Consider the following 115,343-nt stretch of genomic DNA (forward strand, 5'->3'; position numbering starts at 1 on the left):
GGCCAGGTCGGGCAGCACCACCACGAATTCGTCGCCGCCCTGGCGCGCCACGGTGTCGCTCTCGCGCAGGCTGCCGGACAGGCGGCGCGCGATCTCGACGATCAACGCGTCGCCGGCATCGTGGCCGAGGCTGTCGTTGACATGCTTGAAGCGGTCCAGGTCGATGAACATCACCGCCACCTGGCGGCCGCTGCGGTGGGCCTGCACGATGGCCTGGCCCAGGCGGTCCTGCATCAGCACCCGGTTGGGCAGGCCGGTCAGGGCGTCGTGGTTGGCCAGGCGCAGCAGCGCTTCCTCGGCCTGCTTCTGGCGCTGGATGTCCTTGATGACGCAGATGAAACGCTGGTTGCCGTTGGCGTCGCGCATGCTCGAGACGTTGACGCTGACCCAGACCCGGACGCCGTCGCGCCGGATCAGGCGCCTCTCGCGCTGGTAGTCGCTGATCTCGCCGGCTTTCAGGCGCGCGATCTGGGCCAGCTCGTCGGGCAGGTCGTCCTCGCAGGTGAGCTGCTGGAAGAAGCGCTGCAGCAGCTCGATCTCGGAATAACCGAGGATCTGCGACATCTTGCTGTTGGTGCGCAGCACCCGGCCGTCGCTGCCCAGCAGCGCGATGCCGACCGCGGCCTGGTTGAAGGTGAGGCGGAAGAATTCCTCGCTCTCCTGCAGGCGCAGCTTGGCCTTGCGGCGGAAGGTGATGTCCTGGCCGATCAGGAGCAGCATGTAGCTGCCGTCCTTGCGCGCGCGGCGGATGTTGAAGTCGACGTAGCGCACGCCGTCGGCGCGGTCGTCGAGCGTGACCAGCACGTTGTCGTGGCGCGCGCCCGAGGCCAGCGCCTCGGCGGCGCGGTTGCACAGCTCCGGGCAGGGAATCAGTTCTTCCAGCGCAGGTTTCTGCTCGAGCAGCAGGCTGTCGGGCGCGCCCAGCAGGTCCGACATCGTGCGGTTCATCGAGTGCACGCGCAGCTCGGCATCGATCACCAGCAGGCCGGCCGGCATGCCGTCGATGACCTGCTCCAGGTAGTTCTGGTTCTGCAGGCTGGCGCGCTGGCTGGCATGGGCATAGGTGTCGAGCGCCAGGCCCATGTCGAAGCAGACGATCTTGTGTACGGCATCCATGGCGGCGTGGAAGCGTTCCGGCTGCCCTTGCAGGCGCCGCCACAGCAGGCCGCTCAGTTCGGACAGGTACTTGCGGTAGGCCCCGATGTACCACTTCGGATCGAGCCCGATGCGCTGGTGGGTCGCGCCCACGCGCAGGCGCTCGCGGATGTAGTCTTCGCCATACTCGCCGGCCGTCAGGCTGCTGAAGTAGGCCGCCTGCACGTGGCGCAGGCGCGCCTCGGCGCCGTCGCCCAGCATGCCGCGCAGCTTCGGGAAGGACATCAGGTGCGCGTAGAAGCGTTCCGAGAAACCATCGCGGTGGCATTCGAGCAGCTCGTGCACGTCGCGCAGCGCCGCGACGTCGGCCTCGCCCAGCTCCAGGTAGGCCTTGCGCGCCTCGACTTCCTCGCGGTCGAGCCCGATCTCGCGGGCCAGCTCGTCGAACAGGTCGTGATGGCCGTTCATGGCCGGCCTCCCGCACATCCGGGGCGGCATCGATGCAGGGTCATCATGGGAGGCTCGAATAAGAATATTTACACTTGGATAGATTGGTTGCATGATAGCAATAGACCCGCCATGAATCGAGCAAATATTCACGGATAATCACGTCTGTTGTGAATTGACCATAGATCCAGTGTCGTTTTGTTACTCACAGTAAATAAACGCTTGGCATTGCTCAAGATGCGGCCCGATCGTCAGCGCACAGTAGGCTGGTCCACATCGCCGAAGGAGCCTGCCATGCGCCACCCTCCCTGCCGCCTCTGCTGACCTCGTTGTTGCCGCTGTTGCCTGCCCTGCTGCTGGCGCTGCCTGCCCTGCCCGTGCTGGCACAGGAGGTGAGCGTCACGGTCGCGCCGGTACGCGAGAAGTTCGCCCGCAGCGACGAGGTGCTGGTGCGCGTCACCCTGCACAACAACAGCGCCACGCCGCAGTTCCTGCTCAAGTGGCATACCCCGGTGGCGGGCGTGCAGGCGCCGCTGTTCGAGGTGCTGCGCGACGGACAAGCGGTGCGCTACCTCGGCATCAAGGTCAAGCGCCCTGCCCCCGGCCCGGACGACTACCTGCGGCTGGAACCGGGCGCCTCGCTGAGCAGCACGGTCGAGCTGTCGGCGCTGTACGAGATGAACGTGACCGGCCCCTACCAGCTGCGCTACCGCACCGCATCGAGCGGCCTGTTCGCCGCGTCCGGGATACGTCCGGTGCCCGGGGCGCTGGCGTCCAGCCAGGTCGGCATCTGGATCGACGGTCGCCTGCCGCGCGGGACCGGGACCCCGGCCAGGCAGCTTGCCAACGGCGGCGGACTGGAATTCAGCAAGTGCTCGAACGCGCAGCAGGAGCAGCTGGTGGCGGCCGTGGAAGCGGGCAAGGCGATGACGATCGACGCCCACAACTACCTGCTTGCCGGTACCGGAGGCGCGCAATACGGCGCGCGCTACGGCACCTGGTTCGGCGCCCCGGATGCCGGCCGCGCCGCCACCGTGAACACCAACTTCGCGGCGATCCGCGACGCCTTCGAGACCAAGCCCCTGAAGATCGACTGCGGCTGCAAGGAAAACTATTTTGCTTACGTCTACCCGGCCCAGCCCTACGCAATCTACGTCTGCAAGGCGTTCTGGACGGCTCCCTTGAGCGGCACCGATTCGCGCGGCGGCACCCTGCTGCATGAGCTGAGCCATTTCGACGCGGTCGCCGCCACCGACGACCACGTCTACGGCCAGCAGGGAGCGGCCGAGCTGGCAAAGAGCGCCCCGGCGCGCGCGGTCAGGAATGCCGACTCGCACGAGTATTTCGGCGAGAATAGCCCGGCGCTGAATTGAAGGCAGGGTGGGCGGGTCCCCCGCCCACGCGGTGATAGTTGGGATTTGAGGAGCCGCACGGGCAGCATTGCCGTGATTTGACCGCGTGGGCGGAAAATCCGCCCACCCTACAAAAGCGCACAGGGCCGGCATTGCCGGCCCTTGTCATGGGCTGAAGCTGAACTTCACCGGCGCCGCCGGGCTGTGCTGGACGGCGTCGAGCCGGGCCACGTCGGCCAGCCACGGACCGTCGTAGCGGATCTCGTAGCCCTGCCTGCCTTTCTTGAAGGCGTAGGACGGCGTGATGTCGATGGTGTTCATGTGCATGGTGTTCGACTCCACCGGCTGGTAATCGGCAGCGGTGAGCGCGCCGCGCTTGACCATCATGCCGGTGTAGCCGACCGGATCCCCCTTGGCATCGCGCAGGTCGAAGCGGCGGCCGGTGATCTCGTCGCCGGCAGCGACTTCGCGCGGAATATAGATGGTGGTGTCGCCGCGGTTCTCGACCAGCAGGCGCACCCTGACCTTGCCGCCACCGGTTTCGACTTCGAGCTGGTGGCGCACCCGGGCTTCCTTCTCCTGTGCGCCGACGACGCCGGCGGCGCTCACCATGGCCCCGAGGACCAGCAAGGCCGGCGGTAGACAAGGTCTTGCATGCATTCCCACTCCTTGAAATATTATTTCAAACGGACTGCAGAAACGAAATTTTATTTCACCCATTATTGTGCCCCGACGGGCAGCGGTTCCGGCGTCGCAGCCAGGATCATCACGGCCACGCGCCGGTTGCGCGCCTGGTTGGCGGGCGTGTCGTTGGGCGCCACCGGACGCGTGGCGCCATGGCCGATGGCCGACAGGCGCACGTCCTGCACCCCGTTCTCGATGAACAGGCGCACCACGCTGGCCGCGCGCACCGCCGACAGTTCCCAGTTCGAGGCGAAGCGCTCGTTGGTGATCGGCAGGTTGTCGGTATGGCCCTCGACCTCGATGCGCTGCGGCGCATGCTTCAGCAGCCCGGCCACCTGGCCCAGCACCTCGCGCGCATCCTGCTGCAGCACGGCCTCGCCCTGGGCGAACAGCACGCTGGCATTGAGTTCGATGCCGATCCCGCGCGCATTCTGCGTTACCCGCACCTGGCCCGATTTCACCAGCGGCATCAGGGTGGCCGTCAGATCGCGGGCCAGCACCTCCATGCGCTCGCGCTCGCGGCGCGCCGCCTCCTGGCGCTTGCGGTTGACGATGTGCGACAGCGGCAGTACCGGCTCGACGCTGGTATGTGCCTGGGGAGCGAGGCTGCGTCCGCCGAAGGCGTCGCCCAGGGCTTCGGACAGCACCGCATACTTGCCCTCGTTGACGATCGAGATCGCGTACATGACGACGAAAAAGGCGAACAGCAGCGTGATGAAGTCGGCGTAGGAGATCAGCCAGCGCTCGTGGTTTTCCTGGATGCCGTCGTCGTAGCGTTTGCGCGCCATGGGCCTGTGCCGATCAGTGGCGCGTGAGCAGGCTCGCCACCCGTTCGTCGACCACGCGGGTGTGGTCGCCGGTGGCGAGGTCGTGGAAGACCTCGGCGAGGATCTCGTACTGGGCCACCTTGTCGCTGACGATGGCCTTGAGCTTGTTCCCGACCGGGTAGAAGAACAGGTTGGCCAGCCCCACGCCATACACGGTGGAGACGAAGGCCACCGCGATGCCGGAACCCAGGCGCGAAGGGTCGGACAGGTTTTCCATCACGTGGATCAGGCCCAGCACCGCGCCCAGGATGCCGATGGTGGGCGCATAGCCGGCGGCCGATTCCCAGATGCGCGCCGCCTGGCGCTGCGAGAATTCGTAGGCGTTGATGTCGTTCTCGAGCAGGTTGCGGATCTTCTCGGGCTGGATGCCGTCGACCACCAGGCGCAGGCCCTTCTGGATGAATTTGTCCTTGGTGCCCATGTACTGCTCGAGCGAGAGCAGGCCGTCGCGCCGCGCGGACAGGCTCCACAGCGCGATCTCGCGCGAGAGCAGGTCGCGGCCCGACTTGGGCGGGAAGAACACCCAGCGCAGCATGCGCAGGCCCAGCATGAAGCTGCGCCGCTCGCTCTGCAGCAGCACGGCGCCGAAGGTGCCGATCACCACGATGGCGAAGGCGGACGGATGGACCAGCGAAGCGAACTTGCCGCCGTCCAGCGTATGGCCGATGAAGATGCCCGCGATCGCGAGCACCAGGCCGGCTACGCTGGCCCAGTCCACAATTGCTCCCGCAGCGCCGCGCGCAGGCGCGACACGGCCTGGGTGTGCAGCTGCGACACCCGCGACTCGCTCACGCCCATGACGGCGCCGATTTCCTTCAGGTTGAGTTCTTCCTCGTAGTAGAGGCCCATCAGCATCTTCTCGCGCGGCGGCAGGGCGTCGATGGCGTCGATCACGGCCTGGCGGAAGCCGGTATCGAGCAGGCTGCGCAGCGGGTCGGCGTCGTCCACCGCATGGCGGTCGAGGAAGCTGTCGCCGCCCTCTTCGCCGGCCTCGTGGAAGTCTTCGTAGTAGAGCAGCTGGTGGCCGCCGCCGTCGGACAGCATCTCCTGGTAGTCGGCCAGCGACATTTTCAGCGACTTGGCGATCTCGGATTCGCTGGCCGGACGGCCCAGGCGCTGCTGCAGCGCTTCCATCGCGGCTTCGACCTTGCGCATGTTCTGGCGCGTGCTGCGCGGCATCCAGTCGCTGTTGCGCAGCTCGTCGAGCATGGCGCCGCGGATGCGCAGCACCGCGTAGGTCTCGAACTGGGCGCCGTGGTTGTCTTCGTAGCGGTTGATCGCGTCCAGCAGGCCCATCATCCCGGCCTGGATCAGGTCATCGACTTCCACCGAAGGCGGCAGCTTGGCCTTCATGTGGTGGGCAAGACGCTTCACCAACGGCATGTGCTCCGTCAGCAAATGGTTCTTGTCCGCTTTCCCTTTGACCGTGTACATGCGTTTCGCTTATCTGTTTTTCTCTTGTAGGGTGGGCGGGTCTTCCCGCCCACGCCGTCAACCGGCCGTGCCGCTGCCTGTGCGGCTATTCCTATCTCACCTATCACCGCGTGGGCGGGACACCGTGATCTGGTCTACTGGAACAGATCACCCCTACGATTATCCCCGTCCCAGCCCAGGCACCGCGTGCAACGCGAACCTGCCCGCCAGGCGCCGGAACGCCACCGACGCCCCTGCCAGCGGGAAGGCATCGACCACCGCCCGGCCCAGGCGCGCGGCCCGGTGCAGGTACTCGTCGGCCGGCACCGAGCCCATCGAGCTCAGGCTGACCGCCAGGTAACGTGTTGCCGCAGTAGACATATTATCGTATACCACCTTGGCCTCGGCCTCTGTCGCCCCGGTCACGAGGATACCGAAGGGCCGGCGGCCCAGCTGCTGGGCCAGACGCTTGATCAGCGCATAGGCATTCGTGATCGAGGCGGCGGACGTGCCGACCTGCACCACGATCTCCGAGCTCGCCATCAGCGGCAGCGGGAATTCGCCGTCGGGGCCGAGTTCGCCGTCGACCATCACGATGCCGGCCTGCTTCACCAGCACGTCGAAAGTCTTGGCCAGGCGTCGCGCATCATTGCTACCCTGCGGGCTGCCGAGCGTAGCGACCGAGAAGCCCTGCGGCACCGCGTGCAGCACCTGGTTCAGGCCGCACTCCTGGCGCGCCACGTTCGCCAGCGTGGCGGCGCGGCTCAGGCCGAGGCGGCGCGCCACGCCGTAGTCGCGTTCGCAGGCATCGACAATCAGGACCTCGTTGCCCAGCTGGGCCAGCGAGGCGCCCAGGTTGACCAGCATGGCGCCCTTGTCGTCTTCAGGCGTGGCGGAGAGAAACGTGACGATGCGCGGGCGCGGGCCCTGCAGCATCCGGCGCAGGCCTTCGGCCTGGTCGAAATCGAAACTAGCCAAGGTGCACCTCGCGCAGGCTGCGGTCCGCATTTTGTCCGACCGCGGCGGCGGCCATCATCAGCGGCAGGTCGGCGTCGCCGAATTGGGCCGACGCGTTACGGTTGTTGCGGAAGGCGCGGTCGATCAGCATGGCGCGGTCGGCCAGGTGCAGGTCTTCCGGCACGCGCTGGCCGTTCGAGATGTAATGCAGGTTCAGCTTCTGGCGGATCACGACGTCGAGCACGTTGCCGATCGAAGCGGCTTCGTCCAGCTTGGTCATGATGCAGCCGGCCAGGCCCGAGCCCTGGTAGGCGCGCACCACTTCGTTCAGGGTCTCGTTGGTCGAGGTCGCGTTCAGGCACAGCAGGCGCTTCACGTCGGCGCCGGATTCGCTGAGCATGGCCACCTGTTCCGTCACCATCTGGTCGCGCTGCGACATGCCGATGGTATCGATCAGGACGGTGTGCTTGTTCTTGAGTTCCTTGAGGGCGATGCGCAGGTCGGCCTCGTCCTTCACCGAGTGCACCATCACGCCGAGGATCTTGCCGTAGATGCGCAGCTGCTCGTGGCCGCCGATACGATAGGCATCGGTGGTGATCAGGGCCAGCTTGTCCGGGCCGTGGCGCATCACGCAGCGCGCGGCCAGCTTGGCGGTGGTGGTGGTCTTGCCGACGCCGGTCGGGCCGACCAGGGCGAACACGCCGCCGCGGTTCAGGAGATCGTCCTCGTTGGCGATGGTGGTGAGGTTGCGGGCCAGGACGGTCTTGATCCAGCGGAGGGCTTCGGCCGCATCCTTCGTGGCCGGCATCTTGTCGATCAGGTAGCGCGCCAGGGTGGCCGAGAAACCGGCAGCCAGCATCTCGCGCAGCACGGCGGCCTTCTGCGGCTCGCGCTGCTGGGTCGCGTTCCAGGACAGCTCGGCCAGCTGGGTTTCCATCAGGCCGCGCATGGCGCGGATCTCGTTCATCATGCCGCTCATTTCAAGAGCGGCCGATTCCTTGGCCTGGGCGATGGCGGCGCTCATCATCTGGCTCATGGCGGCCATGTCGATCGTCGCTTCTTGCGCCGGGGCGCGGCGGTTGACGTAGGTCGGCGGGATTTCCGGTTCGATGGCGGGCGCTGCGCGGCGTTCCACATAAGGCTGGCCGGCGAAGGGATCGAGCCTGGGTGCTGCGGCGCGGGACGCGGCCTGGCGTGGTTCCGGTTCGCGTGCGGCGCCAGGTGCAAAGGCGGCTGGCGCGCGGGCGAAGACCGGCTCAGGATCAAAGTCGTTGTCGAAAGCCTGGAAGCTCGGCGCCTGCGGCTCTTCGATGGCCGGGGAAGCCAGCGCGGCGACGTCGTCGTTGTCCAGTGCCAGGATCTCGACCACGCCGTCGACCGGACGGTTGGAGAGGATGACCGCGTCAGGGCCGAGTGCCTCGCGCACCTTGCGCAAGGCGTCACGGGAAGTAGCCGCTGTAAATTTCTTCACGTTCATCGTTTCTCTCCGCACTTCGTTCAGCTGTACTGTTCTAGTCGTTGCGGGCGCAGTTGCCCGTCCATAGCCAGCATTATTGGCGATGCCGCAAGGAAACCATCGGAGGAATAGGAAGGGGAATCGGGCCTAATTCAAGACCGAGACAATGATGAAGATGTGACCCGTGCGACACAAAAAGTGCTATTTAGGTAACATCATGCGCGCCCTAGATAACTGTTATTCGTAGCGCGAATACAACGCCGGATCCGTCCTGACAATATGTTGTTAGAACTCAATTGTCTCAGATTGTAACTGTGACGAATTTGAGGCATACTCGATCAAGCCAGGTTTCCGGAACAACAATGAAAGGCCCTACAGATGAAATTCAGGATACCGAAGCGTCAGGCCGGCATGTCTGGAGAAGCCTTTTTGACCACCTGCTGCAAGACGCTCGACAGCAGCATCCCTGCCCTGAGAACGGCATGCCTGATCGCGGGCGTCATTGCCGCAGGCCTGCGTCTAGGTAGTGTGGGAGATTTCCTGTTCGTCACAGGATTGTTGTTACACTTCTCGATCTGGTTCGAGAACTGGTGGGTACAGCGGCGACACCGCTGATACCGGCCACCGCGGGCCGGTATCGCGGCGTGCAAATCAGGAAGACGAAGAAGCGTTGGCGCTGGCCGAAACGGCATCTGCGCCGGCACGACCGGCAACACCCCAACGGCCCCGCACAAGACGGCCATACACTGCAATGTAGAGCGCAAGCTGCGCCACCACGATCGCCAGGCTGACCGGCGCCGATGCGCCGGCAATCACACTCACCGCCACGCACATTGCCACTGCAGGGGCGATGAAGCACACTACACCCGCATTGCGGTTCCACGGACGGGACGCGTCACGGCGGACATGTTTATAGACGAGCCTGCGGAACACCAGCGTATGCAGGTGCAGCGCATCCGGTGCGCCTGGACTGACGTTCTGGATCACGCGACGGCGGTACATGCTGAACAGCACCTCGATGACCGGATAGCCGCAGATCGCCAGGACCTGCCATGCGTTCACCGACGGGTTGCGCACCAGAAGGAGCACCGCCATCTCCGACACCAGGAAACCCAGGAAATAAGCGCCGCCATCACCAAGGAACAGCTTACCGAACGGATAGTTCAAGGCCAGGAACCCGAGGGTCGCGCCGATGCACAGTGCGCCGACCGCCACCACCAGGTTGTCGCCATGCTGCAGGCCGACAGCAGCCAGGCCAGCCGACATGATGATGATCGTGCTTCCCGACAGGCCATTGAAGCCGTCGATGATATTGATGGCGTTCGAGCCGCCTGCGACGACCACGGCCGTCACGATGATGGCGAACGGGGCGAATACCAGCAGGGAATCTACGCCCCATATGTCAAGTTCGGTAAGGGTAGCACCCAGCGCGGCGCTGGCAATCAGCGCACTCATCGCGGTTGCCGCCAAACGCACCCGCACGGACACGCGTTTCGTGAAGTCTTCGATCAAACCTGCGAGGAAGGCCGGCAGGCTTGCGAGCAGCAGCAGGCGGATGTCGGCCGAATGCATGGGATCGATGCCGGCCGGGGCCAGCATCTGGAACAGCGCCAGTCCAAGCAGGACGCCTGCAATGACACCAATGCCGCCGATGCGTGGCACGGCGGTCGTATGCACCTTCTGCACACCATCCAGGTCATGATCGTGGGAGAGTTTGCCGTGCCACTTCTGCGACAGGACGATGAGCAGACAAACTGCAAAACTCACAGCCAACGCGGTCAAGCCAAGCCCAAATTGATGATATTCCAGCATTATTTATCGCAAAGACACCGAACGTGTTCAATCCAACTGAACAACGTTGGCTGATCGGGAGGTGGTTGTAGATGAGCCGCGATGACATCACGGCTTGGGAAACTTATTGTTTTGCTTGTAGAGCAACCAGAATGTTATCACAAATCAACGGGTTAAGTTGATTTTAGGAACCAACAACCGGCCCCATATGGGGGGGATGATTCCAAAAAGAGACAAACAGGTGAGGTTTGGAAAAAGCCGACGGCACGGCATTATCAGATTGGCACTCCGACTTGATTCCCGACAGTTAGGGGGCCTTACCGAAGAGCCGCCTCGCACGGCCCTCCCCTCTTACATCGGCACGCCCACCAAGCTAGTCACCCGAATCGTCTTCGTCTCCGGAATTTCGTTGTGCGACAGCACCTTCAACTGCGGCACTGCGCGACGCAGGAAGCGCGACAACAGCACCCGCAGCGGGGCCGGTACCAGCAGCACCGGGCTCAGGCCCATCTGCTCCTGCTGGGCAGCGGCATTGGCTGCCTGCTGGGCAATGGTATCGGCCAGGCCCGGCTCGATACCGGTACCGTCCCCACCCGCCCCCATCGCCTGCATCAAGAGGCGCTCGAGGCGGTTATCGAGGGTCATCACCGACAGCTCGTTGGTGCCCGGGAACAGCTGCTGCACGATCGCCCGGCCCAGCGCCACCCGCACCATGGCGGTCAGCTCGTTCGGATCCTGGGTCTGGCCCGCGTACTCCGACAGGCACTCGATGATGGTGCGCATGTCGCGGATGTGCACGCCTTCCAGCAGCAGGTTCTGCAGCACTTTCTGCAGGGTCGACAGCGACACGACCTTCGGCACCAGGTCTTCCACCAGCTTCGGCGCCGCCTTGGCCAGGTGGTCCAGCAGGTCCTGGACTTCCATGCGGCCCAGCAGTTCCGAAGCGTGGGTCGTGATCAGGTGGTTCAGGTGGGTGGCCACCACGGTGCCGGCGTCGACCACGGTGTAACCCAGGCTCTGCGCCTCGTCGCGCAGGCTGGCGTCGATCCAGGTAGCCGGCAGGCCGAAGGCCGGATCGGTGGTCACCAGGCCCGGTAGCGTGCCGCTGGCCATGCCCGGGTTGATCGCCAGGAACTGGCCGTTGATCGCTTCGCCGGTGCCCACTTCCACGCCCTTGAGCGTGATGCGGTAGGCCGAGGGCTTGAGTTCGAGGTTGTCGCGGATGTGCACCGGCGGCGCCAGGAAGCCGACTTCTTGTGCAAATTTTTTGCGGATGCCCTTGATGCGCTTGAGCAGTTCGCCGCCCTGGGTCTTGTCGACCAGCGGGATCAGGCGGTAGCCCACTTCCAGGCCGAGGGTGTCGACCGCCATGACGTCCTGCCAGGTCGCCTCTTCCGATTCCGGCGCGGCGGTGGCACCGCTCGCGGCAGTGGCAGCCGCCGCTTCGGCCGCGGCGGCCGCTTCCTTGGCCGGCGCCTCCTTCTTCCGCTTGGCGATCAGCCAGCCGCCGCCGCACAAGGCGCTGCCCAGCAGCAGGAACACCAGGTTCGGCATGCCCGGGATCAGGCCCAGGGCAAAAATGATGCCGCCGGTGATATACAGGGCTTCCGGACGCGCAAACAGCTGGTTGGTCACCTGGCTGCTGATGTCGTCCTCGTTGGCCACGCGCGACACCACCATACCGGCCGCGATCGAGATGATCAGCGAGGGGATCTGCGCCACCAGGCCGTCACCGATGGCCAGCAGCGTATAAGTTTCGGCGGACTGCCCCATCGACAGGTCGTGCTGCACCACGCCGACAATCAGGCCACCGATCACGTTGATGAGGGTGATCATGATGCCGGCGATGGCGTCGCCCTTCACGTACTTGGACGCACCGTCCATCGCGCCGTAGAACTCGGCTTCCTGTGCAACCTCGCTGCGACGCTTGCGGGCTTCGGCTTCGCCGATCAGGCCGGCGTTCAGGTCGGCGTCGATCGCCATCTGCTTGCCCGGCATCGCATCCAGGGCGAAACGCGCGCCCACTTCTGCGATACGGCCCGCGCCCTTGGTCACGACGGTGAAATTGATGATGGTGAGAATGACGAAGACGACGATACCGACCGTGAAGTTGCCGCCAATGAGGAAGTGGCCGAATGCTTCGACCACCTTGCCCGCGGCTGCGCCACCGGTATGGCCTTCGGTGAGCACGATACGGGTAGAAGCGACGTTGAGCCCCAGACGCAGCATCGTCGAGATGAGCAGGATGGCCGGGAAGGCCATGAAATCGAGCGGCTTGACCGTGTACAGGGCTGTCAAGAGGACGATAACGGACAGCGCGATATTAAAACTGAAGAGCACGTCCAGCACGAAGGCCGGCAGCGGCAGAATCATCATCGCCAGCAGGACGACGATGAAGATCGGGGCGGCGAGCGCGCTGGCGCCCCGTGCCGCGAGCCCGTTCGTCCATGCCGGCAGTTTGATGCTGTTCATTAGTGCAATGCTCCGCTATTCGTATTGGTGCTTTGGTGCCGATTACGGCTCGTCTTGTAGGGTGGGCGGATTCTCCGCCCACGCGGTGATAGTTGTAGCAAGATCATCCCCACGAAAGCAGCGCGACTACCACTCACCGCGTGGGCAAGAAACTTGCCCACCCTACAGTTTTATCATTACTGCAAGAGCCCATTGTTTGCCCCAGGTCCCTTGTAAGCCGGGTCGTTCGGGTCCATCTCAGCCGGCACCGGCAGTTTCGTCGGACGATCCGGGTAGTTGCCCTCTCCCTTCTTGTAGGCGCGCAGCTGGTAGACATAGGCCAGCACTTCGGCCACGGCTGAGAACAGCTTTTCCGGGATCTCTTCGTCGATGTCGGTATGCTTGTAGAGCGCACGGGCCAGGGCCGGCGCTTCCAGCATGGTCACCTTGTGTTCAAGGCCGAGCTCGCGGATCTTGGCCGCGACCTCGTCGACACCCTTGGCCACCACCCGCGGCGCGCCCTTCTGACCGTCGGCGTACTTGAGTGCCACGGCATAGTGGGTCGGGTTGGTGACGATCACATCCGCAGTAGGCACATTCTGCATCATACGGCCGCGCGCCATTTCGCGCTGCATCTGGCGAATCTTCCCCTTAATCTGCGGATTGCCGTCCGACTCCTTCGACTCCTGGATCACTTCCTGGCGCGTCATCTTCATCTTGTCGTGGTAGTGGTACAGCTGCCAGGGGCCATCGATGGCGGCAATCACGCCCAAGGCGCCGGTAATGAACAGGAAAGCCTTGGCCACCAGCTCGCCCACATGGGCGCTGCCGGCGTTCAGCGGTTCGACCGCCAGGCCGATCACCGCATCCTTCTGGCTCATGATGACCACCCAGGCCACGGCGCCGACCACCAGGGTCTTGGCGACGGCCTTCAACAGTTCGATCAGCGCATTAGTGGAGAACATGTTGCCGATGCCCTTGATCGGGTCCAGCTTCATGAAGTTGGGCATGAATGCCTTGGACGAGAAGTTCCAGCCGCCGATTAGCAGCGGCGACGCGAGCGCCACTAGCATGATCAGGCCGGCCAGCGGCAGGCAGGCAAGCAGGACCGCCACCAGGTCGGTGGTGATGCGTTCGATCAGGACGCTGGGGTTGTAGACCTGGTCGCGGCTGAGCGACAGGCCGGACTGCATGGCCTGCTCCAGCTTGCCGATCAGCGAGCCGCCGGTCATCCACAGGCCGGCGCCGGCAGTCATCAGGACGGTGAAGGTGGCAATTTCGCGCGAGCGGGGGACGTCGCCTTCTTCACGGGCTTTCTCTAGCCTTCTGGGTGACGCTGGTTCTGTTTTTTCTGCGTCGCTGTCGTCCGCCATCTTGCTTTCCTGCCTTGTCGTTCGTGACTAGTACAAGTCAGCATTGTCGCCGATATTGCCGTACACCCATACCTCAAATAGGGGACCAAAGTGCCCTGTATTCATCGGGCGCCGTCTGGACAAACCGGTTGCATGCTGACATCGGCGCCATATGCGTTCTGCATGAACTTACCTTTGGGATATGCCGTTGCAGCAAGGGTGTGTAAAAATGTAACGAGCAGTTCCTTTTTTTAATGCAAGGAAATGTTTTGGTAATATAATGTGCTTGCAAAAGTAGCACTCCGCACTTCTGTAATTTTGAACAAACAAGGACTCCACATGAAAAAGCTTCTCGTCGCTAGCGCGATCTTGAGCCTGCTGTCGACCCAAGTGCTGGCCCAGACCGCCGCACCTGCCGCAGCAACCAACACTGCCGCTACCAGCACCGCTGGTACCGCTGGTACTGCTGGCGCCACCGGCACTGCCGGTGCTGCTGGCACTGCAGGTGCCGCTGGCGCAGCAGCTGGCACCGCCAGCACCGCTGGCTTCCTGGGCGGCACCGCCCTGGCCGGCCTGTCGACCACCACCCTGGTCGCCATCGGCGCCGCTGTTGCCGCTGTCGGCGTTGCTGCTTCGGACAGCGACTCGAGCACCAGCCACGCAGCTACGACCCACCACTAATCGTTTTAGCAGAGTGCTTTCCAGCACTTTGTCGAGAATGATTGAAAACGGCCGCTTTGCGGCCGTTTTTATTCTGAAGTAATTACTTTGCCGTGTAAAAGGCCGCTGTTGGCGCTCTAATCGAACAAATCAGCCTGTTCCAAAGACCGGCCTGAAGCATCCTTTGCTGCCAGCTGGGGAGTAAAATCGATCGGCCATTCGACAGCCACAGTTGGATCGTTCCACATCAGGCTGCGCTCATGCTCCGGATACCAGTAATCCGTGGTCTTGTAGAGGAACTCGGCTGACTCGCTCAGCACGACAAAACCATGCGCGAATCCCGGCGGAACCCATAGCTGACGATGGTTGTCTGCGCTCAGGATTTCCCCCACCCATTGTCCAAAGGTTGGTGACGATTTCCGCAAATCGACCGCAACGTCAAAGACACTGCCTTGCACCACACGCACCAGTTTGCCTTGGGCATGCTGGATCTGGTAGTGCAAGCCGCGCAATACGCCTTTCGCCGACTTGCTGTGGTTGTCTTGTACAAAGTCAACCACCAAGCCCGTGACCTTCCTAAAGTCCTGCGCATTGAAGCTTTCAAAAAAGAAGCCTCGCGCGTCACCAAACACTTTCGGGGTTAACACCAGCACGTCGGGGATGTCGGTTGGGGTAACGGTATATGGCATATCGAATTACTTCAGGAGATTCAACAGATAACGGCCATAGCCGTTCTTGGACAGGGGCGATGCTAGCTTTTGCAGGTCCGCAGCATTGATCCAGCCTTGACGGTAGGAGATTTCTTCTGGACAAGCGACCTGTAGGCCCTGTCGCTTCTGTAATGTAGCAATGAAGCTTGCTGCTTCCAGCAGGCTGTCGTGGGTACCTGTATCCAGCCAGGCGAAGCCTCTGCCCATGATCTCGACGTCCAGCATCCCGCGAGAGAGGTAGCATTGGTTCACATCGGTGATCTCCAGCTCGCCACGTGCGGATGGCTTGATATCGGCGGCGATATTGCACACGTTGTTATCGTAGAAATACAGCCCAGTCACCGCATAATGCGACTTTGGCACCTTCGGTTTTTCCTCGATACTGATGGCGCGCTGCTTGGCATCGAATTCGACCACGCCATAGCGTTCCGGATCATGCACGTGATAGGCGAAGACCGTGGCCCCATCGATACGGTCGTTAGCGCTGTGCAGTTGCTTGACCAGGTCGTGTCCGTAAAAAATATTATCGCCCAACACCAAGGCACTTGGATCGTTGCCGATGAAGTCCCGCCCGATGATGAATGCCTGCGCCAGACCGTCAGGCGAAGGCTGCACCGCATACTGGATATTCATGCCCCACTGGCTGCCGTCACCGAGCAGTTCCGCAAAGCGCGGGGTGTCGTGCGGCGTGCTAATGACCAGCACGTCGCGAATACCACTCAGCATCAAGGTGCTGAGCGGGTAGTAGATCATCGGTTTGTCATACACCGGCATCAGTTGTTTACTGACGGCCTGGGTCACCGGATAAAGCCGTGTTCCGGAGCCGCCGGCGAGGATGATTCCCTTGCGTTTGGAATTGGACATTGTTGTCTTTTAAAAAATTTGCTGTAAGACGTGGCGGACGCTTTCCTGCCAGGGCGGGAGCCGCAAACCGAAGGTATTGCGGAAGCGGCTGGTGTCGAGCCTGGAATTGGCCGGCCGTTTGGCCGGAGTCGGGTACTGCGCGGTCGTGAGCGGCATGACTGTCTCTGGACTTGCCTTGAGCGCCTGGCCCGCAGTCAGCGCTTCACCAATGACGAAGCGCGCATAGTCGCACCAGCTGGTTTCGCCTGATGCGGCGACGTGGTAGGTTCCGTATGGGAACCCATCCGCGCCTTTGCGCTGGTACTGTCGGACCAGGTGTGCCGTCAGGTCAGCCAGCACGGCTGCCGAAGTTGGGGCGCCGAACTGGTCCGCTACGACGTTCAGCTGCTCGCGTTCGGCAGCGAGACGCAACATGGTTTTCGCAAAGTTGCCCCCATGTGCCCCCACCACCCAGCTGGTGCGCATGATCAGGTGGCGAGGATTGGCCCTGACCAGCGCCACCTCCCCCGCGTATTTGGTGCTGCCGTACACGCTTTGCGGGTCGGGCTGGTCATCCTCCGAATAATGACCATCCTTGCTGCCACTGAACACATAGTCCGTCGAAAAGTGCACGACCAGTGCGCCAAGGCGCGCGGCTTCTTCCCCGAGAACGCCGGGTGCCCTGGCGTTCACGGCAAATGCAGTGGCTTCGTCGGCCTCGGCCTTGTCCACGGCGGTGTAGGCGGCTGGATTGACGATGACGTCCGGTGCGACACGCCTTACCAGTTCACGGATTGCCTCGACGTCGGTCAAGTTGCAATTTCCATGACCGACGGCAATGACTTCGCCAAGCGGCGCCAGCGCACGCTGCAACTCGAAGCCAACCTGGCCATTCCTGCCTGTGACGAGGATTTTCAATTCATGCTCCGTACTGCTTGCCGACCCACTCGCGGTAGGCTCCGCTGGTCACATTCTGCGCCCACGCCTGGTTGTCGAGATACCAGCGCACGGTCTTGCGGATGCCCGTCTCGAAGGTTTCCGCGGGCTTCCATCCAAGTTCACGCTCGAGCTTGGTGGCATCGATCGCATAGCGACGGTCATGTCCGGGACGGTCCGTTACGAAGGTGACCTGGGTCTTGTACGACGCGCCGTCGGTGCGCGGGCTGAGTTCATCGAGGATATCGCACAAAGTGCCGACGACCTCGAGATTGGCTTTTTCATTCCATCCGCCCACATTGTAGACCTCGCCCAGCTTGCCCGCTTCGAGCACGCGGCGGATGGCAGAGCAATGGTCTTTTACGTACAGCCAGTCACGGATCTGCTGTCCGTCGCCATAGATCGGCAGTGGCTTGCCTCCCAGCGCATTCTGGATGCACAGAGGGATCAGCTTTTCCGGGAAATGGTATGGCCCGTAGTTATTCGAACAGTTCGTCGTCAGCACCGGCAAGCCATAGGTGTGGTGATAGGCGCGCACCAGATGGTCACTGGCAGCTTTGCTAGCCGAATACGGACTGTTGGGCTCGTAACGGTTGGTTTCGCGGAACGCTGGATCGTCCTTGCCAAGCGAGCCATAGACCTCGTCGGTCGACACATGCAGGAAGCGGAATGCCAACTTCTCCTGCGCCGGCAGGGCGCTCCAGTACTCGCGTACCGCTTCCAGCAGGTGGAAGGTACCGACGATATTCGTCTGGATGAAGTCTTCCGGCCCGTGGATGCTGCGGTCGACGTGGCTTTCGGCAGCGAAGTTCACGATCGCGCGCGGCCGGTGCTGCTTGAGCAGTTGCCGGAGCAGGCCGACGTCGCCGATATCACCATGGACGAAGATATGGTTCGGATTGTTGCGCAGGCTAGCCAGGTTCTCCAGGTTGCCTGCATAGGTCAACTTGTCGAGGTTGACGACTGCCTCATCGGACACCGTAAACCAGTCAAGCACGAAGTTACTGCCAATAAACCCAGCACCGCCGGTCGTTAAAATCATGTAGGGATACTCCAAATAGCTGCGATAGCGCGTTGGTAAGCTGCAGACCTTGTTTGTTCAATACCGAACACGCATGGTTCATGCAAAACACGACAATTTTAAATAAGAGTGGAACTTCCAGACAGCAAATCATTGTTACCGCGACGCGATTTCAGCGATAAAGTCGGGAATACGTGTCATACAGACAGTCAATAGCTGCCGCTCCATGCCACACTGAGCGACTTCGGCCCTGGACTGACAGCGAAGTGCGAGCGCGGATTGTCGCGCTGCGCCTGCCATAGCCAACTACCCACGGCATAGCCGAGCACGCCACCGGCGACCACATCCGATACCCAGTGCTGGCGTCCAGCGCTGCGGCCCAGCGAGCCCGCGGCGGCCAGGCCGTACAGCCATGGGACATCGTATTCCTGGGCGAAGGGCGTTACGGCGGCAAATGCCATGGCGCTGTGGTTTGACGGGAAGGACGCGTCCGAGCGCTTTAACGCCCGGCTCCACTGTCCCAGCTCTTCATGCGGACGCGCACGGCCGACCAAGCGCTTAGTCGCCATCGACAGTGCGGCGGCGCCAACGACGGACTCCAGCGAGATGATACCGATGTTCTGCATCCGCGCATCGCCGAACGCCACCGCACCGGCGGCCGCGCCAACCAATACTGCAGGCATTGCCTTGCCGGCCTTGTCCCACGCTTCCGTGACGCGCGACCCGGCATGCTTCTTCATGAAGCGGTCAACAGGCTTATCCAGCAAGGCGCCGCCTAGGATCGCTCCACCGGCAAGCATCGTTCCATTGGCCCATTGTGGCAGCGTCGGCGTCGTGGATACCGATTGCTCGAGGCGCCAGCGGAAGGCTGGCCACGGGCTTGCCATCGCACGCACCGGTGGGTTCACCGCAGCAAGGCCCTGCTCGTCGCGGCGCTCGGCAAAGTTACCCAGGCCGTCGTAGGTCGTCAGGTCCCTGCGCGGCTGCTCCATCAGGTCGTACAGGTCGCCAGGACTCGCCACCATCTGGCCGACGTCGCGCGTCCACGGTGCAAGAGCGAATCCGGCCACCACCTGGGAATCCGTTGGCAGCATGATGTTCAATGGTACCGATAGGAATATGCCCTTGTCATTGTAAGGATCGCTCGGCGAGCCTGGGCTGGTAATGTCCTTGCCATTGGTCTTCGTGAACCAAACCCCGATCTCGGTGCCGGACTGGAAGCGACGCTTAAACTCCATGCGCACCCCTTTGTCCTTAGCCAAGAAGCGCCCTGCTCGCGCCGTCGCAGTAATATCGTAAGGGAGCTTGTAATGCATTGCACCGAGTGCGGTAACGGTCTTGTAGTCGCGCTTGTCGAACCACCCCTTAAATCCACGTTGCTGAAGCGCATCAACCGTCAGGTCAGCAGCCCAGCGGCTGTCTTTAGGAAAGTACAGAACCTGGCCGCCCACGCCACGGTACATCTCTTCATAAAAACCGGCAGATGCACGCGCGTACATGCGCTCATCCAGCATTATGTATTTGTTGATGAGCAGACGATTCACTTTTAACCTGCTCGCGCGCTTATATTCGGCGATGTCCGTGCGTACGTGGGGCAGCAAACTGTTTGATGGCTGGGTTACACCAGAAATATTCTCGAGCAAGCTCAGCCTGAACGCAGTGTTTAGATAAGTACCTTCGGACAGACGCTTATCGTAATTGGCGGCTGCAGCGATCTCATAACGTAAAGCACCGCTCGGATCGTTGAAAAAGAAACCTATCTTCGGCACTATTTTGAATCGATTTGCTTCGCGGTCCTCTGAAACAACCTGAACCATATTTCCGTCTCGACCTACCTGCACCGCTAAGCCACTTCCCTCGTGAGCGATAGACGCAAGCAAGCCGTCCCGGTCACTATCCACCTTGTCTGCGGGGCTTGAGTATCGCACCAAAACGGTCTGCAGGAAGTATTCTCGGTCTACTAGGCCACTTAAATAGTCGGTCAAGCGACCAAGGTCGAAAAACTCGTAAGTGGCAACTGGCTGCTCTACTTTAGTATAGGTCACGTGAATCGCATGCGTGCCCTCCGGCGCGAACGCGAGCGCTGTACGCGCGGCACGTCCTACCGCACGTCCCATATTCGCGATGCGGTTGTTGGTCAAGGAAACTTTGAGTGACCTTCCGTCCAGCTCAACACGGACATTCCTGAAATCCTGCTGGACTAACGCCTCCACCAGTTCGTCCCCATAGCCAGCATCCCGCCATGCGGCGATCGGAACCTGTCCAGCTACCTTTTTCGCTTTGTACGGCACCGGTTCATACAATTTAGGTATGAATTCGCGTTCGGAGAACGGAATGCTGAGATAGGCGTTCGCACTAAAATGGTCGCGGTGGCGGGCTACCTGGGCGCCAAGCCATCCCCAGCGATATTCGAGTCCCACCGCCGGCCCCTTGCTCCTCTTTCCGGCAAACGTCCGGTCCGCGAGATAGTCCTTGGAATAATCGTTGGCATCATACTCGGCGACCACTGCCCACTGAGGCGCCGCGAGCGGAGCCCAGCGGAGGCCGGCAAAAAGGCCTTCCGGGCGCTTGAAACCATAGCCAACACTCGCTTCAAGATTCCGGGCGGAGCCAAAGGTCTTGGTGGCGACGATATATTTACCGGTGAAGAGCTCCGTGCCCAGCAGGTCAGTGCTTCCCACCGCCACGGAAGGTAGCCACGTGTTCTCCTGCAATAAGCGAACCTTGACGTCCGCCACCTTGTCCTTGTAGCGGCCGTACTCGCTGCCATACTGACCAGGCACATAGGTGAACCCTGGAATGCCCGTGATGGAAACATAACGCCCAGTCACCTGCAAAAAAGGCAGCAGAGTGCTGGTCACCCAGAAGTTACCGTACGGGCTGTCGTAACTGTAACCAGCGGAAAACATCCCGTCCGGCCCGACCTCGGCATTCGGCATGTTGATGTACCCATGCTGCCCTTGCACTGAGGGGGTATTCGCACGCGCTTCCACGACACCCAGCACGAGACAACTACAACATGCGTAGCTAACGCTTCTTTTAACGAATTTGTACACGACGATTATGGCAAGGAGGGACTATTCGTTTCTCAGGCTGAAGGACGCGCCGGAGAAACGAAGAATCCCTCAGGTCAAATAAAAAGGGCGAAATCTGCTTATCCGGTCTGGCCGGCACATTGCAACAAGTGGTCGACAAAAGCACCGAGACTGACGAAAACGCCGTCCGCCATGCCAACATCATCATCGAGAGCATGTCCGCTCTCTACCAGAAAGCATTCGCCGACGCCGGCGTTTCGGCCTGCGATCACATCGGAAACCTTGTCCCCAACCAGGACCGAGCCGGCCAAGTCCAGCCCCAGATCGGATGCTGCTTTCAAGACCATGCCGGGCATGGGTTTGCGGCACTCGCATCCGTGTGGCGCATTCCAGTCGGGAGCGTGTGGGCAATGGTAGAAGGCATCCACGGTCGCGCCGGCGTCTGCCAGCTTCGCCGAGATATAATCCGTCAAGATGGCGTAATCGCTCTCGGTGTAATAGCCTCGCCCGATGCCGCTCTGATTGGTCACCACGACGACCTGCCATCCTGCTTCGTTCAAACGTCGTATGGCGTCGGGAACGCCGTCGACGAACTCGAAGTCCGCTACGCGATAAAGGTAGTTCTTTTCGACATTGATGACACCGTCACGATCCAGGAATACGCAGCGCTTAGCCATCAACGCCCATCCGTTTGCAAAAGGCAAAGTAGTCCTGAGGGACGCCGATGTCGGTAAAGTAACCCGAGACCTGGCATACCGAAACGGTGTGCCGCCGCGCCGCCTCGGTCAGCACGTCGGTCTCGAAACTGAAAGCCTCGCCGTCGACCTTGTTGGCAAAAGCCTTACGCGCGATCCGGTAATACCCGGCGTTGATCCAGCCGGGCCCATGCTGGCCTTTCTCCGAAAAGCCGACCAGCCGCTCGCTTGCGATCTGCAATGCTCCAAAGCGGCCGACGTCCGGCACCACAACGCCGAGCATGCGCACGTGTTCTAGCTGCGGCACCGAAAGAGGCGCGATCATCGACGATGCATCCCCCTCGAACAGCGTGTCGCCGTTGACCACTACGACCTCGTCGACGCCCAGGCGGTCCATGGTAAACAGAATCGCCCCTCCGGTTCCCAGTGGGGTCGCCTCTCGTACCATGGCACTGATCGCCAGCTCGGGATGGGCTTCGACGTAGTCCTCGACCTGCGAGGCGCCGCTACCGAGCGACAGGACGATCCGCTCGAACCCCTGCTTGCGCAGGTTCTTGACCAGCAGCGCCAGGAATGCCTCCCCCCCCACAGGGGCCAGGCACTTGGGTACTTCTCCGAGCACGCTTTTGATACGGCTACCTAGGCCGCCAGCGAGGACTACACAGGGCGTGGATTCCATGAACGCTCAACCTTTGAAATACATGCGCTCGACGAAACCGCACCAGTAGTGGCCAATGACGATGTGCACTTCCTGGATTCTGGCCGTCTTTGTCGACGGGACCTTTACCTCGTAATCCACAGGAGCGCCTTCGATGCCGGCCGCGCCGCACAGGCCGACCGTCTTCACACCGAGGTCACCGGCGATCTTGAAGGCTTCGATGATGTTCTTCGAGCGGCCGGACGTGGTAATACCGACGAACACGTCGCCGGGCTGAGCCTGCGCCGCGAGCTGACGGGAAAACAGTTTTTCGTAGCCATAGTCGTTACCGATCGCCGTCAGCATTGAGGTGTCCGTCGACAGCGACAGGGATGGTAAGCCAGGACGGTCGAACTCGAAACGGCTGACGAATTCCGCTGCCAGGTGCTGGGCATCGGCCGCGCTGCCGCCATTACCGGCGAAAACGACTTTCTTCCCCGAGCGATACGCTTGCAGCATCAGTTCGCCGACTTGGCAAACCTGGGCTTGGATCGCAGCATCCTCAAGCACGGCCTGCTTTACCGAGATCGAATCACGTACCGATTCCGCAAAAAAATGATTTACATGTTCCATACTGATACTCCGTGTTTTTCAAATTCAAATTCGTAAAATTGGCCGCCGCAGTCGGCGAGCGCCCTGCGCACCGCCCAGCGCGACGTCGGAGGCACGGCGATCACCATGAAACCGCCGCCGCCAGCACCCGACACCTTCAGCCCGGTCGCGCCTGCGTCGTATGCCATTTCGGCAATGGCGTCGATGGCGGAGTTTGAAATACCTGGAGCCATCTTCTTCTTCTCAAGCCACGACGAGCCAAGGACCGAGATCACGCTGTCGAGGTTATTCTTCAGCAGCGCGTTCTTCATCTCGACCGCGGACTTCTTCACGTTGTGCATCGCGTTCAAGGCCGATTCCGCCTTGGACTCGGTAGCCTGGATCTGCGACTCGATGATGCGAGCCGACTCCCGCGAGCGGCCGGTATAGAACAGCAGGAGCTGCGATTCCAGGCGCCTGAGCGTCATGAGATCGATACGCAGCGGATTGACGATAACGTGGTCGTCGGCGCCGAATTCCATGTAGTTGACGCCGCCGAATGCGGCCGAATACTGATCCTGTTTGCCGCCGGCCATGCCGCAATCAATGCGCTCGATTTCATACGCGAGATGTGCGATATCGTATTCGCCGAGCGGAATATCGAAGGCGTGGGCATAGGCCGCGACCATGGCGACGACCAAGGTCGAGGAGGAGCCGACGCCGCTTCCTGGAGGCGCGTCGGAATAAGTGATGAGCTCCACTGCGGGCGCTTCACCATTCAAGTACTCGCGATTAATCCTGTCATACACTGCATGGTGCAAGACTAGGCGACGCTCGGCGCTCGCGGTGTCGCTATTTTCTTCGACATTAAAATCGGCCGCATAAAACCGACTCGGGCCCGAATGATCGAAGATCGCCAATTGGCAATGGGTGTAGAGGCTGATAGTAACGTTAAGGATCGCACCGCCGTGAATGTCGCAGTATGGCGAAACATCAGTACCGCCGCCAGCCAAGCCAAGCCGCAATGGGGCCCGTGCATGGACTTTTTTGATAATTTTCATCGATTTACTTTACAAAGAATCTCAATGCCATAAAACTTTCGGCCAGTCGTTCGGCCCGCATGCGGGAAGGCTGCTGACACAGGCGGTAAACGCCTTCCATTCCGATCTTCTGAATGAATTTCGGAGCGCGTTTGATGTTGCCTGACACGAAGTCAAAGCTGCCGCCCACCGCCATCACGAGTGAAACTCCACGCGATTCGAGCTCGACAAATATATCTTTTATCAAAAGCTCTTGCTTTGGAGCACCGAGACCAAAAAAGATTGCGGTCGGCTTCACCTCGTCGATTACCTCGAACAGGCGTGCAAGCCATTCACGCGACATCGGATAGCCAGAAAACTCCGGCGAGAATCCGAAAACTTCACCACCGTACAGCTCTTTCAAACGCAGCACGGAGCCGGTATTCGAATGCTCGCTGCCGCCGATCAGCAGCAGTCTGCCTTGGTTTCGGGCGACCTCGGAAGAAATACGGTAGACGAGGTCGGAACCGCTCAGTTTCTGGTAGCTCCTGGTGCCTTTGAAAAAGGCGCGAATATTGACCGCCCACTGGAGAATCTGCCCGTCGACGACGCAAGTGCCGACCTTGAGCGCGTGTCTAAAATCGTCGCGCTGGTTGGCCAAGCCCACCAACTGGGCATTGACCGGAAAGATGACCTGCAGCCGTCCGCCCTTGAAAATTTCCGGCAGCGCCGGACTAAGCTCAATTACCGAAAATTTCATTGTTCAACCTCAGTTCCTAGTTTTGCGTTCACCCGCGTGAAAAATTGCGACTGCCAGTCGGAAGCGCTCCTGCTAATTCCGTCCTTGATCCCGCTGAAGGTGGCGCAAATGCAGGCGCCATTCCGGGTTTTCAGATAGCACGCCAACAGCAGCCATGCCGCCGTGACGAGGGGCGAGCCCTTCCTGATTTTCTTCAGATAAAGTATCGCACTCCGCGAATACATGTAATAGAAAAATGGGCTTGCCGCGCCCACGGTCGCCGAGCCTTCGTGGTAAACCTTGCTGTCCGGTGCAACTGCCAATTTGTAGCCGGCGGCCAGCGCCCGCTCCTGCCATTCCGCTTCCTCGAAATAGAGGAAAAAACTCTCTTCCATCAGTCCAATGTCGTCGATGAGCCTCCTGGACACCAGCATGCTGGCCCCCGTCAGGTAAACCAGCTGCCGTCCGAACAGCCAGCCACTCAGACCGCCGCGGCCCGGCAGGAAATTCTTGAAAAGAGCCAGCTGCTTGATCCCGGAAACCCCGCCAGCGCATTGCAGATTGCTGTCCGAGGTATTGAGCAAATAAGATCCGACCAGGCCGACCTCGGGGCGGGCCTTCATCATCGCCACCAGAGGCTGAAGCGCATCGTCCTTCACGATGGTGTCGTTATTGACGATCCAGACCACGTCATAGCCGATGCCCATGCGTTCTGCCCAGCGCAGCGCCTGGTTATTGCCGAATGCATAACCACCATTGGCCGTCGAGTCAATCACGTGAATCCCACCCCGATCCCCAACCGGCGTATCGCGGCAAAGATGGGGATATCGGGCACCGACCTGCTCTTTCAGCTTCTCGAACGATCCATCACCGGAATTGTTGTCGACAATGATGAGGTTATGTCCGGCTGTCAAGACATTGCTGACTAGTGAGTCGACACATGCCAAGGTCCGCTCTGCAGCACGCCAGTTCAGTACAACAATAAGACACTTCAAGATTCAGACCTCGATGTTAACGCGAGCAAGCCGCATACAAAAAACAATGCTGAGCAAAGCATTGAACCCACCATGTTGTTAAACACGCCCATGACTGGCACGAAAAGAAGCAGCATCAAAGCGGTACCGCCCACGCCCCCCTGGATGTTCAAGGCCTTGTGCCGAATGCCCTTGAACAGCAACCCGTAGCAGATATACGCTACCAGCCCTGAATAGCAGAGCAACTCCAGGTAAAAATTATCTATCGCATAAACGTCGCTTTCTCCCGGGATCAACGCATTTTGGGTAAGCCCTAGGCCGACGAAGGTGGCCGATGGGGTTCCCGCGAACTGCTGGTAAATCGCCAGCCATGACGCCATGCGCGTCAGCATGCTCGAACTCTCGGCACTCACCTCCAATTGCCCCGCTGCGGTTTGCGCCAGCATGATCGCTACGACGGCAATGCTCAGGATCGGGCCGAGCAAATAAATCATCGATGACAGCTTAGCCACGCGCCTGGGTGCGGCTTTATGAAGAAACATCCAGACCACCAGGATGACGTAGGCATTCCTGGTGAAGGTCATGCACGCAAGTAAATACAACGTCAGGGACATCCAGCGACTCGGCGGCAGATTGCTGTAATGCCGCAGCGCCATTAGGACGATCACCGCCATGGCGAAATCGAGGCCCGAAAAATAGGCGCCGGATAGGCGCGGCAGCGTCCAGTCACCGAAAGTCGCCGGGGAAGTCGTGGCGAACTTTTCATAAACCGTCGGGTAGGAGTCCCCCAGAATCACGACATCGAGGCCGTTGATGAAAGCGCCCAGCAAGAGCGCCCATCCAGCGACATTCAGCCAATATTCGGTGCGTCGACGGATGACCGACAGATCTCGCTCGGCAATACCGTTCGAAAAAAGACCGCCCGCAAACACGAATAGCACCGGCGAGACAAAATAAATCCATGCGGTGGCAAGATCCGAACTCTCGAAACTGCCCTTGCGATAAACGACCGTGCCAGCGAACAAAAACATCTGGACAGTAAACATCAGAACGGCAAGCAGGACGCTATGTCCAATGCGCAGCGCTCTGGAATAGAAGAGCGATGAACATAGCAGGGCAAGCGCAAAGAAGCTGTTCAATGCGCTGATCGGCAACGCCATGCCGCTTAGCTTGAAAGAGACGAGCCGAACCAGCGGCAGTACATAAAAGCCGCAAGCCAGGAATCTCACTAGTACCAACATGATATCGGTACGCCGATCTGCTGCCATTTCAGTGTCTTGTAGTCCGCAGTCTTTCGCGGTGTTTTTGAATTCGTACCTGCCCGCAGTCGAATCAGGAAGCTCGGGAAACGTCTAAATCTGACCCGAAGTCGCTCGCAAACCGGCCAATGCGGTGTTGATTGCCTTGCCCGCACTCCAGACGCTCTTTATCAGCACGCGTGGAGTCAGGCACATCAGCTTCGCCCAGTGCGGACTGATGGGAGAGGCCAGTGCAAAATCGGCGCCAAGCTGCTTCAGTTCCGGCAGGCTGATGCCGCCAACCGCATGCAGGGCAATCAGTGATTTGAAACCGAACAGTCCCGTATTGAGCCCGTGTGACCGGATTACATGATTCTGTTCTGACTCGGTAAAAAGTCTGGGGAACGATCGCACCAGTGCAGCCCAATCCCTGACAAAAACACGCAATGCGGTCTTGAGCCAGTAACTCTTCTTTTTCCTGTTAAAACAGATCGACGGCTGGCCGAGCCAAGCGCACGACGTGGGGCGAAGCGATGCATATTCGAAAATCAGGCCCAGTTGGGGGAAATTGGTCCACTGGACCCTGCGCTCCTCGGCAACCAGAAGCGATCGCGGGCCGCGACCGTAGACCGTCGCGCCGGACAGCGTCAAATACCACCCGCGGTCGACCAGAAAATCCTTGACATCCTTTCCTTCGATGGCCCGGTCGACCGGATCGTTGGCGTAGGAGTTGATAAAGATGAAGTCATGTCCCTGGTTCGCCCGCGCCAGGACCTCGGTCAGCGCGCCCGGCCTGAGGTAGAGCGAATCGCCCAGATACCAGACATAATCACTGTCGGGCATCGCCAGTGTCGCGAAAAAGTTACGGTCATGCCCTAAGCTTGGGTCGTTACGCCGGTAAAAGATGAACTCATATTCATCTTTCAGTTTCGCAACCATTGACTCGGTTTCAGAGTCTTTGCTGTCATCCGAGATATAGATGGGGATGGAATGCTCGCGGATCTCCGGGAGCATTTCCTTCAAATTCTCGTAGAGAATGGCACTTCTGTTATATGTCGGTATCGCCAGTGCGAGCCGGGAATTAGGATTTCGTAGCATACACCGCTCTAAAATACTTCCTCAGCCCTTCTCCGAGATCAAGCGGCTGATAATTTATAAGGGACTGCAGCTTGGAGATGTCCAGAACGATCTTTGTCGCATCGACCTGTCGCGCCGACTTGTACTCCACATCGGCACGCACGCCTACCAGATCTTCAATCAGGTGGATAATCTGCTTGACCGAGGAGCCTACGCCTGAGCCGACGTTGTAAGTGGCATTCCACGAGTTACGATCCACCAGAGCCGTTACCGCTGCGGCAAGGTCACCGACCCAAACAAAATCGCGGATAACGGAGCCATCTCCCCAGATCTCGATCAACTGACGGTTGACGATCTTGTCAAAAGCGACAGCGATTAGTCCCTGCTTCCTGTTGGGATTCTGATGAGGTCCATAGGGATTGGACGGGCGGACGATTATATACTCTAAACCGGCGGTGCGGGAAACAAATTCAATATACTGCTCAAATAGCATTTTTGAATAACCATAATGACTAATTGGCAGCGGTTGAATCTTTTCCTGACAAGGTCCTTCGACGGCGTCGCCATAGATAGCGCCGCCGGACGAGAAGTATAGATATTTCATCTTTCTAGAAGCGAGGTGGCTCAACAGCTGAAAAGCCGGGAGCATCATGTTCCTGAGTTCCAGATCGAAAGCCGTGTAGTCGCTCGACGGCAACAAGCTCGATGCCAGGTTCGCAACACAATCGATTTCCAGCTCATCCACGAGACGGATGATTGCTGCAGTGTCGCCGATATCGACCTCGTACTTTCCGTTAACGGGAATCGAAAGACGCCGGCTTTCGAAATTGGCGAAAGACTTGTCGAGAAGGTATACGGAATGCCCGGCATTAATCATCGCCTCTGCGAGATTGATGCCCAGAAATCCTGCACCTCCGATCAATAATACTTTCATGGGAAATGGATCTGGTTAGCGGTGTGGAAGAAGACGCGTCAGCGAAAATACGAGACAACGCCAGACAAATACGGCAAGAGCGGACGATCGTTTGATTCGCTCGCCATCGGCTAGCCAATCGCGGTCGATCGCGAGCTTTTGGACCCGTGCCGAAGTCGAAAGCAGAAGAGAATAAAAGCCGGGAACGACGCCCTCCGATATCATCCGGGAGCGCAGTTCGCGCGATTTCGTCACGAACGCACTCCTGGTTTGGGGCACCATTGATTCATTTTGCCGCATCCGGTACAGTCCGACTTTCTCGGAAACGATCGGAATATCGCCTATTGCGGCGACCCAGCGGCACCAGAATTCATAGTCGGCGATAGGAAACCAGGAAGGATCGAAACTACCGACTGACAGCGCCAGGTCCCGCCTCATTACGACGCCAAGAGTACCGCAGAATGGGTTGCCAAAGAAAAATTCGCGGGTTCCCTTGATGCGGGTTTTGCCGGCTCCTTTCGACGGGGCTGCCGTCAGCGCGTGCGCGTCCACGACACGGTCTTTCGGAATCTCTTGAGGACGATTTTCGCGCTGGTCCAGGATAGCGACCTGGAAAGCGAGAATGGGAGCCGGCTCGGCCGCTGGCTGCAGCAGGCGCGAATTGAGCTCCGCCGCGAATGCAGGTAACAGCAGGTCATCATCGTGCAGAATCGTCACGTATTTGCCGCGAGCCAGATTGATTCCCTGGTTCCAGTTCCCGAACATGCCGACATTCTCGATATTCTTGTAATAGACGAACGAGTGGTCGCGGAACCGCGATATCTCCTGCAATGCGAGGGCGTCGTTCGATGGATCGTTATCGACCACCAGCACTTCTACCGAAAAATCGAAATGGAGCGCAAAAACAGACTCCAGCGTTTCTGCAAGCAGATCGAAACGCTTGTAAGTCGGGATGGCGATCGACAGCAGTGGCACCGTGTCGCGCACCGAAGTATCCATCAAGATCCGGCTACCGGCTCTTGCAGTTCCTCGTAAATCCATTTGATTCATGTGCATAATGATTTATCCGACCCGGAAACGCTGCGTTATTACACGTAACGCGAAACAATTCGCTTCGCTCCCAGAACCAATATATTCGAAAGGCTGACCTCAAGATGCTTCACTGCTTCCAACGGCCATTTCCAGTTGTTATAGGCCAGTTGCACCGCGCCTTGTGCGATTACGATTCCCGCGATGCCGAATGGCTTGATTAATAACAAGGTCAACAAGGTGACCCCAATGCCCGAAAAGATCGCCGCGCCGACGAACGGCACCTTGTTCAGCGTGGTCAAGTAGCTCGCTGCAATGCTGTGATTCATTTCGAGCAGCATGACGATTCCCAGCATCAAGCAAAGCGGCCAAGGCAGCAAATGGTTGCGGCTCCCGATTAAGGTGAGCAGGCCGTCACCTGCAACCACGACAAAGGTCAATCCGAGCAGGAAGAAAACCCAGCTCATCAGGAAGGTTTCGCCAAGTACCTCGGCAGCGGCTTTCCGGTTATAAGACGCCTGCAGGCTGGCTAAATGCGGAAGCTGCAGCTGGCATACCACGCTCGCCATTCCGGACAACGCCATCAGCACGGTAACGGTGATGCCGTAACTTCCGGAGGCCGCCAATCCGACGAAACTCGCGGCGATAAGTACGTTACCTCGCTGTATCAGGAAAGCACCGATCTGGACCACGCCCAGGCGACCGGCGTTGTGCCAGAGTGTACGCAGGATTTCGCGTTTGCCTTCCGCCGTGATTTCAGTATTCCGCATCCGTTCGATCAAGGCGTCCTTGGTGAAATAGTGGTGAGCGGTGGCTCTTCCGACCGCGGCCGACAACAATGACGCGATCCCAAGGCCGAACAAGCCATAGCCCATCAGAAGTGCACTCACGCTAAACAACACCAGCGAACCACGGGTGAATACAGTGACTTTGCTCCATTGCGTGACGTCGCCGCGCCCCTGCAAGAAGCCGTTGATATAGGCAAAATAAAAATTGATGATCGAGCCAAGGGAGAACATTCCCCAAGCCAGAAGGGAGTGGGCAGCATCCTGATTCGGCGTCAATAAGGTCTTGATATACAGGCTTCCCAGAAGCAGCATGAAGACGCCCGCGAGGCCGGCAACCGCGCGGTACACGGTGCGTGCAGCCTCCAGCAAGCTGGCAAGCAGGACGACGTTAGTTCCCGATTCTTGGTTGGCGCGCGCCGGCAGCCCTGTTTTCGCCAGTTGCTGCGCGCCCGAGTACACATAGGCAGCATTGCGCGCGAACGTTGGCTGGAAGCCAAGTTCCAGCAATTGCGCCAGGCCGGCAAGCGCCGTAAAGACGAACCAGAGACCGAGATCTTCAGGAGAAAGGTAGCGCGCGCTTATCGGCAGCAGCAGCAGACCGCCGCCGAGATTCAGAGCTTGAGCGACATACCCCCATATCATGTCGCCCTGTGTTATTTGCCTGCCCATGACTCAAGCGTTATCTGCCGTTACCGGGCGCGTTTGAAGAATGCCGGTTTCAAACGGGATCTGCGGCTTCCACCCGGGAACGGGAGAAAAACCGGTCCATGTCGTCATGACTTCACGCGGACGGTAAGGACGTCCTCCCCAGAGGATTGGCACCTGCGTGCCCGTCGCCTGCTCGAAGGCCGCGACCAAGTCGCGCAAGCGTTGGGGCTGGCCGGACGACACGCCATAGTGAACGTTCCCCCCATCGCGCCCGCGCAACTGCGCCGCAGCCAACATGAAGGCCTCGACGACGTCATCGATATGCACGAGGTCGATCAATTGCTCCCCCTGCGACATGGCCAGGGGTTCGCGCGCGGTCGAGGTTTTCCACAGCAGCGCGATCAGCTTCGAGCGCCAGTCGTAGGGGCCATACGTATCGAACAGCACCAGAGTCGTGGCAACCAGGCCGTGGGCCTCGACGTAGTAGGCCAGCAGGCATTCGAATGCCTGCTTGGTCGCCGCGTATAGGTTGACGGGGTTGTACTCGTGGTTTTCGTAGTGCTGCCATGAGGTGCCGGTATTCACCAGATGACGCACGCCATTGCGTGCCATGGCCTCCACGAGCTGAGTCGAGAACAGGACGTTGGAACGCACCAGGAGCTCGACATCCGCCACAGTGTGCTGCGCCAGGAAAAGCGATGCCAAGTGAAAAACGACTGTCGGCGCTGCCGCATTGACGATGGCCACCATGTCTTCGGTGCTGCCGTCGTGCTCGTGGCAGACGACTGTTTCCTGTGCCGGGCCAAGCACTTTAGTATCGCTGCCCGGCCGGATGATGAGGTGCACATTCCAGCCATCTGCAACCAGGCGGCGAACCAGCATGGCGCCGACATAGCCGGTGCCGCCCGTCACCAGTGCACGTTTCGCGTCGCGTTCATTCATAGGTAAAGGGGCTTTCAAACTCGGAAAACGGATTGAAACGCGCATCGCGTTCCGACAGGATTGGCGTGTCGGTCGGCCAGTCCACATTCACCGACGACCAGAGTATGCCGGAATCGTTTTCCGGCGAATACACTGTGCTCACTTTGTAGACGAGCGTCGCCGTCTCGCTGACGGCACAAAATCCGTGCGCAAGTCCCTTCGGGATATACAGATAATTGCCCGCCTCCGCGCTGAGAGTGAACGTCGCCGCTTGCCCGTAGGTTGGCGAACCGACCCGCAGGTCAAGGACGACGTCGAATACTTCGCCCTGCACGCAGTAGACCATCTTGACGTGGTCCGCAGGCGGCGTCTGGAAGTGCATCCCTCGGATAACGTCTTTGCGCGAGTGCGAATAGTACTCTTCGGTAAACTCGGTCGTCAGGCCCAGTTCGCGAAAGGCATCTGCGTGAAATACCTTCACAAAACTACCGCGCGCATCGTGCATGACGCGCGGCAGCACCTCATGGCATCCTGGGATGAATGAAGGTTTGAGCGTGAACATCAGAAATTCAGACCGAAGAACTCTTCGAGCTTGGCAACGATGTAATCCAGGTGCGCGGTGGTCAAGCCCGGGAACGTACCCAGCCAGAAGGTCTGGTTCATCACGACGTCGGTGTTCGTGAGCTCACCGCTGACGCGATAATTGCGTCCGATCATGTAAGGCTGGCGAATCAAGTTGCCGGCGAAGAGCAGACGCGTCGCGATCTTGTTTTGTTCCAGGTAATTCAGTAGGTCAACACGCTTGACGCCGGCGGTTTCCTTCAGGACGACCGGGAAACCGAACCAGGACGGATCGGAATTCGGCGTCGCTTCCGGCAGGTGTAGGAACTGTTCGCACGATTGCATGCGCTCCTTCAGGTAATTGAAGTTTGCCTTGCGCGTAGCGATGAACTCGTCGACGCGGTCGAGCTGGGCTAGCGCGCACGCCGCCTGCATATCGGTGATCTTCAGGTTGTAACCGAGGTGGCTGTAAGTGTACTTGTGGTCGTAGCCTTCCGGCAGGTCGCCCAGCTTCCAGCAGAATCGCTTGTCGCAGGTATTGTCCTTCCCCGGCGGGCAATAGCAGTCGCGGCCCCAATCGCGGAACGATTCGGCGATCAACTTTAGTTCCGAGTTGTTGGTGAATACGGCACCGCCCTCGCCCATGGTAATGTGGTGGGCGGGGTAGAAGCTTAGCGTAGCGATATCGCCAAAGGTGCCGACGAGTTGGCCGTTGTAGGTCGCGCCGAGCGCATCGCAGCAGTCCTCGATCAGCCAAAGATTGTATTTCTTGCAGATTGCCGTGACGACGTCGAGGTTGAACGGATTGCCCAGCGAGTGCGCCAGCATGATGGCCTTGGTCTTGGGCGAGATCGCCGCTTCGATTTTGCTTGCATCGATGTTATGGGTCGCGAGGTCCACGTCAACGAACACCGGCACCGCGCCGAACTGGAGGATCGGGTTAACCGTAGTCGGGAAGCCTGCTGCGACCCCGATCACTTCGTCGCCCGGCTTGATGGCGCGCTCGCCCAGCTTCGAGGAGGTGAGGGTCGAGAAGGCGACGAGGTTGGCCGACGATCCGGAATTGACAGTAATCAGGTGTTTGACGCCGAGGTATTTCGCGAGTCGCTCTTCAAACATGGCGTTGAAGCGACCGGTGGTGAGCCAGCCGTCCAGGCTGGCTTCGACCATGTTCTGGAGCTCAGCGGCGCCGATCACTTTGCCGGATACCGGCACTGGCGTTCGTCCGGGAACGAAAGCCTGTGGGGCATAGACGATGTCCGCATACTGCTGCACCAGATCGGCGATCTCCTTGCGAATCGCGTTCGGAGATTTCGGCATAAATTGAATGTTCGAGGTAGTCATATTTTTTAAGCAGGCAAACTAGCGTTTTGATATTGTGAAATTTGTTGAAGGCACTTAGCTCGGATGTCAGCCTTGTCGAGCCATGCATGGTGCCATTCGACGATGTGTCCAAGTGCGGTCGCGAGATGCCAGCGCGGCTGCCATCCCAGCTTCGCTCTTGCCTTGGAAATATCCAGCTTCAGGTAGTGGGCTTCGTGGGGATGCTGACCTTCGTCCAACTGCCATGCGGCCTCGCCGCCCCAGCTGCGGACCATATGCTCCACGATCCACTGGACGGGCCGCGCATCGTCGTCGTGCGGACCGAAATTCCAGCCGTCGGCGAAAGCCTGGCCTTCCTGATACAGGCGCTCGGCGAGCGCAAGATAGCCGGCCAAGGGTTCGAGAACGTGCTGCCATGGCCGCGTGGAATGCGGATTACGGATGATCACTGGCTCGCTCTTCTCGAACGCACGCAGGATATCCGGGACCAGACGGTTCGCGGCCCAATCGCCGCCACCGATGACATTGCCGGCGCGCGCGGAAGCCAGCGCGATATCGGATTGCTGGAAGAAGGAACGGCGATAAGCGCTGGTGACCAGTTCCGAGCACCCTTTGCTATTGCTGTAGGGGTCATAGCCACCCATGGGTTCATCCTCACGGTAGCCCCACAGCCATTCCTTGTTCTCGTAACACTTGTCCGTCGTGACATTGACAATCGCGCGTGCGCTGCCGACCTGACGAGCGGCCTCGAGCACGTGCACTGTCCCCATGACGTTGGTCGCATAGGTCTCGACAGGGTGCTGGTAGGAGTAACGCACCAAGGGCTGGGCGGCCATGTGGATAATGATCTCCGGCTTGCAGTCTTCCATCGCGGACAGCACCGTCGCGTAATCGCGGATGTCGCCGATAATGCTGGTCATCCCGATAACGACGTTCGCTTCCTCGAACAGGGCCGGTGAAGTCGGCGCCGCAAGCGCCAAGCCATGAAGCTCAGCTCCCATCGACTGCAGCCACAGGCTAAGCCAGCTGCCCTTGAAGCCGGTATGCCCGGTCAGGAGAACGCGTTTGCCGTGCCAAAAATCAGGATTGACGCTCATGATCAGTCCCACTTCTTCCAAGGTGCTTTTCCGCTCGTCCACAGGCCTTCCAGGTGAATCTTGTCGCGCAAGGTGTCCATCGGCTGCCAGAATCCATGGTGTTCGTAGGCCATCAGCTGGCCCATTTCCGCCAGATCCGACAAGGGCTCCTGCTCCCAGATCGTGGCATCGCCCTTCTTGATGAACTCAAGGACTTTCGGGGAAAGCACAAAAAATCCGCCGTTGATCATGGCGCCATCGCCCTTCGGTTTCTCCTTGAAACTCTTGACCTGCGATTCCACAATATCCAGCGCGCCGAAGCGGCCGGGTGGATACGTGGCGGTCAGGGTCGCCCACTTCTTGTGCTTCCGATGGAACTCGATGGTCGCGCTGATATCGATGTCCCCGACGCCGTCGCCATAGGTAAAGCAGAACGCTTCCTCGTTCTTCAGGTAGTCGCCCACGCGCGCCAGTCGGCCGCCGGTCATCGACTCGTCGCCGGTGTCCACCAGCGTCACTCTCCAGGACTCGGCGCGCTTTTCGCGCACGTGCATCTCATTCGCCTGCATATCGAAGGTCACGTCGGACATGTGGAGGAAATAGTTCGCGAAGTATTCCTTGATAACGTAACCCTTGTAGCCACAGCAGATGATGAAATCGTGGATGCCGTGATGCGAGTACATCTTCATGATGTGCCAGAGAATCGGCTTGCCGCCGATTTCCACCATAGGCTTGGGCCGGGTGGAGGTCTCTTCACTCAAGCGCGTACCAAGTCCCCCTGCGAGAATGACTGCTTTCATATAAATATCCTAATTTGCTGAATTGGGCGCTGAACAAACAAATGCGTCGGAATAAAATCTATTGGCGGGCAAGCCGGCGCTTGCCACGCGGTCCTGGGCGCTACGGATCATGGCGTCCGACCCGCAGGCATACACCGACGCGTTGGTCAGGTCGGGCTGCAAGCCGAGCAGCACGTCCTGCACGTAGCCCCTCTTTCCGGTCCAGCCATGATCGGCGCGCGAGAGCACTGGCACGTAACGGTGATCGCCGCTCATCGCCTCGATGTCGATGTACAGGTCGGTCGGCACGCGTCCACCCCACAGCACCGTCACCGACTTCGGGCGCTGCTCCGATGCGAGTCCGGGTATCGTCTCGAGTATTGCCTTTACAGGTGCAATGCCCGTGCCCGTGGCCAAAAAGACCAGGTCAAGACCCGCCGTCTGGCGCAGGAAGAACGTACCTAGCGGACCGTTCAGTCGAATCAGGTCGTTGACCTTGGCCTGGCCGAACCAGTAAGCACTCATGGAGCCGCCTTCGACAGCACGGATGTGTAGTTCGAGCGTCTTGCTACCCGCGTCCGCGCTAGCGAGCGAATAACTGCGACGCAGGCCTTCAGGACCGATAACGTCGATGTACTGGCCCGGCAGGAAATTGAACTCGGCCGTAGGCGGCATGCGCAGGATGACGCGCAGAACATCCGGCGCCAGTTTTTCGAGGCTGCTGATACGGCATGGGAGGGTTTTCACCACAGGCAGCTCGATACCGCCCAGGTCCTCGGACTCGAGCACCACGTCGGCACTCGCCGAACGCACGCAACTCAGAATCCAGCCTTGGGCCCTTTCCTCTGCGGACAGTCCGATTTCGGCTTGCAGTGCAGTCGTTTCACCCTCGAGTACCTTGCATTTGCAGGTACTGCAGCGGCCCGATTTGCAGCTGTAGGGCATGAATACGTTGGCTTTTGCAGCGGCATCCAGGATTGAAGCGCCGGGCTGGACCTCGAAACGGGTTCCGGAACTTAGAATGATTTCCGCCATGGTTCACTTCCTTGCTAATAAGGACTTGAACTCGTGCCACTGGGCGCGCCCTTCCTCGGATTTCAGGAAGTTCCGCCGGGCCCGGGACATGAAGGCGGACAGGACAGCAAGCAACAAACCGGCGATTGTGGCCAGCGCGACAATAAGCACGCGGCGCGGCTTGGCTTTGCGCTCCGGTTCCGCCGCCGGGTCGAGCACTTGAATGATAGAAGGGTCCTTGGCCTCATCCAACCGTGCTACTTCATACTGCTTGGCTAAAAGTTCGTAGAGCATCTGGTAGTACTTCACATCGCGCAGCAGTTTGGCGTTCTGGAAGCCGCTCTGCCCCCCGGCGGAGGGCGACTGGTTATCACCACCTTCAGCGCCGCGGCCGTTTTCCAGCTTTGCCAGCTCGCCACGCAAGCTGGCCAGTTCCTCCGATACCTGCTTGTATTGAGGATTATCGCGGGTCACGAAAGCCGCCATGGAATTCAGCTGGATTTCCTTAACTGATGCCTGCGCACGCAAACGCGCGACGGTCTCGAGCATCGCACGGCTTTCCGTGTCCACGCTGATGACTCCGCGGCGATCCAGGGCGCCCTTCAACTCGCCTTCGACTGAGGCCAGGTTGTCTTTCGCCTTCTCAAGCTGCTGCTCGTAAAACATCCTGCGCTGACTAGCTTCAGTGACTGCAAGCACTTTGTTCAATTGGGTGAGTTCATTGACATAGGCATTCGCCAGCGGAGCGACCAACTGCTTGTTTTTGTCCTCGACCTGGATACTGATCAGGCCGTCCTTACCGGCACTGATCGTTGTGTTTTTCTCCAGCCGGATACGGGCCGCATCAAGTGAATCGGTGTCGTAGACTTTTTTCAGGTTGAATTTGGCAATCAGCCGGTCAGCGACAGTCCGGCTCTTCAGCATGCCAACGTACAGGTCGTTAGAGTTCTTTATTCCCATACCGGCTGCAAAACCTGCAGCACCGCCGAGCTGTGACAGCAAGGCAGTCGTACTCGACTGGCTTTGTTGCGGCGGCAAAAGCTTGGTTGTCGCTTCATAGACATTGGGCAATGCCATGCTGCCCCCAGCGGAGATGACAGCCGCTGTAAAAGGCACTACCAAGAGCCGCTTTTTGTACTCTGCCAAAAAGATCAGCATCTCGAACAGACCGATGTTGCCATCGACCTTGCTCGACTGCTCGTGTGCAGTCATCTGCAATTGATTCATACTGTCAGGCCACTTCCCGCTTCGAAAACATTGTGATGATCATTCTTTCAACGTCTTGATCGCCGCAGCGCCGAGACCGAAGTTGGCGAAAATCTGCGCCCACTCACGCGTGCCTTTCAAGAACTTTGTCCACTTGGTCTCTCGGTCAAACTTTTCAGGAACGACCACGCTGTCACCTGGCATAACCTCCATCCCGCCGATACTGCCGAACAGCCAGCTCCCCGTATCGCGCGAGACCACGCTGCCATCAGCACGAATAACGAACGCCTGGTCAACGTCTGCGTCTAAAGTCACGCCAGCTACGTTCAAGTAGTCCTTGACGCGAGTGTTTGGCCTCCAGAGTGACGAAGATTCGACATTGACCGCTCCGAACACATGGACAAAGGCTGGCATTGCAGGGACGACGAGACGATCGCCGTTCTCCAGCTTTAATTGCGGCAGCCGAGCGAACGAACGTTCCTTCGGGTCCAGGTTGAATGCAATCCGCCCGGTCGGCTTCAACTGACGGAACCGCGCGATCTTTTGCCGGGCTAGCTCGGCTTGCGCTTGCTGCTGAGCTGCAAGCACCTGTGGGTTGACCGAAGCCAGAGCCTGCTGATTAGCGACACTCAAGCTCTGTTCTCTATTGAGCTGAGCCTCCAGACGGCGCGCAGCTTTTTCAAGGTTAATTTCCTGTTCCTTACGGACCGTTTCGCGATGGAATGCGGTCCCGAACAAATATGCATTAGCAGTCGGGCCACCCGCCTTTGCCAGCAGGCTTTGCAGCGTTTCACCGGCGCTCATCTGGTACACACCGGGAACCTTGACTTCGCCTTCAACGCGAACCAGCACACGTCGTTTGTCCATCGGAACCGCGACATCCTGTTGCGAGAAGATTGTCACGGTGTCGCCTGGTTGGAGCTCCACGTTGTCGGCACTGCCGGGGTTGGCAAACACGTTACCCAGGTTGAATGGAACCAGGGTGACCGAGATATCCCTGCGGTTGATGCGTTCGACGACCGCGTAATCCCAGTTCACTTCGTCCAGCAGATCGCCAACGCGCGCGGCGATCGTGTCAGCGTGCTCGTTCGTCACCTGCTCGTCGTGTCCAATGGCGATGACTTGGTTCTGGCGTTTCACCGAAGCGCGGGTGATCAAGTAATCACGGCTTGGGATCAGGTCGCTCACGCGCATGCCTGGTTTGAACGGGGCACGGACCGGCTGGTCCACATTACCGCGCAAGATGACCGCGTTCGAGAACTCCGGCGTGATAGAAGTAATGTTCAGCACGTCGCCGTCTTTCAACGGACGCTTCAGGCTGGCAGTGTCGAGCGCAAATTGCTCGACGCTGCGCGGGCGGTTCTTGTTTGGATCGATGCGTTCAAGGAAAGCGCGGCGCGGATCGGCCACCACCGGCATGCCGCCGGCAAAGTCGAGCATCGATTCGATCGTGTCACTGCCGGTCTTGAGTTCGTACACCGCTGGGCTGTTCACCTTGCCCACCAGCGCCACATAGCCAGCGGCCGCCGGGATATAGATAGAGTCACCGTCCTGCAGCTTGACGTCGGCCGACTTGTCGCCTTTGGCGATAAAGGCATACAGGTCGAGCTCAGTGACCACGCGACCGGCGCGCTTTACCTGGACGCGGCGCATACTGCCGTTTGCGTTTGGACCGCCACTGGCGAACAGCGCGGTCACCAGCGTCGACAGGCTGGACACGGTATAGGTACCAGGACGGCTCGCTTGGCCAACCACGTATACAGTAATCGCGCGCAGCTGACCGAAGTTCACGCTGATAGTCACGCCCTTGTATAGCTTGGCGACCGCGTTGCGGATGATATCGTCAGCATCACCTGCCTTCGCGCCAGCCAGCACCACCGAACCGATCGTTGGGATCGTGATCGTACCGTTGCGGTCAATAGTGGCGCGGAAATCGATGTCGATCGTACCCCAACCACGGATCAGGAGCTCATCACCCGGGCCGAGCACATACTCCGACGGTACCGGGGAGTTCAGGATTGGAGCAAAGGTCGACGGGGCATTCGCGAAGAAGTTGGCGCCGAAGATCGGGAGATCCTGGCCAACACTGTCGAAGATGAATTTTTGAAATTCGGTCTGAAACTCGGCCTGCTCCACAAATGCGGCGCCCGTCGCAACCGGTGCCTGTCCGGCACGGACCTGGGCGTTGCGTGCAGGTAGCGCTCCAGCGAAGCCTGAGGTCTGACGCGACTGTGCTGCTGCAGCCGAAGCATCGGCTGCAGACGCCGTTGCAGGGGTGGCATTAGTGATCGACACCCGGCGCGGCGCGGTCGGCGTCGCGGCCGATGCCGCCGTGTTATTCAGCTCCTGCCCAAACATCTCGTCGGCACGTGCCGGCGATTCTTGAGCAGACGCAATAGTCGACACAGCGCCGATAGCCAGCGTCACTGCGCGAAGCAAAAACTTGGACATGTGATACTCGGGAAAGAGAGATGGTAGCAGTCGGATAACCTAGGATTATATCCCGTCCCGACGGCACCGTGAACAGCAAGAAATTACCAACGCAAATAAAATCTCCGCAGTACAACACTTGTTTGCCCATGACAGACAGATTTGGAGCTGTACGATATTGATCAAGCAAGAGTGGTACAGAGATTGATTCAACTCAATTAACTTCTTTGTTACATTGCGTGAAAATCTTACAAATCAGGATTCATCCATAATATATGGTTATATACTGATCGTTACGGAATTGAAGCCCCATCCATGGGGGCTGTTGCGGATTCAGGGAAAGTACTCGGCGTCTTCGAAACGCACGCCCTGCTCGTCCTTGGCGGAGAGCCGCGGACTGCCGAGAAGGGGCCGTGCGATGCCCAAGGCTCGATCATTCCAGACGACGCAGCGCTCTTGTCCGGGGGCGTAGTATTCGGTCAGCTTGTAGACGACATCGGCTGATTCCGACAGCACAAGAAAACCATGGGCAAACCCCTCCGGCACCAACAGCTGCGCCTTGTTGTCTGCACTCGGGAATTCACCCACCCATTGCTCGAACCTGGGCGACGACCGCCGCGGGTCCATGGCCACGTCGAACACCCTACCCGCCACGACCCACACCAGCTTCCCCTGCGTCTGCCGCACCTGGTAGTGAAGTCCACGCAAGACGTTGCGGACCGAAGTCGAATGGTTGTCCTGCACGAAGCTGACCTTGCGGCCAACGGCCTCCTCGAAACGGGCTTGGTGAAAGCTCTCGTACACCATGCCGCGTTCATCGGCGAACACGCGCGGCGTAATCCGCAGGACGTCGGGAATGGACAAGCGCACGATTTCCATTCAAACACCTGCTCGTTAACGATCCGCATCAGGTACTGTCCGTAACCATTGTTCTGCATCGGCGCCGCCAGTTCCGCGAGCTGCGCGGCGCTAATCCAACCCATGCGGTAAGCAATCTCCTCCGGAGAGGCCACTTTCAGGCCCTAACAGCGCTCAATGGTAGCGATGAAGTAGCTGCCGTCGAACAGCGACTCGTGGGTGCCGGTATCGAGCCAGGCATAGCCGCGGCGCAGGATCTCAACCTGCAATCGGCCGAGTGCCATGTAAGTGCGGTTCATGTTCGTGATCTCGAGTTCGCCGCGCGACGAGGGCTTGAGCGAACGGGCGATCTCGGTCGCTTTGCCATCGTAGAAATACAGGCCCGTGACTTCATAGTTCGAGCGCGGTACGCGCGGCTTCTCTTCCACGTTGACGACGCGGCCTTCGGCATCGAACTCCACCACGCTATAGCGCTCCGGCTAACCCGAATTATGGCGCGTTTGCGCCTGCGACGGGGAGTCAGAGCCCGCGCTGGATCAAAGAAGAGTCGGGCTCGCCGATCACATCGCCAGATAGCGGATCGGACCGCTTGGTCCGGCGCCGGCGCGCATACCATGCCGACACCACGAAGGCATACACCGACAGGTACAGCAGGAAGCTGGCCAGCACGCCCTGCAACAGCGCTTCCGGCACGCCCGCGAAGCGTACCGCCATCATGGCCGGCACCAACGCCACCACCCAGCAGACCGGCGACACGCAGGCATTGCGCAGTGGCGCAGGCAGCGCGTGCAGGAAGCGCGCCACGATCGCGGTCTTGACCAGGCTGTGCAGGTGCCAGCTGTCCGGGTGCCCCGGATGGCGGCGGCACCACAGGCGGCGCACGATGGTGAACACGGTCTCGAACACCGGGTAGCCGCAAGCCAGCAGCGGCGCCCAGGGCGACACCAGCGGGTTGCGGTAGATGAGCATCACCGACAGCCAGGCGAGCAGGAAGCCGAGCAGGTAGGCGCCGCCGTCGCCGAGGAACAGCTTACCAAAGGGGAAATTCACAACGAAGAAGCCGGCGGTCACGGCGCATACCAGGAAGCACAGCTGGGCCAGGTGAGCATCGCCGGCGTCCTGGGCGATGATGCCAAGCGCAGCCATGCCGATCAGCACGGTGCCGCTCGCCAGTCCGTTGAAGCCGTCGATGATGTTGACTGCATTGGCCACACCGCCCACTGCGAAAGCGGTGAACAGGACCGAGGCTGGCAGCCAGGTCAGCATCATGTCGAGTGGAGCAATGCCGATGTGCAGCAGGGTGACGCCGGTCAGGCCCCAGCAGCACACGCCGCTGGCAATGGTGGCGAACAGGCGCGCGCGCACCGAAACGTTACGGGTCAGGTCTTCGGCCAGGCCGAATACGAAGGCCGGCATGGACGCTACAAGCACCGGCAGCAGCAGCTCCTGCTGTGCCTCGGGCAGCATGCCGAGCGCCAGCCACAGGCCAAGCATGATGGCGGCGCCACCGATACGGGGCGTCGGGGTGAGGTGGAATTTCTGCACACCGTGCGTCACGTCGAGCGAATAGCGCCCGTGCCAGCGCTTCGTCAGGACGAGCAGCAGGGAACAGGCAAGCGACACCGCAAAACCAAGCTCGAGGCCGGTAAATGGGAAATTAATCAGACTCATAAAACCACTTTGTCAACTCGTCAATTCTATCGCATTTCCATTTCGCTAATGGATGAACGTGTTACAGAGTGTGACCCAGCTGGCATCTGCAAACCATTGATCGGCCAGCAGAATTCACGATTCTAGGAAGCTTGATATCTCACAATCAACCGGTTAGAAACTTCTACTAATATTCCCGACAATTTATGACATCATTACTTGCGGCAATTATTCTTCTGAATGACTTTTGCAATCGGGAGTCCCGATGGTCCTCACCCGGTACCGCGCCGCATTCGCCCTTCCCCAACTGCCTTCGATCCTTCTTCTGCTTTTCCTATTCGCCGTGCCGGCCATGCCGGCGAACGGCCAGTCCAGTGAACTGGCCGAGCTACGCGCCCGCCAGCTCGAGGCCGAAGCCCGCCAGGCCTTGGCCGAAGCCGAGCGCGCCGAGCTGCTGGCGTGCCTGCCGCCGGCCCAGTCCAAGCCCCTCGCCGGCAGTATCGAGACCCGCCAGTTCGGCGCCGCCGGCCTGGTACGCGCCTTCGACCTGGCGCGCGAACTCGCAACGAGCCTGTGCGCCCGCCTGCCCGCCGGGCGCACCGCCGCCCTCTACGATCCGGCCACGAGCCAGGGCATGCTTGCGGCGCGCACCGTGGACAGCGCCCTCGCCCGCCTCTCCAGCGACATGGCCGAGCGCAACAAGGTCTTGCAGCGCTACCTCGACACCCAGCGCCCGCCCGGCGCCAATGCGGCGGCGCTGCCGCTGGCGGTCCTCACCGTGGTCCCGGCCACGGTGCGCGCCGGCGCCGACATTGCCGCCCTGCTGCGCAGCGACGTGAGCGCTTCCGGGATCGGCTACGGCGAAGGCGCGCGCAGCCTATTCGCCAGTGCCCTGGCACAGGCCTGCCCCGAGCGCATCAGCGGACTCGGCGCCGGCTACCTGGGTGAACTCGACTGGGTGCGCTACGAAAAACTGCTGGGGCGGCTGCAGGCCCTCGCCGTCCACCGCGCCGCCTACGCCCAGCGCATCGCCGAACTGCAGGCGCTGCTCGATGCCGCCAAGGGCGAGCAGAAGAAGGACATGGCGGCGGTGGCCCAGGCGGCGCTGGCGCAGCTGAAGGTGGTGGACGCGTTCGTGGACTCGCTCAAGGCCGGCGAAGCCAGCGACAGGAGCCCGCTGTTCAATGCCGCGCGCTACCTCGGCTACAGCGAGCGCACGGCGGGCAGCCTGGTGCTCGATGCCGACCTGCGGCTGGAAGGCATGAGCATCGTGAAGCAAAACCTGTTCAGCGGCCAGCACCTGCGCCTGTCGGGCGTGGCCTTCCTCTGGTACCGGCTGCACGAGCCGGACGGGCGGCTGCTGGCGGCGGAGGTGCTGCGGCGGATCAGCAGGCCGGTGGAGGTGGACTTGCGTGGCGAGGGTGCGCCGGATTCGTTCTGGTCCGTAGGGTGGGCGGCTTCGCCGCCCACGCGGTGATCGCTATCGGCTCCGCTTTCGCACCGGATGATCTTGCTGCCAGCTATCACCGCGTGGGCGTTTGTAATTCCGGGCATTGCCCGAAATTACCCCGCCCACCCTACGAGCGCTCCAGCCGCTTGACCGTCTGCTCGATCGCCCCGAAGATCGACTTTCCCTTCTCATCCAGCATTTCGATCCGGATGGTGTCGCCGAAGCGCATGAACGGCGTGCTGGCCGCGCCGTCGGCGATCATTTCCAGGCAGCGCTTTTCGGCAATGCAGGAATAGCCCTTCGCCGCATCCTTGTTCGACACCGTGCCCGAGCCGATGATGCTGCCGGCGCGGACGTTGCGGCTCTTGGCTAGGTGCGCGATCAGCTGCGGGAAGTTGAACACCATGTCGATGCCGGCATCCGGCTGCCCGACCAGCCTGCCGTTCCAGCTTGATCTCAGCGGCAGGTGGACCTTGCCGCCGCGCCAGGCTTCGCCCAGCTCGTCGGGCGTCACCGCCACCGGAGAAAAAACGGTCGCCGGCTTCGACTGCAGGAAGCCGAAGCCCTTGGCCAGTTCGTCGGGAATCAGGTTGCGCAGCGAGACGTCGTTGGCCAGCATCAGCAGGCGGATCTGGCCGTGCGCCTCGTCCGGCGTGGCGCCCATGGGCACGTCGCCGGTGACCGCTGCCACCTCGGCCTCGAAATCGATGCCCCACTCTTCGTGCGCCAGCACGATGTCGTCCATCGGACCCAGAAAATCGTCGCTGCCGCCCTGGTACATGAGCGGGTCTTCCCAGAACGAGGCCGGCATCTCGGCATGGCGGGCCTTGCGCACCAGCTCGACGTGGTTGACGTAGGCCGAGCCGTCGGCCCACTGGTAGGCGCGCGGCAGCGGCGCCATGCAGGCGGCCGGGTCGAAGTCGAAGGGCCGGCGGGCGTGACCTTCGTTCAGCTGCAGCGACAGCTCGGCCAGCTGGGGCGCGATGAAGGCCCAGTCGTCGAGCGCGGCCTGCAGGGTGGGCGCGATGCCGTCGGCGACGTGGGCGGTCTTCAGGTCGCGCGAGACGACGATCAGCATGCCGTCGCGGCTGCCGTCCTTGAGCGTGGCGAGTTTCATGAATAGCGGACTCTATTGTGAACCCGCTATTCTAATTGAGCTGTAGGGTGGGCGGGTCCTCCCGCCCACGCGGTACCGGCGGCGAGATCGTCGCGTGCGATGTTTCACGCGATAACGATCACCGCGTGGGCGGAATCCGCCCACCCTACGTGATCAATACTGCACGACAACGCCGGCGCCGATGGTGCGCTGGAAGTAGTTGTAGTCGATCAGGCTTTGGCCATAGCCCGAGAACCAGTGCACGTAGCCCTTGAGCGGACCGGCCAGCGGGAAGGCCCAGCCGAGCTGGGTCGCGCCCTTGCTGGTCGATAGGTTACGGCGCAGCATGGCCGAGAACTCGTGGCCGTCCATGCGATAGGTGCCCGTGAGTTCGGCGCGGCCCATGTAGTCGACGATGTCGGGGTTGTTGTCGTCCTCGAGCGGCTCGTTGAGGCGCTTCCACACGCGCGCCGTCATGGACAGGCGGCCGCGCTCCAGGCCGACCTCGGCATAGACACGGTTCCAGCTGCGCGACAGGGTCGAGGCCTGGCCGTTCGACTGGTGGTTCAGGCCCAGGTTCAGGTACTTCAGGTTGGCGCCGAAGGCGCTGACGTTCAGCGGGGCCACCAGCATGACCTCGGGCTGGTAGTTGGTCTCGCGGAAGGGGCTGGAGGCTTCGCGGTTCCCGGCCTGCCAGAAGCTGTTCTGGGTGTAGCCGAACCACACGTCGACCGGCAGCGCGAAGGCCGTCTCGACGGCCTTCATCTTGAAGCCGAGCTGGTACGAGAGCTCGGCGTGGGAAAGATCGTCCGAGTAACCGACGCGCCGGAAGGGCCGGTATGGCGCCTCGTTGGGCCGGTAGCTACGGGTCGCGATCAGGTAGTTCGGATGGTGCGGACGGAACACGAAGGTGCCGCGGCGGTGCTTCTCTTCGAGTTCCCAGTGAGCGTCCATGGTGTACTCGGCGGCGGCTTCGACGGCCGGGTCGCTTGATGCGGCCGGGTCCGGCTGCGCCTTGGCCGGGAAGGCGGACGGCTGCTGGCCACTCGCGGCAGCGACGTCCCGGTCCGGCGCCGGCGTCGCCGGTGGCGCGCCCAGTGCCGCAGGCGCAGCGGGGGGCGCGCCATGGGCCGCGGCCAGGCGGTCGAAACAGGCGAGGCGCTGGGTGGTGTCGGCCAGCCTGGTGCAGTCGGCCAGTTGCTGGGGCACTGTCGGGGGCGGTTGTTGGGCGAAGGCTGGGGAGGCAAGCAGGACGGGCAGCAGGGCTGCGGGGATCTTCTTCAAATGCATGAGGCTTTCTTCGGAAACGGCTGTGCGGCCGCCATTGTCTGGGCAAAAGCGTCCGTGACATGGCGGATTGTCAACGGCAGTGTCGCGGAAAAGCCGGGATGATGGCGCACCTTTGCGTGGCTCCGTAGTGATCGCTGGCGGCTCCGGTTTCGTGCCGGATGATCTTGCCGCTAACCGCTAGCGGCTCCGCTTTCGTGCCGGATGATCTTGCCGCTCACTGCTAGCGGCTCCGCTTTCGTGCCGGATGATCTTGCCGCTAACGATCACCGCGTGGGCGGGAGACCCGCCCACCCTACGCATGACCGCTGGCTCCTACGCGGCCGGCAGTAATAACACAGCTACCGGTTCAGCCTGTTGAGCAGCTGGATGCGCAGCGCCCGTGCGCCGTCCGCGTCCAGTGGCGCCAGCATCCGGCGCGCATGCGGCGGGATGTGGGCCGCCTCGCCGCCGTCGCTCTCGAAGACGTAGTGGCGGAACAGCTCCTGCCAGGCGCTGCGCTGGGCGGACGGAAGCTCGCGCAGGGTGAGCAGCGCCAGCATCAGCGCGCTGATCGGCGAGTCCATGTGCGGCGGCGACTGGCGCCACCAGTAGTTGACCAGGACGTTGAACGGCTCCAGCGCTTCGATGTGGTGCCACCACATCGAGGGAATGAAGATCGCGTCGCCCGGCCCCAGCTCGGCCGCTTGGGCGTGTTGCATGGCCTGGGCGAAGCGCGGGAAGCGTTGCAGGTCGGGCTTGGCGAAGTCGACCAGGCTGATCGCCTGCCCGGCCGGCGTGAAGTCGAGCGGCCCGATGTACAGGTTCGACACCTGCTCCGGCGGGAACAGGGTGAAGCGGCGGCGCCCCGCAGCCACGACGGCGATATTGTCCGGCACGTCGTGATGGGCGGCGATGCGCGAGCGGTTGCCGATCCAGATGCTCACCAGGGAATCGCGCCCGCCCAGGTCGAGGTCGTTCTCGGCGCGGAAGCCCGGCAGGTAGTGGTCGATCATCGTCGAGCCGACATAGGCCGAGGGCGGGCGGACGTCGTCCTTGTGCTCCTCCAGTTTTTGGAGCACCTGGTCGAGCGGCGCCTTGACGGTGGCGTAATTGAAGCCGTCCAGGCGCTCGTTGTAGAAGTAGCGCCCTTCCATCTCCGGCGCGCCCAGGAAGGCCAGCACCTGTTCGCCGCGGTAGAAGCGGCGCAGGTAGGCGCCCGCTTCCTGCTGCGAGGCGCGCGCCTTGGCGACCATCGGCCAGGACGAGGCCAGGCCCCGCAGCACGACCGGCTCGGTGGAAGCCAGCAGCGCGTCGCTGAGCACGCCCTGCGCGCCTCCGTCGAGCGCGCGGATGGGCGCCGGCTCAGGCAGCACGGCGGCCCTCTCGACGCTCCCGCCGCGCGATCAGGTCACGGAAGTTGGAGAGCGACGCCACCGCCATGTAGATGGCTTCCAGGTGGCCCGCGCGGTGCAGGCGTTCCAGCGCCGCACCCGGCAGGGCCTGCAGCCGCTCCTCGTTGATCGTGTAGAAGCCCATCAGGCGGTGCTGCGAGCCGTCGTTCAGTTCGATGTCGGCCACGAAGGATTCGAGCAGCTCGTGGTCGACCAGCGCCCCCACGAAGGCCGGCATGGCCTGCAAGCCCTGGTGCAGGGTCAGCAGCACCGAATGGATGCGTTCCAGGTAGGGGCTGGTGCCGCCATAGGGCAGGAACAGTTCCTCCCCTTCGGTCCGGCTCACGCGCGGATTGTCCAGGTCGATGTGGATATTCAGCTCGTCGCCGTGGCGGCCGATCAGGAAGGGCCGGCGCTCGATGTTCAGCGGGACGTAGTGCGCGTCCCAGCCCGGGGATTCCTGGGAGCCCAGGAACAGGTTCTCCCCGGTCTCGAAGCCGAACAGCGCCAGCGCCTCGTAGCCGATGGCGTCGTCCGTGCGACGGAAGACGATCGGGTAATGGGCCTGGACCTGGCGGAACTCCTGCGGGAAGGTCAGGGTGAACATCACGTCGTCGCCGTAGGCGGCGCCGCGCTCGGGGATGACGCGCAGGTCCTTGTGTTCCAGGCTGTGCAGCAAAACGGATTGGCTCATGGTCTCCTCTGCTCTTGTTCTATTCTGTGCTCTTGAAGTTTCGCACAGGCAAAGCCATGCGTGTGAAAAAACAGGCCGTACGAAGACGGCCTGTCGGAAAAGGCGGCAACGCAACCGCCCGGCACCAAGCGTGTTAACGCTTAAAACTTGTAGCGTGCGCCCACCATGTAGCGGCGCCCGCCGGTGGAAATCGACAGCACCTGCATCTCGGTACGGCCATGGACACGCTGGGTCTCGTCGTTGACGTTGATCGCCTCCAGCGACAGGCTCAGGTTCTTGCTGACGTTGTAGCCGATCGAGATGTCCAGCTGGCCGTAGGGCTCGACATAGCTGGGGTTCGGGCGGTTGTTGTTACTGGTCGACGACAGGAACTTGTCGCGCCAGTTGTAGGCTGCGCGCACCGACCAGGTCGGGTTCTCGTAGATACCGACGATATTGGCGGAGTCGGACAGCCCGACCAGCGCGAACTGGTTGCCCACACCCTGGTCGTCGAAGGTCAGGTCCGATTTCACGTAGGTGTAGTTGGCCTGGAAGCCGAAACCGTTGGCGAACATGTGCTGCCAGTTGACCTCGGCGCCCTTCAGGGTGGCGCCCTGCGAGTTGACCAGGGTGGACACCTGGTAAGGCAGCGCCGGATCGCCGGCGATGCCGCGGATCGTGCCTTCCGCATCGCCTGCCGAGTTGTTGCCGGTGAAGGTCACGCCGGGCCGGCCGTCGAAGGTGCGCAGGATGTAGTTACGGATACAGGTCCGGTTCGAGGACGCGCAGCCGGAGGCCAGCGCCGCATTCCAGTAAGCGCCGCCCACCGGGGTGGTGGCGCTTGGCGAGCCTTCGGTGATGACGGTCGATCCCGTGTAATCGGTCAGCTTCTTGTGGAAGGCGCCCAGCGAGAACATGCTCTGCTTGTTGTAGTACCACTCGGCCGACAGATCCAGGTTCTTCGACTTGACCGGTTCCAGCGCCGGGTTGCCGCGGCTGACCGTGGTGCCGGTGACGGTGGCGGTGGTGCCGTAGGTGCTGCCGCCGGCGATCTGGTCGTAGCGGGGGCGGCCGATCGACACGCCGTAGCTGGCGCGCAGCTTCAGGTCGGAACGCAGGTCCATGTCCCAGTCCACGCTCGGCAGGAAGTTGTTGTACTTGCCTTCCAGGGTCTCGAAGACCTGCGAACCGAAGTCGATCGGCAGTTCGTTCGCCGAGATCCAGCGCACGCCGGTCGGCACCTTGGTCAGGCCGGTCGACTCGACCCGGGTCTGCTCGTAGCGGAAGCCGATCCCGGTATGCATCGGCAGCGCGGTATCCCAGTCGGTATTGAACTGGACATAGAGCGACTTGGTCTTCTCGATCGTGGTGCGGTTGTAGGCCGGGTTGGCCAGGCTCGGGGTATAGCCGGCGCGGTCACCGGTGATCGCGATGGCCTGGTCGCGCAGCGCGGCGAAATCGATCCCATGCATCTGGGTGAAGAAGGCCGGATTGTCCGCGCCGCCCAGCTTGCCGAAGTAGTTGCGCAGGTTATCCGCGTGCCACAGGCCCTGGTTGTAGGCGGCCGAGGTGTTCGGCACGGTGCCGGTCCAGGTATCGCGCTGCACCTGCTGGAAGATCGAGTGGTTCTCGTTCTTGGTGAGGGCCGCGCCGAAGTTCAGGCCCGAGCTTTCGAACAGCTTCAGCTTGCCGCCGATCTGCGCCTGGTCCAGCTTCATCTTGTTGCGGCCGTCCTGGAACCAGGAACCGGCGACCTGGTGCGGATAACGCTGGAAATCGATGCCGTCGACGATCAGCACCGGCATCTCGTTGGTGAAGTCGGCGCGGGTGGTGCGGCGCGAGAAGCTGGCGGTGGCCAGGTCGTTGTTGATGCCGTACGGGCTGTCCGATTTCGCTTCGGCGACCGAGTGGTGGGCGTCGAAGGTGAGCGTGAAGTCCGGCGTGGCGCGCCACTGGGTGTTGAAACCGATCGAGTTCAGGGTCGACTTGGTGGCGGAATCGCCGGCGTTCATCGACAAGTCCTGGTTGGTGGTGTGGCGCTCTTCGTAGTACAGGGGCGACACGATGCCGCTGCCGGTGAAGCTGGCGCCCTGGATGTCCACGTTGTGGCCGAACCAGGCCGACAGCTCGCTGTAGCGGTGCTGGATCTTGTTCTGGGCGTAGGTGTAGTCCAGGGTGGTGGTCAGTTCCTTGATCGGGCGGAACTGGAAGGTCAGCTGGCCGTTGGTACGCTGGCGCTGGTAGCCGTTCATCTTGTACGACAGGTTCTGCGGCAGCGAGTACAGCGTGTTGCCGGTCGGCGGGTTCTTGATGTTGACGAAGTTCGGGTGGTTCGGCTGCGGCAGCGAGCCGTCGCCGGTCTGGCCCATGCGGTACGGGCCCAGCCAGCCGTTGATGACCGCGGCCGTATTCACGCCCATGTTGCGTTCCTGGTAGCTGGCGCTGGCGGACAGGCCGAACATGCCGTCGTTCCAGGTGGTGCTGTACAGGCCCGACAGTTCCGGCGTGTAGGAGCGATTGGCCTTGTTCTGCGCCGGCAGGTTGTCGTTCGAGCGGTCGTACATCACCTTGGCGCCGAAGCTCGACTGCTTGCCGAGGTCGAGCGGACGGCCGGTCATGACGTTCAGGGTGGCGCCGATGCCGCCCGGGGTGACGTCGGCGCGCACGCTCTTGTACACCTGGATCTGCGACACGGCTTCCGCGGCCAGGTTGCTGAAGTCGAAGGCGCGGCCGGACTGGTCGCCCAGGTTCGCGGTCGGCATCTGGCGGCCGTTGAGCAGCACCAGGTTCAGGTCCGGGCCGACGCCGCGCACGGTAACGAGCGCGCCTTCGCCGCGGTTGCGGTCGATCGACACGCCGCTGATGCGCTGCAGCGCTTCGGCCAGGTTGGTGTCGGGGAACTTGCCGATATCGTCGGCCGCGATGCCGTCGACGAAGCCGTCCGAGTTGCGCTTCAGGTTCAGCGTCGACTGCAGGCTGGCGCGGATACCCGTCACGACCACGGTGTTGGCAGCGCTGGGGCTAGCGTTGGCGTTGGCGGTGGTGGCCGGATCGGTCGCGTTGGCGGCCGCGTTGTTCGCTTCCTGTGCATGGACCTGACCGACCAGGGTGGCGCAGGCGCTCGCCACGGCCAGGGTGATCAAGCGACGCGTCGTACCCGGGTAGAGCGAATTACCCTTCTTCTGTGTGTGCAGCACTGTGTCTCCTCTCTTCTACAAATATGGCCGCGCCCGGGTGGGAACGTGCCGCTGGTGGCGTTACCGAAAAACACCTGATTGAAACTTTGTAGTGGGGCCGTGTCCGTTGTGCCTTGTGCGGGTGCCGCATCGCCTTGGCTTTTGAATTGCCGCTCGGACTTTTTGTATTGACGAAAGATTAAAGTGGATGCCTGAATTAGTCAATTCGTCGAACAAACAAAATAGAGGCCGATCAGCTGTGTTGCGGAGCCGGCAACCCGCCGTGGGTAGGGTCTGCCGGCTCCGTGAACGTTTGGCGACAGGCATCATTTGTCTGTTCAGAAATGATTATGAAATCGATTTCATAAAAAAATCAAGGACTTTGCGTTTTTTCTGGAGTGCTGATATTCCTGCAAGGAGCTGGTTATACTGGCAATTCTTCATCCGGCCATCCATACGGACACCATTTCCTGCTGTTGCTGCAGCTGTTGCATAATCATCACACTCACTCATCGAATTCATCCATGCCAGTCACCGGGGACCACCAACTACTGAAGCAACTCAACCGGATGGCCCTGGTGCGGCAGGTCAGCACACAACCCGGCCTGTCGCGTGCCTCGCTGGCGGAGGTGCTGGGCCTGACCAAGTCGACGGTCAGCATGCTGGTGCGCGACCTGATGGAGGAAGGCTGGCTTACCGAGAGCGAGCTGATCGCAACCGGCGAAGTGGGCCGGCGCGCGACGCCGCTGCACCTCGACCCAAGCCGCCTGGCCCTGCTCGGCGCGGAAATCGGCGTGGATGAAGCGCGCGTGCTTGCCACCAACCTCCTCGGCGAGGTGCTCGACACGCGCGTGGTCAGCTACGACGACAGCGCCGATCCGGCCTCGTGCATCAAGCTGGTGGCTGCCGGACTGGTACGCCTCGCGCGCCGGCTGGGGCGTGCCAGCAGCATGGGCGGCGCGCGCCAGGTGCTGGGCATCGGACTCGGCCTGCATGGCGGGGTCGACGAAACGCTCGGGGTGCTGCGCTACGCGCCGCACCTGGGCTGGCGCAACGTCGACGTGGACAGCCAGGTGCGCTCGCACTTCGCGGGCACGCCGCTGGAGGGGCTGCCGCTGTACATGCAGAACGAGGCGAACGCTGCGGCGCTGGCCGAATTCGAATTCACCGGGCAATCGGGCACGGACCCGCTGGTCTACCTGTCGATCGGCTATGGCGTGGGCGCCGGCGTGATCGTCGGCGACAGCCTGCTCACCGGCCTGAACGGTTTCGCCGGCGAAGTCGGGCACGCGATCCTGCAGGCGAATGGGCCGCTGTGCTCGTGCGGGCGCTGCGGCTGCGCGGATGCACTGATCGGGCTGGGCTCCTTGCTGGGCACCGAGAAACCGGGCCGTGCGGCGCTCGAGCGGCTGTTCGACAAGGTGGCGCACGGGCAGGACCAGACCTGCGCGGCGGTGACCGCGGCCGGCGAACAGCTCGGGGTACTGCTGAATAACCTGTGGGCGGCTTTCGACCCGATGGCGATCGTCATCGGCGGGCCGGCGCTGCGGCTGGGCGACACCTTGATCGCGCCGGCGCGCCGGGTATTGGGCGGCTACGCGGATGCCGCAATGCTCACCGCGCCGGAGATCCGCACCTCGCGCTTCGGCGCCGACGCGGTTGCGGTAGGCGCCGCAGCGCTGGCGCGCCACCGGCTCACGCGGCCGCTCGACCTGCAGAGCATGGCGCGGCGGGTGGACAAGGCGGGACGCCAGGTGCGGGCGTCGAATGCCGCGCTAGGCCTGATGCAGTAGGGTGGGTGGGGTAATTTCGGGCAATGCCCGGAATGACAAACGCCCACGCGGCCGAATCACGGTGCCGCTGCCCGTGCGACTCCTCAAATTCCAACTATCACCCCACGCTACGGAACCAGCAAGGCCAGCTGTTCCGGCTCCAGGTAGCACCACTCCCCTTCCTTCAGCCCGAGCGATTCCAGCGTCAGGCCGCCGATCTGCGAGCGGTGCAGCGCGCTGCAGTGGTTGCCCGCGGCGGCCAGCATGCGCTTGACCTGGTGGTACTTGCCCTGCTCCAGCACGATCTCGAGCTGGTGCTCGCCGCGCTGCACGCAGGATACCGCCTTCAGGGGCGCCGGCTCGTCGTGCAGCTGCACGCCCGCCAGCATCTGGTCGACCAGCACCGAGGTCACCGGCTCGGCGGTGGTGGCCTGGTACACCTTGGGCACGTGGCGCTTGGGCGAGGACTGGGCGTGGATGAAGGGGCCATCGTCCGACATCAGCAGAAGACCGGTGGTGTCGTGGTCGAGGCGGCCGACCGGCTGCACCTCGCGCCACCCGAACTGCTCGGGCAGCAGGGTCAGCACGCCGGGATGGTGGCTGGGCTTGCGCGAGCACTCGTAATTGGCCGGCTTGTACAGGGCAAGATAAAGGTGCTCGCGGTAGCGCCATTCCTCGTCGAACACCGTCAGCACGAGGTCGGTGGTGTCGAACGTGGCCTTGTAATTGTCTTCGACCGCGCCGTTGACCAGCACGTCGCCGTCCTCGATCAGCGCGCGGCAGTATTTGCGGGTGCCGAAACCCTGCGATTGCAGGATGCGGTCCAGTGAAAGTTTGCTCATGGGGCGCCACTTTAACAGAAGGGGCAGTCCCGACAAAGCACCCGCTGCGCCCATGCCGGAACGGTCATTGCTCATTTAGGGTAAGCAATATTCTGACAGGCCTTCGGATGCTTCCGCACATTTGACGCGCGTCAAGCCTAGGACGATTCTGATTGATAGACTTCAACGCATTAGGAATCCGCCTAATTATACGAGGACATCTTGCCGCACCACCCTTCCCATACCGATAGGACAAAACCGTGCATACCGACGCGCAACCGACCAATGGCGTGCCTCCGCAAGCAGCAGACCCTGCCGAGCGGCACCAGATTGCCAGATTTCATGCTGCCCTGTTTCCCACCCGCCTGGCGCTGTCGCGCTGGCAGCATGGCGGCCACGTTCCCCATCTGCACCATGGCGCCCCTACCCTGCGCGCTGCCTGGTATGCCGCCGCCCGGCGCGATTTCCAGGCCTGGCTCGACCGCGGCGGTTTCAGCCAGTACGAGGAGGCACCCCGTACGCAAGCTGCTCCCCCGATGGACCACTGCCAGCCGGTGCCCGATGGCGACTCTCTCTAGCCTGGCACTGCACGCAGACCGACTCGGGAAATGAAAACGACGGCCGGAGCCGTCGTTTCCATTTCCTGAGAAGGAACACCACTGTGAGGAATTGAATTCTCTCGAAGCTGCACCGTGGTGCAGTAGGGGTGCCTCTGAGCAGATGTGATGACTGTTGCCGTCTTCACTGGCCTGCTCTGAGTCGCACCACCTCAATATAGAACATGTTCCACAGGATGCAAGCATTTTGTCATCGAAGCTGCGGCAGCGCTCCCTTGTAGGCCGCACTCACGGCGCCGTTCCCGACCGCCGCGCCGAATTTCTTCAGGACGCGTTCCGGCAGGCCTTCGCGGGCGGTGTAGTCGACGATGTCCTCGGCCTTGACAATGTCGCGCGCCACGGTGTCGACGGTGCCGAAGCCGTCGGCCAGGCCCATCTCCACCGCCTTGGCTCCCGTCCAGTAGAGTCCGGAGAAGGTTTCCGGGGTTTCCTTCAGGCGCTTGCCGCGGCCGGCGCGCACGACGGCGATGAATTGCTGGTGGATCTCGTTCAGCATTTCCTGGGCGCGCTCCCGGTGCCGACCCGACTGGGGACTGAACGGATCCAGGAAGCCCTTGTGTTCGCCGGCAGTCAGCAGGCGCCGCTCGATGCCCAGCTTGTCCATCAGGCCGACGAAGCCGAAGCTGTCCATCAGCACGCCGACCGAACCGACGATCGAGGCCTTGTTCACATAGATGCGATCGGCCGCCGAAGCGACGTAGTAGCCACCCGAGGCGCACATCTCATCCACCACGACATACAGGGGCTTGTCCGGATAGCCGCGCTTGAGGCGCCGGATCTCGTCGACGATGATGCCGGCCTGCACCGGACTGCCGCCGGGACTGTCGATGCGCAATACCACCGCCGCCGCGCCGGGGTCGGCAAAGGCCTTGTTCAGCGAGGGGATCACGGTATCGGCCGCGCCGCTGCCTTGGGATTCGATCTCGCCGTTGATTTCGATCAGGGCGGTGTGGCGTCCGAGATTTTCGTCGCTGCCGAAGCCGATGCTGGAATCGTAATAGGTCGCCAGCGCCAGGATGGCCACCAGCAGGAAGCTCAGCTTGAAGAAAATGCCCCAGCGGCGCGCGGCGCGGCGTTCCTGCACGGTGGCGAACACCAGCTTCTCGAGCGTGGCGCGCTCCCAGTTGCCGATGGTGGGGTCGACGGCGAGCCGTTTGTCGGCCGGGTTGGAAGGATCGTGGTCGTGGCTTTGGTCGCTCATTCGCTCAACTATTCTGGTTTGAATCCTTGCCTGCGGGCGCCCGCACCATCTCGTCGGGCTGCCACCAGATGCCGCCGTCCCGTTCAACGACGGCGATCGGCCGCAGCCGGCCGCCGCGGCACGGTCCGCCTGCGCACTTGCCGGTGTCCGGCTGGTACACCGCACCATGGGTGGCACACATCAGGTACAAGCCGCTCGACTCGAAAAAGTCCCCCTCGGACCAGTCGAGTTCGATCGGCACATGTGCACAACGGTTCAGGTAGGCAAATGGTTTACCCTCATACCGTACCACAAAGCCTGTGGTAGGGTGCCCAAAGGCAATGACGGGGAAGCGCACGCCTTTGCCGCCGTCGAGCAGCGCGGAGGCCTCGCAGACGAACAGGCTGCCATCTTCAGCCATATGCAGCCATTCTTATGCGTTTTCCAGCAGCCAGGCATGCAGCTCAGGGATCGAGCGTGCCGAGAAGATCGGCTTGCAGGCCTGCAGCTGGTGCACCGGATGAGCGCCGAACTCGACTGCAATGCCCGCGGCGCCGGCATTGTTCGCCATCATCAGGTCATGGGTGGTATCGCCGATCATGACGGTGCGACGCAGGTCCTGGCCCAGTTCGCGCGTCAGTTCCTGCAGCATGGCCGGGTGCGGCTTGGAGAAGGTTTCATCGGCGCAACGGGTAGCGTCGAACATGGCCAGCAGCCCGGCCGCGTTCATGGCGCGGTTCAGGCCCACGCGGCTCTTGCCGGTGGCCACGGCCAGGAAGTAGCCCTGTTGCGCAAGATCGGTCAACATCTCGCGAACTCCCTTGAACAGCACCAGTTCGTGGTCCTTCGTCAGGAAGTGGTAGCGGTAGCGCTCGACCATGCGCGGGTAGAGTACCGGGTCGATGTCCGGCAGCACGGCTTGCATGGCCTCGGACAGGCCGAGGCCGATCACGTGCGAGGCCGAGGCGTCGCTCGGCACCGGCAGCCCGAGGTCGCGCGCCGCCGACTGGATACAGCGGACGATTGCCGCCGTGCTGTCCATCAGCGTGCCGTCCCAGTCGAAAACGATCAGGTCAAATTGCTTTCTTGGCATTGTTATCGGCAACTGCGCTGCCGGTCCCTATTAATAATGTGTTCGTAGGGTGGGCGGCTTTGCCGCCCACGCGGTGATGGTTAAGGTGTAAATGCCCGCGCGCGCCGATCTCGCCGCTGCTCGACCGCGTGGCATCGACATCATGCAATTGCTTGTCCCAAGCTTACCAAGAATCGGTCGCACTCGGCCGGCAGCGGCGCGCGCAGGGTCAGCGACTGGCCGGTGTCGGGGTGGGTAAACGTGATCTGGTAGGCATGCAGGAACATGCGCTTGAGCGCCCCGCGCTCCGCAGTTGCCTTCTGAAGCTGCTTGTTCAATGCAAAATCGCCGTATTTCTCGTCGCCGAGGATCGGAAAGCCGCTCGATGCCAGGTGCACGCGGATCTGGTGCGTGCGGCCGGTCTTGAGCTCGGCTTCCAGCAGGGCGAAGTCCTTCCACTTGCGCTTCAGGTTGAATACCGTGTGCGCTTCCTGGCCGCCGGCCTGCACCACCACGCGGCGCTCGCCATCCGGCGTCGTGAATTTATGTAAAGGGAGCTTTACATGTTGGCGCTTGTTGGTCCAATCGCCGACCACGGCGGTCAGGTAGCGCTTGTCGGTCACGCCGTCGCGCATCTGGTCGTGCAGGTTGGTCAGGGCCGAGCGCTTCTTGGCAATGAGCAACAAGCCGGAGGTCTCGCGGTCGAGCCGGTGCACCAGCTCCAGGAACTTGGCCTGCGGCCGCGCCGCGCGCAGCTGCTCGATGACGCCATAGGACACGCCCGAGCCGCCATGCACGGCCACCCCGGCCGGCTTGTCGATGACGAGCAGGTGGGTGTCCTCGAACACGATCGGGAATTCGACCCCGGGCGTGGCCTGCTGGCTGGCCTTTTCGGCGATGCGGATCGGCGGGATGCGCACCAGGTCGCCTTCGGCGAGGCGGTACAACTGGTCGATACGGCCCTTGTTGACCCGCACTTCCCCCGAGCGGAGGATGCGGTAGATGTGGCTTTTCGGGACGCCTTTGCAGACACGCAACAGATAGTTATCGATGCGCTGGCCGGCTTCTTCCTCGGTGATTGTCACAAACTGCGCCTGGATTGCTGACTGTGATGAAGGGGGAACAACGTCGTTCTCTACCACCGTTCGCATTGTCTTCCCAGAAATTCTCTCTAAGTCCTTCATTTTGAATATATAATCGACAGGCGGCGGTCAAACCTCTGCTGGTGTAAGAATTAAAACGATATTTTACACAGGGGCGCGCTCCACCGGCCCTGCCATGAGCAAATTCGGTGGAAAAAAACGTGTACGCACATTCAGGCGCCGATCAGGGTTGCACCTGCAGTTGCAATCGGGTCGTATGGCTGAGTGCAGGATTGGATTGTTTGGATTTGTATGGATAAGTACCGGAAAGCCGCCCGCCTGGTGGCTCGCCGGTTGATGGTGTCGATAACGCTTGTCGTTTTCGCCCGACCCGATGGTAGCCTCACCTGAAGGCTTGAGAGTTACGGAAGGCTGATTGATCGCCTCGGTATCGAAGTCTTGGTTGTTCGCTGGCTACGGTTTGGCTCGTTGTTGCACACCGCCCCGCTGAACCCGCTGTGCCCACCCCAACGTGGTGGCAGGCGGGCCAGCTGTTGGTTGCGGCGTGCGTAGACAATGACGTTCGACACCATTTGCGCCCTGTGTGGCAGCGACGCTTTGCGTCGCCCTGCCCCGTCCCGGGTATTCCCCCCTCCAGCATTCCTTCTCCGCGTACATCCCATGTACTTCGCCGCGTCTTACCAACGCGGCATGACACGGCCCTCGGGTCGCGGAGTTAATAAAAATGAAACGCATGTTGTTTAACGCTACGCAGCAAGAGGAGCTGCGCGTAGCGATTGTCGACGGTCAGAAGCTGATCGACATCGATATCGAGACCGCCGGTCGCGAGCAACGCAAGTCCAATATCTACAAGGGTGTCATCACCCGCATCGAACCCTCCCTCGAAGCCTGCTTCGTCAGCTACGGCGAAGACCGCCACGGTTTCCTCCCCTTCAAAGAAGTTGCCCGTTCTTATTTCCGCGATGGCGTCGATGTGCGTAACTGCACCATCAAGGAAGCCCTCAAGGAAGGCCAGGAAATCATGGTCCAGGTCGAGAAAGAGGAGCGCGGCAACAAGGGCGCGGCCCTGACCTCCTTCATTTCCCTGGCCGGCCGCTACCTGGTGCTCATGCCGAACAACCCGCGCGGCGGCGGCGTGTCGCGCCGCGTCGAAGGTGAAGAGCGCCAGGAACTGCGCGAAACCATGGACAAGCTCGACCTGCCGCAGGGCATGTCGGTCATCGCCCGCACCGCCGGCATCGGCCGTACGGTCGAAGAACTGCAGTGGGACCTGAACTACCTGATGCAGCTGTGGCGCGCCATCGAAGGCGCCGGCAAGTCGGCCGCCGGCCCCTTCCTGATCTACCAGGAAAGCTCGCTGGTGATCCGCGCGATCCGCGACTACTTCCAGCCGGACATCGGCGAAGTCCTGATCGACACCGACGAGATTTTCGACCAGGCCCAGCAATTCATGTCGCACGTCATGCCGGACATGGCGCACCGCGTGAAGCGCTACAGCGACGACGTGCCGCTGTTCTCGCGTTTCCAGATCGAACACCAGATCGAAACCGCCTACGCGCGCACCGTGCCGCTGCCCTCGGGCGGCGCGATCGTCATCGACCACACCGAAGCCCTGGTCTCCATCGACGTCAACTCGGCACGCGCCACGCGCGGCTCGGACATCGAGACCACCGCCTTCAACACCAACTGCGAAGCGGCCGACGAAGTGGCTAGACAGCTGCGCCTGCGCGACCTGGGCGGCCTGATCGTGATCGACTTCATCGACATGGAAGTGGCCAAGAACCAGCGCGAGGTCGAAACCCGCCTGAAGGAAGCCCTGCACCATGACCGCGCCCGCGTGCAAATGGGCAAGATTTCCCGCTTCGGCCTGATGGAACTGTCGCGCCAGCGCCTGCGTCCGTCACTGTCGGAAGGCTCGCACGTGACCTGCCCGCGCTGCTCGGGCACCGGCCACATCCGCGATACCGAATCCTCGGCCCTGCAAGTCCTGCGCATCATCCAGGAAGAGGCCATGAAGGAGAACTCGGCCGCGATCCACGTGCAGGTGCCGGTGGACGTCGCCGCTTTCCTGCTGAACGAAAAGCGCGGCGAAGTGCTCAAGATCGAGAACCGCCACCGCATCACCGTGATCCTGATCCCAAACAAGCATCTGGACACCCCGCACTACAAGCTCGAGCGCATCAAGCACGACGACCCGCGCCTGGAAGACGCCGCCGCCAGCTACACCATGGCTGAGTCGGCCGAGACCGACATGGGCTTCGCCAAGCGCCAGAAAGAAGAAGCCAAGCCGCGCCAGGAAGCCGTGGTCAAGACCATCACCCCGGCCCAGCCGGCCCCGATGGTGGACCGCAGCGAAGCGGCCAAACCGGCCAAGACCGCAGCACCGGCAACCCCGGTCGCCGCTCCGGCGCCGGTGACTCCCGCCCCGAGCGAACTGGGCTTCTTCTCGCGCATCAAGAAGTTCTTCATGGGCGAGCCGGTTGTGCCGGCGCCGGCACCGGCACCGGTGGCGGCCGAGAAGCCTGCCACCCCGGCGCCGGCAGCAGCCGAGCGCGGCGAACGCGCCGGCCGCAACGGCCAGCGCACCCGCAACGGCCGCGGCGCCAAGAATGGCCGCGACCGCGAGGAACGAGACCTGACCGCCAAGCCGGAAGAAAGCGCCAAGCTGGTGGAAGCCGACGCCAAGCCGGCCCGTCCGCCACGCGAGAAGCGTGAACCGCGCGAAGCACGTGCACCGCGCGAGCCGCGTGAACAGCTCGAGACCGCCCAGGCCGCCCAGGCTCCGGTACGCACCGAGCGCGAACCGGGCGAACGCAAGGAACGCGCACCGCGCCAGCCGCGCGAGCGTGGCGAGCGCGCCGCCCAGCAGCCGATCGAAGCCAAGGCCGAAGAGCTGAAGCTCCAGGCCGTCCCGGCGCCGAGCGACGAAAGCGCACTGTCGACCACCACCCCGCACGGCGACGTGCTGGACCATGCGGTGAAGGTGGCCGCGCTGGGTAGCAACGGCGAGGATCTGGACGCTGAAGGCGGCGACGAGCCGCGCCGCCGCCGCCGCCGCGGTGGCCGCAACCGCAACCGCCGCGACCGTGACCAGGTCGAGGGCATCGAGTCGGCGGAAGGCCTCGAAGGCGCTCCGGCCTTCACGCCGGTTGCCGACGAGGAGGCCGCCAAGGTTGCCGCCGAAGCCAAGGCGCCGAAGAAGGCAGCCGCCCGGGCCGAGCCGGGCCCATGGCCCTTCCCGACGGCGGCATCGGTCGCTGCCAAGGCGAAAGCCGAAGCGGACGCCCTCGCCGCCGCGGCTGCACCGGCGCCTGCCGCTGCTCCGGCACCTGTTGCCGAAGCTGCCCCGGCCGTGGCTGCAGCAGTGGAACGTGGTCCGTGGGTCTTCCCGACCGCGGCATCGATGGCTGCCCTCAAGGCGCAAGGCCAGGCAGTGGCACCGCCGGCCGACACCGCACCGGCGCCTGTGGCTGAAGCCCCGGCTGCTCCGGCTGCTCCGCTTGCTCCGGCGCCTGTTGCTGAAGCTCCGGTGGCTGAAGCTCCGGTGGCTGCCGCGCCTGTGCAGGCAGCTCCGGCACCGGCCGCCACCGCGCCGGCGCCGAGCGCCGCACCGATCGACATGAACGAACTGCTGTCCAAGGCCGGCCTGCAGCTCGCCTCGACCGATCCGGAGAAGCTGCGCGCCGCCCAGGAAGCCGCAGCCCAGGCCAACACCGCGCCGCGCGTCGGCCGCGCCCGCAAGCCGGTGCCGCCGCCGGTCAACGAGCCGCTGATCCAGGTGGATACGCGTCAGTAAGGGGTAGCTTGCTGTTGTAGCGAAAAGGGAAGCCTTGTCAGGCTTCCCTTTTTGTTTGGCGGTGATGGCTGCTCAGGACGTAGGGTGGGCGGCTCCTCCTGGATGCTGGATTCGCCCCGGCAACGGCGCCGCCCACGCGGTGATCGCTTGCAGCGAGATCATCCGGCGCGGGAGCGGAGCCCTCGACGATCACCGCGTGGGCGGCAGCCCAGGTATCGGCAGAGCGTCTCGTCGAGTACAACCGCCCACCCTACCTGCGTACGCACCGACCAACACCACCGTCACATTGCCGGGTTACGATAACGAAATGCAAGCACCCGCCCCTATTTCCGTCCGCGAAGCCCTGCTCTACTGGTTGAAACTCGGCTTCATCAGCTTCGGCGGCCCCGCCGGCCAGATCGCCCTGATGCATGGCGAACTGGTCGAGCGCCGCCGCTGGATTTCCGAGCAGCGCTTCCTGCACGCCCTGAACTACTGCATGCTGCTGCCCGGTCCGGAAGCGACCCAGCTGGCCGTCTACATCGGCTGGCTCCTGCACCGCACCTGGGGCGGCATCATGGCCGGCCTGCTGTTCATCCTGCCTTCGCTGGCCCTGCTGATCGGGCTGTCCTGGGTCTACCTGGCCTGGGGGCACCTGGCAGTCATCGCCGGCATCATGGCCGGCATCAAGCCGGCCGTGGTGGCGATCGTCATCGCCGCCGCCTGGCGCATCGGCACGCGCACGCTGCGCAACGGCGTTCTCGCCGCCATCGCCGCGCTGGCCTTCGTTGCCATCGCCCTGCTCGACATTCCCTTCCCGCTGATCGTGCTGGCAGCCGCGCTGACCGGCTTCGTGGGCGGCCGGCTCTGGCCGCACCGCTTCCAGCCCGGCGGCGGACACCCGGCCGACCGCAAGCACTACGGCCCCGCCCTGATCGACGACGACACCCCTACCCCGGCCCATGCCCGTTTCTCGGTGCGCAGCCTGCTCAAGGCCACGCTCGTCGGCGTCGGCCTGGCGCTGTGCGCCTGGCTGGCGCTCGCTGCCGTGGTCGGCGTGGACGGCACGCTGAGCCGCATGGGCTGGTTCTTCACCAAGGCCGCCCTGCTGACCTTCGGCGGCGCCTACGCCGTGCTGCCCTACGTGGTGCAGGGCGCGGTCGAACAATACGGCTGGCTCAGCGCCACCCAGATGATCGATGGCCTGGCGCTGGGCGAGACCACGCCCGGCCCCCTGATCATGATCGTGGCCTTCGTCGGCTTCGTCGGCGGCTGGACCCATGCGCTGTTCGGCCCGGATGCGCTGGCCCTGGGCGGCATCGCCGGCGCGCTGGTGGCAAGCCTGTTCACCTTCCTGCCCTCCTTCGTGTTCATCCTGGCCGGCGCGCCGCTGGTCGAATCCGGCCGCGGCAATGTGCGGCTCACTGCGCCCCTGACGGCCATTTCGGCCGCCGTGGTCGGCGTGGTCGCCAGCCTGGCCGTGTTCTTCGGCCAGCACGTGTTCTTCGCCGGCGGCCAGGCCCGGCCAGCGGCGATCCTCATCGGCGCCGCCGCCAGCCTCGCCCTGCTGCGCTACAAGGTCGGGCCAATCAAGCTGATCGCCGCCTGTGCGCTTGCGGGGCTCGTGCTATCTTATTGGCATGCCTGAAAAAATCATCCTGATGAATGACCTGCGCTCGCCCGCGATGCCGGTCCCAAGCGTTGCGGAAGCGCCCACCGGCCTGCTCGCCGACGCCAGGGGCAGGCCGCTGCACGACCTGCGCATCTCGGTGACCGACCGCTGCAATTTCCGCTGCGTCTACTGCATGCCGAAGGAGGTCTTCGACAAGGACTACGCCTACCTGCCGCACGGCGACCTGCTGTCCTTCGAAGAAATCACGCGGGTGGCGCGCCTGCTCATCGCCCACGGGGTCGAGAAGATCCGCCTGACCGGCGGCGAGCCGCTGCTGCGCAAGAACCTGGAACGCCTGGTCGGCATGCTGCGCGCGCTGGGCACGCCGAGCGGCCGCCCGCTCGACCTGACCCTGACCACCAACGGTTCGCTGCTGGCGCGCAAGGCCCAGGCCCTCAAGGATGCCGGCCTGGACCGGGTGACGGTCTCGCTCGACGCCCTCGACGACACCGTGTTCCGCCGCATGAACGACGTCGATTTCGCCGTGGCCGACGTGCTGCACGGCCTCGATGCGGCCCACGCCGCCGGGCTGGGTCCGATCAAGGTCAACATGGTGGTCAAGCGCGGCACCAACGAGGACCAGATCCTGCCGATGGCGCGCCATTTCAAGGGCTCGCCCTTCATCCTGCGCTTCATCGAATACATGGACGTGGGCGCCTCGAACGGCTGGAACATGGACGAAGTCATCCCTTCCGCCGAAGTGGTGCGCCGCATCGGTGCCGAACTGCCGCTGGCGCCCGTTGCCGCCAACTACAGCGGCGAGACCGCCGCGCGCTGGCGCTATGTCGACAACTGCGGCGAGGTCGGCTTCATTTCCAGCGTCACGCAAGCCTTCTGCCACGACTGCACGCGCCTGCGCCTGTCCACCGAGGGCAAGCTCTACACCTGCCTGTTCGCCACCCGCGGCCATGACCTGCGCGCCCTGCTGCGCGGTGGACGCACGGACGCGGACATCTCGGGCGCCGTCGCCCAGCTGTGGCGCGGGCGCGCCGACCGCTATTCGGAGACGCGCACCGTGGACACGTCGGGGCTGGCGCGCGGCGGCAAGAAGGTCGAAATGTCGTACATCGGCGGTTAACTTCAGGCTGACATGGACAAACAACTCATCACGGGATTGATCCTGGCGGGCGGCCGCGGCTCGCGCATGGGCAATGTGGACAAGGGCCTGCAGCCCTTCCGCGGCAAACCGATGGCGCAGCACGCGATCGAGCGCCTGCTGCCGCAGGTCGGCTCGGTCATGGTCAATGCCAACCGCAACATGGAAAGCTGGCTGGAGCTGGCCGCGCCCGTGTGGGCGGACGAAACGCCCGGCTTCGCCGGTCCGCTGGCGGGCCTGGAGGCGGGGTTGCGCCACTGCGTCACGCCCTGGCTGCTGGCGGTGCCCTGCGATTCGCCCTTCCTGCCGCTGGACCTGGCCGAGCGGCTCGCCGCCGCCGTCGACGAGATGGATGCCGACCTCGCCTTTGCCGTCACCCAGGAGCCGGGCATGCGTCCCCAGCCGCATCCGGTGTTCTGCCTCGTCAGGGCAAGCCGGCTGCCGGTGCTGTCGCACTACCTGGCCGAGGGTGGACGCCGCGTGGACGGCTGGTACAAAGACCTGAAGGCGGTCGAGGTATTGTTCGAGGATGCGGATGCCTTCCGCAACATCAACACCCTGGAGGAGCTGCAGGGCCTCGACGATACGCTGCCGCCGACCCTGGCGAAGGTGGTGGGCTGCCTGTCGGGCTATGACCCGGAGGCCCTGCCCGTGCGCGATGCCCAGCGCATCATCCGTGAATTCGTGCAGCCGGTACGCGCCGTCGAAAAGGTTGCGCTGCGTTCCGCGCTCGGCCGCGTGCTGGCGCGCGATGTCATCTCGCCGATCGACGTGCCGGCCCACGACAACTCGGCGATGGACGGCTTTGCCTTGCGCGGCACGGACCTGCGCAGCGATGCTCCGGTTTCCCTGCGCGTGATCGGTACGGCCCTGGCCGGCAATCCTTCGGGCCTGGTCCCGGCGCCGGGCGAGTGCGTGCGCATCATGACGGGCGGCGTCATGCCGGAAAGCTGCGACAGCGTGGTGCCGCAGGAGTTCGTCACAGAAGAAGGCGACAGCATCATCCTGCCGGCGGGCGTGATCCGGACCGGTGACAACCGCCGCTTTGCCGGCGAAGACTTGAAGGCCGGCAACCCGGCATTGAGGGCAGGACGCGTGGTGCGCCCGGCCGACCTGGGCCTGGTCGCCTCGCTCGGGATAGCCGAGGTCGCGGTACAGCGCCGCCTGCGCGTGGCCTTCTTCTCGACCGGCGACGAACTGCGCTCGGTCGGCGAGCCGCTCGACGCGGGCTGCGTCTACGACAGCAACCGCTACACCATCTACGGCATGCTGCAGCGCCTCGGCTGCGACATCATCGACATGGGCGTCGTGCGCGACGACCCGCAGGCGCTGGAAGACGCCCTGCGCAGCGCCTGCGAGAACGCGGACGCCATCATCACCTCGGGCGGCGTGTCGGTGGGCGCGGCCGACTACACCAAGCAGATCATGGCGAAGCTGGGCGACGTCACTTTCTGGAAGATCGGCATGCGGCCCGGACGGCCGCTGGCCTTCGGGCGCATCGCGTCGAACGGCCGCAGCGCCTTCCTGTTCGGGCTGCCAGGCAATCCGGTGGCGGTGATGGTGTCCTTTTACTTCTTCGCGCGCGAGGCCCTGCTGCGCATGATGGGCGCCGACGCCTCGCTGCCGCTGCTGCGCGCACGCTCGGGCGGCGCGATCCGCAAGAAGCCCGGCCGCACCGAATACCAGCGCGGCATCCTGGCGCCGGGCGCCGACGGGCAGCCGGAAGTGCGCATCACCGGCTCGCAGGGCTCGGGCATCCTGCGCTCGATGTCCGAGGCGAACTGCATGGTGGTGCTGCACGACGAGCAGGGCAACGTGGCCGCCGGAGACATGGTCGACGTGCTGGTCTTCGAGGGGTTGATGTAGGGTGGGCGGGTTTCCCGCCCACGCGGTCAACGTACGTTTGACTTACCACACACTGGACGCCACGTCCTGCCGTACGATGCGCCGATGTCCTGCTACCGCCGCGCCATCACAGGCTCTTCCTGCTTTTTCACGGTCGTGACCCACCACCGGCGCCCCATCCTGTGCGACAAGCCGATACGCGAAGCCTTACGCTCTGCAATCGAACGTGTCCGCCTTCGTCTACCTTTCCAAACCGATGCAATCGTATTGATGCCGGACCATCTCCACTGCATTTGGACTTTGCCGGATGGCGACACAAATTTCTCGACACGATGGTCTCAAATCAAGCATCACGTGTCCTACACGTGCCGTGATCTATACGAAGCAAGCCTTTCGAAGTCACGACAGCGCCAACGCGAGGCTCCAATCTGGCAGCGTCGATTCTGGGAGCATCAGATACGTGACGACCTGGGCATGGAACGCCATGTCGACTATATCCATTTCAACCCGGTCAAGCACGGTTTGGTCGACGCCGCGTCAGCCTGGCCGTATTCGACCTTTGCACGGTACGTACGGGAAGGAATCTATACTCCGGATTGGGGTGGCAATCCGGCATGCGACGACATGAAGTTCGAATAGGTCGCGCGACGGCGGACCGCGTGGGCGGCAAAGCCGCCCACCCTACGGATCCTGCTGCTCCGAGCCCAGCATCAGCTGCGCCGCTTCGCTCGGCAGCGCTTCCACTGACTTCAGCTTGCGCGCCATCTGGCGGCTGCGCACCTCGGCGCTCTCGATGTTCTTGGCAGCCTTTTCCAGCGTCGCCTTGGTGGTGGCCAGCACATCGCCGAACTTGGTGAATTCGGTCTTCACCGCGCCCAGCACCTGCCACACCTCGGACGAGCGCTTCTCCAGCGCCAGCGTGCGGAAGCCCATCTGCAGGCTGTTCAGCAGCGCGCTCAGGGTCGAAGGTCCGGCGATCGTCACGCGCAGCGAGCGCTGCAGGTCGTCGGCCAGGCCGGGACGGCGCATCACTTCCGCGTACAGGCCTTCGGTCGGCAGGAACAGGATCGCGAAATCGGTCGTCTGCGGCGGCGACACGTACTTCTCGCAGATCGTCTTCGCCTCCCCCCGCACCGCACGTTCCAGCTCGGCGCCGGCGCGCGCCACGCCCTCGGCATCGGCCATCTCCGCCGCTTCCAGCAGGCGCTCGTACTGCTCCTTCGGGAACTTGGCGTCGATCGGCAGCCACAGCGGCGGGCCGCCGTCGACCACGCCCGGCAGCTTGATCGCGAACTCGACGCGCGCGCCGCTACCCGCGATGGTCTCGACGTTCTTCGCATACTGGTCGACGGTGAGGACCTGCTCGAGCAGCATCTCGAGCTGCACTTCGCCCCAGGTGCCGCGGGTCTTGACGTTGGTGAGCACCCGCTTGAGGTCGCCCACGCCGATGGCCAGCTGCTGCATCTCGCCCAGGCCCTGGTGCACCTTCTCCAGGCGCTCGCTGACCTGTTTGAAGCTCTCGGTCAAACGCGTCTCCAGCGTCGCGTGCAGCTTCTCGTCCACGGTCTGGCGCATTTCTTCCAGGCGCTTGGCGTTATCGTTCTGCAGGTCGCGGATCTTGGTTTCCAGCGTGCCGCGCACTTCCAGCATGCGCTGGGCGTTCGATTCGGTCAGGTTCGACAGGGTCAGCTGCAGGGTGTCGGCGAAGCGCTTGAGGGCGCGCGCCTGCTCTTCGCGGCCGCTGGCGGAATGCAGCTGCATCTGCTGGCGCATGCCGTCGAGCTGCTGCACGGTGGCCGCATGGTACTGGCCCATGTGCCCCGCCACCTCCTGGCGCGTGGCCTGGGCGGTGGATTGCATCTCGAGGCGCAGCTCGCGTTCCAGGCGTTCGATGTGGCGGCCGTCGCCGGCCTCGGCACCGGCCTTGCGTGTGCGCGCCAGCAGGACCAGCTGCAGGGCGATGACGACGGCCAGCGCCACGAGAATCAGGAGTGCGGTCATGCCCATTTGCTCAGTCGGCCTTGTTCCGCATCCAGTCGGCGGTATGGTAGAAGGACTGCATCAGGCGCATGCGCAGGTCGTCGTCGTAGCCCAGGTCTTCCATCGCCCAGGCCATCGCGCGCAACCACTGGTCGCGTTCCTTGGTGCCGATGGCGAACGGGAGGTGGCGGGCGCGCAGGCGCGGGTGGCCGTAGCGTTCCACGAACAGGTCGGGGCCGCCCATCCAGCCAGACAGGAACATGAACAGCTTCTCGCGCGAGCTGTCGTTGGGTTGCGGGTGCATGGCGTGGATGCCGGCGAATTCCGGCTCCAGCTGCATCAGGTCGTAGAAGCGGTCGACCAGTTCGCGCAGGCGCTCGGCGCCGCCCATCACGTCATAGAGAGTTTGTGCTTCGGGGGTGTTCGGTTCGGACATGCCGCCATGATAGCGCAGCCGCGGCTGGCCGTGGCCGTCCTGGCCCAAACCGGGCCCGTGCAACGGCCGGCGCTGCCGGCAGTACCCGCGGTGGCATCCGGCGCTACCCCGCGGGAGGCGCTGGCGTCTGGCGGCCGGCCTGCCAATAATGGCCGCACTTCCACCCTGGAGTCATGCCATGCGCCCTCATCCAGTCTCCCGAACCGTCAACGATCTCCACTCGGCGCTCAACGCCACCAGCGTCGCCGACATCCACGCGCCGCGTTCGCCGGCTGATCGATATGGCGATCGCGCGCGACGGCAGTTTTTACCTGACCTACTCGCGCGCTGCCAGTGCCGAGCAGGTACGCGCCTGTTATCCGGACATCACGCGCTTCTTCGAAGCGAAGCGCCGCTACGATCCGCAGCAGCGCTTCCAGAGCAGCTGGTACCGCCACTACTACCCGCTGCTGAAGGATGCATCGGCAGCGCTGGCGGCTTGATGTGCCTGGGCTGCGCGCTCACGCCTCGCGCAGCGTTTGCAGCGGCGGCTGGCGCAGCACGCTGCGCAGCCCCAGCCAGCCGCCGACCAGCGCGCAGACGGCGCCCACCACCACGCCGGCCAGCCACACCTGGGGCTCGAACTTCCAGGGGAACTTGAACACGAACTCGGCCAGCACCCAGCCCATGGCGGCGGCGCCGGTCGCCGCCAGCACGCCGGACAGGCCGCCGACCAGCACGAACTCGATCCGCTGGGCCGTCGCCAGCTGCCCCCTCGTGGCGCCAAGGGCGCGCAGCAGGCCGGCTTCGCGGGTGCGCTCGGACTGCGATCCCATCAGGGCCGCGTACAGCACCAGCACGCCGGACGCGAGCGTGAACATGAACAGGAACTCGACCGCCACCACGACCTGGTCGAGCACCTCCTGCAGTTGGCGGATGATGCCGGAAACATCGATCACGGTCAGGTTCGGGTAGGCGCGCGTCAGCGCGTTGGTCAGGTTTCCCGCGCTGCCGGGCAAATGGAAGGCCGTCATGTAGCTCTTCGGCGCATTCTCCATCGCTGCCGGATTGATGATGACGAAGAAGTTGGCGCGCATCGAGCCCCATTCGAGCTTGCGCAGGCTGGTCACCTTCGCCTCCACCGGCATCCCGGCCATGTCGAAGCGCATGACGTCGCCCAACTTCAGCCCCAGGGTCTTGGCCAGGCCCTGCTCCACCGAGGCCTCGGCCACGCCCGGCGCATCCCTGTACCAGGCGCCTGCGATGATCTCGTTGGTCTCGGGCAGGTCCGCCACCGTGGACAGGTTGAACTCGCGCTCGGCCAGGCGGCGCGCATCGCCGTTCTGGTAAGTGTTACGGGTAAGCTGGGTGCCGTTGACGTGCGTGAGGCGGCCGCGGATCATCGGGTACAGGGACACGTTCTTCACGCCCGCGCCGCGCAGTTGCTGCTCGACGCCCGGCGCCTGCTCGGGCTGGATGTTGATGATGAAGCGGTTCGGCGCATCCGGCGGGGTGGCCATGCGCCAGGCCGACATCAGGTCGCCGCGCACCACGGTGAGCAGCAGCAGCGCCATCAGGCCGAGCGACAGCGAGACCACCTGCACGACCGTGGCGCCGGGGCGGCGCTGCAGCGAGGTGATGGCGAAGCGCCAGCTCTGGTGCTTCGAGGCGCCGCGCAGCTGGCGCAGCAGGCGCAGGCCGAGCCAGGCGACCAGCGCAAACAGGGCCAGGCCGCCAAGGAAGCCGCCGGCCGTCATCATGGCCAGCTTGGTGTCGCCCGCCTGCCACAGCAGGAGCGCCAGGAATACGCCGATCCCCAGGCCATAGGTGGCCAGCGCCAGCGGCTGCGGACTCCCTGCTTCGCGCCGGATGACGCGGTTGTGCGGCACATTGCGCAGCTGGAGCACCGGCGGCAGCGCGAAGCCGACCAGCAGCAGCATGCCCGTGGCGATGCCTTGCAGCGCCGGCAGCACCGACACCGGCGGCAGGTCGGGCGGCAGCAGGTTGCCGATCATCTGGATGAGGATGAAGTGGGCGCCGAAGCCGACCGCCACGCCCAGCACGCTCCCCAGGAGGCCGACGATGGCGAATTCGATCAGGTAGAGGGCGCCCACCTGGTTCTGCGTCATGCCGAGGCAGCGCAGCATGGCGCAGGCGTCCAGGTGGCGCTGCATGAAGCGGCGCGCCGCCATCGCCACCGCCACCGCCGCCAGCATCGCCGACAGCAGGCCGACCAGGGACAGGAAGCTGTCGGCGCGGTCGAGGGTGGCGCGCATTTCGGGACGGCCGTTCTCGAGCGTCTCGATGCGCACACCGCGCACATTGCGCGCCGCGATGTCGGCGCGCAGCCATGTTTCGAAGGCAGCCACGCCGGCGAGCTCGTTGCGCTCTTTCGACGCCACCTGCAGGCGGTAGGTGACGCGCGAGAACGCGTCCACCAGGCGCGTGGCCGGCAGATCCTGCAGCGACAGCATCACGCGCGGCGCGAAGTTGGAGAACGACGCTCCCTTGTCCGGTTCGGTGGCAATCAGCTGCGCGATGCGGAACTGCATGTCGCCCAGCTGGATCGTGCCCCCCACCTGGGTGCGCAGCGCCGGCAAAAGGTTGGCGTCGACCCAGACCGTGCCGGGGGCAGGAATGTCCCGGGTCTTCTGTCCCAGCGCGCGGCTGGCATCGTCGGGATCGGTGCTGATGCTGAGCTGGCCGCGCAGCGGGTAGCCCGGCGACACCGCCTTCACGGCGGCCAGCTGGGCCATCGAGGCCTCGCCCTCGCCTGCCTGCGCCATGCTCTGGAAGGCGACCGTCTCGGCGACCAGCAGGCCGCGCCGCGCCGCCTCGTCGCGCCAGCGCTGCTGGATCGGATCGTCGGCATTCACCAGGAGGTCGGCGCCCAGCAGCTGGTGGGCGTCCCGGTTCAGACCCGCGCGCATGCGGTCGATGAAGAAGCCGACCGAGGACAGGGCCGACACGGCCACGATCAGGGCCACCAGCAGGAAACGCAGCTCGCCCGCGCGCCAGTCGCGCGCGGTCATGCGGAGGGATTGGATGAACATGGGATTCCCTTATGCGGCAGAAGCGGCAGCAGAAGCGGCGTCGGCGCGCTGCGCCTGCGCGAAGAATGCATCCACTTCCGCGAGGAAAGCGCGCTTGCGCTCCGGGTCGAGGAAGGAAGCGGCGAAGCTGTTGCGGGCGAGCTGGCGCGCATGGCCGGCATCGAGCGGCAAGGCCTCGAAGGCGGCGATGAAGTTGTCGTTCATGTAGCCGCCGAAATAGGCCGGGTCGTCCGAGTTGACGGTGGCGGCCAGGCCCTTGTCGAGCAGCTCGCGCAAATTGTGGCTGCCCATGACGTCGAACACGCGCAGCTTGATGTTCGACAGCGGGCAGACGGTCAAGGCCATGCCTTCGCGCGCCAGGCGTTCGGTCAGTTCTCTACTGTCGAGGGTCCGCACGCCATGGTCGATGCGCTCGACCTTGAGCACGTCGAGCGCGCTCTCGATGTAGGCCGGGGGGCCCTCCTCGCCCGCGTGCGCGACCAGGCGCAGTCCGAGCTGGCGGGCGCGCTCGAACACGCGCGCGAATTTCTCGGGCGGATGGCCGACCTCGGACGAGTCCAGGCCGACGCCGATGAACTTGTCGCGGTAGGGCAGCGACTCGTCCAGCGTGGCCAGCGCTTCTTCCTCGGACAGGTGGCGCAGGAAGCACATGATCAGGGTGGCGCTGATGGGGCCGTCCTGGCAGGCGCGCCAGATGCCGTTGATGACCGTCTCGAAGGGCACGCCGCGCGCAGTATGGGTCTGCGGATCGAAGAAGATTTCTGCGTGCCGCACCTTGTCGGCATGGGCGCGGGCCAGATAGGCGGCCGTCATGTCGTAGAAATCCTGCTCGGTCAGCAGCACGCTGGCGCCAGCGTAATAGATGTCGAGGAAGGATTGCAGGTCGCTGAAAGCGTAGGCCTGGCGCAACGCCTCGACCGAGGGGTAAGGCAGGGAAATCCCATTTCTTTGTGCCAGCGCAAAGATCAGCTCGGGTTCCAGCGACCCCTCGATGTGGATGTGTAATTCTGCCTTAGGCATGTTCTGCAGGATATTGCGCAGTTGGGGATGCAGCATGATGTTCTCCGGCGCTGGTCTGGGTTCGATGGGACGTGGTTGGCAAGTGTAACGCATGCCGCGCGCGCCCTCTGCCATAGGCAAAAACGGGTGATCCGTCTTGGCCGTTCGCGTGCGCCACAGCTTGAGCATATCGTGCACTATCGGCTCACAAAGTTGATATTTAAGCAGCCTGAAGCGGTGTGAATCGACCGCCTCGGGACCGTCGAAAAAGCGACGTCTGGAAGCATTTCCAGATCTCGCCGAAAGCCCGTCGAGAACGGTGTTTTTTTATACGATTCAAGTACTTGCATATGTACTTCCTGCGCGCACGACACTGCTTTGACTTCGGGAACTAATAGGCACATAATAATTTCACAAACGCAAAAAAGACGCTCTCCAAGCAGCGGGAGACCGGGAACGATCCTTCGGGTTTCGTCCGGGACGACAACAAGAAAATCGCAGTATCGACGGCGCCGGCCATCCCGGGCCAGATGCGGCGACCGACAAGGAGCACGCCAATAATGACCGGGGCCTGAGGCAGCCTTGCACAGTCGGCTGCCATGACGTGACGTTGTTCGTAACCTTAAGGACATTCGAAATGAGCATCTTTGACAACTACACCGCCCGCTACGAGCGTACCCGCGAAGAGGAATATTCCATGTCGGAGTTCCTCCAACTGTGCAAGAAAGACCCCCTGACCTATGCCAGCGCGCCCGAGCGCATGCTGGCGGCCATCGGCGAGCCTACCCTGGTCGACACCCGCCTCGACCCGCGCCTGTCGCGCATCTTTGCCAACAAGGTCATCAAGATCTATCCGGCCTTCCGCGAGTTCTACGGCATGGAAGAAGTGATCGAACAGGTCGTCTCCTACTTCCGCCACGCTGCCCAGGGCCTGGAAGAGCGCAAGCAGATCCTTTATCTGCTGGGCCCGGTCGGCGGCGGCAAATCCTCGATCGCGGAAAAACTCAAGAGCCTGATGGAACAGGTGCCCTTCTATGCGATCAAGGGTTCGCCCGTCAACGAGTCGCCGCTCGGCCTGTTCAGCGAGGTCGAGGACGGCACCATCCTCGAAGAAGACTACGGTATCCCGCGCCGCTACCTGCGCACCATCCCGAGCCCGTGGGCGGTCAAGCGCCTGCACGAATTCGGCGGCGACATCAACAAGTTCCGCGTGGTCAAGCGCTACCCGTCGATCCTGAAGCAGATCGCGATCGCCAAGACCGAGCCGGGCGACGAGAACAACCAGGACATCTCCTCGCTGGTCGGCAAGGTCGACATCCGCAAGCTCGAGGACTACGCCCAGGACGATCCGGACGCCTACAGCTACTCGGGCGGCCTGTGCCTGGCCAACCAGGGCCTGATGGAATTCGTCGAGATGTTCAAGGCGCCGATCAAGGTGCTGCACCCGCTGCTGACGGCCACCCAGGAAGGCAACTACAAGGGCACCGAAGGCTTCGGGGCGATCCCCTTCGAGGGCATCGTGCTGGCGCACTCCAACGAGTCCGAGTGGAAGACCTTCCGCAACAACCGCAACAACGAGGCATTCCTCGACCGTATCTACATCGTGAAGGTGCCGTACTGCCTGCGCGTGTCGGACGAAATCAAGATCTACGACAAGCTGCTGCACAACTCTTCGCTTGACAAGGCGCCCTGCGCGCCGGGTACGCTGCGCATGATGGCGCAGTTCGCGATCCTGTCGCGCCTGAAGGACCCGGAGAATTCCAGTATCTATTCCAAGATGCTGGTGTACGACGGCGAGAACCTGAAGGACACCGATCCCAAGGCCAAGTCGATGCACGAATACGTCGACTATGCCGGCGTCGACGAAGGCATGAACGGCCTGTCGACCCGCTTCGCCTTCAAGATCCTGTCCAAGGTCTTCAACTTCGACAATACCGAAGTGGCGGCCAACCCGGTGCACCTGCTCTACGTGCTCGAACAGCAGATCGAACGCGAGCAGTTCCCGCCGGAGACCGAGCAGCGCTATATGTCCTACATCAAGGAGCACCTGGCGCAGCGCTACGTCGACTTCATCGGCAAGGAGATCCAGACCGCCTACCTCGAGAGCTATTCGGAATACGGCCAGAACATCTTCGACCGTTACGTGACCTTCGCCGACTTCTGGATCCAGGACCAGGAATTCCGCGACCCGGACACCGGCGAAAGCTTCGACCGCGAATCGCTCAACGCCGAGCTCGAGAAGATCGAAAAGCCGGCCGGCATCTCGAATCCGAAGGATTTCCGCAACGAGATCGTCAACTTCAGCCTGCGTGCGCGGGCCACCAATGCCGGCAAGAACCCGGCCTGGACCAGCTACGAGAAATTCCGTAGCGTGATCGAGAAGAAGATGTTCTCGAACACCGAAGAACTCCTGCCTGTGATTTCGTTCAATGCGAAAGCGAGCGCCGAGGATGCCAACAAGCATGCCGACTTCGTGGCCCGCATGGTCGAAAAAGGCTATACGCCGAAGCAGGTGCGCCTGCTGTGCGAATGGTATCTGCGCGTCAGGAAATCGTCCTAAGGCAGCTGGCGCCTTTGGGCGCCGCGCACGAGCATGCTGCAAGGCGCCTGGCGGCGGCGCAGGCCCCGTCCCCGGCGCTTCCCGGAGCGTCCCAATCCGGTTTGACCCGCGCTTGGGGCTCGTTCGGGACGTGCGCACCATACGCGCGTTTGCATCGCGTATTAAGATAGGGGCACCGGGGAGCTTGCCGGTGCGCCGTAGGTTCTTAGAGCAGGAGGCCTGTTTTGACTTACCTCATCGACCGTCGCTTGCAGGGCAAGAACAAGTCCGCGGTCAACCGCGAACGCTTCCTGCGCCGCTACAAGGCGCAAATCAAGGACGCGGTCGGCCGCGCCATCAAAGGCCGCTCGATTACCGATATCGAGAACGGCGAGAAAGTCACGATCCCCGTCAAGGACGTGAATGAACCCCATTTCGGCCATGCCCATGGCGGCGTCTGGGAAACCGTCAACCCGGGCAATACCGAATACCAGAAAGGCGACCAGTTCAACCGTCCGCGCAGCGGCGGGGGTGGATCGGGGCGCGGCCGCGCCGGCAACAGCGACCAGACCAGCGAGGATGACTTCATCTTCGAGCTGTCCCGCGAAGAATTCATGAACTATTTCTTCGAGGATCTTGAGCTGCCGAATATGATCAAGACGCAGCTCACCCAGACCATCGAGTACAAGAACCAGCGCGCCGGCTACAACGTGTCCGGTACGCCCTCGAACATCCACGTGCTGCGCTCGCTGCGCGGCGCACTGGGACGCCGCATCGCCGTCGGCGGTCCGGCCAAGCGCCAGCTGAAGGAAGCCGAGGAAGCGCTGCAGGCCCTGCTCGACCGCGGCGCCCCTTCCGACGACGAGGAAGTGGTGGCGCTGAAGGACAAGATCCACCACCTGCACATCCGCCTGAACGCGATTCCCTTCATCGATCCTTTCGACCTGCGCTATTCGAACCGGATCAAGGTGCCGAAGCCGAGTACCTCGGCCGTGATGTTCTGCATCATGGACGTCTCCGGCTCGATGGACGAGACGCGCAAGGACACCGCCAAGCGCTTCTTCATCCTGCTCTACCTGTTCCTCAAGCGCGTCTACGAGAAGATCGAAGTCGTCTTCATCCGCCACCACACGGCCGCCGCCGAAGTCGACGAGAACGAGTTCTTCCATTCGCGCGAGTCGGGCGGTACCGTGGTGTCCTCGGCCCTGCACCTGCTGCAGAAGATCCTCGCCGAGCGCTACGGCAGCGCCGACTGGAACGCCTATGTGGCCCAGGCCTCCGACGGCGACAACTGGGACAACGACTCGGTGCTGTGCAGGCAGATACTGAACCAGGCCATCATGCCGCGGGTTCAGTACTACACCTATGTCGAGATCACCGACGGCCCGCCGCAGAACCTGTGGGAACAGTATTGCGAGGTGGCCGACCACCACCGGAATTTCGCGATGCAGAAGATCGTCACCCCGGCCGACATCTACCCGGTCTTCCGCGAGCTGTTCAAGAAACAGCCGAGGTAAGAGCGCGAAGTGAGATCGCACTGAAAGACAAGACAGAGGCCTGCCATGCCAAGAGACCCCAACAACCCGCGTGCCTTGCCCGACCAGTCGGAGTGGACCTTCGACCTGATCGAACAGGCGCACGAGGAAATCAAGCGGGTGGCCAAGCGCTACGGCCTGGACACCTACCCCAACCAGCTCGAGATCATCACCGCCGAGCAGATGATGGACGCCTACACGTCCGTCGGCATGCCTGTGTCGTACAACCACTGGTCGTTCGGCAAGCATTTCCTGACGACGGAAAAGAGCTACAAGCGCGGCCAGATGGGCCTTGCCTACGAGATCGTCATCAACTCGAATCCCTGCATCGCCTACCTGATGGAGGAAAACAGCCTGACGATGCAGGCCCTGGTGATCGCGCACGCTGCTTACGGGCACAATTCATTCTTCAAAGGCAACTACCTGTTCCGCACCTGGACCGATGCCGAGGCCATCGTCGACTACATGGTCTTTGCGAAGAACTATATTGCAGAGTGTGAACAGCGTTACGGTATCGACGCGGTGGAAGAATTGCTGGACTCGTGCCACGCCCTCCAGAACTATGGCGTGGACCGCTACAAGCGGCCGGCCAAGCTGTCGGTGGCGCAGGAAACCGCGCGCCAGAAAGAGCGCGAGGAATACGCCCAGTCGCAAGTGAACGAGATCTGGCGCACGCTGCCGCTGCGCGAGGAACATGTTGCTGCCGCCGCCCCGACGCGCTTCCCGCCCGAGCCCGAAGAGAACCTGCTTTACTTCATCGAGAAATACGCACCGCTGCTGGAACCCTGGCAGCGCGAGCTGGTACGCATCACGCGCAAGATCTCCCAGTATTTCTATCCGCAGCGCCAGACCCAGGTGATGAACGAAGGCTGGGCCACCTTCTGGCACTACACGATCCTGCAAGACCTATATAAGGAGGGCATCGTCGGCGACGGCTTCATGCTCGAGTTCCTGCAGAGCCATACGAACGTCGTCTACCAGCCGCCGGCGACCAGCCCCTACTACAGCGGGATCAATCCGTATGCGCTCGGTTTTGCGATGATGACCGACATTCGCCGCATTTGCGAAGATCCTACCGACGAAGACCGCGCCTGGTTCCCGGACATCGCCGGCAGCGACTGGCTCAAGACCCTCGACTTTGCGATGCGCAACTTCAAGGACGAGAGCTTCATTGCCCAGTACCTCTCGCCCAAGCTGATCCGCGACTTCCACTTCTTTGCCGTGCTCGACGACGACCGCAGCGACAAGCTGACGATCTCGGCGATCCACGACGAGCAGGGCTACCGCTACGTGCGTCACAAGCTCGCCGACCAGTACAACATCGGCAGCCGCGAGCCCAACATCCAGGTCTGGCAGGTCAATACCCGCGACGACCGCGCCCTGACCCTGCGCCATACGCAGTTCAACCGCCGGCCACTGAACCAGCAGGCCCAGGAAGTGCTGAAGCACGTTGCGCGCCTGTGGGGCTTCGACGTCAGGCTGGAAACGGTAGACCCGGGTGGCCACGTGGTCAGCTTCCTCGAGTGCCGCCGCGAGAAGCGCGGCCGCTGAAAGCCTCAGCCTTGCCGAAGGTGCGGCAGCAGCCTTGCGGCGACTGCCCTCCCTCTGCGCTGCGTGCCGAGCCCGATCGTTAGGTTGACAGCAGTATCCCCGGCATACGCTTGCGGCGCCGATGGTACCGGCGCCCGCACGAGGGACCGGTCAGGCTCGCTCAACCGGTTCGAAATTTTTATGCATTTGCAGCGCCTTCAGACCAGTTTTCCTGTAATAATGCGTGCGCGCGCGATTTCGGCTGGACCAATTCGCGCACAGTGATCCCGTACGCCACCGGGACCATGCGCGACGGCCGCTTCCGGTCGCACCAATGCAGGCTTTCGCGTCCCGATCCGGCATGGAGCGGGTTTCCGTACAGAGACAAAGCCTACCCGTGCAGCCCAGCACCACCTTCCATGGTCGCGCGCTCCGTCTTACTACCCCTTCCCCACCCAAACAACCACTGTCACGTAATTTTTTTGCGCTTGAGTGTGCAAACACACTGTTCAAAACACCAAAATCCATGTAGTTTTGCTATGCATGAGAAGCAGATATCCGCGGACCGGTTATCAAACGCACAACTGAAGCATATCAAGACGGGGCTTGCCCATGACTTTTAGCTATGCGTTTTGCGGGGGAGAGGCCGATTCCCGGAGTACTCAACAGTACGCTCCGCTTCGGCAAAACTGGCTATAGTTTTCGTAAATACCACGATGGCATCATACGAAATTTGCTATGTGACCGCTTTGGCATGAAAAATTCGGCAAAACCATGTTAGGTGCCTCACGATCCACAGATGGAGGAGATCCGCTACATAAAATTACAATTGACCCCTGCTTTCTGGACCACGCACGGCGGGCCGCGAGACTTGTATAGATGAGCTTCTTTGCCTGTTTTTACAGGCAGTTAGCATCCCTTCGGGGGTGTAAAAATGTCTCCTCAAAAAAGAATTCGTAGGTATAATTCTTTGATGTCCCGGATGCGGCCCTAGGTTTTTGTCGTGTTTAGTGGGTTTAGTGGCAACAAAAAAGAGTTGGTATTGGAGAAAGATGGCATGAATTTTACGCATGATAAGAACCCGGGAAAGAATTACACCGGTCTCGCCATTGTTATCCTGTTGCACGTGGTGGTGGCTTGGGCATTCATCAATGGCCTGGGCACCCGCATCGTCACCAAGGTAACCGAGGCTGTTGAAACAAAACTGATTGAAGAGGTGAAACCGCCGCCTCCGCCGGAAACGCCGCCACCGCCGCCACCGCCGGAAATGAAGGCTCCGCCACCGCCGTTCATTCCGCCGGTCGAAGTCCAGGTGCAGCAACCGCCGCCGCCGCAGAACGCGATCACGACGGCGACCAATACGCCGCCGCCGACCACGACCCTGGCACCTCCGGCACCTCCGGCACCTCCGGCACCGCCGGCACCTGCGCGTCCTGCAGGTCCGAGCCGTACCGAAGCAGTGGCAGACTTTAACACTTGCGCACGTCCGGAATATCCGCGCTCGTCGCAGCGTAACGAAGAAACCGGTACCACGACCCTGCAGTTCCTGATCGGTGTCGATGGTCGAGTGATGGAATCCAAACTGCAGAAGTCGTCCGGCTTCCGCGATCTGGATCGGGCCGCACAATCGGCCCTGACCAAATGCCGATTCAAGCCGGCCACTGTTGATGGTCAGCCGCAACAGGCGTGGACAGCGGTGCAGTACGTCTGGACGCTGGAATAAAACCGAGACAGAACATCGTCTCAACTCTATGATTTTCGTTGTCAATAGTTCAGCGAACTGTCTATTTTTATATTTTTGGAGGAAGCATGTTTAAGAATACCCGTTTGTCCGCTATGCTGGCGGCTGTCCTGTTCTCGGTAACGGCGGCATCGGCCCTGGTTTCCGCACCGGCCTTCGCTGACGCACCTGCCGCAGGCGCCACCGCTCCGGCGGCTGACGCGGCTGCCCCGGCTGCCGACGCAGCTGCACCGGCTGCCGACGCCGCAGCCGCTCCGGCTGGCGACGCAGCCGCTCCGGCCGCTGGCGGCGAGCAGACCGAAGAAGTGCACAACCCGTACGGCATCGAAGCCATGTGGGAAGAAGGCGACTTCGTCAACAAGGGCACCATCATCATCCTGTCGCTGATGTCGATCGGTTCGTGGTACATCATCATCACCAAGCTGATCGACCAGCAGAAGATCATGAAGCAGTCGAAGGAAGCTTCGGCCAAGTTCTGGAAAGCGCCGTCGATCGCCGCTGGCTCGGCTCAGCTGAAGGAAGGCTCGCCGTTCCGCTTCATCGCTGAAACCGGCACCAAGGCAACCCAGCACCACGACGGCGCCCTGCTCGAGCAGATCGACCTGTCGACCTGGGTGACCATGCAGATCCAGCGCGCCGTGGACCGCGTCCAGTCGCGCCTGCAGGATGGCCTGTCGTTCCTGGCAACCGTCGGCTCGACCTCGCCGTTCATCGGTCTGTTCGGTACCGTCTGGGGCATCTACAACGCGCTGACCGCCATCGGTATGTCGGGTAACGCATCGATCGACAAAGTGGCAGGCCCGGTGGGTGAAGCACTGATCATGACCGCATTCGGTCTGTTCGTCGCAGTCCCGGCGGTTCTGGGTTACAACTGGCTGGTTCGTCGTAACAAGTCGGTCATGGAAGATATCCGTTCGTTCTCGGCCGACGTTCACTCGGTCCTGATCTCGGGTGCCATGTCGACCTCGAACGCTGCCGCTGGTGCTAAGAAGGCTGGCTAATCATGTCGATGAGTGTCGGCTCCGATACCGGAGATGAAGATGCCGTGATGTCAGAGATCAACACGACGCCCCTTGTGGACATCATGTTGGTTCTTCTGATCATCTTCCTGATCACCAGCCCGGTAGTTCTGAACCTGCAGAAAGTTAACCTGCCTGCAGAGACGAACCAGGTCACCAAGACCAAGCCGGAAGACGTCAACATCACCATCAACAAAGATGGCGAGATGTACTACAACCAGACCCGCATCGCGAACACGGACGAGCTGTTCAAGTTCCTCGCGGAGCAGTCGGTGAAGCAGCCGCAACCGGCAGTGAAAGTTCGTGGCGACCAGGAATCCCGCTACGAATCGATCGGCCGGGTGATCTACACGGCTCAGCGTGCTGGGATTCAGAAGGTCGGTTTCGTTATCGAACCGCCTGACAAGGGCTAATACCCTGTCCGCGGCAGCGCGGCCTCCCCCGGGAGGTTTCGCTGCCGCGTCCGAGACCCCAACATTTGAAAAGGAAACACCATGGGCATGAACGTAGGTTCGGGCTCCGCTAAAGGAGCCGATCCGGAACCGATGATGGAAATGAACATGACGCCGCTGATCGACGTCCTGCTCGTTCTCATCATTATGATGATTATCACGATTCCGAAACAAAACCACTCGGTCAATCTGAACATGCCGGTCGGCACCCCGCCACCGCAGACGAATGAGAAGCCGGTTGTGGTTACGATCGACGTGGACTTCGACGGCACCATCCTGTGGGATGGCCAGGTTGTCCCGAATCGTTCGGAACTGGAAGCCAAGATGAACGGCGTTGCCGCAATGCCGAACCAGCCGGAAGTGCACCTGCGTCCGAACAAGCTGGTCGAGTACAAAGTGGTGGCCGGTGTCATGGCAACCGCGCAGCGTCTCGGCGTCACCAAGATCGGCATGGTCGGTAACGAGCAGTTCCAGTAATCGATCCATGTTTGACCAACACGGCAGGGTTTCCCTGCCGTGTCCATTTTCAAGAAGGACTTTTTCTGATGAGCAAATTCCGTCTCGCACACCTCAGCCTCGCACTGGCCGCCCTCGGTTTCACCGCTGCCGTTCCTGTCGTCGGCCTGGCCCCGGCGCACGCCGCTGTCACCCTGCGTCCGGAAGTCGGCAAACCGCTGCAACAGGCCCAGACGCTGCTGAAGCAGGGCAATGCCAAGGGCGCACTGGGTGTCCTGCGCGACGCGGACAAGGCAGCGAAGACCGACGACGAACGCTTCCTGATCGAGCGCGTACGCGCTTCGGCCGCCTCGTCGGCCGGCGACTGGGGCACCGCAGCGACTTCGTTCGAAAAGCTGCTCGACTCGGGCAAGCTGAGCGCCGCTGAACGTTCGCAGTTCTCGGAAGGTCTGGTCGGCATCTACATGCGCGCCGGCGACCTGAACAAGGCAAACGCCACCATCCAGAAGCTGCTGCAAAAGGGCAACGATCCGAAGCTGCGCGCCTACCTGCTGCAGAACTACTACAAGCAGGGCAACGTCGCCGCGCTGGAGCAGGAACTGCGTAACGCCGAGAAGAACGGCCGCCTGAGCGAAGACGAGCTCGGCATGCTGGCCAACATCCAGCTGAAGAAGAACGACAAGGTCGGCTACGTCAACACCATCGAGAAGCTGGCTGCCAGCTATCCGAAGGCACAGTACTGGAACGACCTGCTGAACCGCGTGCAGGGCAAGCCCGGCTTCTCCGGCCGCCTGGCGGTGGACGTCTACCGCCTGAAGCTGGCCAACAACCTGATGAAGAAGCCGAGCGAGTTCATGGAAATGGCCCAGCTGGTGCTGCAGGCGAAAGCCCCGGCCGAAGCGCTGAAGGTCATCGACAAGGGCTACAAGGCCGGCGCCCTGGGCACCGGTCCCGACGCCGAACGTCACAAGCGCCTGAAGGACCTGGCCGAGAAGAACCTGGCCGACCAGAACAAGGGCGTCGCCGCCCTGGAAGCCGAATACACCGCCGCCAAGGACAACGACGCGCTGGTGGGCCTTGGCTACGCGCTGGTGCAGGCTGGCCAGGTCGACAAGGGCCTGAAGATGATGGAAGCGGCCATCAAGGCCGGCGGCCTGCGTTACGCCGACGAAGCCAAGCTGCGCCTGGGCGAAGCCTATGCCGCGGCCGGCAAGAAGCAGCAGGCCATCAGCACGCTGAAGACCGTCGCCGGCAAGGACGGCAGCGCCGACCTGGCCCGCTACTGGATCATGGCGATCAACCGTCCGGTTGCCTGATAGCCGAGCGAGCAATCATGAAACGCCGCCTGCCCGCAGGCGGCGTTTTTTTTGCGTCGGCGCCTCCCTCTCCCATTCCCGCCATCCGTAGGCCTTCGTTGCTGTGCAACATGCGAGTTACCGTATAATCAGGTATTTCGCGCCGGACCGGCCGGTTGCGCCATTGGAAGCATTGATGAAGGTATTTCGCGGACTACCCAACGACAGGGCGCGCGCACCCTGCGCCCTCACGATCGGCAACTTTGACGGTGTCCACCGCGGCCACCAGGCATTGTTGGCGCACGTGCGCAGCGCCGCCAGGGAACTGGGAATCGAAGCTGCCGTGATGACCTTCGAGCCCCACCCGCGCGAATACTTCGCCCGGAAGATGGGCGACCTGTCGAAGGCCCCGGCGCGCATCGCCAACCTGCGCGACAAGCTGGGCGACCTGTCCAACGCCGGCATCGACCGCGTCATCGTCGAACACTTCAACGAGCACTTCGCCGCCCAGTCGCCGCAGGATTTCATCGAGCGCGTGCTGGTGGACGGCCTGCACGTCAAGTGGCTGATGGTCGGCGACGACTTCCGCTTCGGCGCCAGGCGCCTGGGCGACATCGCCATGCTGCAGGAGGCCGGCCGCGAATACGGCTTCCAGGTCGAGACCCTGGACGCCGTGATGCTGGGCGCGCGCCGCATCTCGTCCTCGGCGGTGCGCGAAGCGCTGGCCGCCGGAGACTTCGGCGCCACCCAGCAGCTCCTCGGGCACCCCTACGCCATGTCGGGCCACGTGATCCACGGCCAGAAACTCGGCCGCACGCTGGGCTTCCCGACCCTGAACCTGCGCGTTGCCCATCGCCCTGCCCTGTGCGGCATCTTCGTGGTGCAGGTGCATGGCCTGGCAGACCAGCCCTTGCCGGCCGTCGCCAGCCTCGGCGTGCGCCCCACCGTCGAAGACGCCGGCCGCATGCTGCTGGAAGTGCACGTGTTTGACTATAACCGGCCCGCCTACGGCAAGCTGGTGCGCGTCGAATTCCTCGCCAAGTTGCGCGACGAGGAAAAATACGTCGACCTGCCCACCCTCACCGCCGCGATCGAGCGCGATGCCGCCCAGGCGCGCGCCTACTTCGCGCAACGCAACGGCGCCTTGACGGCGACCGACCGAATTTGACGCGCGTCGCACCGCGCTCGACGCGCGGGCGGCGCCATTGTCCCCGACAGATGCAAGCAGCGGCCTGGTTGCCGCCGAACCGAATTACTCAGAGAAGAACCTTATGTCCGATACTAAACCAGTCCAGAACAACGCCCAGAAGGGTGCGAAAAAGCCAGAGAGCAAGTACCCGGTCAACATGACCGACACCCCCTTCCCGATGCGCGGCGACCTCGCCAAGCGCGAGCCGGGCTGGGTCAAGCAATGGCAGGAAAAGAAGATCTACCAGCGCATCCGCAAGGCGGCTGCCGGCCGTCCGAAGTTCATCCTGCACGACGGCCCGCCGTATGCGAACGGCGACATCCACCTCGGCCACGCCGTCAACAAGATCCTGAAGGACATGGTGGTGAAATCGCGCACCATGGCCGGCTTCGACGCGCCCTATGTGCCGGGCTGGGACTGCCACGGCATGCCGATCGAGATCCAGATCGAAAAGCAGTTCGGCAAGAACCTGCCGACCGCCGAGGTGCTGCAGAAGGCGCGCGCCTATGCGCTGGAGCAGATCGACCGCCAGCGCGCCGGTTTCATCCGCCTGGGCGTGCTGGGCGAATGGGAAAACCCCTACATGACCATGGCCTACGGTAACGAGGCCGACGAGCTGCGCGCCCTAGGGCAATTGCTCGACAAGGGCTACGTCTACCGCGGCCTGAAGCCCGTCAACTGGTGCTTCGACTGCGGTTCGGCGCTGGCCGAGGCGGAAGTGGAATACCAGGACAAGCGCGACCCGGCGATCGACGTCGGCTTCCCGTTCGCGGAGCCGGAAAAAGTGGCTAGCGCCTTCGGTCTGCCGCAGCTGCCTGCTACCCTCGGGTTCATCGTGATCTGGACCACCACCCCGTGGACCATCCCCTCGAACCAGGCCCTGAACGCCAACCCGGAAGTGACGTACGCCCTGGTGCAGGCCGAGCGTGACGGCCAAGCCCTGCTGCTGATCCTGGCACAGGACCTGGTCGAAGCCACCCTGCAGCGCTACAAGCTCGAAGGCAGCGTCATCGCCACCACCCTGGGCGCGAAGCTGGACGGCATCCGCTTCAAGCACCCGCTGCACGCGCAGGACCCGTTCTACGACCGCACCTCTCCGGTCTACCTGGCCGACTACGTCACCACCGACAGCGGCACCGGCGTGGTCCACTCGGCGCCGGCCTACGGCCTGGAAGACTTCCAGTCCTGCAAGGCGCACGGCATGAAGGACGACGAGATCCTCAAGCCGGTGATGGGCGACGGCCGCTTCGCCTCGACCCTGCCGCTGTTCGGCGGCCTGACCATCTGGGAAGCCAGCAAGCCGATCTGCGAAGCCCTGCGCGGCGCGGGCGCCCTGTTCGAGCTGAAGATGTTCGACCACAGCTACATGCACTGCTGGCGCCACAAGACCCCGATCGTCTACCGCGCGACCTCCCAGTGGTTCGCCGGCATGGACATCACCCCGAAGGACGGCGGCCCGACCCTGCGCGAGAGCGCCCTGGCCGGCATCGCCGAGACCCAGTTCTTCCCCGACTGGGGCCAGGCGCGCCTGCAGGGCATGATCGCCAACCGTCCGGACTGGACCCTGTCGCGCCAGCGCCAGTGGGGCGTGCCGATGGCCTTCTTCATCCACAAGGAAACCGGCGAGCTGCACCCGCGCACGCCGGAACTGCTGGAGCAGGTCGCCCAGCTGATCGAGAAGAACGGCATCGACGCCTGGCAGCAGCTCGACCCGGCCGAGCTGCTCGGCGAGGACGCTGCCCATTATGAGAAGAACAAGGACACGCTGGACGTGTGGTTCGACTCGGGCTCGACCCACCAGACCGTACTGCGCGGCTCGCACAAGGAGCAGTCCGCCTTCCCGGCCGACCTCTACCTGGAAGGCTCGGACCAGCACCGCGGCTGGTTCCACTCCTCGCTGCTGACATCGTCGATGCTGAACGGCCGCCCGCCCTACAAGGCGCTGCTGACCCACGGCTTCACCGTCGACGAGAACGGCAAGAAGATGTCCAAGTCGCTCGGCAACACGCTGGCGCCGCAGAAGATCTCCGACACGCTCGGCGCCGACATCCTGCGCCTGTGGGTGGCCTCGACCGACTACACCGGCGAGCTGTCGATCGGCGAGGAAATCCTCAAGCGCGTGACCGAGTCCTATCGCCGCATCCGCAACACCCTGCGCTTCCTGCTGGCGAACACCTCGGACTTCGACCCGGCCCAGCATGCCGTCCCGGTCGCCGAGCTGTTCGAGATCGACCGCTATGCGCTGGCCGAGACCGCGAAGCTGCAGCAGGATATCGCCGCGCACTTCGAGCGCTACGAGTTCCACCCGGTGGTCGCCCGCCTGCAGAACTTCTGCTCGGAAGACCTGGGCGGCTTCTACCTCGACATCCTGAAGGACCGCCTGTACACCACCGGCGTGGATTCGCAGGCCCGCCGGTCGGCCCAGACCGCGCTGTGGCACATCGCCCATGCGCTGCTGCGCGTGATGGCGCCGATCCTGTCCTTCACCGCCGAGGAAGCCTGGGCCGTGTTCGCGGGGCAGCAGGCCTACGCGGACAGTGACGAGACCATCTTCACCCAGACCCTGTGGAGCTTCCCGGAGCTGGCCGACGGCGAGGCGCTGCTGGCCAAGTACGCGGCCCTGCGCGAAGTGCGTGCCGACGTCACCAAGCAGCTGGAAGAAGTGCGCGCCTCGGGCGCCATCGGCTCTTCGCTGCAGGCGGAACTGGCGATCAAGGCTGCCGGCGAAAAATACACGCTGCTCGCCAGCCTCGACGATGACCTGAAGTTCGTGTTCATCACCTCGCAGGCCACCGTGGAACAGGTGGCGGACGCCGCCAACGAAGCGGTGAGCGTGACCCCGTCGGAAGCGGAAAAGTGCGAGCGCTGCTGGCACTACCGCCGCGACGTCGGCCACGACCATGCGCACGCCGGCCTGTGCGGCCGCTGCACCAGCAACCTGTTCGGCAGCGGCGAAGCACGCCGTTACGCTTAAGCCTTGGCCCTTCATGGGCTTTCACCGCCGTGCCCTGCCTCAAGGCTGGGCACGGCAGGCACCGACCTACTCACCATGGCCACCAAAATCAAAAAAGCTTCCCCGGGCGCCAAGCCCGTCTACAAGCCTTCCGCCAGCCTGTTCCCATGGCTCGGCCTGGCGATGATCGTCGTCCTGCTCGACCAGGTCACCAAGCTCACCGTCGAGCGCACCTTCGCCTACGCCGAGACGCTGCCGGTTACCAGCTTCTTCAACCTCATCAAGGTGTACAACCCGGGCGCGGCGTTCAGCTTCCTGGGCGACGCCAGCGGCTGGCAGCGCTGGTTCTTCCTCGCGATCGCCATCGGCGCCGTGGGCTTCTGCCTGTACATGATGAAGAAGAACGCCACCCAGCGCCTGTTCTGCTTCGCGCTGGCCCTGATCATGGCGGGCGCCATCGGCAACGGCATCGACCGCGTGGTCCATGGCCACGTGATCGATTTCCTGGACTTCTATTGGAAGGGGATCGGCCACTTCCCGGCCTTTAACATCGCCGACATCGGCATCTCGGTCGGCGCCTTCCTGTTCGTCCTCGACGAGCTGCGGCGCGTGAACAAGTCGTAACACCCTGAATCCGGAGTCACCATGAGCATGGACCTCAAGGGCAAGAAGATCGTCCTCGGCCTCACCGGCGGCGTGGCCTGCTACAAGGCGGCTGAACTGTGCCGCTCCCTCACCAAGGAAGGCGCGAGCGTGCAGGTCGTCATGACCGAAGCCGCGACCCACTTCATCGGCACGGTCACCATGCAGGCCCTGTCCGGCCAGCCGGTCTACACCGACCAGTGGGACCCGCGCATGGCCAACAACATGGCCCACATCGACCTCACCCGCGACGCCGACGCCATCCTGGTGGCGCCCTGCTCGGCCGATTTCATCCGCAAGCTGGCGCACGGCGCCTGCGATGACCTGCTGTCGACCCTGTGCGTGGCGCGCCCGCGCCGCGTGCCGCTGCTGGTGGCGCCGGCGATGAACGTCGAGATGTGGGAAAACCCGGCAACCCAGCGCAACGTCAGGCAGCTCGTCGAGGACGGTCTGTGCCTGTTCGGTCCCGCAGCCGGCTCCCAGGCCTGCGGCGAGACCGGCCTGGGGCGCATGCTGGAGCCGGAAGAGCTGGTCGAGGAGCTGATCGCCTCCTTCCAGCACAAGGTGCTGGCGGGCCGCCGCGTGCTGATCACCGCGGGCCCCACGTTCGAGCCGATCGACCCGGTGCGCGGCATCACCAACCTTTCCTCGGGCAAGATGGGCTATGCGGTGGCGCGCGCGGCGCGCGAAGCCGGCGCCGAAGTGACGCTGGTGACCGGCCCGACCTCGCTGCCGACGCCGCATGGCGTGCGCCGCATCGACGTACTTACCGCCCAGCAGATGCACGACGCCGTGATGGCGGGCGTGCAGGGCCAGCACGTCTTCATCGGCGTGGCAGCCGTCGCCGACTGGCGCGTAGCGAATGCCAGCGGCCAGAAGATCAAGAAGCAGGAAGGCGGCGGCGCGCCCCAGCTGGAGTTCGTGCAGAACGCCGACATCCTGGCGTCGGTCGCGGCCACTACCTCCCTCTCCGGCTGGCCCTACTGCGTGGGCTTCGCCGCCGAGTCCGAGAACCTGATGGAATTCGGCGCGGCCAAGCGCGAGAAGAAGGGTATTCCCCTGTTGGTGGGCAATATCGGGCCGCAGACCTTCGGGCAGGATGAGAACACCATCATCCTGTTCGACGAGAGCGGCCCTACCTTGCTGCCACGCGCCGACAAGCTTAGCCTGGCGCGCCAGCTGGTTTCCGAAATCGCGAAGCGCCTCGAGCAGCGCTCTTTGCTCACCTGAGCTGACCTGAGTTCATTAAGCAGCATAAGAACAGCATGAAAAACATCGACCTGAAAATCCTCGATCCGCGCATGAAGGAGCTGCTGCCGGCCTACGGCACGCCCGGCAGCGCGGGCCTGGACCTGCGCGCCTGCATCGACGCTCCGCTCGTCATCGAGCCGGGCCAGACGGTGCTGGTACCGACCGGCCTGGCGATCCACATCGGCGATCCCGGCTATGCCGCGATGATCCTGCCGCGCAGTGGGCTCGGCCATAAGAACGGCATCGTTCTCGGCAATCTGGTAGGCTTGATCGACTCCGACTACCAGGGGCAGCTGATGGTCTCGACCTGGAACCGCAGCCACGCCAGCTTCACGCTGCAGCCGCTCGACCGGCTGGCCCAGCTCGTGATCGTGCCCGTGCTGCAGGTAGGCTTCAACGTGGTGGAGGAGTTCGCATCGAGCGAACGGGGCGCCGGAGGGTTCGGCAGCACCGGCAAACAATAAAAGACAAGGAGTAAGGAGGAGCATGATCCATTTGCGTCCGCAATTTCGTCTAGCTGCGTTGGCCGTTGCCAGCGCCGTCCTGCTGTCGGCCTGCGCCACGCAGGGACCGATGCAGCCGGGCCAGCCTCTCCCGCCGGGACAGGCTGCACCGCAGACCCCGCAAGTGACACCGGAGATGGCGGCTGCGGCCGAGACCCTCACCAGGATGGCGACCCTGCAGGACCGCCTGTACAAGGTCGCCGCGCCCCTCCTCATCGACAATGCGGAACTGTGCACGCGCCACGCGCGCAACCTGCTCGGTTTCACGGCCAAGAACCGCTATACCTATCCGGGAAGTTATAACGAGGCCGCGCACGCCGTGCTCGGCATGGGTGAGCGCCTCCAGGTAACCAATGTACTGGCCGGCAGCGGCGCCGCCAAGGCCGGCCTGCGCAACGGCGACGAACTCGTGGCCGCCGGCGGCAAGCCGCTGCCGACCGGCCCGAATGCGCTGTCCCAGGCGGGCGCCGTGTTCGGGCCGATCATGCAGAAACAGGCCAGCCTGCCGCTGACCATCGATCGCCGCGGACAGCAGCGCGACCTGACGATTCCCGTGACCCGCGCGTGCGCCTTCGGCATCGAACTGGGCAACGCGGACAACGTCAATGCCTATGCCGACGGCCAGCGCGTGATGGTCACGCGCGGCATGGTGGGCTTCGTCCAGAACGACGAAGAACTGGCCTACGTGGTGGCGCACACGATGGCGCACAACATGCTGAACCACGCGGCCAACCAGCGCAATGCCGCCACCATCGGCAGCATCATCGACAACCTGACCCGCATCGCGCCGGACACCTCGATGCTGATCGGCAGCGGCGGCATCAAGTCCATGCCGGCGACGCTCGACACCGCCGCCGACCGGCTCGCGGTCTACCTGCTGGCGCGCGCCGACTACCGTGTGGATGGCGTGTCGGGATTCTGGAAGCGCTTCGCCGAGACCTACCCGGCGACGGTCCTGAACGGCCACACCGCGAACCACCCGGCGCTCGCGCAACGCACGGCCGCCATCGACAAGGCGGTGGCCGAGGTCAAGGCGAAGAAGGCGGCGAACCAGCCACTCAAGCCCTGATCGCATAGCATTGCCCATCCAACGCGGACGCCCGGTGCGTCCGCGTTCGTTTTGGCGGCCACTACCCAGCAGAAGCCAGCTTCCGGCAAGCCGGCCGCGTTTTTTGTATCATTGCCCACCACACCAACGACGCCGCACACGACGCGGCGCAGCACCATGGACAGCATCGACCTCGACGTACTGAAGACCTGCGACGCCTGGCTCGCCGCCGGCCGCCGCTGCCAGCTGGTGACGGTGATCAAGACCTGGGGCTCGAGCCCGCGCCCGATCGGCGCGCTACTGGCCATCTGCGAGGACGGCAGCGTGGTCGGCTCGGTCTCCGGGGGCTGCATCGAAGACGACCTGATCGAGAAAGTGCGCCGCAACGGCATCGAGATGACCCGTCCCGAGATCGTCAGCTACGGCATCAGCGCCGACGAGGCGCACCGCTTCGGCCTGCCCTGCGGCGGCACCATCGAACTGGCCATCGAGCCACTCTCGCGGGACAGCCGCATCCGCGAACTGCTGGCGCGGCTGAGCGAGGGTGAACTGGTCGAGCGCCGCGTGATACTTGCGACCGGCGCCGTCACCCTGGCGCGCGCCGAGGCCGGCGCCATCCAGCGCGTGGAGGACGGGGTGCTGGCCACCATCCACGGACCGCGCTGGCGCCTGTACATCATCGGCGCCGGTCCGCTGTCGCGCTTCCTGGCGCAGATCGCCAGCGGCATGGACTACCGCGTGGTCGTGTGCGACCCGCGCGAGGAATACCGCAGCGGCTGGAATCTGCCCGGCGTGGAACTGGTGCACGCCATGCCCGACGACCTGGTGATCGAGGCGCGCCTGGATGCGCGCAGCGCGGTTGTCGCCCTGACTCACGACCCCAAGCTCGACGACCTGGCCCTGATGGAGGCGCTCAGGTCCGAGGCCTTCTATGTCGGCGCGATCGGCTCGCGCCTGAACAACGACAAGCGCCGCGAGCGCCTCAAGCTGTTCGACCTGAGCGAGGCCCAGCTGGCGCGCCTGCACGGACCGATCGGCATTTATATCGGCAGCAAGACCCCGAGCGAGATCGCGATCTCGATCATGGCCGAAATGACCGCCGTGAAGAACGGCGTGCCGGCCACCCTGCTGGTGCCCCACGCGGCGGCGGCCCAGTCGGCGAGCACGGCAGCCTGCACCGTGCTGCGCAGCGACGCCGCGTGAATTCCAGCGCAATAACCGGGTGGCGCAATCCGGACCGTGCCGCCACAATCGTCCTTTTCTCCCCCGCCGCCCAATGAATACCGTGAACATGTTGCGCCTCGTGGCGCTGGCCGCCATCTGGGGCGGCTCCTTCCTCTTCATGCGCATCGCCGCGCCCGTGCTCGGACCCGCGGTGCTGATCGAATACCGGGTGCTGTTCGCGGCCCTGTTCCTGGCCGGCGTCTCGTGGGTCCTGCACCGCCGTGGCAAGGGGACCTCACTCGACCTGCGCCAGCACTGGAAACACTACCTGGTGCTGGGCTTCTTTAACTCGGCCCTGCCCTTCCTGCTGTTCGCCTTCGCCGCGCGCACCCTGTCGGCCTCGGTGCTGTCGGTACTGAACGCCACCGCGCCGATGTTCGGCGCGCTCGTCGGGGCGGTATGGGCGCGCCAGGCCGTCTCCCCCCGCGCCGCACTCGGCCTGGTGCTGGGCACGGTCGGCGTGGGACTGCTGGTCGGCTTCGACCACGTGTCGGAACGCCCCGGCGCCATGGTGGCCATCGTCGCGGCGCTGGTGGCGGCCTTCTGCTACAGCATCGCCAGCCAGTACGCCAAGTCGGCCAAGGCGGTAGCGCCCTTCGCCAACGCACACGGCTCGATGTGGGCCGCGACGCTGTTCGTGATCCCGGCCCTGCCCTTCTTTCCGTCGCCGGGCGAACCGACGGCCGGCATCTGGGCGGCGGTGCTGGCGCTGGGCGTGGTCTGCAGCGGCATCGCCTACATCCTCTACTTCAAGCTGATCGAGGAAGTCGGTACCACCTCGGCACTGACGGTGACCTTCCTGAATCCGATGTTCGGCATCCTGTGGGGCGCGATCTTCCTGCATGAAGTGATCGGCTGGCATACGCTGCTCGGCTCAAGCATCGTGCTCGTCGGCACGGCCTTGGTGACCGGCTTCGTGCCTTCCTTCCTGCGCGCGCCTGCCGCGCAGGCCAAGTAGACGGACCGCGAAGCGCGATGCGTAGCGAGATCACCCTCGACCTGCCGCCCGGCTATCGCTTCCAGGACGTGCTGGCCTTTCACAGCCGCGATGCGGAAGAGATCGCGGAACAGGTGGCGGCGGACGGCTTGCGCAAGGGTGTGCTGCTCGACGGCACGCCCGTGGTGCTGGAAGTGGGTTTCTGTCGCGACACCGCACGCTGCCTGGTCGACGCGGACGGCGACGTGAGCCCGGCACTGCTGGCGCATGCACGCGAGGCCCTGCTCAACATCCTCGGCCTGCGCATCGACCCGGCCGCCTTCGCCGCGTTCGCGCGCAATGATCCTGCGCTGGGGCCGGTGGTGGCACGCCAGCCGGGCTTGCGCATCGTCCAGTCCGCCACCGTGTTCGAGGCCCTGACCTGGGCGATCATCGGCCAGCAGATCAACCTGCCTTTCGCCATCTCGCTGCGCCGTACGTTCATCCAGCTCGCCGGCCGGGTCCATGCGAGCGGCCTGTGGTGTTATCCGGAAGCGCCGGACGTCGCCCGGTTGGCGCTGGAAGACCTGACCAGCCGCAAGTTCTCTCGCTCGAAAGCCGAGACCCTGCTGCGCCTGGCCCGGCTCGTGGTCGAAGGCGGCGTCGACCTGGACCGCGCACGTCTGGTGGGCGATATCGTGGAGGAGCTGCTGGCCATTAAAGGCATCGGCCCCTGGACCGTCAACTATGCCCTGCTGCGCGGCTATGGCTACCCGGACTGTTCTCTGGAAGGCGACGTGGCCATCCGCACCGCCTTCCACCGCCTGCTGGGTGGAGACGCCCGCCCGGACATCCCGACCACGCAGCGCCTGCTCGAGCGCTACGCGCCGCACCGCACGATGGCGGCTGCCTACCTGTGGGCCAGCCTCAGCGATTCCAGCAGCTAGCGAAGGCCGTTTAATTCCAGCGCGGCAAGTCGTCGAACTGCTGCGCACTTTCCCCCGAAAAACGGATCAGCTCCGGCAGCGGCACCGTGGCCAGGTTCTCGCGGCCGTAGTGGCCGCCGAGCGCGCTCGGGATCTTGAGGCAGTATTTGCGTCCCTCTACCAAGGGACCAAGCGTGGTTTCCGCCAGGTGCACGACTTCCGGCATGTACCAGTCGTTCAGGAAATCCTGGTTGTAGGCTAGCGCATCCAGTGCCGCGCGACTGTCGGCGACCGGTTCGCAGCACAGGTCTTGCGGGCGCAGCCGCCAGTAGCGCCCTTCGTCGTCGCGGATGATGAGGTTACCGAATGCATTGGACCCAAGGACTTCGACAGCGGTCAAGCCGACCCAGCCCCAGGCGTCGTTGATGTCGTCTACGTTGATCATGTGGTCTGCCCTGTTGGTTCGCGAGCCGGTACACGGATGCCTGCGCCGGCGTTACGCGTGTTGGACAAGGCTGGCTCGACAACATTCCGAACGGATGCGTCCGGTTTGACACCGCTCTGGTCTGAGCCGCTTGGACGGGAAAAACGAAAAAGCCGTTGATCCTTGCGAATCAACGGCTTTTGAATTCTGGTTGCGGGGACAGGATTTGAACCTGTGACCTTCGGGTTATGAGCCCGACGAGCTGCCAGACTGCTCCACCCCGCGTCTGATGAAATGAATTATACGCCGAAACGGTCTTTTAGGCAAATGCAATCCTCCCCTGATGAGCGATTGCAGCACGGCATGGCTCGGCCGTGGGCACTTTTGCACGCGCCGGCGGCGGCCCAGTGCCGGCAATTCAGTGTAAAGTAAGCACAATCTCAACCTGCCGCTGACCTATGAAATTCTGTTCCGAGTGCGCCCATCCTGTCGCCCTGGCAATTCCCGAAGGCGACAACCGGCCGCGCTACGTCTGCCCCCACTGCCACACGATCCACTACCAGAATCCCAAGCTGGTCATCGGCTCGATCCCCGTCTGGGAACAGGACGGCAAGCTGCAACTGCTCCTTTGCAAACGCGCGATCGAACCGCGCTACGGCTACTGGACCTTGCCGGCCGGCTTCATGGAGAACGAGGAAACGACAGAGCAGGCCGCCGTGCGCGAAACCGAAGAGGAAGCCGGCGCCGATGTCGACCTCGGCAAGCTGTTCACCCTGCTCAACGTGGCCCATGTGCATCAGGTCCATCTGTTCTACCTGGCACGCCTGCGCAACCTGGACTTCGCGCCCGGTGAGGAAAGCCTTGAGGTGCAATTGTTCACCCAGGAAGAGATTCCCTGGGACGACCTGGCTTTCCCTACGGTACGCACCACGCTGGAACTGTTCTTTGCCGACCACGTCAAAGTGCGCGAGGGCGGCAGCTACGGTTTCCATAGCCGGGACATCGTTCGCCCGATGCTGGCTCCCCGCGAACCCGACTGATCCCAGAGCCCGTCATGATCCCCTGGCTCGAGCCGACATCGCCCTTCCCTGACGTATCCGAGGCGCTGACGATCGACGCCCCCGGCCTGCTCGCGGCCGGCGCCGACCTGTCGCCGCAGCGCCTGTTGCTGGCCTACCGGAACGGCATCTTCCCCTGGTTCTCGGAAGGCCAGCCCATCCTGTGGTGGAGCACCGACCCGCGCATGGTGCTGCGTACCGAGCACTTCAAGGTGAGCGAAAGCCTGAAGAAGACCCTGAAGCGCGTCGAGCGCAGCCGCGTCGAAGGAGGCCCTTGGGACGTGCGCTTCGACAGCGCCTTCGAAGACGTGATGCGCGCCTGCGCCGCCCCGCGCAAGGACGGGCCCGGCACCTGGATCTCGGAAGACATCATCGACGGCTATACCGGCCTGCATGCGATGGGCTATGCCCACTCGTCGGAAGTCTGGTACGAGGGCAAGCTGGTGGGCGGCGCCTATGGCGTGTGCATCGGACGCATGTTCTACGGCGAATCGATGTTCGCCCGGGTGACGGACGCGTCCAAGGTGGCGCTCGCCTACCTGGTCGCCTTCCTGCGCAGCCAGGGCGTCTCGACGATCGATTGCCAGCAGGAGACCGGCCACCTGGCTTCGCTGGGCGCCTCGCCGATCCCGCGCAGCGCCTTCCTGGCCCATTTGCGCCAGGCCATCCAAGAGCCGGCCATCACCCACTGGGAAGTTGCGCCCCCTCTGGATCGGCGCGGTAGGTAGCTGCACCGTTGATTGGCTAACAGTGACACCGCTTTGATTTCGCTAAAATAGGTCCATCACGTCGTCTCGAGAGCTTTTTGCATGACGCACCTAAATGACCTGCCCTTCGCTACGCTGCAGTTCTACACGACGGCGCCCTATCCCTGCAGTTACCTCGATGCGCGCCAGGCCCGTTCGCAAGTGGCGACGCCTTCGCACCTGATCAATGCCGACGTGTATTCCGAGCTGGTGCGCAACGGCTTCCGCCGCAGCGGCATCTTCACCTACCGCCCCTATTGCGACGGCTGCCAGGCCTGCATCCCGGTACGGGTGAAGTGCGAGGATTTCACGCCCAGCCGTACCCAGCGCCGCGCCTGGAAGCGCCACGGCAACCTGGTGGCGATGGTGGCCAACCTCGCGTTCTCCGACGAGCACTACGCGCTCTACCTGCGCTACCAGACCACCCGCCACGTCGGCGGCGGCATGGACCAGGACAGCCGCGACCAGTACGCCCAGTTCCTGCTGCAGAGCCGGGTGAACACCCGCCTGGTCGAGTTCCGCGAGCCCGACGGCCTGCTGCGCATGGTCTCGATCATCGACGTGCTGTCCGATGGCCTGTCGTCGGTCTATACCTTCTTCGACCCGGACCTGCCGGGCGCCTCCTTCGGCACCTACAACGTCATGTGGCAGGTGAACCAGGCGCGCGAACTCGGTCTCCAGTATGTCTACCTGGGCTACTGGATCGAGCAAAGTCCGAAGATGGCCTACAAGATCAACTTCCGTCCGCTGGAAGCGCGCATCGGCGGCGTGTGGAGCGTGCTGGAGCGCTGAAGCTATTGATCCCTCGGATGGCCGCCGAGCCATCCCGGCGCTGTAAAATGGCGGGAGTCATTTACGATGAGTCCCCCATGTCCGACAAGCTCCTGTACTCCCTCGCCCGCCCGCTGCTGTTCTCGCTCGACGCCGAGCAAGCCCACAACCTGACCCTGCCGCTGCTGCGCCGCGCCACGGCACTCGGCCTGACCAAGCTGTCCAGCCGCCCGGCGCCGGACCCGCGCACGGTCATGGGCATCACCTTCCCGAACCCGGTCGGCCTGGCCGCGGGCCTGGACAAGGACGGCGCCTACATCGACGGCCTTGCCTCGCTCGGCTTCGGCTCGATCGAGATCGGCACCGTGACGCCGCGCCCGCAGGGCGGCAACCCGAAGCCGCGTATCTTCCGCCTGCCGCAGGCGCAGGGCATCATCAACCGCATGGGTTTCAACAACGGCGGTGTGGACGCGTTCGTGGCCAACGTGCAGGCCTCCCGCTTCTACCAGGACAAGCAGGGCGTGCTCGGCCTGAACATCGGCAAGAACGCCGACACCCCGATCGAGCGCGCGGCCGACGACTACCTCTACTGCCTGCGCAAGGTCTACCCCTACGCCAGCTATGTCACCGTCAACATCTCGTCGCCGAACACCAAGAACCTGCGCCAGCTGCAGGGCGAGTCCGAGCTCGACGCCCTGCTGTCGCAGCTGAAGGAAGAGCAGCTTCGGCTGGCGGACCAGCACAAGCGCTATGTGCCGGTAGTCCTGAAGATCGCGCCGGACATCGACGGCGACCAGGTGCGCAACATCGCCGGCGCCCTGCTGCGCCACAAGATCGACGGCGTGATCGCCACCAATACCACGCTCAGCCGCACCGCGGTGCAGGGCATGCAACATGGCGAGGAAGCGGGCGGCCTGTCGGGCGCGCCGGTGTTCGAACTGTCGAACACGGTGATCCGCCTGCTCAAAGCCGAACTGGGCGATGCGCTGCCGATCATCGGCGTGGGCGGCATCATGCGCGGCGAAGATGCACGCGCCAAGATCGAGGCCGGCGCGCAGCTGGTGCAGCTCTACACCGGTTTCATTTATGCCGGCCCGGCGCTGATCCGCGACGCGGCGGCCGCACTGCGCCGCTAATGGAAGCATCGAGGAAGAATCGAGGAAGCATCGACTAACACGCAGTCTTTCAGGAGCCGACATGAACGCATCCTTCCGTCCCCGCCGTTTCGACTTGATCGGCATCGGTGAGTGCATGGTGGAGTTTTATTCAGCCGAGCCGCTGGCAAGCGCATCCCAGCTGCAGCGCGCTTATGGCGGCGACGTCCTGAACGCGCTGGTGGCGAACCAGCGACTGGGCGGCAAAACCGGCTTCGTTACCAAAGTGGGCGACGACCCCTTCGGCAGTGGGCTGCTGGCCGCCTGGCGGCAGGAAGGAATCGACACCAGTCAGGCAGTCGAGCGTCCCGGCGACAACGGCGTGTACTTCATCTCGGTGGCCCCTAGCGGCGAGCGCGCCTTTACCTACCGCCGGCACGGCACGCCCGCGTCGCAACTGGCGCCGGAAGACCTCGATCCGGCCTACATCGCCTCGAGCCATTGGCTGCTCCTGTCCGGCATTACCCAGGCGCTCTCGCCGACTGCGCGGGCGGCGACACTGGCTGCCGCGCGCATTGCCCTTGAAGCCGGCGTGCGCATTGCCTACGACCCCAATTACCGGCCGCGCCTGTGGGCCCTGCACGGGGGTCTTCCTGCCGCGCGCGCCGCCTTTGACGAGATTGCACCGTTCGCGGAGTGGCTGCTGCCCAGCCATCCGGCCGACGCGGCGCTGCTGGGTGCGGAAGACGCACTGGAAGAGGACATGGACGCCGCCTTCGCGATGGCCGAACGCTTTGCCAGCCGTGCTCCAAATGTCGCCCTGAAATGCAGCGCAGACGGGTGCGTTCTGTCGAGCGCCGGGACGGTGCGCCACGTTGCGGGCGCCAAGGCGGACAAGGTGGTCGACACCACGGGCGCTGGCGACTGCTGGAACGGCAGTTTTCTATTCGGCCTGCAACAAGGCCAGACGATGGTGGATGCCGCCACCGAGGCCAATCGGCGTGCGGCGGCCAAGCTGGCTTATCGCGGCGCCATTCCACCGGCAGGCGTGATCAAGTAGGGATCACGCCACCGCCTGCAATGCCTTCTCGATGTCCGCCCGCGTGTACCCCTGGGCGAAGCGCTCGATGAAGTGGTAGGCATACGCCCGCAGGTAGGACCCGCGCCGCACGGCCAGACGCGTCACATTGGGAGCGAACAGGTGCGAGGCCTCGATCGCCCGCATTCCCTTGTCGCGACCGAGGTCGAAGGCCATCGAGGCCACGATCCCCACGCCCATCCCCAGCGACACGTACTGCTTGATGACGTCCGAGTCCATCGCGGTGAGCACGATGTCCGGCGCCAGCCCCGCTTCGACAAACGCGGCGTCGATGTGGCTGCGGCCCGTGAAGCCGACGTCGTAGGTGATGAGCGGATACTCGGCCAGGTCTTCCAGCCGCAGCGGCGTGCTCGATGCAAAAATCGGGTGGCCTTCCGGCGCCACGACCAGGTGGCTCCAGCGGTAGCACGGGAAGGACACCAGGTCCGGGAAGGCCGACAGGCCTTCGGTCGCGATGCCGATGTCGGCCTTGCCCGACAGGACCCATTCCGCGATGTGTTCCGGCGCGCTCTGCTGCAGCGCGATGCGCACGCCCGGGAAGGCGTTGCGGAAGGACTGCACCACCTGCGGCAGCGCATAGCGCGCCTGGGTGTGGGTCACGGCGACCGTCAGCGTGCCGCTGTCCTGGGCTGCGAACTCGGCGCTGGCCTGCTGCAGGTTCTCGGCCTCGACCAGCAGGCGCTCGACGATCTTGAGGATGCCCTTGCCGGGCGGCGTCAGGCCGGTCAGGCGCTTGCCGTTGCGTTCGAAGATCACGACCCCGAGCTCTTCCTCGAGCTCGCGGATCTGGCGCGACACGCCCGGCTGCGAAGTGAACAGCGCATTGGCAACGTCGGTCAGGTTGAAGTCACGGCGTGCGGCCTCGCGCACCGAACGCAGTTGCTGGAAGTTCATATTCCCGTTCCTCAGATACCTTCGCCGGCATCCACGAAGACTTCGATACGGCGCGGCTTGAGCACCAGGGTGTCGCCTTCCTTGAATCCCTGGCTCGAGAACAGCTCGTTCGGGATCACGGCCTCGATCAGCTGCTGGTTGTCGGCACGTTCGAGATCGAGCTGGGCGAGCGGACCGATCGCATGCGCGCGGCGCAGCTTGGCCACCACGCCATCGGCGCCCGGCGTATAGCGCGCGACGTCGAGCTCGTGCGGACGCACGTAGCCGATGCCCTCGCCATTACGCACAGCCGCATGCTCGGGCGCATGGAACTGCACGTCGCCGCTGGCCAGCACGCCTTCGTGGACGCGGCCATGGAACAGGTTGACGTTGCCGAGGAAGCCGTAGACGAAAGGCGAGGCCGGCTTGTTGTACACGGCGTCGGGCGTGCCGAGCTGCTCGACGCGGCCCTTGTTCATCAGGACCACCTGGTCGGCCACCTCCAGTGCTTCTTCCTGGTCGTGGGTGACGAAGATCGAGGTCACGTGCAGCTCGTCGTGCAGGCGGCGCAGCCAGCGGCGCAGTTCCTTGCGCACCTTGGCGTCCAGCGCGCCGAAGGGTTCGTCGAGCAGCAGCACGCGCGGCTCCACCGCGAGGGCGCGCGCCAGGGCGATCCGCTGGCGCTGGCCACCCGACAGCTGCGGCGGATAGCGGTCGGCGATCCAGTCGAGCTGCACGAGCTCGAGCAGCTGGCGTACCTTGTCGCGGATCTGCTGCTCGGACGGGCGCTCCTTGCGCGGCTTGACGCGCAGGCCGAAGGCCACGTTCTCGAACACGGTCATGTGCTTGAACAGCGCATAGTGCTGGAATACGAAGCCGACCTGGCGCTCGCGCACGTGGCGGTGCGAGGCATCCTGGCCGTCGAGCAGCACGGCGCCCGAATCAGGATGCTCGAGGCCGGCGATGACGCGCAGCAGGGTCGTTTTGCCGCAGCCGGACGGACCCAGCAAGGCGGTCAGCTGGCCGTCCGGGAACTGCAGCGATACGTCGTCGAGCGCGGTGAACTGGCCGAACTGTTTGCGGATGTGTTGGACTTCGATCGTCATGCTGCTAGCTCCGTTTGTCGTTCTGCGGCGGCTGCCTTGCGTACCTGGTGCAGGCGCCATTCGATAAAGCTCTTTACGGCCAGGGTCACCAGCGCGAGCAGCGCCAGCAGCGATGCGATCGCGAACGCGGCCGTGAAGTTGTATTCGTTGTAGAGGATCTCGACCTGCAGCGGCATGGTGTTGGTCTCGCCGCGGATGTGGCCCGAGACCACCGACACCGCGCCGAACTCGCCCATCGCACGGGCGTTACACAGGATCACGCCGTACAGCAGGCCCCACTTGATGTTCGGCAGCGTCACGCGCCAGAAGGTCGACCAGCCCGAGGCGCCCAGCACCAGCGCGGCTTCTTCCTCTTCGGTGCCCTGCTGCTGCATCAGCGGGATCAGCTCGCGCGCCACGAACGGGAAGGTGATGAAGATGGTCGCCAGCACGATGCCCGGCACCGCGAACAGGATCTTGATGTCGTGCGCGGCCAGCCACTCGCCGAACCAACCCTGGGCGCCGAACAGCAGCACGTAGATCAGGCCTGCGATCACCGGCGACACCGAGAACGGCAGGTCGATCAGGGTCAGCAGGATGCTCTTGCCCCTGAATTCGAACTTGGCGATGGCCCAGGCGGCGGCGACGCCGAACACGAGGTTTAGCGGCACCGAGATGCCGGCTGCGATCAGCGTGAGCTTGATGGCCGAGACGGCGTCCGGATCCTTGATCGATTCGAGGTAGACGTCCCAGCCGCGCTTGAGCGCTTCGGTGAACACGGCCGCCAACGGCACGAACAGGAACAGGGTCAGGAAGGTGAGCGCTACCCCGATCAGGAGGTAGCGGACCCAGTCCGGCTCCAGCACGTTGTTCTTCGAGCGGCGTGCAGGGGCAGCCGTCTTCGGGGCCGCGTTGATATTGTCGAGGACTGCGCTCATTTCTTCCCTGCCCGTTTGCGGGTCCACGCCTGCAGCAGGTTAATCGTCAGCAGCAGGATGAACGAGATGATCAGCATGACCACTGCGATTGCCGTGGCGCCCGCGTAGTCGTACTGCTCGAGTTTGGTGATGATGAACAGCGGCGTGATCTCCGAGACCATCGGCAGGTTGCCCGCGATGAAGATCACCGAGCCGTATTCGCCGGTGGCGCGCGCGAAGGCCAGCGCGAAGCCGGTCAGCAGCGCCGGCACGATCGAGGGCAGCACCACGCGCCAGAAGGTCTGCAGCGGCGAAGCGCCCAGGCTGGCGGCGGCTTCCTCGAGCTCGCGTTCGGCTTCTTCCAGCACCGGCTGCACTGTGCGCACCACGAAAGGCAGCCCGATGAAGGTCAGGGCCACCAGCACGCCCAGCGGCGTGAAGGCCACCTTGATGCCGAACTTGGCCAGCTGCTCGCCGATCAGGCCGTTGTGCGAGTAGAGGGCGGTGAGCGTGATGCCGGCCACCGCGGTCGGCAGCGCGAATGGCAGGTCGACCAGGGCGTCGATGATGCGCTTGCCCGGGAAGGTGTAGCGCACCAGCACCCAGGCCACGATGCCGCCGAAGATGACGTTGATGAAGGCGGCCAGCAGCGAGGCGCCGAAGGTCAGGCGGTAGGAGGCCATCACGCGCTCGGAGGTGACGGCGCTCCAGAACGCCTCCCAGCTCATCGTGAAGGTCTTCAGGAAGACCGCCGAGAGCGGGATCAGGACGATCAGCGCGAGGTAGAAAATCGTGAAGCCCAGCGAGATGCCGAAGCCAGGTATAACCCGGCCGGGGGATCTGCGTGGCGCACTGTGCGTTTGCACGTTCATGGAGGCCCTTATTACAAATTCTTCTAACGGGCTGCCATAATCTCACGCAGCCCTTATATTACAAACGAAACTTTTCTCATTTATATAGACGGTTTCGGCTATTAGGGCTTAGCAAAGGCTTCAGAAAACCAGCTTGGCCGCCACGCCGGTCAATGTCGTCGCCAGCAGGGCGCGCAGGAAACGTTCCGGCACCTTGCGCGCTGCCATTGCCCCCAGCGTGATGCCCGGCACCGAGCCCACGAGCAGGGTCAGCAGCAGCATCCAGTCGATCGAACCCAGCCACCAGTGGCCGAAGGCGGCGATGGCCGTCAGCGGCACGGCATAGGCGATGTCGGTGCCGGCCACCTCGGCCGGGCTCAGGCGTGGATACAGCATGACCAGCAGCGTGGCGCCGATCGCGCCGGCGCCGATGGAGGAGACGGTGACGAGCACGCCCAGTACCGCGCCGGACACGACGGTGGCGGTGGCAAGCGCCCTGCCCTGCAGCTGACGGGATGGATTGGCATTGACCCAGGCCAGCATGCGGGCGCGGAACAGCAGCGCGACCACGGTCAGCATCACGGAGCCGGCGATCGAATAACGGATGAGCTGGCCGATCTCGTCGTCGAGGCCGCCGAAGTATTTGAGCGCCAGCGTGGCCACCAGCGCGGCCGGCAAGGCGCCCAGGCACAGGCGGCCGACGATGTTCCAGTGGACAGTGCGGTTGAAGCGGTGGGTGACGGTACCGACACCCTTGGTGATGGAGGCGAAGGCCAGGTCGGTGCCGACGGCAACCGAGGGCGAGACGCCGAAGAGTAGCGTCAGCAGCGGCGTCATGAGCGAGCCTCCGCCCACGCCGGTCATTCCGACCAGCAGCCCTACTGCGAACCCTGCAATGATGTACGTCGTCGACATGCCTTTACCCCCAAGTTAAGGCACAGGGTAAGGGGACTCGGCAGTTCGGTAAACAACAGGTTTCTTATTTGCTTATGCGGCGATGGATGAGCTTGTAGGGCGGGCGGGGGAAAAGAGTCCAGTGGACTCTTTTCCGCCCACGCTACGAAAAGCGGTGACACATTGGGCTACAGTAACCCGTACGTGGATCACTTGTTCGGCTGCGGGGTCAGGCGCAGGTAAGGCCGCGGCGCCGTGTAGCCCTTGGGATACTTCTGCTCGATGACGGCCGGATCCTGCACGGTCAGCGGGATGATGACGTCGTCGCCATCCTTCCAGTTGCCCGGAGTGGCGACGGTGTAGCCGTCGGTCAGCTGCAGGGCGTCGATCACGCGCAGCACTTCGTCGAAGTTGCGGCCGGTGCTCATCGGGTAGGTGATCATCAGGCGCACCTTCTTGGCCGGGTCGATCACGAACAGCGAACGCACGGTGGCGGTGGCAGATGCTTCCGGGTGGATCATGTCGTACAGGGCGGACACCGACTTGTCGGCATCGGCGATGATCGGGAAGCCGACCACGGTCTGCTGGGTTTCTTCGATGTCCTTGATCCAGTCGCGGTGCTTGTCGGCCGGGTCGACCGACAGCGCGATCGCCTTGACGTTGCGCTTGTCGAATTCCGGCTTCAGCTTGGCGGTCAGGCCCAGTTCGGTCGTGCAGACCGGGGTGAAATCGGCCGGGTGCGAGAACAGCACCACCCAGGAATCGCCCGCCCACTCATGGAAGCGGATCTTGCCGATGCTGGAATCCTGCTCGAAATCGGGGGCGGTATCGCCGAGGCGTAAGGTCATCTCATTTCTCCATGTGAGTGGTTGCTACATCAACGCATAGTCTAAGAGCACTTGGCAGTTTAGCAAACGACGCGTTTGTTATTTGCTTGTTCCTCAATGCTGTTTAGAGAAAGCGGCTGTACAACACGACGGCCCAGGTAGCCGCCGCCAGCAACAGGGTCAGTGCCACCGCCGCGCTTCCCATGTCCTTCGCCACTTTCGACAGCGGATGGCGCTCGAGCGAGATGCGGTCGACGACGGCTTCGATGGCCGAGTTGATGATCTCGACGACCAGCACCAGGACCAGCACACCGATCAGGGCCAGTTTCTGGAAGCCCGACACCGGCAGCAGCAGGGCCGCCACGCTCGCGATGGCGATCACCACGATCTCCTGGCGGAAGGCAGCTTCGCTGCGCCATGCCCAGGCCAGGCCGTCCCAGGTGTTGCGGCAGGCGGCGAGGATGCGGGCGGCACCGCGCTTGGTCTTGAACTCGCTGGTCGATTGTTCCATTAGCTTGTCGAAATAAAATGCAGGACTGTCATTATGCCGCGCTTGCCCTTCCTTGCACACTGCAGCCCATCGGTTTGCATCCGCGTTTCACATCATGGTATAAAGGGACCAATACTGCACTGCACCAACCACATCATGAAAATGGAAACCCCAGAACTGGCGGCGGCAGGATCGGGATCATCAGCGGGCAAGACCTCGATCCAGGTGATCGAACGCATGATGGCATTGCTCGATGCGCTGGCCAATTATTCCGACCCGGTCAGCCTGAAGGAATTGTCGAAAGTCTCAGGCCTGCATCCCTCGACCGCGCACCGCATCCTGAACGACATGGTCGTCACGCGCTTCGTCGACCGTGTCGAGCCGGGCACCTATCGCCTCGGCATGCGCCTGCTGGAACTGGGCAACGTGGTGAAAAGCCGCCTGTCGGTACGCGAAGCGGCGCTCGACTTCATGCGCGCCCTGCACAAGAAAACCCAGCAGACCGTGAACCTGTCGGTGCGCCAGGGCGACGAGATTGTCTACATCGACCGCGCCTACTCGGAGCGCTCGGGCATGCAGGTGGTGCGCGCGATCGGCGGCCGGGCGCCGCTGCACCTGACCTCGACCGGCAAGCTGTTCCTGTCGATCGACGACGCCAAGGCCATCCGCGCCTACGCCACCCGCACCGGCCTGGCAGGCCACAACAAGAATTCGATCACCGACCTGGCCCGCTTCGAGCGCGAGCTGAGCCTGGTGCGCACGCGCGGCTATGCGCGCGACAACGAGGAGCTGGAATTGGGGGTGCGCTGCATGGCGGCCGGCATCCATGACGACAGCGGCAAGCTGGTGGCCGGCCTGTCGATCTCGGCCCCGGCCGACCGCCTGCAGGAAGAATGGCTGGAAGACCTGGTGCAGACGGCGTCCAGCATCTCGGCGACGCTGGGCTACCGCCCCGCTCCCGCGATTTGACCTTGTAGGGTGGGCGGGTCCTCCCGCCCACACGGTGATAGTTGGCAGCAAGATCATCCAGCGCGAGAGCGGAGCCATTGCGGATCCGCGTGGGCGGCATAGCCGCCCACCCTACGAAACCCGGTCAGTGCAGTGCCGGCGCCGCGGCGGTAGCGGTGCTGATGATCGGCATATCGGTATTCCCCAGCGTCCCGGGCGCCAGCACATCGAGCTTGCTGGGCGCGAGCGCTTCCAGGAAGCGGCGCACGCGGCCAGCATCGGCGGTACGTGACATCTTTCCCTTCGAATCCAGGAACACCATGATCACGTTGCGGCCGTGAATGGCTGCCTGCATCACCAGGCAGCGCCCCGCTTCGTTGATGAAGCCGGTCTTCTGCAAGCCGATGTTCCAGTCCGGCAGCGCCACCAGATAATTGGTGTTCGCGTAGCGCATCGGCCGGCCGCTCGCTGTCACAACCGAATTCGGCGTGGTGGAGTATTCTCTCAGCAGCGATTCCCGGTGGGCCGTGGCAACCAGGCGCGCCAGGTCGCGCGCGCTCGAGACGTTACGGCTCGACAACCCACTCGAATCGACGAAGTGCGTGTCCTTCATGCCCAGTTCGCGCGCCTTGGCGTTCATTGCGGCCACGAAGGCCCCGATGCCGCCCGGGTAGTGGCGTCCGAGTGCCGAGGCGGCGCGATTTTCCGAGCTCATCAGGGAAATGTGCAGCATCTCGCGGCGCGTCATGCGCGTGCCGACGGGCAGGCGCGAGCTGGAATATTTATGGCGGTCGACGTCGGCATCGGTGATGCGCAGCACCTCGTCGAGGTCCTGCCTGGCCTGCACCACGACCAGGCCGGTCATGAGCTTGGTGATCGAGGCAATCGGCAGGGCAATGTTGGCGTTCTTTTCGAACAGGACTTCCGCGCTGTTCTGGTCGAGCACGAAGGCGACGTTCGAACGCAGCGAGAGCGGATCCGGTGTGCGACGCAGGCCGGCGGCATCGCCGAAGGTGCGTGGATCGATCACGGGTACGGCGCCGGCAGCCTGGCGCACCACCTGGTAGGTGACCTTGCGCTTGCCGCGCACCATTTCCACGCGGCGCACCATGCGCTCGCGGTTGTCGTCGGCGATGGCCTGGGCCAGGTCCTGGCGCTTGCCGCGCACCGTCTTGCGGCTGGTGGCGCGCTTGTTCTTGACGACCTTTTTCTTGGCGGCCTTTGCCTTCTTTGATTTGGACTCGGCAGCGGCGCCGGCGCCCGCACCGGCGCCGGCCCCAGCAGCGTGGACGGGCTGGAGCGCAAACAGCAGCGAAACAACGGCAGCCAATGCAAGTTTGAACATCTGAAACCCTTCGGCGCAAACTGATGAGGTACGGAATGCAGTTTAGCGGAACGACGCTCGACCGCAAGCAAAAGAACACATTCCGCGCGGCAACATTCAAAACCGACAAGCCTTTACCAATCAAGTATTTACGCGCACATCGCCTCGCACCTTGATGTACGTTTATTCCATGAAGCGGGCGAACTGCCCGACCGGCTCGCGCTCGGTGACCAGCGAATTCTCGACCTTTTCCGGGTCTGCCCAGCCGAGTGCCATGCCGCACACCACCATTTCATTCTCCGGCAACCCGAGCTGCTGCGCAATCACGCGGTGATACTGTGTGAAGGCCGCTTGCGGGCAGGTGTCGAGGCCGCGGCCGCGTGCCGCGACCATGATGTTTTGCAGGAACATCCCGTAATCGAGCCAGGAGCCCTGTTCCATGATGCGATCGATGGTGAAGATCAGTCCGACCGGCGCGTCGAAGAAGCGGTAATTGCGTGCGTGCTGGGCCGCCATGCCTGCCTTGTTGTCGCGCGTGAGTCCCAGCAGCGTGTACAGATCCCAGCCCACCTTGCGGCGGCGGTCGACGTAGGGCGAGATCCACTCGCGCGGATAGTAGGCGTATTCCTCGGTGTGCCGGCTTGCCTGCTCCGGATCCCCATTCACCGCCAGGATCGCCTGGCTCAGCCGCTCACGCGCCTCCCCCGTCAGCACATACACTTTCCACGGCTGGGTGTTGGTGCCGGACGGCGCGCGTGCGGCCACGTCGAGGATACGCTCGATGTCGGCGCGCTCGACCGGCTTGTCCAGGAACGCGCGGATCGAGCGGCGCGAGGTGATGGCGGCGTCGACGGCTTCCTGCTGGGGGCTGTTGATCATGGGGTCTCCTTGGGTTTCTTGACGACGAATGCGACGCCCAGCACGGCCACCGCCATGCCGGCCAGTGCAAGCGGGCTGAAGGCCTCGCCGAACAGCAGCCAGGCCATGACGGCGGTGGTGGGCGGGGTCAGGTAGAGCAGGCTGGTCACTTCCGTGGCGCGGCTGCGCCGGATCAGGGTGAACAGCAAGAAGATCGCGCCGATCGACAGGGCGAAGATCGACCACAGCCAGGCGACGATAAAGTCCGTGCTCCAGGTGATGGTGGAGAAACGCGGGTCCAGGTCTTCGAGCACGATGGCCAGCGGCAGCAAGGCCACCACCGTGGCGGCGAACTGGATCACGGTGCCGGTGCGCAGGTCGAAGCCCGGGCAATAACGCCTCTGGTACATGGTGCCGGCCGTGATGCACAGCAGCGCGAACACACACAGCGCGATGCCGGCCGCCGTCAGCCCGGCCAGGTGCAGCTTGCTATACACCACCAGCAGCACGCCCGACAGGCCGAGCGCGAAGCCGAGCCACTGGCGCGGGCGTACCCGTTCGCCGATCAGGGGCGCGGCGGCCGCCGTGAGGATCGGCTGCATGCCGACGATCAGCGCGGTCAGCCCGGCCGGCATGCCGATCTTGATGGCGGCCCAGACGCCGCCGAGGTAGCCGGCCTGCAGCAGCAGTCCCGCAAGCGCGACGTGCAGGACCTGGCCGCGCGGCCAGGGTGCGCGCAGCATGAACACGACCGGCAGCAGCACGGCCAGCACGCCCAGGCAGCGCAGGATCACAAAGCTCAGCGGCGGCGCATACGGCAGGCCGAGCTTGGCGACGATGAAGCCGGTACTCCACAGGAACACGAACAGCAGCGGCACGGGCGAAAGCCAGGCGGGGGAAATCGAAGGCGTGCTTGTTCGGGTACGGAAAGACATGGAGTAAGCGCTGCTCGGCAGCTTGGTGAACGGCTTGGCGAAAATACAAGCCATCAGTCTAGCACGCTCGCGCGCGTGACTTTCGGTAGTTGTTGATAGCAAGATTCTTTGCGTCAAATCAACCTCAGAATCTTGAAATTTCTTGCAAACAATGCATTCAAGAAATTTATGCACACGAGATGGTGCGACGCGTCAAATTCGCTTGACTCGTTCGAAGACATGGTTGAAAATCCGTCCTGTTGCGGTGCACAAAAAAGAGTTTCGTTGAGCCTATACGAAGAAAACCTGCCTCACCGGTCCAAGCAACATTTCCATTAAACGCACTGAAATTGGAGAAACATATGTTTGCAATTCCTGAGCAGTTCTCGAATGCCACCAAAGCCAATCTGGAGTCGCAGTTCGCACTGATGTCCTCGCTGACCGCCAAGACCTTCGAAAGCATGGAGAAACTGGTCGAGCTGAACATCAGCACCGCCCGCAGCACCCTGGAAGAGTCGTCGAATGTCACCCGCCAACTGCTGAGCGCCAAGGACCCGCAAGAATTCTTCTCGGTCACCGCTTCGCAGGCCCAGCCGACCGCCGAGAAGGCCCTGTCGTACAACCGCCAGCTGGCCGCCATCGCCACCGGCACCGGCGCCGAGTTCTCGAAGGCCGCCGAAAGCCAGATCGTCGAAACCAACCGCAAGGTCATCGCCCTGGTCGACGAAGTGAGCAAGAACGCTCCGGCCGGTTCGGAAACCTTCGTTGCCGCCGTCAAGACCGTGATCAGCAACGCCAACGCCGGCTACGAGCAGTTCAGCAAGACCAGCAAGCAGGCTGCTGAAGCGATCGAAAACAACGTCAACGCAGCGGTGAGCCAGTTTTCGGCGACTGCTCGCAAGGCTACCGCTACTGCGACTGCTGCGACCCAGAGCGCTGCCGCCTAAGCTGCGACTGGTCAAATGAAAAAGCCGGGACTTGTCCCGGCTTTTTGTTTTTAGGGAGTTCCGTAGGGTGGGCGGGTTCCCCGCCCACCCTACGAACATCACTCCCCGAGATACGCCGCCTGCACCCGCGGATCGTTCAGCATGTCTGCCGCATTCCCCGTCATGGTCATGGCCCCGGACTCCATCACGTAGCCCCGGTGCGCCGCCTGCAGCGCCAGCTTGGCGTTCTGCTCCACCAGCAGGATCGTGATGCCCTGGCTCGACACGTCGCGGATCACCTCGAAGATCTTTTCCACCATGATCGGCGACAGGCCCATCGAGGGCTCGTCCAGCAGCAGCAGGGTCGGGTGGCACATCAGCGCGCGCGCCATCGCCAGCATTTGCTGCTCGCCGCCCGACAGCGTCCCCGCCAGCTGGCCTGAGCGTTCCTTCAGGCGCGGGAAGACCTCATACCATTTCTCGATGTCCGCCGCGATCCCCGCCTGGTCCTTGCGCGTGTAGGCGCCCATCAGGAGGTTCTCGTGGATCGTCATGCGGGTGAACACGCCCCGCCCTTCCGGCACCATGGCCAGCCTGCGCTGGACCATGCGGAAGGACGGCGTGCCGCGCAGCGGCTGGCCGAGGTAGCTGATCTCGCCCTCCACCCTGCACGGCGGGAGCGTGCCGGTGATGGCCTTCAGGGTCGTGGTCTTGCCGGCGCCGTTGGCGCCGATCAGGGTCACCAGCTCGCCCTTGTTCACTTCCAGGTCCAGCCCCTTCACCGCCTTGATGCCGCCGTAAGCGACTTTCAGGCCCGCTATTTTCAGGATGTTGTCTGTCATTGGTGCGCTCCGCCGAGATAGGCCTTGATCACGGCTTCGTTCTTCTGGATCTCGCTCGGGATGCCTTCGGCGATCTGCTTGCCGTACTCGAGCACGGTGATGCGGTCGCACAGGCCCATCATCAGCTTGACGTCGTGCTCGATCAGCAGCACGGTCTTGCCTTCGTTCTTGATTCTCAACAGCAGCTCGCGCAGGCCCAGCTTTTCGGTGGCGTTCATGCCGGCTGCCGGCTCGTCCAGCGCCAGCAACTGCGGGTCGGTGGCGAGCGCGCGTGCGATCTCCAGTCGGCGCTGGTCGCCGTAGGACAGGTACTTGGCCGTGCGATGGGCATACTGGCCGATACCGACGAAATCCAGCAGCTCCTGGGCGCGCGTGCGGATCGCCGCTTCTTCCTGGCGCGCCGCCTTGTGGCGCAGGATCGCACCGAGCACGCCCTGGCGGGTGCGCACGTGGCGGCCCACCATCACGTTCTCGAGGGCGCTCATCTCGCCGAACAAGCGGATGTTCTGGAAGGTGCGCGCGATGCCGGCCTTCGCCACCTCGTGCGGGGCCGAAGGCGAATACGGCTTGCCGGCCAGCTCAAAAGTGCCGCTGTCCGGCTGGTACAGGCCGGTGATCACATTGAAGAAGGTGGTCTTGCCGGCGCCGTTCGGGCCGATCAGGCCGTAGATCTGGCCGCGCTCGATGCGGATACCGACGTCGGTCAGCGCCTGCAGGCCGCCGAAGCGTTTGTTCACGCCGGCGATGTTCAGGATGATGTCCGTGCTCATGCCTTGGCCCCTTCCTCTTCTTCACGGGCCAGGGCGGCATTGGGACGATCTTCCCGGTTCGGCGAGGGCCACAGCCCGGCCGGGCGCACCAGCATGATCAGCACCAGCGCCAGGCCGTACAGCAGCTGGCGCAGCACCTCGGCCTCGATCACGACGGTGCCGAACAGCGCCTGCTGCGCCGGCTCCACCACGTGACGCAGCACTTCCGGCAGCGCCGCCAGCAGCACGCCGCCCAGCACCACACCCGGGATATGGCCGATCCCGCCCAGCACCACCATCGCCAGCACGGCGATCGATTCGGTCAGCGAGAAGGATTCCGGCGACACGAAGCCCTGGAAGGCGCCGAACATCGCGCCGGCCACGCCGCCGAACGAAGCGCCCATCGCGAAGGCCAGCAGCTTGACGTTGCGGGTGTTGATGCCCATGGCCTTGGCCGCTATCTCGTCCTCGCGGATCGCCACCCAGGCGCGGCCCAGGCGCGAATGCTGCAGGCGGCTGGTGACGAAGATGGTCACGATAGTGAGGAACAGGAACAGGAAGTAATAGGCGTTGACCGAGGGCATGGCGAAGCCGCCGATGTACACCGTGGCCTGCGAGCCTGCCTCGCCCGCCAGCGACACGCCGAACACGCGGATCGGGTCGATCATGTTGATCCCCTGCGGCCCGTTGGTGAAGTTGATCGGGTCGTTCAGGTTGTTCATGAAGATGCGGATGATCTCGCCGAAGCCCAGCGTGACGATGGCGAGGTAGTCGCCGCGCAGCTTCAGGGTCGGGGCGCCCAGCAGCGCGCCAAACAGGGCGGCGACCAGGGCCGCCAGCGGCACGATCGCCCACACCGACAGGTGGATGCCGTTCTGCTGGATCTCGGGCCCGAAGAAGCTGACCAAGGCTTCGCCCAGCGCCGGCGAGTAGTAAATCACCGATTCGAGCAGGGCCGCGAATTGCGGCGAGGAGAACAGGCCGACCAGGTAGGCGCCCACCGCGAAGAAGGCGATATAGCCCAGGTCGAGCAGGCCGGCGAAGCCGACCACGATGTTCAGGCCCAGCGCCAGCATGATGTAGAGCAGCGCGATGTCGATGATACGCACCCAGGAATTGCCGAACTGGGAGGCAACGAAGGGGAAGACCAGCATCAGGGCCAGCACGACCGCCATGCTGGCACGGGCCTGGCGCGGCTTGTGCTGGACGTCGAAAGTCAGGATTGCCATGGTGTGTGTCCCTCCCTTGTCAGGCCCGGTCCGCCACGCGCTCGCCCATGATGCCGGACGGGCGCAGGGTCAGCACGAGGATCAGCACGACGAAGGCGAAGATGTCCTGGTAGTGGCTGCCCAGGAAGCCGCCGGTGAGGTCGCCGATGTAGCCGGCGCCAAGCGCTTCGATGATGCCGAGCAGGATGCCGCCGATCATGGCGCCGTAAATGTTGCCGATTCCGCCCAGTACCGCGGCGCAGAAGGCCTTCAGGCCCGGCAGCATGCCCATGGTGAAGGTGACCGAGGCGTAGTTGGCGCCCCACATCACCCCGGCCACGGCCGCCAGCGCGGCGCCGATGGCGAAGGTGGCGACGATGACGCGGTTCGAATCGACGCCCATCAGGCCAGCCACGCGCGGGTTCTCGGCCACCGCGCGCATCGCGCGGCCCATGCGGGTGCGTTCGACCAGCAGCACCAGGCCGACCATCGCCACGGCCGCCAGCACCAGCAGCAGGATCTGGGTATGCGAAATGAGCGCGCCCATGATCTCGACCGGTTCCGGCGAGAGCAGCTGCGGGAAAGGCAGCGGACTGCGGCCCCAGATCATCATGGCGAAGGTCTGCAGCAGGATCGACACGCCGATCGCGGTGATCAGGGGCGCCAGGCGCGGCGCGTTGCGCAGGCGGCGGTAGGCGATGCGTTCGATCAGGATGTTGAGCAGGATGGCCACGGGAATGGCGCCGATGATGGCAACCGCCAACTGCACATAGCCCGGCAGGCCGGGCGCATAGCTTTCCAGCAGCTTGAGGATGGTGAGGCCGACCATCGCGCCGATCATCAGGACGTCACCGTGCGCGAAGTTGATCAGGTTGAGCACCCCGTAGACCATGGTGTAGCCCAGGGCCACCAGGGCGTACATGCTGCCCATCACCAGACCATTGAGGATTTGTTGAATGAATGTTTCCATCGTGCGCGTTCGCTTTTTCCGCTATTAGTTCAGGCCAAGAAAAACGGCACTCCGGGTAGCCCCGCAGTGCCGTTCCTGGCCTGGCGTTCATGTTCCGATTGCCGCCATCATAACTTGGCAAATGGAAAACTTGCAGCGGAAAACATGCCGCGCGACGAATTTTTGTAGGGTGGGCGGGAGAGCCGCCCACCCTACGTCATCACGCGGCTTTGGCCCCGTCCAGGCCTTTCGGCAGCGGGAACACCACGTTTTCTTCGACACCTTCCAGTGCGCGCACACTGGCCGCGCCCAGTTCCTTGAGGCGGTCGATGACGGCCTGCACCAGCACTTCCGGGGCAGAGGCGCCGGCGGTCACGCCGATGCGCTTCTTGCCAGCGATCCATTGTGGATCGATCTTGGCGGCGTTGTCGACCATGTAGGCCGGGGTGCCCATCTTCTCGGCCACTTCGCGCAGGCGATTCGAGTTGGAGCTGTTCGGGCTGCCGACCACGACCACGACTTCCACCTGCGGCGCCATGAACTTGACGGCTTCCTGGCGGTTGGTGGTGGCGTAGCAGATGTCGCCCTTCTTCGGCTCGATGATGTTCGGGAAGCGTGCCTTCAGT

Annotated in this window: 103 protein-coding genes, 1 tRNA gene and 1 pseudogene (1 of these 105 running past the window's edge); 36 read left to right on the plus strand and 69 right to left on the minus strand. The window is 63.1% G+C overall.

All coding sequences use genetic code 11. The features are described 5' to 3' along the window. Positions 1-1,563, minus strand: a 1,563-nt coding sequence (locus tag MA09_RS00885; protein WP_036244476.1) for a diguanylate cyclase domain-containing protein, incomplete at its 3' end; no start/stop codon positions are given. A gap of 311 nt (positions 1,564-1,874) precedes the next feature. Here MA09_RS00885 and MA09_RS00890 point away from each other — a divergent pair. Further along, entirely contained in the window at positions 1,875-2,915 is a 1,041-nt protein-coding gene (locus MA09_RS00890) for a M35 family metallo-endopeptidase (RefSeq protein WP_229440511.1), read from the plus strand. Positions 2,916-3,059: 144 nt separating this feature from the next. On the opposite strand, the gene MA09_RS00895 is transcribed toward MA09_RS00890, so the two are convergent. The 6 genes from MA09_RS00895 to flhF form a co-directional block, all read right to left on the minus strand. Then, on the minus strand, positions 3,060-3,554 hold the full coding sequence (locus MA09_RS00895; RefSeq protein ID WP_036244478.1) for a hypothetical protein: 495 nt from the start codon (positions 3,552-3,554) through the stop codon (positions 3,060-3,062). Between the two features lie 59 nt (positions 3,555-3,613). Next, entirely contained in the window at positions 3,614-4,366 is a 753-nt protein-coding gene (motD, locus tag MA09_RS00900; protein ID WP_036244479.1) for a flagellar motor protein MotD, read from the minus strand. Between the two features lie 13 nt (positions 4,367-4,379). Next, the gene (locus MA09_RS00905) at positions 4,380-5,123 is read right to left on the minus strand and encodes a flagellar motor protein (RefSeq protein ID WP_036244480.1); all 744 of its coding nucleotides are present in this window, start codon (positions 5,121-5,123) and stop codon (positions 4,380-4,382) included. Beyond that, positions 5,105-5,839: an RNA polymerase sigma factor FliA gene (locus tag MA09_RS00910; RefSeq protein ID WP_036244481.1), complete on the minus strand. Its 735-nt coding sequence runs from the start codon at positions 5,837-5,839 to the stop codon at positions 5,105-5,107. The genes MA09_RS00905 and MA09_RS00910 overlap by 19 nt, the downstream gene beginning before the upstream one ends. A 159-nt stretch (positions 5,840-5,998) precedes the next feature. Beyond that, positions 5,999-6,796, minus strand: coding sequence for an antiactivator of flagellar biosynthesis FleN protein (locus MA09_RS00915; protein ID WP_036244483.1), 798 nt, complete (start codon positions 6,794-6,796; stop codon positions 5,999-6,001). Beyond that, complete coding sequence (gene flhF / locus MA09_RS00920) at positions 6,789-8,252, minus strand: flagellar biosynthesis protein FlhF (protein WP_036244484.1); 1,464 nt, start codon at positions 8,250-8,252, stop codon at positions 6,789-6,791. Before flhF ends, MA09_RS00915 begins: the two co-directional genes overlap by 8 nt. 357 nt (positions 8,253-8,609) lie before the next feature. Here flhF and MA09_RS00925 point away from each other — a divergent pair, with 357 nt between their 5' ends. Continuing rightward, on the plus strand, positions 8,610-8,846 hold the full coding sequence (locus tag MA09_RS00925; protein ID WP_036244485.1) for a hypothetical protein: 237 nt from the start codon (positions 8,610-8,612) through the stop codon (positions 8,844-8,846). A 36-nt stretch (positions 8,847-8,882) separates the two neighbouring features. On the opposite strand, the gene MA09_RS00930 is transcribed toward MA09_RS00925, so the two are convergent. From MA09_RS00930 to flhB, 3 genes are all read right to left on the minus strand, one after another. Continuing rightward, positions 8,883-10,043 carry a glycosyltransferase gene (locus MA09_RS00930; RefSeq protein ID WP_081897350.1) on the minus strand — a complete coding sequence of 387 codons (1,161 nt, stop codon included), beginning with the start codon at positions 10,041-10,043 and terminating at the stop codon, positions 8,883-8,885. 330 nt (positions 10,044-10,373) lie between these two features. Continuing rightward, positions 10,374-12,494, minus strand: a complete 2,121-nt coding sequence (gene flhA / locus MA09_RS00935) for a flagellar biosynthesis protein FlhA (RefSeq protein WP_036244487.1) — start codon at positions 12,492-12,494, stop codon at positions 10,374-10,376. 176 nt (positions 12,495-12,670) lie between these two features. Further along, positions 12,671-13,846, minus strand: coding sequence for a flagellar biosynthesis protein FlhB (gene flhB, locus MA09_RS00940; RefSeq protein WP_036244490.1), 1,176 nt, complete (start codon positions 13,844-13,846; stop codon positions 12,671-12,673). 318 nt (positions 13,847-14,164) lie between these two features. On the opposite strand from flhB, the gene MA09_RS24415 reads away from it, so the two are divergent. Then, a complete protein-coding gene (locus tag MA09_RS24415; RefSeq protein WP_036244491.1) occupies positions 14,165-14,506 on the plus strand; it encodes a hypothetical protein in 342 nt (113 codons plus the stop codon). A 116-nt stretch (positions 14,507-14,622) separates the two neighbouring features. On the opposite strand, the gene rfbC (MA09_RS00950) is transcribed toward MA09_RS24415, so the two are convergent. The 27 genes and pseudogenes from rfbC (MA09_RS00950) to MA09_RS01080 form a co-directional block, all read right to left on the minus strand. After that, on the minus strand, positions 14,623-15,174 hold the full coding sequence (gene rfbC, locus MA09_RS00950) for a dTDP-4-dehydrorhamnose 3,5-epimerase (protein WP_036244492.1): 552 nt from the start codon (positions 15,172-15,174) through the stop codon (positions 14,623-14,625). Between the two features lie 6 nt (positions 15,175-15,180). Then, entirely contained in the window at positions 15,181-16,059 is an 879-nt protein-coding gene (rfbA, locus tag MA09_RS00955) for a glucose-1-phosphate thymidylyltransferase RfbA (protein WP_036244493.1), read from the minus strand. Positions 16,060-16,068: 9 nt separating this feature from the next. Next, the gene (gene rfbD, locus MA09_RS00960) at positions 16,069-16,956 is read right to left on the minus strand and encodes a dTDP-4-dehydrorhamnose reductase (RefSeq protein WP_036244494.1); all 888 of its coding nucleotides are present in this window, start codon (positions 16,954-16,956) and stop codon (positions 16,069-16,071) included. Between the two features lies 1 nt (position 16,957). After that, on the minus strand, positions 16,958-18,016 hold the full coding sequence (rfbB, locus tag MA09_RS00965; RefSeq protein ID WP_036244839.1) for a dTDP-glucose 4,6-dehydratase: 1,059 nt from the start codon (positions 18,014-18,016) through the stop codon (positions 16,958-16,960). Between the two features lie 188 nt (positions 18,017-18,204). Next, positions 18,205-21,051, minus strand: a complete 2,847-nt coding sequence (locus MA09_RS00970) for a YjbH domain-containing protein (protein WP_229440512.1) — start codon at positions 21,049-21,051, stop codon at positions 18,205-18,207. Between the two features lie 98 nt (positions 21,052-21,149). Then, positions 21,150-21,707 carry a D-glycero-beta-D-manno-heptose 1,7-bisphosphate 7-phosphatase gene (gene gmhB / locus MA09_RS00975; RefSeq protein WP_051933063.1) on the minus strand — a complete coding sequence of 186 codons (558 nt, stop codon included), beginning with the start codon at positions 21,705-21,707 and terminating at the stop codon, positions 21,150-21,152. Continuing rightward, on the minus strand, positions 21,700-22,404 hold the full coding sequence (locus MA09_RS00980) for a sugar phosphate nucleotidyltransferase (protein ID WP_081897352.1): 705 nt from the start codon (positions 22,402-22,404) through the stop codon (positions 21,700-21,702). Before MA09_RS00980 ends, gmhB begins: the two co-directional genes overlap by 8 nt. A gap of 6 nt (positions 22,405-22,410) precedes the next feature. Next, positions 22,411-22,995, minus strand: coding sequence for an SIS domain-containing protein (locus tag MA09_RS00985; RefSeq protein WP_036244497.1), 585 nt, complete (start codon positions 22,993-22,995; stop codon positions 22,411-22,413). After that, entirely contained in the window at positions 22,983-24,014 is a 1,032-nt protein-coding gene (locus tag MA09_RS00990; RefSeq protein WP_036244498.1) for a dehydrogenase, read from the minus strand. Before MA09_RS00990 ends, MA09_RS00985 begins: the two co-directional genes overlap by 13 nt. A gap of 4 nt (positions 24,015-24,018) precedes the next feature. Further along, on the minus strand, positions 24,019-24,732 hold the full coding sequence (locus MA09_RS00995) for a WecB/TagA/CpsF family glycosyltransferase (RefSeq protein WP_036244500.1): 714 nt from the start codon (positions 24,730-24,732) through the stop codon (positions 24,019-24,021). Next, positions 24,729-25,706, minus strand: coding sequence for a glycosyltransferase family 2 protein (locus MA09_RS01000; protein WP_161783182.1), 978 nt, complete (start codon positions 25,704-25,706; stop codon positions 24,729-24,731). Before MA09_RS01000 ends, MA09_RS00995 begins: the two co-directional genes overlap by 4 nt. Further along, entirely contained in the window at positions 25,703-26,953 is a 1,251-nt protein-coding gene (locus tag MA09_RS01005) for a hypothetical protein (protein WP_152594517.1), read from the minus strand. The genes MA09_RS01000 and MA09_RS01005 overlap by 4 nt, the downstream gene beginning before the upstream one ends. An 84-nt stretch (positions 26,954-27,037) precedes the next feature. After that, positions 27,038-28,021, minus strand: a complete 984-nt coding sequence (locus MA09_RS01010; RefSeq protein ID WP_081897354.1) for a glycosyltransferase family 2 protein — start codon at positions 28,019-28,021, stop codon at positions 27,038-27,040. Beyond that, positions 28,005-28,934: an NAD-dependent epimerase/dehydratase family protein gene (locus tag MA09_RS01015; protein ID WP_081897355.1), complete on the minus strand. Its 930-nt coding sequence runs from the start codon at positions 28,932-28,934 to the stop codon at positions 28,005-28,007. Before MA09_RS01015 ends, MA09_RS01010 begins: the two co-directional genes overlap by 17 nt. Positions 28,935-28,949: 15 nt before the next feature. Further along, positions 28,950-29,912, minus strand: coding sequence for a glycosyltransferase family 2 protein (locus tag MA09_RS01020; protein ID WP_051933065.1), 963 nt, complete (start codon positions 29,910-29,912; stop codon positions 28,950-28,952). Positions 29,913-30,001: 89 nt separating this feature from the next. Further along, complete coding sequence (wzx, locus tag MA09_RS01025) at positions 30,002-31,399, minus strand: O-unit flippase-like protein (protein ID WP_036244511.1); 1,398 nt, start codon at positions 31,397-31,399, stop codon at positions 30,002-30,004. 3 nt (positions 31,400-31,402) lie between these two features. Then, positions 31,403-32,320: an NAD(P)-dependent oxidoreductase gene (locus MA09_RS01030; protein WP_036244512.1), complete on the minus strand. Its 918-nt coding sequence runs from the start codon at positions 32,318-32,320 to the stop codon at positions 31,403-31,405. Beyond that, a complete protein-coding gene (gene rfbC / locus MA09_RS01035; RefSeq protein WP_036244515.1) occupies positions 32,313-32,861 on the minus strand; it encodes a dTDP-4-dehydrorhamnose 3,5-epimerase in 549 nt (182 codons plus the stop codon). Before rfbC (MA09_RS01035) ends, MA09_RS01030 begins: the two co-directional genes overlap by 8 nt. Next, positions 32,861-34,204 (minus strand): lipopolysaccharide biosynthesis protein RfbH, encoded by a 1,344-nt coding sequence (rfbH, locus tag MA09_RS01040; protein ID WP_081897357.1) that lies wholly within the window; start codon positions 34,202-34,204, stop codon positions 32,861-32,863. Before rfbH ends, rfbC (MA09_RS01035) begins: the two co-directional genes overlap by 1 nt. Positions 34,205-34,209: 5 nt before the next feature. Next, on the minus strand, positions 34,210-35,280 hold the full coding sequence (gene rfbG, locus MA09_RS01045; protein ID WP_036244519.1) for a CDP-glucose 4,6-dehydratase: 1,071 nt from the start codon (positions 35,278-35,280) through the stop codon (positions 34,210-34,212). A 2-nt stretch (positions 35,281-35,282) separates the two neighbouring features. Next, complete coding sequence (rfbF, locus tag MA09_RS01050; protein ID WP_036244521.1) at positions 35,283-36,059, minus strand: glucose-1-phosphate cytidylyltransferase; 777 nt, start codon at positions 36,057-36,059, stop codon at positions 35,283-35,285. A gap of 9 nt (positions 36,060-36,068) precedes the next feature. Continuing rightward, a complete protein-coding gene (locus MA09_RS01055; RefSeq protein ID WP_036244523.1) occupies positions 36,069-37,073 on the minus strand; it encodes a 2Fe-2S iron-sulfur cluster-binding protein in 1,005 nt (334 codons plus the stop codon). A gap of 3 nt (positions 37,074-37,076) precedes the next feature. Further along, positions 37,077-38,279 (minus strand): GNVR domain-containing protein, encoded by a 1,203-nt coding sequence (locus MA09_RS01060; protein WP_036244526.1) that lies wholly within the window; start codon positions 38,277-38,279, stop codon positions 37,077-37,079. Positions 38,280-38,318: 39 nt separating this feature from the next. Next, positions 38,319-40,709, minus strand: a complete 2,391-nt coding sequence (locus MA09_RS01065; protein ID WP_229440514.1) for an SLBB domain-containing protein — start codon at positions 40,707-40,709, stop codon at positions 38,319-38,321. A gap of 312 nt (positions 40,710-41,021) precedes the next feature. Next, positions 41,022-41,567 carry a dTDP-4-dehydrorhamnose 3,5-epimerase gene (gene rfbC, locus MA09_RS01070; protein WP_036244848.1) on the minus strand — a complete coding sequence of 182 codons (546 nt, stop codon included), beginning with the start codon at positions 41,565-41,567 and terminating at the stop codon, positions 41,022-41,024. Positions 41,568-41,569: 2 nt separating this feature from the next. Further along, positions 41,570-42,025: pseudogene (locus tag MA09_RS23520) on the minus strand (sugar phosphate nucleotidyltransferase); the annotation flags it as partial. A gap of 40 nt (positions 42,026-42,065) precedes the next feature. Beyond that, positions 42,066-43,217: a glycosyltransferase gene (locus tag MA09_RS01080; RefSeq protein ID WP_051933067.1), complete on the minus strand. Its 1,152-nt coding sequence runs from the start codon at positions 43,215-43,217 to the stop codon at positions 42,066-42,068. A 244-nt stretch (positions 43,218-43,461) separates the two neighbouring features. Here MA09_RS01080 and MA09_RS01085 point away from each other — a divergent pair, with 244 nt between their 5' ends. Next, positions 43,462-44,673: a hypothetical protein gene (locus MA09_RS01085; RefSeq protein ID WP_200883016.1), complete on the plus strand. Its 1,212-nt coding sequence runs from the start codon at positions 43,462-43,464 to the stop codon at positions 44,671-44,673. 100 nt (positions 44,674-44,773) lie between these two features. On the opposite strand, the gene MA09_RS01090 is transcribed toward MA09_RS01085, so the two are convergent. The 6 genes from MA09_RS01090 to MA09_RS24765 form a co-directional block, all read right to left on the minus strand. Then, complete coding sequence (locus MA09_RS01090; protein WP_036244528.1) at positions 44,774-45,763, minus strand: fumarylacetoacetate hydrolase family protein; 990 nt, start codon at positions 45,761-45,763, stop codon at positions 44,774-44,776. 153 nt (positions 45,764-45,916) lie between these two features. Further along, positions 45,917-47,032 carry a phospholipase A gene (locus MA09_RS01095; RefSeq protein WP_036244529.1) on the minus strand — a complete coding sequence of 372 codons (1,116 nt, stop codon included), beginning with the start codon at positions 47,030-47,032 and terminating at the stop codon, positions 45,917-45,919. Between the two features lie 338 nt (positions 47,033-47,370). Next, the gene (locus MA09_RS01100) at positions 47,371-48,384 is read right to left on the minus strand and encodes a cupin-like domain-containing protein (RefSeq protein WP_036244530.1); all 1,014 of its coding nucleotides are present in this window, start codon (positions 48,382-48,384) and stop codon (positions 47,371-47,373) included. Further along, on the minus strand, positions 48,374-49,096 hold the full coding sequence (locus tag MA09_RS01105) for a SapC family protein (protein WP_036244532.1): 723 nt from the start codon (positions 49,094-49,096) through the stop codon (positions 48,374-48,376). Before MA09_RS01105 ends, MA09_RS01100 begins: the two co-directional genes overlap by 11 nt. 140 nt (positions 49,097-49,236) lie before the next feature. After that, complete coding sequence (locus MA09_RS01110) at positions 49,237-52,272, minus strand: TonB-dependent receptor (protein WP_229440515.1); 3,036 nt, start codon at positions 52,270-52,272, stop codon at positions 49,237-49,239. Positions 52,273-52,599: 327 nt separating this feature from the next. Then, positions 52,600-52,764 carry a hypothetical protein gene (locus MA09_RS24765; RefSeq protein ID WP_161783183.1) on the minus strand — a complete coding sequence of 55 codons (165 nt, stop codon included), beginning with the start codon at positions 52,762-52,764 and terminating at the stop codon, positions 52,600-52,602. An 11-nt stretch (positions 52,765-52,775) separates the two neighbouring features. On the opposite strand from MA09_RS24765, the gene MA09_RS01115 reads away from it, so the two are divergent. Then, positions 52,776-54,044 carry an ROK family protein gene (locus MA09_RS01115; RefSeq protein WP_081897358.1) on the plus strand — a complete coding sequence of 423 codons (1,269 nt, stop codon included), beginning with the start codon at positions 52,776-52,778 and terminating at the stop codon, positions 54,042-54,044. A gap of 107 nt (positions 54,045-54,151) precedes the next feature. Here MA09_RS01115 and MA09_RS01120 read toward each other — a convergent pair whose 3' ends face one another. Further along, on the minus strand, positions 54,152-54,865 hold the full coding sequence (locus MA09_RS01120) for a pseudouridine synthase (RefSeq protein WP_036244534.1): 714 nt from the start codon (positions 54,863-54,865) through the stop codon (positions 54,152-54,154). Between the two features lie 239 nt (positions 54,866-55,104). On the opposite strand from MA09_RS01120, the gene MA09_RS24420 reads away from it, so the two are divergent. Then, positions 55,105-55,422, plus strand: a complete 318-nt coding sequence (locus MA09_RS24420; protein WP_152594518.1) for a hypothetical protein — start codon at positions 55,105-55,107, stop codon at positions 55,420-55,422. 229 nt (positions 55,423-55,651) lie between these two features. On the opposite strand, the gene MA09_RS01130 is transcribed toward MA09_RS24420, so the two are convergent. The 4 genes from MA09_RS01130 to MA09_RS01145 all read right to left on the minus strand — a co-directional run bounded on the left by MA09_RS01130 (position 55,652) and on the right by MA09_RS01145 (position 58,897). Next, positions 55,652-56,662, minus strand: a complete 1,011-nt coding sequence (locus MA09_RS01130; protein ID WP_036244537.1) for a S49 family peptidase — start codon at positions 56,660-56,662, stop codon at positions 55,652-55,654. A 4-nt stretch (positions 56,663-56,666) separates the two neighbouring features. Continuing rightward, complete coding sequence (locus tag MA09_RS01135; RefSeq protein WP_036244538.1) at positions 56,667-57,062, minus strand: Rieske 2Fe-2S domain-containing protein; 396 nt, start codon at positions 57,060-57,062, stop codon at positions 56,667-56,669. Positions 57,063-57,074: 12 nt separating this feature from the next. Continuing rightward, positions 57,075-57,734, minus strand: coding sequence for an HAD-IIIA family hydrolase (locus MA09_RS01140; protein ID WP_036244540.1), 660 nt, complete (start codon positions 57,732-57,734; stop codon positions 57,075-57,077). Between the two features lie 140 nt (positions 57,735-57,874). Next, a complete protein-coding gene (locus tag MA09_RS01145) occupies positions 57,875-58,897 on the minus strand; it encodes an RluA family pseudouridine synthase (protein WP_036244542.1) in 1,023 nt (340 codons plus the stop codon). Between the two features lie 643 nt (positions 58,898-59,540). Between MA09_RS01145 and MA09_RS01150 the strand changes: the two genes are divergently transcribed. The 5 genes from MA09_RS01150 to MA09_RS01170 all read left to right on the plus strand — a co-directional run bounded on the left by MA09_RS01150 (position 59,541) and on the right by MA09_RS01170 (position 67,843). Further along, positions 59,541-62,612 carry an Rne/Rng family ribonuclease gene (locus MA09_RS01150; protein ID WP_036244543.1) on the plus strand — a complete coding sequence of 1,024 codons (3,072 nt, stop codon included), beginning with the start codon at positions 59,541-59,543 and terminating at the stop codon, positions 62,610-62,612. Between the two features lie 307 nt (positions 62,613-62,919). Continuing rightward, a complete protein-coding gene (chrA, locus tag MA09_RS01155; RefSeq protein ID WP_036244544.1) occupies positions 62,920-64,239 on the plus strand; it encodes a chromate efflux transporter in 1,320 nt (439 codons plus the stop codon). Continuing rightward, positions 64,232-65,341, plus strand: coding sequence for a GTP 3',8-cyclase MoaA (gene moaA, locus MA09_RS01160; RefSeq protein ID WP_036244545.1), 1,110 nt, complete (start codon positions 64,232-64,234; stop codon positions 65,339-65,341). The genes chrA and moaA overlap by 8 nt, the downstream gene beginning before the upstream one ends. Positions 65,342-65,353: 12 nt before the next feature. Beyond that, positions 65,354-67,225 carry a gephyrin-like molybdotransferase Glp gene (gene glp / locus MA09_RS01165; protein WP_036244547.1) on the plus strand — a complete coding sequence of 624 codons (1,872 nt, stop codon included), beginning with the start codon at positions 65,354-65,356 and terminating at the stop codon, positions 67,223-67,225. An 84-nt stretch (positions 67,226-67,309) separates the two neighbouring features. Then, positions 67,310-67,843 (plus strand): transposase, encoded by a 534-nt coding sequence (locus MA09_RS01170; protein ID WP_036244549.1) that lies wholly within the window; start codon positions 67,310-67,312, stop codon positions 67,841-67,843. Positions 67,844-67,885: 42 nt separating this feature from the next. Here the strand turns inward: MA09_RS01170 and MA09_RS01175 are convergent, their stop codons facing one another. Together MA09_RS01175 and MA09_RS01180 are read right to left on the minus strand one after the other, a co-directional pair. Further along, positions 67,886-69,205 carry a DNA recombination protein RmuC gene (locus MA09_RS01175; protein ID WP_373887831.1) on the minus strand — a complete coding sequence of 440 codons (1,320 nt, stop codon included), beginning with the start codon at positions 69,203-69,205 and terminating at the stop codon, positions 67,886-67,888. A 10-nt stretch (positions 69,206-69,215) separates the two neighbouring features. After that, the gene (locus MA09_RS01180) at positions 69,216-69,620 is read right to left on the minus strand and encodes a group II truncated hemoglobin (protein ID WP_036244857.1); all 405 of its coding nucleotides are present in this window, start codon (positions 69,618-69,620) and stop codon (positions 69,216-69,218) included. Positions 69,621-69,901: 281 nt separating this feature from the next. On the opposite strand from MA09_RS01180, the gene MA09_RS01185 reads away from it, so the two are divergent. After that, the gene (locus MA09_RS01185; protein ID WP_036244551.1) at positions 69,902-70,102 is read left to right on the plus strand and encodes a hypothetical protein; all 201 of its coding nucleotides are present in this window, start codon (positions 69,902-69,904) and stop codon (positions 70,100-70,102) included. Between the two features lie 18 nt (positions 70,103-70,120). Here the strand turns inward: MA09_RS01185 and MA09_RS01190 are convergent, their stop codons facing one another. Both MA09_RS01190 and MA09_RS01195 read right to left on the minus strand, forming a co-directional pair. Next, on the minus strand, positions 70,121-72,652 hold the full coding sequence (locus MA09_RS01190) for an ABC transporter permease (RefSeq protein WP_036244552.1): 2,532 nt from the start codon (positions 72,650-72,652) through the stop codon (positions 70,121-70,123). A 9-nt stretch (positions 72,653-72,661) separates the two neighbouring features. Then, positions 72,662-73,708, minus strand: coding sequence for an adenosine deaminase (locus tag MA09_RS01195; protein ID WP_051933069.1), 1,047 nt, complete (start codon positions 73,706-73,708; stop codon positions 72,662-72,664). A 580-nt stretch (positions 73,709-74,288) separates the two neighbouring features. On the opposite strand from MA09_RS01195, the gene MA09_RS01200 reads away from it, so the two are divergent. The 17 genes from MA09_RS01200 to MA09_RS01280 all read left to right on the plus strand — a co-directional run bounded on the left by MA09_RS01200 (position 74,289) and on the right by MA09_RS01280 (position 94,891). Continuing rightward, complete coding sequence (locus MA09_RS01200; protein WP_036244553.1) at positions 74,289-76,211, plus strand: PrkA family serine protein kinase; 1,923 nt, start codon at positions 74,289-74,291, stop codon at positions 76,209-76,211. A 224-nt stretch (positions 76,212-76,435) separates the two neighbouring features. Beyond that, on the plus strand, positions 76,436-77,707 hold the full coding sequence (locus MA09_RS01205; RefSeq protein WP_036244554.1) for a YeaH/YhbH family protein: 1,272 nt from the start codon (positions 76,436-76,438) through the stop codon (positions 77,705-77,707). Positions 77,708-77,752: 45 nt separating this feature from the next. Continuing rightward, positions 77,753-79,276, plus strand: coding sequence for a SpoVR family protein (locus MA09_RS01210; protein WP_036244556.1), 1,524 nt, complete (start codon positions 77,753-77,755; stop codon positions 79,274-79,276). A 1,036-nt stretch (positions 79,277-80,312) separates the two neighbouring features. Further along, positions 80,313-80,978, plus strand: coding sequence for an energy transducer TonB (locus MA09_RS01215; protein ID WP_036244861.1), 666 nt, complete (start codon positions 80,313-80,315; stop codon positions 80,976-80,978). Positions 80,979-81,064: 86 nt separating this feature from the next. Beyond that, a complete protein-coding gene (locus tag MA09_RS01220; RefSeq protein WP_200883017.1) occupies positions 81,065-81,997 on the plus strand; it encodes a MotA/TolQ/ExbB proton channel family protein in 933 nt (310 codons plus the stop codon). Positions 81,998-81,999: 2 nt separating this feature from the next. Continuing rightward, the gene (locus MA09_RS01225) at positions 82,000-82,428 is read left to right on the plus strand and encodes a biopolymer transporter ExbD (RefSeq protein ID WP_036244558.1); all 429 of its coding nucleotides are present in this window, start codon (positions 82,000-82,002) and stop codon (positions 82,426-82,428) included. An 81-nt stretch (positions 82,429-82,509) separates the two neighbouring features. After that, a complete protein-coding gene (locus MA09_RS01230) occupies positions 82,510-82,944 on the plus strand; it encodes a biopolymer transporter ExbD (RefSeq protein ID WP_200883018.1) in 435 nt (144 codons plus the stop codon). A gap of 68 nt (positions 82,945-83,012) precedes the next feature. Next, the gene (locus tag MA09_RS01235; protein ID WP_036244559.1) at positions 83,013-84,239 is read left to right on the plus strand and encodes a tetratricopeptide repeat protein; all 1,227 of its coding nucleotides are present in this window, start codon (positions 83,013-83,015) and stop codon (positions 84,237-84,239) included. Positions 84,240-84,414: 175 nt separating this feature from the next. Further along, positions 84,415-85,386, plus strand: a complete 972-nt coding sequence (locus tag MA09_RS01240) for a bifunctional riboflavin kinase/FAD synthetase (protein WP_036244562.1) — start codon at positions 84,415-84,417, stop codon at positions 85,384-85,386. A 103-nt stretch (positions 85,387-85,489) separates the two neighbouring features. Next, positions 85,490-88,381: an isoleucine--tRNA ligase gene (gene ileS / locus MA09_RS01245; RefSeq protein ID WP_036244564.1), complete on the plus strand. Its 2,892-nt coding sequence runs from the start codon at positions 85,490-85,492 to the stop codon at positions 88,379-88,381. Between the two features lie 75 nt (positions 88,382-88,456). Then, positions 88,457-88,984, plus strand: a complete 528-nt coding sequence (gene lspA, locus MA09_RS01250) for a signal peptidase II (protein ID WP_036244565.1) — start codon at positions 88,457-88,459, stop codon at positions 88,982-88,984. A 27-nt stretch (positions 88,985-89,011) separates the two neighbouring features. Then, on the plus strand, positions 89,012-90,232 hold the full coding sequence (gene coaBC, locus MA09_RS01255; protein WP_036244867.1) for a bifunctional phosphopantothenoylcysteine decarboxylase/phosphopantothenate--cysteine ligase CoaBC: 1,221 nt from the start codon (positions 89,012-89,014) through the stop codon (positions 90,230-90,232). 35 nt (positions 90,233-90,267) lie between these two features. Next, entirely contained in the window at positions 90,268-90,717 is a 450-nt protein-coding gene (gene dut, locus MA09_RS01260; RefSeq protein WP_036244567.1) for a dUTP diphosphatase, read from the plus strand. 22 nt (positions 90,718-90,739) lie between these two features. Then, a complete protein-coding gene (locus MA09_RS01265) occupies positions 90,740-91,825 on the plus strand; it encodes a M48 family metallopeptidase (protein ID WP_036244570.1) in 1,086 nt (361 codons plus the stop codon). A 156-nt stretch (positions 91,826-91,981) separates the two neighbouring features. After that, positions 91,982-93,007: an XdhC family protein gene (locus MA09_RS01270; protein WP_036244571.1), complete on the plus strand. Its 1,026-nt coding sequence runs from the start codon at positions 91,982-91,984 to the stop codon at positions 93,005-93,007. Between the two features lie 88 nt (positions 93,008-93,095). Then, positions 93,096-93,986: a DMT family transporter gene (locus MA09_RS01275; protein WP_081897360.1), complete on the plus strand. Its 891-nt coding sequence runs from the start codon at positions 93,096-93,098 to the stop codon at positions 93,984-93,986. Positions 93,987-94,003: 17 nt separating this feature from the next. Continuing rightward, positions 94,004-94,891, plus strand: coding sequence for a DNA-3-methyladenine glycosylase (locus tag MA09_RS01280; protein WP_036244574.1), 888 nt, complete (start codon positions 94,004-94,006; stop codon positions 94,889-94,891). Between the two features lie 10 nt (positions 94,892-94,901). Here the strand turns inward: MA09_RS01280 and MA09_RS01285 are convergent, their stop codons facing one another. Continuing rightward, positions 94,902-95,315, minus strand: a complete 414-nt coding sequence (locus MA09_RS01285; RefSeq protein ID WP_036244577.1) for a T6SS immunity protein Tdi1 domain-containing protein — start codon at positions 95,313-95,315, stop codon at positions 94,902-94,904. Between the two features lie 187 nt (positions 95,316-95,502). Beyond that, positions 95,503-95,579, minus strand: a tRNA-Met gene (locus MA09_RS01290). 173 nt (positions 95,580-95,752) lie between these two features. Here MA09_RS01290 and MA09_RS01295 point away from each other — a divergent pair. The 5 genes from MA09_RS01295 (at position 95,753) to MA09_RS01315 (ending at position 100,023) form a co-directional block, all read left to right on the plus strand. After that, on the plus strand, positions 95,753-96,334 hold the full coding sequence (locus MA09_RS01295; protein WP_036244579.1) for an NUDIX hydrolase: 582 nt from the start codon (positions 95,753-95,755) through the stop codon (positions 96,332-96,334). A 14-nt stretch (positions 96,335-96,348) separates the two neighbouring features. Continuing rightward, the gene (aat, locus tag MA09_RS01300; protein ID WP_036244581.1) at positions 96,349-97,080 is read left to right on the plus strand and encodes a leucyl/phenylalanyl-tRNA--protein transferase; all 732 of its coding nucleotides are present in this window, start codon (positions 96,349-96,351) and stop codon (positions 97,078-97,080) included. Between the two features lie 81 nt (positions 97,081-97,161). Continuing rightward, positions 97,162-97,890, plus strand: a complete 729-nt coding sequence (locus MA09_RS01305) for an arginyltransferase (RefSeq protein WP_036244583.1) — start codon at positions 97,162-97,164, stop codon at positions 97,888-97,890. 77 nt (positions 97,891-97,967) lie between these two features. Further along, positions 97,968-99,005, plus strand: a complete 1,038-nt coding sequence (locus MA09_RS01310) for a quinone-dependent dihydroorotate dehydrogenase (protein WP_036244584.1) — start codon at positions 97,968-97,970, stop codon at positions 99,003-99,005. Between the two features lie 61 nt (positions 99,006-99,066). Then, positions 99,067-100,023, plus strand: coding sequence for a sugar kinase (locus tag MA09_RS01315; protein ID WP_036244586.1), 957 nt, complete (start codon positions 99,067-99,069; stop codon positions 100,021-100,023). A gap of 3 nt (positions 100,024-100,026) precedes the next feature. Here the strand turns inward: MA09_RS01315 and MA09_RS01320 are convergent, their stop codons facing one another. The 7 genes from MA09_RS01320 to MA09_RS01350 all read right to left on the minus strand — a co-directional run bounded on the left by MA09_RS01320 (position 100,027) and on the right by MA09_RS01350 (position 106,020). Next, positions 100,027-100,956, minus strand: coding sequence for a CysB family HTH-type transcriptional regulator (locus tag MA09_RS01320; RefSeq protein WP_036244587.1), 930 nt, complete (start codon positions 100,954-100,956; stop codon positions 100,027-100,029). An 11-nt stretch (positions 100,957-100,967) separates the two neighbouring features. Further along, positions 100,968-102,041, minus strand: a complete 1,074-nt coding sequence (locus tag MA09_RS01325; RefSeq protein ID WP_036244589.1) for a sulfate/molybdate ABC transporter ATP-binding protein — start codon at positions 102,039-102,041, stop codon at positions 100,968-100,970. After that, positions 102,038-102,958, minus strand: coding sequence for a sulfate ABC transporter permease subunit CysW (cysW, locus tag MA09_RS01330; RefSeq protein WP_036244590.1), 921 nt, complete (start codon positions 102,956-102,958; stop codon positions 102,038-102,040). The genes MA09_RS01325 and cysW overlap by 4 nt, the downstream gene beginning before the upstream one ends. Further along, complete coding sequence (cysT, locus tag MA09_RS01335; protein ID WP_036244592.1) at positions 102,955-103,809, minus strand: sulfate ABC transporter permease subunit CysT; 855 nt, start codon at positions 103,807-103,809, stop codon at positions 102,955-102,957. The genes cysW and cysT overlap by 4 nt, the downstream gene beginning before the upstream one ends. Positions 103,810-103,929: 120 nt before the next feature. Continuing rightward, positions 103,930-104,703 (minus strand): sulfite exporter TauE/SafE family protein, encoded by a 774-nt coding sequence (locus MA09_RS01340; RefSeq protein ID WP_036244593.1) that lies wholly within the window; start codon positions 104,701-104,703, stop codon positions 103,930-103,932. Between the two features lie 188 nt (positions 104,704-104,891). Continuing rightward, positions 104,892-105,530 (minus strand): peroxiredoxin, encoded by a 639-nt coding sequence (locus tag MA09_RS01345; RefSeq protein ID WP_036244595.1) that lies wholly within the window; start codon positions 105,528-105,530, stop codon positions 104,892-104,894. 103 nt (positions 105,531-105,633) lie between these two features. Further along, positions 105,634-106,020, minus strand: a complete 387-nt coding sequence (locus tag MA09_RS01350; RefSeq protein WP_036244596.1) for a diacylglycerol kinase — start codon at positions 106,018-106,020, stop codon at positions 105,634-105,636. Between the two features lie 135 nt (positions 106,021-106,155). On the opposite strand from MA09_RS01350, the gene MA09_RS01355 reads away from it, so the two are divergent. After that, positions 106,156-106,968 carry an IclR family transcriptional regulator gene (locus tag MA09_RS01355; RefSeq protein WP_036244598.1) on the plus strand — a complete coding sequence of 271 codons (813 nt, stop codon included), beginning with the start codon at positions 106,156-106,158 and terminating at the stop codon, positions 106,966-106,968. A 124-nt stretch (positions 106,969-107,092) separates the two neighbouring features. Here MA09_RS01355 and MA09_RS01360 read toward each other — a convergent pair whose 3' ends face one another. The 3 genes from MA09_RS01360 to MA09_RS01370 all read right to left on the minus strand — a co-directional run bounded on the left by MA09_RS01360 (position 107,093) and on the right by MA09_RS01370 (position 110,064). After that, positions 107,093-108,292, minus strand: a complete 1,200-nt coding sequence (locus tag MA09_RS01360) for a serine hydrolase (RefSeq protein ID WP_051933070.1) — start codon at positions 108,290-108,292, stop codon at positions 107,093-107,095. A gap of 162 nt (positions 108,293-108,454) precedes the next feature. Then, the gene (locus MA09_RS01365; RefSeq protein ID WP_036244600.1) at positions 108,455-109,150 is read right to left on the minus strand and encodes a nitroreductase; all 696 of its coding nucleotides are present in this window, start codon (positions 109,148-109,150) and stop codon (positions 108,455-108,457) included. Further along, positions 109,147-110,064, minus strand: a complete 918-nt coding sequence (locus MA09_RS01370; RefSeq protein ID WP_036244871.1) for a DMT family transporter — start codon at positions 110,062-110,064, stop codon at positions 109,147-109,149. Before MA09_RS01370 ends, MA09_RS01365 begins: the two co-directional genes overlap by 4 nt. A gap of 341 nt (positions 110,065-110,405) precedes the next feature. Between MA09_RS01370 and phaP the strand changes: the two genes are divergently transcribed. Further along, entirely contained in the window at positions 110,406-110,990 is a 585-nt protein-coding gene (gene phaP, locus MA09_RS01375; RefSeq protein ID WP_036244601.1) for a TIGR01841 family phasin, read from the plus strand. A gap of 98 nt (positions 110,991-111,088) precedes the next feature. Here phaP and MA09_RS01380 read toward each other — a convergent pair whose 3' ends face one another. The 5 genes from MA09_RS01380 to ispH form a co-directional block, all read right to left on the minus strand. Next, a complete protein-coding gene (locus tag MA09_RS01380; protein WP_036244603.1) occupies positions 111,089-111,811 on the minus strand; it encodes an ABC transporter ATP-binding protein in 723 nt (240 codons plus the stop codon). Next, positions 111,808-112,581 (minus strand): ABC transporter ATP-binding protein, encoded by a 774-nt coding sequence (locus MA09_RS01385; RefSeq protein ID WP_036244604.1) that lies wholly within the window; start codon positions 112,579-112,581, stop codon positions 111,808-111,810. Before MA09_RS01385 ends, MA09_RS01380 begins: the two co-directional genes overlap by 4 nt. Beyond that, positions 112,578-113,789, minus strand: a complete 1,212-nt coding sequence (locus tag MA09_RS01390) for an ABC transporter ATP-binding protein (protein WP_036244605.1) — start codon at positions 113,787-113,789, stop codon at positions 112,578-112,580. The genes MA09_RS01385 and MA09_RS01390 overlap by 4 nt, the downstream gene beginning before the upstream one ends. 19 nt (positions 113,790-113,808) lie before the next feature. After that, complete coding sequence (locus MA09_RS01395) at positions 113,809-114,738, minus strand: branched-chain amino acid ABC transporter permease (RefSeq protein WP_036244606.1); 930 nt, start codon at positions 114,736-114,738, stop codon at positions 113,809-113,811. Positions 114,739-114,937: 199 nt separating this feature from the next. After that, positions 114,938-115,343: the final stretch of a 4-hydroxy-3-methylbut-2-enyl diphosphate reductase gene (ispH, locus tag MA09_RS01400; protein ID WP_036244608.1), read on the minus strand. 536 nt of this gene lie beyond the right edge of the window; the window shows 406 of its 942 coding nt (coding positions 537-942); its start codon lies beyond the right edge, outside the window; the stop codon is at positions 114,938-114,940.

Origin of the sequence: Massilia sp. BSC265, assembly GCF_000740675.1 — a bacterium.
Lineage (GTDB): Bacteria > Pseudomonadota > Gammaproteobacteria > Burkholderiales > Burkholderiaceae_D > Telluria.

Bases quoted from the DNA above. Each gene is read 5' to 3' on its own strand.
- MA09_RS00895 (WP_036244478.1), bottom strand. From the start codon at position 3,554: ATGCATGCAAGACCTTGTCTACCGCCGGCCTTGCTGGTCCTCGGGGCC.
- motD (WP_036244479.1), bottom strand. From the start codon at position 4,366: ATGGCGCGCAAACGCTACGACGACGGCATCCAGGAAAACCACGAGCGC.
- MA09_RS00910 (WP_036244481.1), bottom strand. From the start codon at position 5,839: ATGTACACGGTCAAAGGGAAAGCGGACAAGAACCATTTGCTGACGGAG.
- flhF (WP_036244484.1), bottom strand. From the start codon at position 8,252: ATGAACGTGAAGAAATTTACAGCGGCTACTTCCCGTGACGCCTTGCGC.
- MA09_RS00925 (WP_036244485.1), top strand. From the start codon at position 8,610: ATGAAATTCAGGATACCGAAGCGTCAGGCCGGCATGTCTGGAGAAGCC.
- MA09_RS00930 (WP_081897350.1), bottom strand. From the start codon at position 10,043: ATGCTGGAATATCATCAATTTGGGCTTGGCTTGACCGCGTTGGCTGTG.
- flhA (WP_036244487.1), bottom strand. From the start codon at position 12,494: ATGAACAGCATCAAACTGCCGGCATGGACGAACGGGCTCGCGGCACGG.
- flhB (WP_036244490.1), bottom strand. From the start codon at position 13,846: ATGGCGGACGACAGCGACGCAGAAAAAACAGAACCAGCGTCACCCAGA.
- MA09_RS24415 (WP_036244491.1), top strand. From the start codon at position 14,165: ATGAAAAAGCTTCTCGTCGCTAGCGCGATCTTGAGCCTGCTGTCGACC.
- rfbC (WP_036244492.1), bottom strand. From the start codon at position 15,174: ATGCCATATACCGTTACCCCAACCGACATCCCCGACGTGCTGGTGTTA.
- rfbA (WP_036244493.1), bottom strand. From the start codon at position 16,059: ATGTCCAATTCCAAACGCAAGGGAATCATCCTCGCCGGCGGCTCCGGA.
- rfbB (WP_036244839.1), bottom strand. From the start codon at position 18,016: ATGATTTTAACGACCGGCGGTGCTGGGTTTATTGGCAGTAACTTCGTG.
- gmhB (WP_051933063.1), bottom strand. From the start codon at position 21,707: ATGGCTAAGCGCTGCGTATTCCTGGATCGTGACGGTGTCATCAATGTC.
- MA09_RS00980 (WP_081897352.1), bottom strand. From the start codon at position 22,404: ATGGAATCCACGCCCTGTGTAGTCCTCGCTGGCGGCCTAGGTAGCCGT.
- MA09_RS00985 (WP_036244497.1), bottom strand. From the start codon at position 22,995: ATGGAACATGTAAATCATTTTTTTGCGGAATCGGTACGTGATTCGATC.
- MA09_RS00990 (WP_036244498.1), bottom strand. From the start codon at position 24,014: ATGAAAATTATCAAAAAAGTCCATGCACGGGCCCCATTGCGGCTTGGC.
- MA09_RS00995 (WP_036244500.1), bottom strand. From the start codon at position 24,732: ATGAAATTTTCGGTAATTGAGCTTAGTCCGGCGCTGCCGGAAATTTTC.
- MA09_RS01005 (WP_152594517.1), bottom strand. From the start codon at position 26,953: ATGGCAGCAGATCGGCGTACCGATATCATGTTGGTACTAGTGAGATTC.
- MA09_RS01010 (WP_081897354.1), bottom strand. From the start codon at position 28,021: ATGCTACGAAATCCTAATTCCCGGCTCGCACTGGCGATACCGACATAT.
- MA09_RS01015 (WP_081897355.1), bottom strand. From the start codon at position 28,934: ATGAAAGTATTATTGATCGGAGGTGCAGGATTTCTGGGCATCAATCTC.
- MA09_RS01020 (WP_051933065.1), bottom strand. From the start codon at position 29,912: ATGGATACTTCGGTGCGCGACACGGTGCCACTGCTGTCGATCGCCATC.
- wzx (WP_036244511.1), bottom strand. From the start codon at position 31,399: ATGGGCAGGCAAATAACACAGGGCGACATGATATGGGGGTATGTCGCT.
- MA09_RS01030 (WP_036244512.1), bottom strand. From the start codon at position 32,320: ATGAATGAACGCGACGCGAAACGTGCACTGGTGACGGGCGGCACCGGC.
- rfbC (WP_036244515.1), bottom strand. From the start codon at position 32,861: ATGTTCACGCTCAAACCTTCATTCATCCCAGGATGCCATGAGGTGCTG.
- rfbH (WP_081897357.1), bottom strand. From the start codon at position 34,204: ATGACTACCTCGAACATTCAATTTATGCCGAAATCTCCGAACGCGATT.
- rfbG (WP_036244519.1), bottom strand. From the start codon at position 35,280: ATGAGCGTCAATCCTGATTTTTGGCACGGCAAACGCGTTCTCCTGACC.
- rfbF (WP_036244521.1), bottom strand. From the start codon at position 36,059: ATGAAAGCAGTCATTCTCGCAGGGGGACTTGGTACGCGCTTGAGTGAA.
- MA09_RS01055 (WP_036244523.1), bottom strand. From the start codon at position 37,073: ATGGCGGAAATCATTCTAAGTTCCGGAACCCGTTTCGAGGTCCAGCCC.
- MA09_RS01060 (WP_036244526.1), bottom strand. From the start codon at position 38,279: ATGAATCAATTGCAGATGACTGCACACGAGCAGTCGAGCAAGGTCGAT.
- MA09_RS01065 (WP_229440514.1), bottom strand. From the start codon at position 40,709: ATGTCCAAGTTTTTGCTTCGCGCAGTGACGCTGGCTATCGGCGCTGTG.
- rfbC (WP_036244848.1), bottom strand. From the start codon at position 41,567: ATGGAAATCGTGCGCTTGTCCATTCCCGACGTCCTGCGGATTACGCCG.
- MA09_RS01080 (WP_051933067.1), bottom strand. From the start codon at position 43,217: ATGAGTCTGATTAATTTCCCATTTACCGGCCTCGAGCTTGGTTTTGCG.
- MA09_RS01085 (WP_200883016.1), top strand. From the start codon at position 43,462: ATGGTCCTCACCCGGTACCGCGCCGCATTCGCCCTTCCCCAACTGCCT.
- MA09_RS01090 (WP_036244528.1), bottom strand. From the start codon at position 45,763: ATGAAACTCGCCACGCTCAAGGACGGCAGCCGCGACGGCATGCTGATC.
- MA09_RS01095 (WP_036244529.1), bottom strand. From the start codon at position 47,032: ATGCATTTGAAGAAGATCCCCGCAGCCCTGCTGCCCGTCCTGCTTGCC.
- MA09_RS01105 (WP_036244532.1), bottom strand. From the start codon at position 49,096: ATGAGCCAATCCGTTTTGCTGCACAGCCTGGAACACAAGGACCTGCGC.
- MA09_RS24765 (WP_161783183.1), bottom strand. From the start codon at position 52,764: ATGAGTGAGTGTGATGATTATGCAACAGCTGCAGCAACAGCAGGAAAT.
- MA09_RS01115 (WP_081897358.1), top strand. From the start codon at position 52,776: ATGCCAGTCACCGGGGACCACCAACTACTGAAGCAACTCAACCGGATG.
- MA09_RS01120 (WP_036244534.1), bottom strand. From the start codon at position 54,865: ATGAGCAAACTTTCACTGGACCGCATCCTGCAATCGCAGGGTTTCGGC.
- MA09_RS01130 (WP_036244537.1), bottom strand. From the start codon at position 56,662: ATGAGCGACCAAAGCCACGACCACGATCCTTCCAACCCGGCCGACAAA.
- MA09_RS01135 (WP_036244538.1), bottom strand. From the start codon at position 57,062: ATGGCTGAAGATGGCAGCCTGTTCGTCTGCGAGGCCTCCGCGCTGCTC.
- MA09_RS01140 (WP_036244540.1), bottom strand. From the start codon at position 57,734: ATGCCAAGAAAGCAATTTGACCTGATCGTTTTCGACTGGGACGGCACG.
- MA09_RS01145 (WP_036244542.1), bottom strand. From the start codon at position 58,897: ATGAAGGACTTAGAGAGAATTTCTGGGAAGACAATGCGAACGGTGGTA.
- MA09_RS01150 (WP_036244543.1), top strand. From the start codon at position 59,541: ATGAAACGCATGTTGTTTAACGCTACGCAGCAAGAGGAGCTGCGCGTA.
- chrA (WP_036244544.1), top strand. From the start codon at position 62,920: ATGCAAGCACCCGCCCCTATTTCCGTCCGCGAAGCCCTGCTCTACTGG.
- moaA (WP_036244545.1), top strand. From the start codon at position 64,232: ATGCCTGAAAAAATCATCCTGATGAATGACCTGCGCTCGCCCGCGATG.
- glp (WP_036244547.1), top strand. From the start codon at position 65,354: ATGGACAAACAACTCATCACGGGATTGATCCTGGCGGGCGGCCGCGGC.
- MA09_RS01170 (WP_036244549.1), top strand. From the start codon at position 67,310: ATGTCCTGCTACCGCCGCGCCATCACAGGCTCTTCCTGCTTTTTCACG.
- MA09_RS01175 (WP_373887831.1), bottom strand. From the start codon at position 69,205: ATGACCGCACTCCTGATTCTCGTGGCGCTGGCCGTCGTCATCGCCCTG.
- MA09_RS01180 (WP_036244857.1), bottom strand. From the start codon at position 69,620: ATGTCCGAACCGAACACCCCCGAAGCACAAACTCTCTATGACGTGATG.
- MA09_RS01185 (WP_036244551.1), top strand. From the start codon at position 69,902: ATGGCGATCGCGCGCGACGGCAGTTTTTACCTGACCTACTCGCGCGCT.
- MA09_RS01190 (WP_036244552.1), bottom strand. From the start codon at position 72,652: ATGTTCATCCAATCCCTCCGCATGACCGCGCGCGACTGGCGCGCGGGC.
- MA09_RS01195 (WP_051933069.1), bottom strand. From the start codon at position 73,708: ATGCTGCATCCCCAACTGCGCAATATCCTGCAGAACATGCCTAAGGCA.
- MA09_RS01200 (WP_036244553.1), top strand. From the start codon at position 74,289: ATGAGCATCTTTGACAACTACACCGCCCGCTACGAGCGTACCCGCGAA.
- MA09_RS01210 (WP_036244556.1), top strand. From the start codon at position 77,753: ATGCCAAGAGACCCCAACAACCCGCGTGCCTTGCCCGACCAGTCGGAG.
- MA09_RS01215 (WP_036244861.1), top strand. From the start codon at position 80,313: ATGAATTTTACGCATGATAAGAACCCGGGAAAGAATTACACCGGTCTC.
- MA09_RS01220 (WP_200883017.1), top strand. From the start codon at position 81,065: ATGTTTAAGAATACCCGTTTGTCCGCTATGCTGGCGGCTGTCCTGTTC.
- MA09_RS01225 (WP_036244558.1), top strand. From the start codon at position 82,000: ATGTCGATGAGTGTCGGCTCCGATACCGGAGATGAAGATGCCGTGATG.
- MA09_RS01230 (WP_200883018.1), top strand. From the start codon at position 82,510: ATGGGCATGAACGTAGGTTCGGGCTCCGCTAAAGGAGCCGATCCGGAA.
- MA09_RS01235 (WP_036244559.1), top strand. From the start codon at position 83,013: ATGAGCAAATTCCGTCTCGCACACCTCAGCCTCGCACTGGCCGCCCTC.
- MA09_RS01240 (WP_036244562.1), top strand. From the start codon at position 84,415: ATGAAGGTATTTCGCGGACTACCCAACGACAGGGCGCGCGCACCCTGC.
- ileS (WP_036244564.1), top strand. From the start codon at position 85,490: ATGTCCGATACTAAACCAGTCCAGAACAACGCCCAGAAGGGTGCGAAA.
- lspA (WP_036244565.1), top strand. From the start codon at position 88,457: ATGGCCACCAAAATCAAAAAAGCTTCCCCGGGCGCCAAGCCCGTCTAC.
- coaBC (WP_036244867.1), top strand. From the start codon at position 89,012: ATGGACCTCAAGGGCAAGAAGATCGTCCTCGGCCTCACCGGCGGCGTG.
- dut (WP_036244567.1), top strand. From the start codon at position 90,268: ATGAAAAACATCGACCTGAAAATCCTCGATCCGCGCATGAAGGAGCTG.
- MA09_RS01265 (WP_036244570.1), top strand. From the start codon at position 90,740: ATGATCCATTTGCGTCCGCAATTTCGTCTAGCTGCGTTGGCCGTTGCC.
- MA09_RS01270 (WP_036244571.1), top strand. From the start codon at position 91,982: ATGGACAGCATCGACCTCGACGTACTGAAGACCTGCGACGCCTGGCTC.
- MA09_RS01275 (WP_081897360.1), top strand. From the start codon at position 93,096: ATGTTGCGCCTCGTGGCGCTGGCCGCCATCTGGGGCGGCTCCTTCCTC.
- MA09_RS01280 (WP_036244574.1), top strand. From the start codon at position 94,004: ATGCGTAGCGAGATCACCCTCGACCTGCCGCCCGGCTATCGCTTCCAG.
- MA09_RS01285 (WP_036244577.1), bottom strand. From the start codon at position 95,315: ATGATCAACGTAGACGACATCAACGACGCCTGGGGCTGGGTCGGCTTG.
- MA09_RS01295 (WP_036244579.1), top strand. From the start codon at position 95,753: ATGAAATTCTGTTCCGAGTGCGCCCATCCTGTCGCCCTGGCAATTCCC.
- aat (WP_036244581.1), top strand. From the start codon at position 96,349: ATGATCCCCTGGCTCGAGCCGACATCGCCCTTCCCTGACGTATCCGAG.
- MA09_RS01305 (WP_036244583.1), top strand. From the start codon at position 97,162: ATGACGCACCTAAATGACCTGCCCTTCGCTACGCTGCAGTTCTACACG.
- MA09_RS01310 (WP_036244584.1), top strand. From the start codon at position 97,968: ATGTCCGACAAGCTCCTGTACTCCCTCGCCCGCCCGCTGCTGTTCTCG.
- MA09_RS01315 (WP_036244586.1), top strand. From the start codon at position 99,067: ATGAACGCATCCTTCCGTCCCCGCCGTTTCGACTTGATCGGCATCGGT.
- MA09_RS01320 (WP_036244587.1), bottom strand. From the start codon at position 100,956: ATGAACTTCCAGCAACTGCGTTCGGTGCGCGAGGCCGCACGCCGTGAC.
- MA09_RS01325 (WP_036244589.1), bottom strand. From the start codon at position 102,041: ATGACGATCGAAGTCCAACACATCCGCAAACAGTTCGGCCAGTTCACC.
- cysW (WP_036244590.1), bottom strand. From the start codon at position 102,958: ATGAGCGCAGTCCTCGACAATATCAACGCGGCCCCGAAGACGGCTGCC.
- cysT (WP_036244592.1), bottom strand. From the start codon at position 103,809: ATGAACGTGCAAACGCACAGTGCGCCACGCAGATCCCCCGGCCGGGTT.
- MA09_RS01340 (WP_036244593.1), bottom strand. From the start codon at position 104,703: ATGTCGACGACGTACATCATTGCAGGGTTCGCAGTAGGGCTGCTGGTC.
- MA09_RS01345 (WP_036244595.1), bottom strand. From the start codon at position 105,530: ATGACCTTACGCCTCGGCGATACCGCCCCCGATTTCGAGCAGGATTCC.
- MA09_RS01350 (WP_036244596.1), bottom strand. From the start codon at position 106,020: ATGGAACAATCGACCAGCGAGTTCAAGACCAAGCGCGGTGCCGCCCGC.
- MA09_RS01355 (WP_036244598.1), top strand. From the start codon at position 106,156: ATGAAAATGGAAACCCCAGAACTGGCGGCGGCAGGATCGGGATCATCA.
- MA09_RS01360 (WP_051933070.1), bottom strand. From the start codon at position 108,292: ATGTTCAAACTTGCATTGGCTGCCGTTGTTTCGCTGCTGTTTGCGCTC.
- MA09_RS01365 (WP_036244600.1), bottom strand. From the start codon at position 109,150: ATGATCAACAGCCCCCAGCAGGAAGCCGTCGACGCCGCCATCACCTCG.
- MA09_RS01370 (WP_036244871.1), bottom strand. From the start codon at position 110,064: ATGTCTTTCCGTACCCGAACAAGCACGCCTTCGATTTCCCCCGCCTGG.
- phaP (WP_036244601.1), top strand. From the start codon at position 110,406: ATGTTTGCAATTCCTGAGCAGTTCTCGAATGCCACCAAAGCCAATCTG.
- MA09_RS01380 (WP_036244603.1), bottom strand. From the start codon at position 111,811: ATGACAGACAACATCCTGAAAATAGCGGGCCTGAAAGTCGCTTACGGC.
- MA09_RS01385 (WP_036244604.1), bottom strand. From the start codon at position 112,581: ATGAGCACGGACATCATCCTGAACATCGCCGGCGTGAACAAACGCTTC.
- MA09_RS01390 (WP_036244605.1), bottom strand. From the start codon at position 113,789: ATGGCAATCCTGACTTTCGACGTCCAGCACAAGCCGCGCCAGGCCCGT.
- MA09_RS01395 (WP_036244606.1), bottom strand. From the start codon at position 114,738: ATGGAAACATTCATTCAACAAATCCTCAATGGTCTGGTGATGGGCAGC.